General features: G+C 67.6%; 74 protein-coding genes, 4 tRNA genes and 1 pseudogene. 41 read left to right on the forward strand and 38 right to left on the reverse strand.

Features of this window, described 5'->3' with window-relative positions; translation table 11 throughout:
* The 4 genes and pseudogenes from IEW24_RS27360 to lpdA all read left to right on the forward strand — a co-directional run.
* A pseudogene (locus IEW24_RS27360) lies at positions 1–405 on the forward strand (succinate--CoA ligase subunit alpha); the annotation flags it as partial.
* Positions 406–749: 344 nt separating this feature from the next.
* Complete coding sequence (locus IEW24_RS27365) at positions 750–3,704, forward strand: 2-oxoglutarate dehydrogenase E1 component (protein ID WP_188584101.1); 2,955 nt, start codon at positions 750–752, stop codon at positions 3,702–3,704.
* A 285-nt stretch (positions 3,705–3,989) separates the two neighbouring features.
* Complete coding sequence (odhB, locus tag IEW24_RS27370) at positions 3,990–5,228, forward strand: 2-oxoglutarate dehydrogenase complex dihydrolipoyllysine-residue succinyltransferase (RefSeq protein ID WP_188584102.1); 1,239 nt, start codon at positions 3,990–3,992, stop codon at positions 5,226–5,228.
* A 200-nt stretch (positions 5,229–5,428) separates the two neighbouring features.
* The gene (gene lpdA / locus IEW24_RS27375; RefSeq protein ID WP_188584103.1) at positions 5,429–6,835 is read left to right on the forward strand and encodes a dihydrolipoyl dehydrogenase; all 1,407 of its coding nucleotides are present in this window, start codon (positions 5,429–5,431) and stop codon (positions 6,833–6,835) included.
* Positions 6,836–6,921: 86 nt separating this feature from the next.
* On the opposite strand, the gene IEW24_RS29045 is transcribed toward lpdA, so the two are convergent.
* Positions 6,922–7,050 carry a hypothetical protein gene (locus tag IEW24_RS29045; RefSeq protein WP_280515000.1) on the reverse strand — a complete coding sequence of 43 codons (129 nt, stop codon included), beginning with the start codon at positions 7,048–7,050 and terminating at the stop codon, positions 6,922–6,924.
* A 212-nt stretch (positions 7,051–7,262) separates the two neighbouring features.
* Between IEW24_RS29045 and IEW24_RS27380 the strand changes: the two genes are divergently transcribed.
* Positions 7,263–7,844 carry a hypothetical protein gene (locus IEW24_RS27380; RefSeq protein ID WP_188584104.1) on the forward strand — a complete coding sequence of 194 codons (582 nt, stop codon included), beginning with the start codon at positions 7,263–7,265 and terminating at the stop codon, positions 7,842–7,844.
* 6 nt (positions 7,845–7,850) lie between these two features.
* Here IEW24_RS27380 and IEW24_RS27385 read toward each other — a convergent pair whose 3' ends face one another.
* Positions 7,851–8,834 (reverse strand): tyrosine recombinase XerC, encoded by a 984-nt coding sequence (locus IEW24_RS27385; RefSeq protein WP_188584105.1) that lies wholly within the window; start codon positions 8,832–8,834, stop codon positions 7,851–7,853.
* Positions 8,835–8,960: 126 nt separating this feature from the next.
* Between IEW24_RS27385 and IEW24_RS27390 the strand changes: the two genes are divergently transcribed.
* Both IEW24_RS27390 and IEW24_RS27395 read left to right on the forward strand, forming a co-directional pair.
* Positions 8,961–9,626 carry a PadR family transcriptional regulator gene (locus IEW24_RS27390; RefSeq protein ID WP_373870155.1) on the forward strand — a complete coding sequence of 222 codons (666 nt, stop codon included), beginning with the start codon at positions 8,961–8,963 and terminating at the stop codon, positions 9,624–9,626.
* A gap of 81 nt (positions 9,627–9,707) precedes the next feature.
* Entirely contained in the window at positions 9,708–10,148 is a 441-nt protein-coding gene (locus IEW24_RS27395; protein ID WP_188584106.1) for a DUF4279 domain-containing protein, read from the forward strand.
* Between the two features lie 12 nt (positions 10,149–10,160).
* On the opposite strand, the gene IEW24_RS27400 is transcribed toward IEW24_RS27395, so the two are convergent.
* Positions 10,161–10,556 (reverse strand): MAPEG family protein, encoded by a 396-nt coding sequence (locus tag IEW24_RS27400; protein ID WP_188584107.1) that lies wholly within the window; start codon positions 10,554–10,556, stop codon positions 10,161–10,163.
* Entirely contained in the window at positions 10,553–11,071 is a 519-nt protein-coding gene (locus tag IEW24_RS27405; RefSeq protein ID WP_188584108.1) for a YaiI/YqxD family protein, read from the reverse strand. The genes IEW24_RS27400 and IEW24_RS27405 overlap by 4 nt, the downstream gene beginning before the upstream one ends.
* Positions 11,072–11,236: 165 nt before the next feature.
* Here IEW24_RS27405 and IEW24_RS27410 point away from each other — a divergent pair, with 165 nt between their 5' ends.
* Positions 11,237–12,025, forward strand: coding sequence for a phosphatase PAP2 family protein (locus tag IEW24_RS27410; RefSeq protein ID WP_188584109.1), 789 nt, complete (start codon positions 11,237–11,239; stop codon positions 12,023–12,025).
* 62 nt (positions 12,026–12,087) lie between these two features.
* Here IEW24_RS27410 and IEW24_RS27415 read toward each other — a convergent pair whose 3' ends face one another.
* The 5 genes from IEW24_RS27415 to lgt form a co-directional block, all read right to left on the reverse strand.
* Positions 12,088–13,020 (reverse strand): ribose-phosphate pyrophosphokinase, encoded by a 933-nt coding sequence (locus IEW24_RS27415; RefSeq protein ID WP_188584110.1) that lies wholly within the window; start codon positions 13,018–13,020, stop codon positions 12,088–12,090.
* A gap of 107 nt (positions 13,021–13,127) precedes the next feature.
* Positions 13,128–13,823, reverse strand: coding sequence for a hypothetical protein (locus IEW24_RS27420; protein WP_188584111.1), 696 nt, complete (start codon positions 13,821–13,823; stop codon positions 13,128–13,130).
* A 114-nt stretch (positions 13,824–13,937) separates the two neighbouring features.
* Positions 13,938–14,705: a peptidoglycan editing factor PgeF gene (gene pgeF / locus IEW24_RS27425; RefSeq protein ID WP_188584112.1), complete on the reverse strand. Its 768-nt coding sequence runs from the start codon at positions 14,703–14,705 to the stop codon at positions 13,938–13,940.
* Entirely contained in the window at positions 14,702–15,805 is a 1,104-nt protein-coding gene (locus IEW24_RS27430; RefSeq protein ID WP_244644709.1) for a class I SAM-dependent methyltransferase, read from the reverse strand. Before IEW24_RS27430 ends, pgeF begins: the two co-directional genes overlap by 4 nt.
* Positions 15,802–16,617, reverse strand: a complete 816-nt coding sequence (lgt, locus tag IEW24_RS27435) for a prolipoprotein diacylglyceryl transferase (protein ID WP_188584113.1) — start codon at positions 16,615–16,617, stop codon at positions 15,802–15,804. Before lgt ends, IEW24_RS27430 begins: the two co-directional genes overlap by 4 nt.
* A 367-nt stretch (positions 16,618–16,984) precedes the next feature.
* Between lgt and IEW24_RS27440 the strand changes: the two genes are divergently transcribed.
* The 5 genes from IEW24_RS27440 to IEW24_RS27460 all read left to right on the forward strand — a co-directional run bounded on the left by IEW24_RS27440 (position 16,985) and on the right by IEW24_RS27460 (position 20,096).
* Positions 16,985–17,263 carry an accessory factor UbiK family protein gene (locus IEW24_RS27440; protein ID WP_188584114.1) on the forward strand — a complete coding sequence of 93 codons (279 nt, stop codon included), beginning with the start codon at positions 16,985–16,987 and terminating at the stop codon, positions 17,261–17,263.
* 273 nt (positions 17,264–17,536) lie between these two features.
* The gene (locus IEW24_RS27445; protein ID WP_188584115.1) at positions 17,537–18,037 is read left to right on the forward strand and encodes a type III secretion system chaperone family protein; all 501 of its coding nucleotides are present in this window, start codon (positions 17,537–17,539) and stop codon (positions 18,035–18,037) included.
* A gap of 69 nt (positions 18,038–18,106) precedes the next feature.
* On the forward strand, positions 18,107–18,943 hold the full coding sequence (gene proC / locus IEW24_RS27450) for a pyrroline-5-carboxylate reductase (RefSeq protein WP_188584116.1): 837 nt from the start codon (positions 18,107–18,109) through the stop codon (positions 18,941–18,943).
* Between the two features lie 81 nt (positions 18,944–19,024).
* A complete protein-coding gene (locus IEW24_RS27455; RefSeq protein WP_188584117.1) occupies positions 19,025–19,687 on the forward strand; it encodes a TetR/AcrR family transcriptional regulator in 663 nt (220 codons plus the stop codon).
* Positions 19,688–19,739: 52 nt separating this feature from the next.
* Positions 19,740–20,096 (forward strand): tRNA-binding protein, encoded by a 357-nt coding sequence (locus tag IEW24_RS27460; protein ID WP_188584118.1) that lies wholly within the window; start codon positions 19,740–19,742, stop codon positions 20,094–20,096.
* A 12-nt stretch (positions 20,097–20,108) separates the two neighbouring features.
* On the opposite strand, the gene IEW24_RS27465 is transcribed toward IEW24_RS27460, so the two are convergent.
* Genes IEW24_RS27465 through IEW24_RS27480 form a run of 4 tightly spaced genes read right to left on the reverse strand, consistent with a single transcriptional unit; the run spans position 20,109 to position 23,223 of the window.
* Positions 20,109–20,564 (reverse strand): GNAT family N-acetyltransferase, encoded by a 456-nt coding sequence (locus IEW24_RS27465; RefSeq protein ID WP_188584119.1) that lies wholly within the window; start codon positions 20,562–20,564, stop codon positions 20,109–20,111.
* Entirely contained in the window at positions 20,561–21,940 is a 1,380-nt protein-coding gene (locus tag IEW24_RS27470; protein ID WP_188584169.1) for an ATP-binding protein, read from the reverse strand. Before IEW24_RS27470 ends, IEW24_RS27465 begins: the two co-directional genes overlap by 4 nt.
* A gap of 5 nt (positions 21,941–21,945) precedes the next feature.
* A complete protein-coding gene (locus IEW24_RS27475; RefSeq protein WP_188584120.1) occupies positions 21,946–22,665 on the reverse strand; it encodes a response regulator in 720 nt (239 codons plus the stop codon).
* A 9-nt stretch (positions 22,666–22,674) separates the two neighbouring features.
* Entirely contained in the window at positions 22,675–23,223 is a 549-nt protein-coding gene (locus IEW24_RS27480; protein ID WP_188584121.1) for a MarR family winged helix-turn-helix transcriptional regulator, read from the reverse strand.
* A gap of 214 nt (positions 23,224–23,437) precedes the next feature.
* On the opposite strand from IEW24_RS27480, the gene IEW24_RS27485 reads away from it, so the two are divergent.
* Positions 23,438–24,331: a branched-chain amino acid aminotransferase gene (locus IEW24_RS27485; protein ID WP_188584122.1), complete on the forward strand. Its 894-nt coding sequence runs from the start codon at positions 23,438–23,440 to the stop codon at positions 24,329–24,331.
* 88 nt (positions 24,332–24,419) lie between these two features.
* On the opposite strand, the gene IEW24_RS27490 is transcribed toward IEW24_RS27485, so the two are convergent.
* The 4 genes from IEW24_RS27490 to uvrC all read right to left on the reverse strand — a co-directional run bounded on the left by IEW24_RS27490 (position 24,420) and on the right by uvrC (position 28,087).
* The gene (locus tag IEW24_RS27490) at positions 24,420–24,923 is read right to left on the reverse strand and encodes a molybdenum cofactor biosynthesis protein MoaE (RefSeq protein ID WP_188584123.1); all 504 of its coding nucleotides are present in this window, start codon (positions 24,921–24,923) and stop codon (positions 24,420–24,422) included.
* A gap of 3 nt (positions 24,924–24,926) precedes the next feature.
* Positions 24,927–25,178, reverse strand: a complete 252-nt coding sequence (moaD, locus tag IEW24_RS27495) for a molybdopterin converting factor subunit 1 (protein ID WP_188584124.1) — start codon at positions 25,176–25,178, stop codon at positions 24,927–24,929.
* Positions 25,175–25,807: a CDP-diacylglycerol--glycerol-3-phosphate 3-phosphatidyltransferase gene (gene pgsA, locus IEW24_RS27500; protein WP_188584125.1), complete on the reverse strand. Its 633-nt coding sequence runs from the start codon at positions 25,805–25,807 to the stop codon at positions 25,175–25,177. The genes moaD and pgsA overlap by 4 nt, the downstream gene beginning before the upstream one ends.
* Before the next feature lie 93 nt (positions 25,808–25,900).
* A complete protein-coding gene (gene uvrC, locus IEW24_RS27505) occupies positions 25,901–28,087 on the reverse strand; it encodes an excinuclease ABC subunit UvrC (RefSeq protein WP_188584126.1) in 2,187 nt (728 codons plus the stop codon).
* 151 nt (positions 28,088–28,238) lie between these two features.
* On the opposite strand from uvrC, the gene IEW24_RS27510 reads away from it, so the two are divergent.
* From IEW24_RS27510 to cobT, 11 genes are all read left to right on the forward strand, one after another.
* Positions 28,239–30,377 (forward strand): adenylate/guanylate cyclase domain-containing protein, encoded by a 2,139-nt coding sequence (locus IEW24_RS27510; protein ID WP_188584127.1) that lies wholly within the window; start codon positions 28,239–28,241, stop codon positions 30,375–30,377.
* Between the two features lie 7 nt (positions 30,378–30,384).
* Positions 30,385–31,815: a cyclic nucleotide-binding domain-containing protein gene (locus IEW24_RS27515; protein ID WP_188584128.1), complete on the forward strand. Its 1,431-nt coding sequence runs from the start codon at positions 30,385–30,387 to the stop codon at positions 31,813–31,815.
* Positions 31,816–31,952: 137 nt separating this feature from the next.
* The gene (locus tag IEW24_RS27520; RefSeq protein ID WP_188584129.1) at positions 31,953–32,582 is read left to right on the forward strand and encodes an outer membrane protein; all 630 of its coding nucleotides are present in this window, start codon (positions 31,953–31,955) and stop codon (positions 32,580–32,582) included.
* A gap of 208 nt (positions 32,583–32,790) precedes the next feature.
* Positions 32,791–33,498 carry an outer membrane protein gene (locus tag IEW24_RS27525; RefSeq protein ID WP_188584130.1) on the forward strand — a complete coding sequence of 236 codons (708 nt, stop codon included), beginning with the start codon at positions 32,791–32,793 and terminating at the stop codon, positions 33,496–33,498.
* Between the two features lie 309 nt (positions 33,499–33,807).
* On the forward strand, positions 33,808–34,446 hold the full coding sequence (locus IEW24_RS27530) for an outer membrane protein (RefSeq protein WP_188584131.1): 639 nt from the start codon (positions 33,808–33,810) through the stop codon (positions 34,444–34,446).
* A 315-nt stretch (positions 34,447–34,761) separates the two neighbouring features.
* The gene (locus IEW24_RS27535; protein ID WP_188584132.1) at positions 34,762–35,751 is read left to right on the forward strand and encodes a Gfo/Idh/MocA family protein; all 990 of its coding nucleotides are present in this window, start codon (positions 34,762–34,764) and stop codon (positions 35,749–35,751) included.
* Between the two features lie 105 nt (positions 35,752–35,856).
* Positions 35,857–37,011 carry a DegT/DnrJ/EryC1/StrS family aminotransferase gene (locus tag IEW24_RS27540; RefSeq protein ID WP_188584133.1) on the forward strand — a complete coding sequence of 385 codons (1,155 nt, stop codon included), beginning with the start codon at positions 35,857–35,859 and terminating at the stop codon, positions 37,009–37,011.
* Between the two features lie 108 nt (positions 37,012–37,119).
* A complete protein-coding gene (murJ, locus tag IEW24_RS27545) occupies positions 37,120–38,670 on the forward strand; it encodes a murein biosynthesis integral membrane protein MurJ (RefSeq protein ID WP_188584134.1) in 1,551 nt (516 codons plus the stop codon).
* A 149-nt stretch (positions 38,671–38,819) separates the two neighbouring features.
* Positions 38,820–39,998, forward strand: a complete 1,179-nt coding sequence (locus IEW24_RS27550) for an efflux RND transporter periplasmic adaptor subunit (RefSeq protein ID WP_188584135.1) — start codon at positions 38,820–38,822, stop codon at positions 39,996–39,998.
* A 12-nt stretch (positions 39,999–40,010) separates the two neighbouring features.
* Positions 40,011–43,187 carry an efflux RND transporter permease subunit gene (locus tag IEW24_RS27555; protein ID WP_188584136.1) on the forward strand — a complete coding sequence of 1,059 codons (3,177 nt, stop codon included), beginning with the start codon at positions 40,011–40,013 and terminating at the stop codon, positions 43,185–43,187.
* 131 nt (positions 43,188–43,318) lie between these two features.
* Complete coding sequence (gene cobT / locus IEW24_RS27560; RefSeq protein WP_188584137.1) at positions 43,319–44,347, forward strand: nicotinate-nucleotide--dimethylbenzimidazole phosphoribosyltransferase; 1,029 nt, start codon at positions 43,319–43,321, stop codon at positions 44,345–44,347.
* A gap of 67 nt (positions 44,348–44,414) precedes the next feature.
* Here cobT and IEW24_RS27565 read toward each other — a convergent pair whose 3' ends face one another.
* Positions 44,415–45,524 (reverse strand): sensor histidine kinase, encoded by a 1,110-nt coding sequence (locus IEW24_RS27565; RefSeq protein WP_188584138.1) that lies wholly within the window; start codon positions 45,522–45,524, stop codon positions 44,415–44,417.
* Positions 45,525–45,649: 125 nt separating this feature from the next.
* Here IEW24_RS27565 and IEW24_RS27570 point away from each other — a divergent pair, with 125 nt between their 5' ends.
* The 4 genes from IEW24_RS27570 (at position 45,650) to IEW24_RS27585 (ending at position 51,857) form a co-directional block, all read left to right on the forward strand.
* On the forward strand, positions 45,650–46,156 hold the full coding sequence (locus tag IEW24_RS27570; protein ID WP_188584139.1) for a thermonuclease family protein: 507 nt from the start codon (positions 45,650–45,652) through the stop codon (positions 46,154–46,156).
* A gap of 79 nt (positions 46,157–46,235) precedes the next feature.
* Positions 46,236–46,994, forward strand: a complete 759-nt coding sequence (locus tag IEW24_RS27575; protein ID WP_188584140.1) for an ImuA family protein — start codon at positions 46,236–46,238, stop codon at positions 46,992–46,994.
* A complete protein-coding gene (locus IEW24_RS27580; RefSeq protein WP_308469045.1) occupies positions 46,912–48,456 on the forward strand; it encodes a DUF6504 family protein in 1,545 nt (514 codons plus the stop codon). The genes IEW24_RS27575 and IEW24_RS27580 overlap by 83 nt, the downstream gene beginning before the upstream one ends.
* Positions 48,453–51,857 (forward strand): error-prone DNA polymerase, encoded by a 3,405-nt coding sequence (locus tag IEW24_RS27585; protein WP_188584141.1) that lies wholly within the window; start codon positions 48,453–48,455, stop codon positions 51,855–51,857. The genes IEW24_RS27580 and IEW24_RS27585 overlap by 4 nt, the downstream gene beginning before the upstream one ends.
* A 131-nt stretch (positions 51,858–51,988) precedes the next feature.
* On the opposite strand, the gene IEW24_RS27590 is transcribed toward IEW24_RS27585, so the two are convergent.
* The 3 genes from IEW24_RS27590 to ettA form a co-directional block, all read right to left on the reverse strand.
* Complete coding sequence (locus tag IEW24_RS27590; protein ID WP_188584142.1) at positions 51,989–53,689, reverse strand: methyl-accepting chemotaxis protein; 1,701 nt, start codon at positions 53,687–53,689, stop codon at positions 51,989–51,991.
* A 247-nt stretch (positions 53,690–53,936) separates the two neighbouring features.
* The gene (gene tam / locus IEW24_RS27595; RefSeq protein WP_188584171.1) at positions 53,937–54,707 is read right to left on the reverse strand and encodes a trans-aconitate 2-methyltransferase; all 771 of its coding nucleotides are present in this window, start codon (positions 54,705–54,707) and stop codon (positions 53,937–53,939) included.
* Positions 54,708–54,770: 63 nt separating this feature from the next.
* Positions 54,771–56,426 (reverse strand): energy-dependent translational throttle protein EttA, encoded by a 1,656-nt coding sequence (gene ettA / locus IEW24_RS27600; RefSeq protein ID WP_188584143.1) that lies wholly within the window; start codon positions 56,424–56,426, stop codon positions 54,771–54,773.
* Between the two features lie 106 nt (positions 56,427–56,532).
* Between ettA and IEW24_RS27605 the strand changes: the two genes are divergently transcribed.
* Positions 56,533–57,039 (forward strand): cupin domain-containing protein, encoded by a 507-nt coding sequence (locus IEW24_RS27605; RefSeq protein ID WP_188584144.1) that lies wholly within the window; start codon positions 56,533–56,535, stop codon positions 57,037–57,039.
* A gap of 166 nt (positions 57,040–57,205) precedes the next feature.
* A tRNA-Gly gene (locus IEW24_RS27610) sits at positions 57,206–57,280 on the forward strand.
* A 169-nt stretch (positions 57,281–57,449) separates the two neighbouring features.
* On the opposite strand, the gene IEW24_RS27615 is transcribed toward IEW24_RS27610, so the two are convergent.
* From IEW24_RS27615 to IEW24_RS27640, 6 genes are all read right to left on the reverse strand, one after another.
* Positions 57,450–58,541: an SMP-30/gluconolactonase/LRE family protein gene (locus tag IEW24_RS27615; RefSeq protein WP_188584145.1), complete on the reverse strand. Its 1,092-nt coding sequence runs from the start codon at positions 58,539–58,541 to the stop codon at positions 57,450–57,452.
* A gap of 463 nt (positions 58,542–59,004) precedes the next feature.
* Complete coding sequence (locus IEW24_RS27620; protein ID WP_188584146.1) at positions 59,005–59,811, reverse strand: ABC transporter ATP-binding protein; 807 nt, start codon at positions 59,809–59,811, stop codon at positions 59,005–59,007.
* A complete protein-coding gene (locus tag IEW24_RS27625) occupies positions 59,811–60,596 on the reverse strand; it encodes an ABC transporter permease (protein ID WP_188584147.1) in 786 nt (261 codons plus the stop codon). The genes IEW24_RS27620 and IEW24_RS27625 overlap by 1 nt, the downstream gene beginning before the upstream one ends.
* Before the next feature lie 4 nt (positions 60,597–60,600).
* A complete protein-coding gene (locus IEW24_RS27630; protein WP_188584148.1) occupies positions 60,601–62,013 on the reverse strand; it encodes a dihydroorotase in 1,413 nt (470 codons plus the stop codon).
* Between the two features lie 30 nt (positions 62,014–62,043).
* A complete protein-coding gene (locus IEW24_RS27635) occupies positions 62,044–63,147 on the reverse strand; it encodes a CobW family GTP-binding protein (RefSeq protein ID WP_188584149.1) in 1,104 nt (367 codons plus the stop codon).
* Positions 63,148–63,276: 129 nt separating this feature from the next.
* Positions 63,277–64,248, reverse strand: a complete 972-nt coding sequence (locus IEW24_RS27640; protein WP_188584150.1) for an ABC transporter substrate-binding protein — start codon at positions 64,246–64,248, stop codon at positions 63,277–63,279.
* Positions 64,249–64,404: 156 nt separating this feature from the next.
* Here IEW24_RS27640 and IEW24_RS27645 point away from each other — a divergent pair, with 156 nt between their 5' ends.
* Positions 64,405–65,166: an IclR family transcriptional regulator gene (locus IEW24_RS27645; protein ID WP_188584151.1), complete on the forward strand. Its 762-nt coding sequence runs from the start codon at positions 64,405–64,407 to the stop codon at positions 65,164–65,166.
* Positions 65,167–65,172: 6 nt separating this feature from the next.
* Here the strand turns inward: IEW24_RS27645 and IEW24_RS27650 are convergent, their stop codons facing one another.
* The 5 genes from IEW24_RS27650 to IEW24_RS27670 all read right to left on the reverse strand — a co-directional run bounded on the left by IEW24_RS27650 (position 65,173) and on the right by IEW24_RS27670 (position 69,862).
* On the reverse strand, positions 65,173–66,444 hold the full coding sequence (locus tag IEW24_RS27650) for an ABC transporter permease (RefSeq protein ID WP_188584152.1): 1,272 nt from the start codon (positions 66,442–66,444) through the stop codon (positions 65,173–65,175).
* An 8-nt stretch (positions 66,445–66,452) separates the two neighbouring features.
* Complete coding sequence (locus IEW24_RS27655) at positions 66,453–67,115, reverse strand: ABC transporter ATP-binding protein (RefSeq protein WP_188584153.1); 663 nt, start codon at positions 67,113–67,115, stop codon at positions 66,453–66,455.
* 3 nt (positions 67,116–67,118) lie between these two features.
* Positions 67,119–67,571 carry a hypothetical protein gene (locus tag IEW24_RS27660; protein WP_188584154.1) on the reverse strand — a complete coding sequence of 151 codons (453 nt, stop codon included), beginning with the start codon at positions 67,569–67,571 and terminating at the stop codon, positions 67,119–67,121.
* Between the two features lie 135 nt (positions 67,572–67,706).
* Positions 67,707–69,449, reverse strand: coding sequence for an alkaline phosphatase (locus IEW24_RS27665; protein WP_188584155.1), 1,743 nt, complete (start codon positions 69,447–69,449; stop codon positions 67,707–67,709).
* 194 nt (positions 69,450–69,643) lie between these two features.
* Complete coding sequence (locus tag IEW24_RS27670; protein WP_188584156.1) at positions 69,644–69,862, reverse strand: hypothetical protein; 219 nt, start codon at positions 69,860–69,862, stop codon at positions 69,644–69,646.
* Positions 69,863–70,090: 228 nt separating this feature from the next.
* Here IEW24_RS27670 and IEW24_RS27675 point away from each other — a divergent pair, with 228 nt between their 5' ends.
* On the forward strand, positions 70,091–70,900 hold the full coding sequence (locus IEW24_RS27675; RefSeq protein WP_188584157.1) for a 4'-phosphopantetheinyl transferase family protein: 810 nt from the start codon (positions 70,091–70,093) through the stop codon (positions 70,898–70,900).
* 155 nt (positions 70,901–71,055) lie between these two features.
* Here the strand turns inward: IEW24_RS27675 and IEW24_RS27680 are convergent, their stop codons facing one another.
* Positions 71,056–71,334, reverse strand: coding sequence for a hypothetical protein (locus IEW24_RS27680; protein ID WP_244644710.1), 279 nt, complete (start codon positions 71,332–71,334; stop codon positions 71,056–71,058).
* Positions 71,335–72,162: 828 nt separating this feature from the next.
* On the opposite strand from IEW24_RS27680, the gene IEW24_RS27685 reads away from it, so the two are divergent.
* The 5 genes from IEW24_RS27685 (at position 72,163) to IEW24_RS27705 (ending at position 96,793) form a co-directional block, all read left to right on the forward strand.
* The gene (locus IEW24_RS27685) at positions 72,163–76,386 is read left to right on the forward strand and encodes a beta strand repeat-containing protein (RefSeq protein ID WP_188584158.1); all 4,224 of its coding nucleotides are present in this window, start codon (positions 72,163–72,165) and stop codon (positions 76,384–76,386) included.
* A gap of 98 nt (positions 76,387–76,484) precedes the next feature.
* Positions 76,485–92,708, forward strand: coding sequence for an autotransporter-associated beta strand repeat-containing protein (locus IEW24_RS27690; RefSeq protein WP_188584159.1), 16,224 nt, complete (start codon positions 76,485–76,487; stop codon positions 92,706–92,708).
* A 667-nt stretch (positions 92,709–93,375) separates the two neighbouring features.
* The gene (locus IEW24_RS27695; RefSeq protein WP_210324299.1) at positions 93,376–94,860 is read left to right on the forward strand and encodes a DASS family sodium-coupled anion symporter; all 1,485 of its coding nucleotides are present in this window, start codon (positions 93,376–93,378) and stop codon (positions 94,858–94,860) included.
* A gap of 275 nt (positions 94,861–95,135) precedes the next feature.
* Entirely contained in the window at positions 95,136–95,948 is an 813-nt protein-coding gene (locus IEW24_RS27700; RefSeq protein WP_188584161.1) for an amino acid kinase family protein, read from the forward strand.
* 11 nt (positions 95,949–95,959) lie between these two features.
* On the forward strand, positions 95,960–96,793 hold the full coding sequence (locus IEW24_RS27705) for an amino acid kinase family protein (protein ID WP_188584162.1): 834 nt from the start codon (positions 95,960–95,962) through the stop codon (positions 96,791–96,793).
* Between the two features lie 160 nt (positions 96,794–96,953).
* Here the strand turns inward: IEW24_RS27705 and IEW24_RS27710 are convergent.
* The 5 genes from IEW24_RS27710 to IEW24_RS27730 all read right to left on the reverse strand — a co-directional run bounded on the left by IEW24_RS27710 (position 96,954) and on the right by IEW24_RS27730 (position 101,652).
* A tRNA-Thr gene (locus IEW24_RS27710) sits at positions 96,954–97,028 on the reverse strand.
* A gap of 153 nt (positions 97,029–97,181) precedes the next feature.
* The gene (locus IEW24_RS27715) at positions 97,182–97,424 is read right to left on the reverse strand and encodes a hypothetical protein (protein ID WP_188584163.1); all 243 of its coding nucleotides are present in this window, start codon (positions 97,422–97,424) and stop codon (positions 97,182–97,184) included.
* Between the two features lie 219 nt (positions 97,425–97,643).
* On the reverse strand, positions 97,644–99,317 hold the full coding sequence (locus IEW24_RS27720) for an MFS transporter (RefSeq protein WP_188584164.1): 1,674 nt from the start codon (positions 99,315–99,317) through the stop codon (positions 97,644–97,646).
* Positions 99,318–99,921: 604 nt separating this feature from the next.
* Positions 99,922–100,767: a 23S rRNA (guanosine(2251)-2'-O)-methyltransferase RlmB gene (rlmB, locus tag IEW24_RS27725; protein ID WP_188584165.1), complete on the reverse strand. Its 846-nt coding sequence runs from the start codon at positions 100,765–100,767 to the stop codon at positions 99,922–99,924.
* Positions 100,768–100,839: 72 nt separating this feature from the next.
* Positions 100,840–101,652, reverse strand: a complete 813-nt coding sequence (locus tag IEW24_RS27730; protein ID WP_188584166.1) for a substrate-binding domain-containing protein — start codon at positions 101,650–101,652, stop codon at positions 100,840–100,842.
* A 291-nt stretch (positions 101,653–101,943) separates the two neighbouring features.
* Here IEW24_RS27730 and IEW24_RS27735 point away from each other — a divergent pair.
* The 3 genes from IEW24_RS27735 to IEW24_RS27745 form a co-directional block, all read left to right on the forward strand.
* Positions 101,944–102,028, forward strand: a tRNA-Tyr gene (locus tag IEW24_RS27735).
* Positions 102,029–102,067: 39 nt separating this feature from the next.
* Positions 102,068–102,141: transfer RNA gene (locus IEW24_RS27740), tRNA-Gly, on the forward strand.
* Positions 102,142–102,318: 177 nt separating this feature from the next.
* Positions 102,319–102,614: GTP-binding protein (locus IEW24_RS27745; protein ID WP_244644220.1), on the forward strand; the 296-nt coding region annotated here is incomplete at its 3' end.

The raw sequence follows: 102,614 nt of genomic DNA on the forward strand, positions 1-102,614 counted from the left end.
GCGGTGTTCCAGACCTCGCAGGAGGGCCTTGGCCAGACGTCGGCTGTGGGCATCGGCGGCGACCCGGTGAAGGGCACGGAGTTCATCGACGTGCTTGAGATGTTCCTCGCGGACGAGAAGACGCAGTCGATCGTGATGATCGGCGAGATCGGCGGCTCGGCCGAGGAAGATGCGGCTCAGTTCCTGAAGGACGAGGCGAAGCGTGGCCGGAAGAAGCCGATGGTTGGCTTCATCGCGGGCCGCACGGCGCCTCCCGGTCGCCGCATGGGTCATGCGGGCGCGATCATCTCCGGCGGCAAGGGCGGCGCGGAAGACAAGATCGCCGCCATGGAAGAGGCCGGCATCCGCGTCTCGCCCTCCCCGGCACGACTCGGAAAGACCCTGGTCGAAGTGCTGAAGGGCTGACGAGACAAGAGACGGCAATCCGGCGAAGACTACTGGATTGCCGTCTTTTCATTGAACAAGTCCGTGTGTCACGCTCAGGTAAGTTCTGAGGATTACGCATGGTGCAGGTCGGCCCTGCGCAGAATGCCGGGGGGAGAGGGCGGAAGGTTCTTTCGCCGCACCCTCGGGAGGCTTATGTAGCGGCCGGATTTATCCGCTCCGGGAGGAGCAGCTCAGACGGAATTGCGGTCGATCATCGCCGCCGTTCCAGAATGATGGCAGACAAACGGCCAGGAGCCGGTTTCCAGTAACGCTCCCCGCGTTCTGGAGAGACAGCTCCAGGTTGTCATCCGGGATTTAAGCCCATGTCACGCGCGGACCAGAACGACCAATTCCTCGCCACCTCGTTCCTGTACGGTGGCAATGCTCAGTGGATCGAAGATCTCTATGCGCAGTACGAGGCCGATCCGGCCTCCGTTGACGCGCAGTGGCAGAGCTTCTTCGCGGCCCTCAAGGACGATCCGCAGCAGGTCAAGAAGAACGCCGAAGGCGCTTCCTGGAAGAAGCCCAACTGGCCGGTTCACGCCAATGGCGAACTCGTTTCCGCCCTCGACGGCAACTGGATCGAGGTGGAGAAGAAAGTCACCGACAAGGTGAAGGCGAAGGCCGAGAAGGCCGGCGTCGAATTCTCCGCCACCGAGGTGCAGCAGGCGACCCGCGACAGCGTGAAGGCGCTGATGATGATCCGCGCCTATCGCATGCGCGGCCATCTGCAGGCCGACCTCGACCCGCTCAAGCTGACCCCGCCGCGCGAGGCGCCCGAGCTGGATCCGGCCTCCTACGGCTTCTATGAGTCGGACCTCGACCGTAAGATCTTCATCGACAACGTGCTCGGCCTCGAGTTCGCGACCGTGCGCGAGATGGTCAACATCCTGCGCCGCACGTACTGCCAGACCATCGGCGTCGAGTTCATGCACATCTCCTCCCCCGAGGAGAAGGCGTGGATCCAGGAGCGCATCGAGGGCGTGGACAAGGAAGTGTCCTTCACCCGCGAGGGCAAGCGCGCCATCCTGAACAAGCTGGTGGAAGCCGAGGGCTTCGAGAAGTTCCTCGACGTGAAGTACACCGGCACCAAGCGCTTCGGCCTTGACGGCGGCGAGGCGCTGATCCCGGCCCTTGAGCAGATCATCAAGCGCGGCGGCAATCTGGGCGTGCGCGACATCGTGGTCGGCATGGCCCATCGCGGCCGCCTGAACGTGCTCACCCAGGTGATGGGCAAGCCGCACCGCGCGCTGTTCCACGAGTTCAAGGGCGGCTCCTGGGCCCCCGACGACGTGGAAGGCTCGGGCGACGTGAAGTACCACCTTGGCGCCTCGTCGGACCGCGAGTTCGACGGCAACAAGGTGCATGTGGCGCTCACCGCCAACCCGTCGCATCTGGAAATCGTGGACCCGGTGGTGCTGGGCAAGGCCCGCGCCAAGCAGGACCAGCTCGGCGACACCGAGCGCACCGCCGTGCTGCCGCTGCTGCTGCATGGCGACGCGGCCTTCGCCGGTCAGGGCGTGGTGGCCGAGTGCCTCGGCCTCTCCGGCCTGAAGGGCCACCGCACCGGTGGTTCGATCCACGTCATCATCAACAACCAGATCGGCTTCACCACCAATCCGCGCTACTCGCGCTCCTCGCCCTATCCCTCGGATGTGGCGAAGATGATCGAGGCGCCGATCTTCCACGTGAACGGCGACGATCCGGAAGCGGTGACGTTCTGCGCCAAGGTGGCGATCGAGTTCCGCCAGCGCTTCCACAAGCCGGTGGTGCTCGACATCTTCTGCTATCGCCGCTTCGGCCATAACGAAGGTGACGAGCCGTCCTTCACCCAGCCGCACATGTACAAGGTGATCCGCGCGCATCCCTCGACGCTGGAGCTTTACGGCAAGAAGCTCGAAGCCGAAGGCGTGATCGCCGCCGGCGAGCTGGACCAGATCCGGGCCGAGTGGCGCAACAAGCTGGAAGGCGAGTATGAGGCCGGCCAGCACTACAAGCCCAACAAGGCCGACTGGCTGGACGGCCGCTGGTCGGGCCTGAAGGCGAGCCATGAGGAAGACGATCCGCGCCGTGGCGACACCGGCGTCGATCTGGACGTCCTCAAGGACATCACCAAGAAGATCACCACCGTGCCGGAGGGCTTCACCCCCCACCGCACCATCCAGCGCTTCCTCGACAACCGCCGCAAGGCGGTGCTGGAGGACGGCGCGGGCATCGACTGGGCGACCGGCGAGGCGCTGGCCTTCTGCTCGCTGCTGGAAGAGCGTCATCCGGTCCGCCTGTCGGGCCAGGACGTGGAACGCGGTACCTTCTCGCAGCGTCATTCGGTGCTGACCGACCAGGACACCGAGGCCCGCTGGAAGCCGTTCAACCACCTCACCGACAACCAGGCCAAGTACGAGGTCATCAACTCGATGCTCTCGGAAGAGGCGGTGCTCGGCTTCGAGTATGGCTATTCGCTGTCCGAGCCCAACACGCTGGTGATGTGGGAAGCCCAGTTCGGCGACTTCGCCAACGGCGCGCAGGTGGTGTTCGACCAGTTCATCTCCTCCGGCGAGCGCAAGTGGCTGCGCATGTCCGGCCTCGTGTGCCTGCTGCCGCACGGCTATGAAGGCCAGGGTCCCGAGCATTCCTCGGCCCGTCTCGAGCGCTATCTGCAGATGTGCGCGGAAGACAACATGCAGGTCGCCAACTGCACCACGCCGGCGAACTACTTCCACATCCTGCGCCGTCAGCTGAAGCGCGACATCCGCAAGCCGCTGATCCTGATGACGCCGAAGTCGCTGCTGCGCCACAAGCGGGCGGTGTCCTCGCTGTCCGAGTTCGGTCCCGGCACCGCCTTCCACCGCGTGCTGTGGGACGACGCCCAGTCGCACCCGACCGATGCCCTCCAACTGGTGGCGGACGACAAGATCCGTCGCGTCGTGCTCTGCACCGGCAAGGTCTATTATGACCTGCTGGAGGAGCGCGAGAAGCGCGGCACCAACGACGTGTATCTGATGCGCGTCGAGCAGTTGTTCCCGTTCCCGCTGAAGACGATGGTGCAGGAGCTGTCGCGCTTCAAGAACGCCGAAGTGGTGTGGTGCCAGGAAGAGCCGAAGAACCAGGGCGCCTGGGCTTTCGTGCAGCCTTACCTGGAGTGGGTGCTGGAGAATGCCGGCGGCGTGTCCAAGCGTCCGACCTATGCCGGCCGTCCGGCGTCCGCCGCCACCGCCACCGGCCTGATGTCGAAGCATCTGGCCCAGCTGAAGGTCTTCCTCGAGGAAGCGCTGGGCTGAGGGCTGCCGGTTTTCCGCACCGCTCAGCGGCGCGGAAAACCGCAAGGGATTGGCCGGCTTCCTTGAGCCGGTCAGGCTGTTTGATCCGGTGCCGTGTCGCCCTTTTGGCGCGCGCCGGATCGTGGTGGGACCGGAGCCGGCCATGGCCGGGGATGGGTTCCGCCGATGTCCAATCGTGGGGAGGGAGGCTGGAGCGCCATGAGGCGACAGGCTCTCTTCCTTGTCTTGCGCCGGGTCTGACCCGGCCTCCGAGCGTTTGAGGGAGGCCCCCCGCGGGCGAATGTGATGGCGACCGAAATCCGCGTGCCCACCCTGGGCGAGTCCGTTACCGAAGCGACCATCGGCAAGTGGTTCAAGAAGCCCGGCGATGCGGTGAAGGCCGACGAGCCTCTGGTTGAGCTTGAGACCGACAAGGTCACCGTGGAAGTCCCCGCTCCGGCGGCCGGCGTTCTCTCAGAGATCGTCGCCAAGGACGGTGACACCGTCGGTGTCGGCGCCCTGCTGGGCAACATCACCGCGGGTGGCGCCGGCGCTGCCGCGGCGCCCGCAGCCAAGGCTGAAGCCCCCAAGGCCGCTGCGCCTGCCCCGGCTCCGGCCGCCGCGCCCGCCGCTGCTCCGAAGGCTGCCGCCTCCAGCGCCAACGGCCCGGCCGTCGACCGCCTCGCCGCCGAGAGCGGCGTTGCCGCCGGCAATGTCGCCGGTTCCGGCAAGGATGGCCGCGTGACCAAGGGCGACATGCTCGCCGCCATCGCCACCGGCGGTTCCGCCCCGGCTCCGGCCGCCGCGGTGTCCGTGCCGCGCGTCGCCTCTTCGGCCGATGATGCCGCGCGCGAAGAGCGCGTGAAGATGACCAAGCTGCGCCAGACCATCGCGCGCCGCCTGAAGGACGCCCAGAACACCGCCGCCATGCTCACCACGTTCAATGACGTGGACATGAGTGCGGTGATGGCCCTGCGCGCCCAGTTCAAGGACTCCTTCGAGAAGAAGCACGGCACCAAGCTGGGCTTCATGGGCTTCTTCACCAAGGCCGTGATCGCGGCCCTGAAGGACCTGCCGGCGGTGAACGCCGAGATCGACGGTCAGGACCTGATCTACAAGAACTACTACAACATCGGCATCGCGGTCGGCACCGAGAAGGGCCTCGTGGTTCCCGTGGTGCGTGACGCCGACGAGCTGTCGGTGGCCGGCATCGAGAAGGCCATCGCCGGCTACGGCCGCAAGGCCCGTGACGGCAAGCTCGGCATCGAGGACATGCAGGGCGGCACCTTCACCATCACCAACGGCGGCATCTACGGCTCGCTGATGTCCACCCCGATCCTGAATGCGCCGCAGTCGGGCATCCTCGGCATGCACCGCATCGAGGAGCGTCCGGTGGTGGTCAAGGGGCAGGTGGTGATCCGCCCGATGATGTACCTCGCGCTCTCCTACGACCACCGCATCGTCGACGGCCGCGAGGCCGTGACCTTCCTGGTGCGCGTGAAGGAGACGCTGGAAGATCCCGCGCGTCTCGTGCTGGACCTCTGATCCGCGCGTTTGTCTCGACCCGTGCGGCCGGCCTCGGCCGCACGGGTTTTTCAGAGCGCGATCCGGGCCGTTTCCAACGGGCCGGTCAATCGCCCTCTCAGGCTCAAAGTGAGCGGCCTTGCTGGCTCGGGTTGATGTGAGCCACGCGGGCGCATCCGGCGCCGCCGGCCGCTCCCCTCCTCCTTCAAGGACCGAAATTCATGGCCAACTACGACCTGATCGTCATCGGCACCGGCCCCGGCGGCTATGTGGCTGCCATCCGCGCCGCCCAGCTCGGCCTCAAGACCGCCGTGGTCGAGAAGCGCGCCACCCATGGCGGCACCTGCCTGAACGTCGGCTGCATTCCCTCGAAGGCCCTGCTCTTCGCCTCGGAGAAGTTCGAGGAAGCCGGCCATTCCTTCGCCGGCATGGGCATCAATGTCTCCGCCCCCAAGCTTGATCTGGCCGCCATGCAGGCGTTCAAGGACAAGGGCGTCGATGGCAATGTGAAGGGCGTCGAGTTCCTGCTCAAGAAGAACAAGATCGACGTCCATTTCGGCACCGCCAAGATCCTCGGCACCGGCAAGGTGGAAGTCACCGCCAATGCGGACGGCGCCAAGCAGGTGCTGGAGACCAAGAACATCCTGATCGCCACCGGCTCGGATGTGGCCCAGCTGCCCGGCGTCACCATCGATGAAGAGAAGGTGGTGTCCTCCACCGGCGCGCTGGCCCTGAAGAAGGTGCCGGGCAAGCTGGTGGTGGTCGGCGCCGGCGTCATCGGCCTTGAGCTCGGCAGCGTGTGGCGCCGCCTCGGCGCCGAGGTGACGGTGGTCGAATATCTCGACCGCATCCTGCCCGGCATGGACGGCGAAGTCGCCAAGTCCTTCCAGCGCATCCTCGCCAAGCAGGGCTTCGGTTTCAAGCTGGGCACCAAGGTCACGGGCGTCGAGACCAAGGGCAAGGGCCTGAAGGTCTCGGTGGAGCCGGCCGCCGGCGGTGAGGCCGAGGTGCTGGATGCCGACGTGGTGCTGGTGGCCATCGGCCGCGTCGCCTACACGCAGGGTCTGGGCCTGGCGGAAGCCGGCGTCGAGACCGACAAGCGCGGCCGCGTGGTGGTGGACAAGCACTACAAGACCAACGTCGACGGCATCTACGCCATCGGCGACGTGATCGCCGGCCCGATGCTGGCCCACAAGGCCGAGGACGAGGGCATGGCGCTGGCCGAGACCCTCGCCGGCAAGGCGGGTCATGTGAATTACGATGTCATCCCCGGCGTCGTGTACACCTTCCCGGAGGTGGCTTCCGTCGGCAAGACCGAGGAAGAGCTGAAGGAAGCGGGCATCGCCTACAACGTCGGCAAGTTCCCCTTCACGGCCAATGGCCGCGCCAAGGTGAACAACACCACCGACGGCTTCGTGAAGTTCCTGGCGGATGCGGCCACCGACAAGGTGCTGGGCTGCCACATCATCGGCCCCGAGGCCGGCGAGATGATCCACGAGGTCTGCGTGCTCATGGAGTTCGGCGGCTCGTCGGAAGATCTGGCCCGCACCTGCCACGCCCATCCGACCCGCTCGGAAGCGGTGAAGGAAGCGGCGCTGGCGGTCGAGAAGCGCGCCATCCACTTCTGATCGCGCGTAACGTCTGAAAGAAAGACGGCCGGTCCGCAGTGCGGGCCGGCCGTTTTCTTTTGTCCGCCAGATGGAGCAGGGGGCGATCAGCCGCCCTTGCTGGTGCTGGTCGTCGTGGTCTGGTTGGAGGCGTGGCCGGCGCTGCAGTCGGCGAAGGCTGGCGCGGCAGCGGCCACGAAGGAGAGGGTGCAGAGGGCGAGGGCAATGCGCTTCATTGGTCTCATCTCCTGAAGTGTGCTTTGGCACACCATGAGGCTAACCCCGCCGGGCGCTTCGCCAATGCCCGAAAAAGCGCCGCGCCTGCCGTTGCGGCAGCGGGGTGCCGCTTTTCACGGGGAGTTGTAGAGTAAGGGCCGTGCCGGAGTGCCGTGCCGCCCAGCAAGCACGCCCTTCAAACGCCGCAAGCCCTCCCCATCTTCAGGCCACCATGTCCGAACAGCATTCCCCTGATCCGTCCCGGCCTCCCCATGCCCGACCGCGCACGCGCTCGGCGTGGCGGCCGCTGTTCATGGTGATCGCGCTGCTGTTCCTCATCGAGGCGTGGCTGTGGGCGAAGACCGCGCCCATGGTGCGCTGGGTGATCCAGCACATTCCGTTCGAGCGCGCCAAGCAGGCGCTGGCCGAGTGGGCGCGACGCCTGCCGCCCTATGGCGCGCTGGTGCTGTTCATCGTGCCGCTGATCCTGATCGAGCCCATCAATATCCTCGCCCTCTGGTTCTATGCCCATAAGCAGTTCGTGCTGGGCAGCCTGTGTTTCCTCGTGGCGAAGCTGGTGGGCGTGGGCCTCATGGCTTTCCTGTTCGAAGCCTGCCGGGAGCAGTTGCGCTCTATTCGATGGTTCTCGCGGCTGATCGACTGGGTGATCGCGGCCAACCACTGGGCGCATTCGCTGGTGGAGCCCTACAAGCAGGAGCTGAAGGCCGCCTTCGCCGCGTGGACGAAGGGCAAGGGCAACGGCTTCTGGCGCCGGGTGATGGACATCCGCCGCCGTGCCTTCAGGGGCGGCTGATCTTTCTCACGCCCGCGGATGCGCCGCCCGATAGGCTTCCATGAGCCGTGCCGCATCCACCGCCGTATAGACCTGCGTGGTGGAAAGCGAGGCGTGGCCCAGCAGTTCCTGAATGGCCCTGATCTCGCCGCCCGCCGCCAGCAGGTGGGTGGCGAAGGAATGGCGCAGGGCGTGCGGCGTTGCCGTATCCGGCAGGCCGAGCGCGCCGCGCATGCTGGCGACCGCCGCCTGCACGATGCGCGGTGAGAGCGGCCCGCCGCGTGCGCCCCGGAACAGCGGCTTTTCCGCTTCAAGCTGATAGGGGCAGAGCGCGGCATAGTCCGCCACCGCGCGCGCCACCTGCGGCAGCAGGGGCACCATGCGGGTCTTGTTGCCCTTGCCGGTCACGGTGATCTGGTCGCCCTTGCCCGGTTCGGGCATGGCGGCGCGGGTGAGGCCGAGGGCCTCGGAGACGCGCAGGCCGCAGCCATAGAGCAGGGCCAGCACCGCCGCATCGCGGGCCAATACCCACGGCGCGCGATCCTCGCCCACGCGGGTTTCGGGATCGGCCAGCGCCTTTGCGTCGGAGACCGAGACCGGCTTGGGCAGGCTGCGCTTCAGCTTGGGCGTGCGCACGGCGGCAAGCGCCCCCACCTTGCCGAGCCCCTCCCGCTCCAGATGCCGCCCGAAGGAGCGGGCCGCCGCCATCAGCCGCACCAGCGTGCGCGGCGAGACGCCATCCGCCCGGCGGGAGGCGAGGAGCGCGCGCACGTCGGCGGGGGCGAGGGCGCCCATCTGCGCCAGCGTCGGCCGCTCGCCCAGATGCAGGGCCAGCCGGTTGATCACCAGCGTGAGGTCGCGGGCATAGGCGTCGAGCGTCTTGGGGGAGAGCCGCCGCTCATGGGCGAGGCGGTTGAGCCAGCCTTCCACGGCAGGCGCGAGGTCGGCGCTCTGCCCCGCCAGCAGCGCCGCGCGCGACCGGGCGGCCTTCGCTTCGTCCGTCATGGCCATGGGCTGGTCTCCTTCGGCCCCAAGCCTAACCCGGCCGGGCTTAATGGATCCCCTCTTGCATTTCGATATATCGAAAGATATATGTGCTGACGTTGTATCGTAAGATACATCTAAAGGAGTAATATCATGTTTGGATGCAGACCCCACAGGGGGCGCGAGCGCTTCGGCGCGGAGATGGACCACGAGCAGTTTAATGCCGGCGGTCGGGGTGAGTTCGGTGGCTTCGGCGGTGGCTGGGGCCGGGGCGGTGGACGTCGCGGCGGCGGCGGCGGTGGCGGCGGGGATTTCTTCCGCATCGGTCGCATGCTGGCGCAGGGCGATCTCAAGCTGCTGGCCCTCGCGCTCATCGCCGAGCAGCCGCGCCACGGCTACGAACTCATCAAGCTGATCGAGGAGAAGACCGGCGGCTGGTATTCGCCGAGCCCGGGCGTGGTCTATCCCACCCTGACCTTCCTCGAAGAGGCGGGCTATGTGGTGGCCGAGCCGGATGGCGCGAAGAAGCGCTTCACCATCACCGAGGAAGGCCGGACCTATCTGGACCAGAACCGGGATTTCGCGGACGCGCTTCTGGGCCGCCTGTCGGAGATCGGCCTGAAGGTGGGCAAGATGCGCCGCTGGATGGGCAAGGACGGTGAACCCGCGCACGAACCCTCGGGCCTGCCGCGTCTGGTGGATGCCGCGCTGGAAAACCTGAAGGACGTGGCGAAGGCGAAGCTCGCCGAGAACCCGCGTGCGGAAACCCGCATCGTGGAAATCCTGGCCGGCGTCGCCAACGACCTGCGCGAGATCTGAACGCAGGTCTCACCCATGCGACGCCTGACGGGCCGGACGCGGCCCGCCCGGCGCCTTTTTGGCTTTACAGGACCGCTGACCATGGCTTCTGCCTCGCCGCCGAACGATCGCGCCTATGCCTATTTCCGGGTGGTGGGAGATTTCGATCCGGGTGCCATCACCTCAGCCATCGGCCTCGCGCCGAGCGAGGCATGGGCCAGGGGCGAGACGTTCCAGCGCAGCGGCCGCAGCCTTATCCGGCGCGCGGACTGCTGGAGGCTGGACAGCGGCCTCGCCGAGACCGCGCCCATGGACGATCATGTGGCGGCGCTGCTGCGGGTTCTGGCCCCGCGCCGCGATGGCCTGCTGGCCCTGCCGGCCGATCTCAGGCGGCAGATCGTCTGCATCGGCCATTTCCGGCAGAGCTTCAGCTGGGAGCTGGACTTCAGCCACCAGAAGCTGGCGACGGACCTTGGCATCTGCTTCTGGATCGAGGCCTATGCCTTGAGCGAGACGGCCGAGGCCGCCCCGCGCGTCCATTGACGGACCGGCTGTTCAGCCCAGAACCACCGCGCCAAGGATAATGAGGATGCCGCAGGTGGACAGCGCCCACACGGCCGAGCGCACGTAAGGCAGGCCGCTGGCATAGAGCGGCACATAGAGCACCCGGCCCCAGAAATAGAGATGCGCGCCGCCGATGGTGAAGGCGTTGTGCACGCCGCTCACTTGCGCGATCAGCACCGCCGCCGCGAACAGCGGAAACGTCTCCATCAGATTTTTGAACGCCCGGTCCATGCGCCCTGCCATGGGGCCGAGCGGCGGCATCTGGGCATCGCGCGCGCCGGTGTTCCAGGCGAGGCCGCGCTCGCGGGTGGCGAGGCGCGCGGCCAGCATGAGCTGGAACAGATAGAGGACGATGGTGGCAGCGAGCAGTGCGAGTTCGTGGGTCACATCGGGCTCCGGTCGGAGGAGGGCACGGCGAATCCCGCCCGCTTGAGGCGCACGATGGCAAGATCGAGCGCGGAGAGGAAGGCGGATTTGTCGCGCTGCGAGAAGGGGCGTGGACCCGATGTGATCTGGCCGGCCGAGCGCAGCTCGTCCATGAGGTTTCGCGTCGCCAGCGTGGCGCCGATGGTGGCCTCGGTGTGGGCCTTGCCATTGGGCGCGATCACGTCCGCGCCCGCCTTCACACAGCGGGCGGCGAGCGGAATGTCAGCGGTGATCACCACGTCGCCGCGCGACACCCGCTCGGCGATCCAGTCGTCCGCCACGTCCGGTCCCGCCGCCACCACCACCCGGTGGATGCTGGGATCGCGCGGGATGTTGATGGGCTGGTTGGAGACCACATGCACGTCCAGCCCGTGGCGGGCGGCCACCTTGTAGATCTCGTCCTTCACCGGGCAGGCATCGGCATCGACATAGAGGGTAATGGGCTCGGTGCGGGGCGGCGTGGCTGTTGGCTGCATGCTGCTGCAATGGCAGGGGCGGACGGCGACCGCAAGTCATGGCCACATGAATCCGATTTCAGGACGTGGCGAGGCTTGGGATCGGATCCCGATGCCAAAGCTGTGCGTTGATCGCCACCCGGCCCCGCTTGACGGGCTGCCCCTGCCCATGCGGACCTTTTGTCCATGAATTCCCTGCTGCGCCGTTCCCACCGCCTGCTGTCCGGCATCCCCGGCGTGCCCTTCCTGCTCCGCCACGTGAGCCGCATGGAGCGGGACACGCTGGTCATCCTCGCTTTGACCGCGGGGGGCTTCTACCTGTTCCTGAAGATCGCCGACGAGGTGATCGAGGGCGAGACCCGCACGCTCGACGAACGCATCCTGCTGGCGCTGCGCGTGCCCGGCGATCTGGCCACGCCCATCGGCCCGCGCTGGCTGGTCGAGAGCATGCGCGACCTCACCGCGCTGGGCGGCACCACCGTCCTCACGCTGATGACGCTGGCCGTGATCTGCTTCCTGCTGATGGTGCGCAAGCATCACACCGCCATTCTCGTCACCGTGTCCGTTGCGGGCGGGGCGCTGATCTCCTCGCTGCTGAAATGGGGCATCTCCCGGCCCCGGCCCGATCTCGTGCCGCACGGCATGGAGGTCTATTCCCAGAGCTTTCCCAGCGGCCATTCCATGATGTCGGCGGTGGTATATCTCACGCTCGGTGCCGTCCTGGCGCGCACGCAGGCCAGCCTGCGGGTAAAGACCTTCCTGTTCGGCATCGCCATCGCGCTCACCGTGGTGGTGGGCATCAGCCGGCTCTATCTCGGCGTCCACTGGCCCACCGACGTGCTGGGCGGCTGGACGCTGGGGGCGGCCTGGGCGGCGCTGTGCTGGCTGGTGATGCTCTATCTGCAGTCCAAGGGCGAGGTGGAGCCGGAAGAGCCTGCGCCGGCGGAGGAGACATCCGCCGGATCGCGCGGCTGAGCCCAAACGCAAACGGCCGCCCCGAGGGGCGGCCGCTGCTTGTCTGGTCTGAAAGCCGTCGATCAGTCGAACAGGCTGGATACCGATTCTTCGTGCGCGGTGCGGGCGATGGCCTCGCCGATCAGGGTGGCGATGGGCAGCACGCGGATGTTGCGCGCCACACGCACGGCCTCGGTCGGCTGGATGGAATCGGTGATCACCAGTTCCTTCAGCTTGGAGGCGGTGATGCGGGCCACGGCACCACCCGACAGCACGCCGTGGGTGATGTAGGCGGTGACTTCCTTGGCGCCGCGCGCCAGCAGGGCGTCGGCGGCGTTCACCAGCGTGCCGCCGGAATCGACTATGTCGTCCACCAGAATGCAGGAGCGGCCGGACACGTCACCGATGACGTTCATGACTTCGCTCTCGCCGGGACGCTCGCGGCGCTTGTCCACGATGGCGAGCTGGGCGTCGATGCGCTTGGCGAGGGCCCGGGCGCGCACCACGCCGCCCACGTCGGGGGAGACGACCATGGTGTTGCCGAGCTCGAACCGCTCCTTGATGTCGCGCACCATCACCGGGGCCGAGTAGAGATTGTCGGTCGGGATGTCGAAGAAGCCCTGGATCTGGCCGGCGTGGAGGTCCAGCGTCATCACGCGGTCGGCGCCGGCATGGGTGATGAGGTTGGCCACCAGCTTGGCGGAGATGGGCGTGCGCGGACCGGGCTTGCGGTCCTGACGGGCGTAGCCGAAGTAGGGCACCACAGCGGTGATGCGCTTGGCCGAGGCGCGGCGCAGCGCATCGGTGATGATCAGCAGTTCCATCAGGTGGTCGTTGGTGGGGAACGAAGTGGACTGGAGGATGAACACATCCTCGCCGCGCACGTTCTCCTGGATCTCGACGAAGATCTCCATGTCGGCGAAGCGCCGGACGACCGCCTTGGTCAGCGGCGTTTCCAGATAAGCGGCGATCGTCTCCGCGAGCGCGCGATTGGAGTTACCCGCGACCAGTTTCATGGATCCGTTCTCTTAAAAGCTGTCCGGTGCTCGGCGACAGGTGAGCCCGATAAATCTCGCAAGCCGTCCTGATAGGCGGGCGGGCAAGGATTTGTAAAGGCGCAGATTCAGCGGGACGCGTATGCGAGCGCAGCGGGCTCGCTCGCGAGGCTGTCGCCGGGCGTGAGGCTGGCCACCGGAACGCCGCCATTCTCGGGCGGCGCGACAGGCACGGCGGGAGCTTCCGGCTGGGCCGGCTCGGCGGCGGGGGCAGCTGCCGCAGGCGTGGCACCGGGGCCGGAGGCCGGCGCGGCGACGGCGTTCGGATTGCCCACGGAGAGGGTCTGCGACAGGCTGGCGATGGTGTCGCCGGCGATGCGCTGGAGCATGGCCTCGTCGCAGACGTTCCACGCATTGCCCTTCACCGACTTGGCGGTTTCCTCGCCGGTGATGCGGGCCACGCGCTGCTTGTCGGCGTCGAACACTTCCCAGGCATAGGCGACCTGCGTCTTGCCCTTCTCGGTATGGACCGACATGTAGCCACGGATGCGGTAGCTGGCGGGCTGGGTGCGGGAGACGAGCGCGACCTGCTTGGCCTCGGCCTCGGTGGCGAGGCTCGAAACGAGGCTGTCGAACTTCTCCTTCGGCGGGCCGTCGATGGACTCGAAGGCAAGGGCGCGGTTGGCTGCGGAGCCGTTGGAGGCAACGCCGGAGCCGTCGGTCTGGCAGGCGGCCAGCGCCAGCGCGCTGCCGAGCACTGCGAGCCGCGCGACAAACGTCACCGCCCGCGTGCCAAACCCGATACGGCTCGCAAGTCCGCGCATCCGCCGCCCCCTCTTCACATTTCGTTAAGAGAAAGGGGTAGCCTCCTTCGGGCGCGAGGTCCAGAACGTCCGTTAATCTATCGTTAATTGTGATCGGGCGGGGCCTGAAAACCCTTATTCTAGCGTGATCGCCGCCACCAGCCGGCCGTAGTCCGGCTCGCTCTTATGGGTGGATCGGCGGTAGCTGAAGAAACGGGCCGGATCGGCATAGGTGTCGAGGCCCAGATCCTCCACATGGTCGATGCGCGCCTGCCGCAGGCGCAGGGCGATGAAGCCGGGCAGATCGAACAGCGCATGATGCGGCCGGTCGGCGGGAGCGAAGAAGCGGGTGAAGGTGCGGTCTTCCTCGATGAAGCGGGAGATGAAGTCCTCGCCGACCTCGTAGCTGGGCTGGCGGATCAGCGGGCCGATCACCGCGCGGATGTCGGCGCGGCGGGCGCCGAGGTTCTCCATCTGCGCAACCGTCGCCTCGATGACGCCGCCGAATGCGCCCTTCCAGCCGGAATGGGCCGCGCCCACCACGCGCGCCACGGGATCCGCGAACAGCACCGGTCCGCAATCGGCGATGGTGACGGTGGCGGCAAGGCCGGGCACGCGGGTGGCGATGGCATCCGCGCTGGGGGCATTGGCGCGGGTCCACGGGGCTTCCATGGGCACGCAGATGGCCGAATGCACCTGCGAGCACATGACGAGGTTCTCGGGGGTGACGCCGATGGCCCGCGCCATGCGGGCGCGGTTCTCCATCACATTCTCCACCGCGTCCTTCGAGCCGAGGCCGCCATTGAGGCTGTCATAGATGCCGGACGAGACGCCGCCCTGCCGGGTGAAGAAGGCATGCCGGATGCCCGGCAGCGCCGCGAGCGAGGACGCTTCAACCTTCATGCCGCAAATTCCTCTTGCCGATCGAAGCCGGGCAGCGGGCCGAGGGTCGCGTTGCCGAGCGCCAGAACCTTGAACAATGAGCCCATTTCGCCCTGGCCGGAACCCGCAAGCCGGGCCTGCGCCGACGTGATGTCCGCGCGCTGCCGCTCCGTTGCGTTCTGTGCCAGCTGGGCGGCGCGGGCGGCGAGGCCGAGACGGTTCAGGAATTCGCCCTGCGTGAGGGGGCCAAAGGCGCGCGCCCCGTCGCCGCGCGCGATCTCGGCCAGCGCGGCGAAATCCACATGGGCGGTGAGGTCCGCCGTGCCGGGGGCGGTGAGGGGATCGACGAAGCGATGATCCTTCATGGCCTGCAGCGTATCCCCATAGCCGTGCGCGCTGTGCCCGTAATCGATCACCAGCGCCGCGCCCCCTTGCGTGGCGAGGCGGCCGGCAAGGGCATGAACGGCTCCGCTCTCCAGACGTTCCAGCACCGCGCCCTCATGGGGCGCCGGGAAGCGGGTAGCCAGCGCCGACAGCGCGGGGAAGGGGCGCGGGTCGATGCCGAAGACGAAGTTGTCGTCCCCATCGAGGCCCACCCGCCGCTCGTGCCAGCCTTGCGGACCACGCACGAACTGGTCGATGGGCAAAGCGTCGAAGAATTCGTTGGCGATGACGATGGCCGGTCCCTCCGGCATGTCCTCCAGCCGGTCGTGCCATGTGGGGGCGTAGGCGGAAAGGTTGTCCGCCTGCTTCGCCCGCAGCACGGGGCTCATCTCGACCATGTGGAGGCTCATGGCGGCGCCGAAGGCGGGCAGGAGCTTTGCCGCGCGCAAGGCATCGGCCATCAGCGTGCCGCGTCCGGGACCGAGTTCCACCAGCCGGAACGCTTCGGGCGCGCCCATCTGCTGCCATGTAGCCACCGCCCACAGGCCGATCAGCTCGCCGAACATCTGGCTGATCTCGGGCGCGGTGGTGAAGTCGCCCTTGGCGCCGAGGGGATCGCGGGTGACGTAATAGCCGTGCTTGGGATGGCCTAGGGCAAGCGCCATGTAGCGCCCGACGCTGATCGGGCCTTCGGCGGCGATGAGCGCCTTCAGTTCGGCTTCCAGCGGGGCGGTCACGGCGTCGGCTGCCGCCGGGCGTGGACGACGAGCGCGATGCCGGCCAGCACCAGCGGCACCGAGAGCAGCATGCCCATGGTGGAGCCGAACATCAGGAAGCCCAGCTGCGGGTCCGGCTCGCGGAAGAACTCGCCGACGATGCGGCCGAGGCCGTAGCCGATGCCGAAGATGCCCGCCGCCAGCCCCGGCTTCTTCAGCGCGCCGCAGCGCACGGCGATCAGCATGACGATGAACAGCAGCACGCCTTCCAGCGCCGCCTCATAGAGCTGGCTGGGATGGCGGGGCACGTCGCCGCCGGTGGGGAAGACGATGGCCCAGGGCACATCGGCCGGACGGCCCCACAATTCGCCATTGATGAAATTGGCGAGGCGGCCGAACAGCAGGCCGAGGGGCGCGACCACGCCGGCCACGTCCAGCAGCGAGAAGATGGGGATCTTCCGCGAGCGGGCGAACAGGACGAGGGCGACGATCGTGCCGGCCAATCCCCCGTGGAACGACATGCCGCCGTGCCAGACCTGCACGATCTCCAGTGGGTTCGCGATGAAGAAGGGCAGATTGTAGAACAGCACATAGCCGGCCCGGCCGCCGAGGATGACGCCGAAGGTGGCCCAGAATAGCGCGTCGTCCATGTCCACCGGCTGGATCGGCGAGGTGCCGCCCCAGAGCGATCCGCGGGCGACGATGAAGCGCGAGAGCTGCCAGCCCAGCAGCAGGCCGGCGATATAGGCCAGCGCATACCAGCGGATGGCGAACGGCCCCACCGCGAACAGCACCGGATCGATGGCCGGGAAGGGCAGGGCGAGCTGGATCATTGTTACTCCGGGCGGGCTGAGCGGGCGCCTTGGCCGTGCGGCCTTTGCTAACGCAGAGCTGTGAACTTGGCTTTAAAGGCACGGGCATGGCCGCATCTGCGAGGGGGTGTGCGATGGGCTCCGCGCGGCGTCAAGCCGCAGAAGGGCCTCCGGGAACGGCCTGCCGCAGCGGCGGCAAGCGGCCTCCCCAGCATTTGTTCACGCGCGCCGCGCCTTGAGCTGTGCGGGGATAAGTGGCGGTACGGCTTGGCGCATGGCTGCCTGCGGCCGGGCGGGCCTTGCGGGCGCCACACAAGATGCCCATTGTCACCCCGAGTAACGCCGCAGGGCGCTGAAGTTCAAGACCGATACGGCGCGGAGGCCGACCATGACCCAGACCACGGGCCGTCTGTTCGACGAAATGTCCCGCTTCATGAACGACGCCGCCGGCATGGCGCAGGGTGTCCGCCGCGAGGCCGAGACCGTCATGAAGGCGCAGATGGAGCGCTTCCTGCGGGACATGGATCTCGTGAAGCGCGAGGAATTCGAGGTGGTCAAGGACATGGTGGCCGCCGCCCGCCTTGAGAACGAGCGCCTCGCCGCCCGCCTCGCGGAGCTTGAGGCCAAACTCGCCGGTACCCCCGGCGCCGGTCCCGGCCCCGTCTGAGCTGCAATCCTCGCACCTGCGAGGACCTACAATCTGTCGTAGCGGCGCGATGCCGCGCCGCGATATAGTGGGTCTTGTGGCGATTCGAGGCCGGTTCGTCGCGTCAGGCACGCGACGGGGCGCAGCTTCGCCATGGCACGCCATTCCGATGGCTCCGGCCTGAGGACTGGCGCAGCCGCCGGTACGCTGCGTCGCGCAAATCCTGGCTGGCTTTGAGTGCCGTTCGTGCCGTGTTCGACCGTCTCCGCGCCCCTCACACCGCGAGGTCGAGGCATGTCTCTGATCGAAATCGAAACCGAATCGTCGGCCAACCCCGTCGATCTGGTCGAGCAGCTCGCCGCTCTGCGCGACTGGTCCTTCGAGCGCTCCGCCGAGGACGAGATCACGCTCTCCCTCAACAATCGCTGGACCGACTGCCACGTCTCCTTCCAGTGGATGGACGAGATCGAGGCCCTACACCTCGCCTGCGCTTTCGACTTCAAGGTGCCCGACAACCGCCGCAACGAGGTGCTGAAGCTCCTCGCGCTCATCAATGAGCAGATGTGGCTCGGCCATTTCGACATCTGGCCGCAGGAAGGCGTGGTGATGTTCCGCCATGCCCTCGTGCTTGCCGGCGGCGCCGCCGCCAGCGACCGCCAGTGCGAGGCCATCCTGGATGCCGCCATGGATGCGGTGGACCGCTACTATCCCGCCTTCCAGTTCGTGGTGTGGGCGGGCAAGTCGGCACGGGAAGCGATGGATTCCGCGCTTTTCGAGACCGCCGGAGAAGCTTAAGACACAGCTGAACCCTTCGGGAGGAGCCCGCTCATGTGGCGGGCTCGCCCCTTGCGTGCAGGTGTGCCGATGTCCCTCGATGTGCTGAAGAAGTTGGAAGGCCCCGTCGTCCTGGTGGGCGCCGGCAAGATGGGCGGCGCCATGCTCGAAGGCTGGCTGGCCCTTGGCCTCGAACCCTCCCGCGTGGTGGTGCTCGATCCCAACCTGCCGGCCGAGGCCGCTGCCGCCTTCACCGCCAAGGGCGTGCAGGCCAATCCCGCCTATGACGCCATCCCGCCCGCAGCCGTCCTGATCCTCGCGGTCAAGCCGCAGGTGGCACCCGCCGTGCTGTCCAGCGTGCGCGGCATCGCCGGCCCGAACACCGTGGTGGTGTCGGTCATGGCCGGGCGCACCATCGGCTTCATTCAGGAATCGTTCCCGCGCGGCATCGCCATCGTCCGCACCATTCCCAACACCCCGGCCGCCATCGGCCAGGGCGTCACCGTGGCGGTGGCGAACGAAGCGGTTTCCGCCGACGCCAGGGCGGCCGCCTCCGGCCTGCTCGGTGCGGTGGGCATCGTGGAGTGGGTGGATGACGAGGCGCTGATCGACGCCGCCACCGCCGTCTCCGGCTCCGGTCCGGCCTATGTGTTCCTGCTGGCCGAGGCGCTGGCCAAGGCGGGCGCGGCCGCCGGCCTGCCGGCGGATCTTGCGGACCGCATCGCGCGCGGCACGGTCTCGGGCGCCGGCGCGCTGCTGGCCCAGTCGGGCATCGCCCCCGCTACCCTGCGCCAGAACGTCACCTCTCCCGGTGGAACCACCGCCGCCGCGCTGGCCGTGCTCATGGATGAGGATGAAGGCTTCGGGCCGCTGCTCGTCGAGGCGGTGGATGCTGCGACGAAGCGCTCGCGGGAACTTGCCGGCTGACGTTTCGTTGCCAAGCTTGGGCACTTGTGAGGGCGCTGCGGCGCCCTTACTTTTTGAAGATACGAACGGGCCGGAGGACGCATGACCTCGGAGACCAGCCGCGACGCCGCGTTGCGCGCCTTCCTCCAGTTGCTGGAGGAAAAGCCTTTCGAGCGCATTGCCCTTGCCGATGTGGCCGAGCATTCGTCCGTGCCGCTCTCGGAACTGCGGGCCGATTTTGGCTCCACCCGTGACCTTCTGGCCGCCTTCTTCCGCGCCACCGACCGCCACGTGCTGGCCGCCGGCCCCTCGGCGGATGAACTTTCCGACGAGCCGCCCAAGGAGCGCCTGTTCGAGGTGCTGATGCGCCGGCTCGATGCGCTGGAGCCCTATCGCGGTGCCGTAGGTTCGCTGACCCGTTCGGCCCGGCGCAATCCGCCGCTTGCCCTGCTGCTGCTGCACCTCGGCGCGCGCTCGCAGATGTGGATGCTGGCCGCCGCCGGCGTCACCTCCACGGGCCTCGCCGGTGCGGCGCGGGCGCGCGGGCTGGCGCTGCTGTTCGCCCGCATCGTCGGCATCTGGCTGGACGATGACGAGGACCCCGGCCTTGCCCGCACCATGGCGGCGCTGGACCGGGAGCTGACCAGTGGCGCCAAGCTGCTGGGCATGCTGGACGACATGGCCTTCCTCGCCATCCCGTGGCGCAAGCGCCGCTCGGATGCGCCGCCCACAACCCGCGAGGCCCGCGCCGCGGCGGAGGCTTGACCCTCGCCCTCGCCGCCGTTTCATTGCTGCCGTTGCAAAACGGGAGACAGAGATGGCTGAGGCGGCACAGGCGGGCGTGATCGGGATCGAGGATTTTCTGAAGGTCGATGTGCGCGTGGGCACCATTGTTGAGGCCCATCCCTTCCCCGAGGCCCGCAAGCCCGCCTACAAGCTGACCATCGACTTCGGCTCGCAGATCGGGGTGAAACGCTCTTCGGCGCAGATCACCGAGCATTACAAGCTTGAGGAACTGGTGGGCCGTCAGGTGGCGGGCGTGGTGAACCTGCCGCCGCGCCGCATCGGCCCCTTCATGTCCGAAGTGCTGACGCTCGGCTTTCCCGACGCGCAGGGCGCGGTGGTTCTGGTGACGCCCGGCACGGCGGTGCCGAACGGGGCGCGGTTGTTCTGAGAGGGCCTGCGTTCAGAGCTGCTTGGTCATATAGACCTGATGGAAGCCCTCCCGCGCCACGCGGTGGGTTTCCACATAGCCGGCCCGGTCGTAGAGGGCGATGTTCTCGGTGAGAACCTCATTGGTGTAGAGGCGGATGGCCTCATAGCCCGCCGCGCGGGCGGTCGCTTCCGCAAAGGCCAGCAGGCGGTGGCCGAAACCCCGCCGCTGGGCGGTGGGCGCAACCGCGATATTGTCGAGGAACATGAAGTCCGGCTCGCGCACCAGCACCACGAGGCCGGCCACCGCGCCGTCCGCTTCCAGCACATGCACCGTCCCCTGCGCGACGAGGTCCGCATAATCGTCCTGCATGGGGAAGGGCAGGCGCCCCATGCGCGGGATGTGGATGCCATAGGCCGCGTCCACGATGGCGGTGATGGCGGGTACGTCGTCGGCGTGGGCGGGGCGGATGATGGGAGCGGGGCTCATACGGGAAGCCGGATGGTGGCGCGCAGGCCCCCGAGGGGGCTGTCGGCGAGGATGACGTCGCCGCCATGGGCGCGGGCGATGTCGCGGGCGATGGAGAGGCCGAGGCCGGAGCCGCCCGCATCCTGATTGCGGGCATCGTCCAGCCGCAGGAAGGGACGGAACACGTCCTCGCGCTTGTCCTCGGGAATGCCGGGGCCGTTGTCGTCCACGGTGACGATCAGCCAGCGGGCATCGCGGGTGCCGGTGATCTCCAGCTTCTTCGCATAGCGCGTGGCGTTGCCCACGAGATTGCCGATGCAGCGGCGCAGCGCATCCGCCTTCACCTGCACCAGCGGCGGCCCCATGAAGCTGCAACTGGCCTCGGCGCCGGAGCGCTGGGCGTTGGCGCAGAGTTCCTCGATGAGCTGGGACATGTCGGTGAGTGCCGCCTGCTCGCCGCCGTCGCCGCGCGCGAAGGCGAGATAGGCTTCCAGCATGCCCTGCAGCTCGTCCACGTCCTTCTTCAGCGCGTCCACCTCCGGCCCCTCGGGGAGGAAGGCCAGTTCCAGCTTGAAGCGGGTGAGGATGGTGCGCATGTCATGCGACACGCCGGCCAGCATGGTGGTGCGCTGCTCGATCTGGCGCTCGATGCGGCGCTTCATCTCCAGGAAGGCGACGGACGCCCTTCGGACTTCACGGGCACCACGCGGGCGAAAATTCTCCACGTCGCGGCCCTTGCCGAAGGCTTCCGCCGCATCGGCCAGATTCTCGATGGGGCGGATCTGGTTGCGCAGGAACAGGATGGCCACCGCCAGCAGCACCAGCGACGTGCCCACCATCCAGAGCAGGAAGATGTGGGAGTTGGAGGCGTAGGCGGCATTGCGGGGCGCGAAGATGCGCAGCACCACATTGTCCATCTTTACCCGCACCTCGATGAGGTTCGAGCGCCCCACCGTGTCTACCCAGTAGGGCTGCTTCACCCGGCGGCCGATCTCGCGCGACAGCGCGCCGTCGAGAATGGAGAAGAAGGGACGTGGACCGGGGGCGGGCAGCGGGTCCGGCGGCATCAGGTCCACGGACAGTTCCAGACTCTGCCAGGCGATGCGGCGCAGCGTCTGGAAATCCTTCTCGGACGGATAGGCGGCATAAAGGTCCACCACCGCTGCGATGTCCTGTCCCACCGAGGCGGACAGGCGGCGGGTGACGCTGTTGTAGTGGCGCTCCATGAACACGAAAGCCACCACCGATTGCAGGATCACCATGGGCACCACGATGATCAGCAGCGAGCGGGGGAACAGGCCCTTGGGCGTGACGCGGTTGAACCACGCGCCCATGCGGGCGTTGGCTTCGGCGAGGAAGTCGCCGAGGTTGCGCAGGCCCGCCTTGCTCGCCCCCATGAAGGTCACGGCGTCACCACCAGCCGGTAGCCGATCCCGCGCACGGTCTGCACGAAGGAGGGATTGGCGGGATCGCGCTCCACCTTGCGGCGCAGGCGGTTCACCTGCACGTCCACCGCCCGTTCGCTGGCGGCGCCGCCGCCGGCCAGCGCGAGGCGCGGCACGGTTTCGCCCGGCGCCTCGGCCAGCGCGCGCAGCATGTCGCGCTCGCGCTCGGTGATGCGCACCGGCTCGCCGAGGCGGCTCAGTTCGCCCCGGCCGAGGTGGAAGGTGAAATCGCCGAAGCGCACGCTCTCGATGGCCTTCTGCGGCGGCGGCGTGGTGCGCTTCAGGATGGAGCCGATGCGCAGCAGCAGTTCGCGCGGCTCGAAGGGTTTTGCGACGTAATCATCCACCCCGGCTTCGAGGCCGGTGATGCGGTCGGTGGTCTCCGAGCGCGCGGTGAGCATGAGGATGGGCACGGCGGACGAGGTGCGCAGCGAGCGGGCGAATTCGATGCCGGTCTCGCCGGGCATCATCACGTCCAGCACCAGCAGGTCGAATTCCAGGCCGACCATGCGCCCGCGCGCCTCCTGCGCCGAGGCGGCGGTGGTCACGCGGTAGCCGTGCTCGCTGAGGAAGCGGGACAGCAGGGTGCGGATGCGGTTGTCGTCATCCACCACCAGCAGATGGGGGGCATCGTCGGGCAAGGGCGGAGGGGCGGCGCGCTGGGCAGTCTCGGTCATGGCCTTCCTTCAGGCGGACGGGGGACGGGCCGCCTGCGCCCGATGTACCAGCCGTTCCACCTCGGCGCGATCCTCCCGGTCGATCATGGCGACAAGAAAGCGGCGGGCCGCGTCTTCCGCGTCCGGCCCGCATTCGCCGAGCGCGCTGGCAATGCGGCGGCTCTGGATGGCCACGAAATCCCGCGCGAGCGCTTCACCCTTGGTGGTGGGATAGAGCAGGCGCTGGCGGCGATCGGCGGCGCCGGCCCGGCTCTCCACGAAGCCCTCGTCCACCAGCTCGCGCAGCACGCGGCCGAGGCTCTGCTTGGTGATGCGCAGGATGTCGAGCAGCTCCGTCACGCGCATGCCTGGATTGCGATTGACGAAATGCAGGACACGATGGTGTGCGCGGCCAAAGCCGAAGGGGGCGAGAATCTCGTCGGGATCGCCCACGAAGTCTCTGTAGGCAAAGAAGAAAAGCTCGATAAGCTCGACAAAGCTGCGCTCCGGCGCAGTCTCGGCCTTGGACGCCGGGGCGCGGGGAGGGGCCGGCTCGGCCAGCTGATTTATGTCAGTCATGTTGACTTTTTTCAGTCCGATCGTTACTCACGGGGCGTCGGCGACGAAATGATCGTTCTCGAACGTGCTTCCGAATGTTCGATCATTGCGCTGCCCGTGAAAAGGCCCATATCCTTGGGCATTGAAAATATCGACAACCTTCCGTCCCTGCAAAGCATTGACGCAAGGCAAGCAAGGGCCGCCAGAAAGACGTGCCCGACCAGGAGTGAAGATCATGAGTGGAGAGCCTTTCGACAAACGTGACGGCTGGATCTGGATGGACGGCGCTCTGGTGCCGTGGCAGGACGCCAAGCTGCACGTACTCTCCCATGGTCTGCACTATGCTTCGTGCGTGTTCGAGGGCGAGCGCGCCTATGGCGGCACGATCTTCAAGTCCACGCAGCATTCCGAGCGCCTCAAGCTCTCGGCCGAGATGCTGGACTTCACCATTCCCTACTCGATCGAAGAGATCGATGCGGCGAAGAAGCTGACGCTGGAGAAGAACAATCTCGTGGACGCCTATGTCCGCCCGGTGGCGTGGCGTGGCAGCGAGATGATGGGCGTCTCCGCCCAGCACAACAAGATCCACCTCGCCATCGGCGTGTGGGAGTGGCCGAGCTATTTCGACCCCGAGCAGCGCACCAAGGGCCTGCGCCTCGACCTCGCGGAGTTCCGCCGCCCCGATCCGGCGACGATCCCGTGCAAGGCCAAGGCCGCCGGCCTCTACATGATCTGCACCATCTCCAAGCATAAGGCGGAGCGTCGCGGCTTCGCCGATGCGATGATGCTGGATTATCGCGGCTACGTGGCCGAGTGCACCGGCGCCAACATCTTCTTCGTGAAGGACGGCGTGATCCATACCCCGAAGCCCGATTGCTTCCTGGACGGCATCACCCGCCGCACGGTGATCGAGCTGGCGCAACGCCACGGCATCGAAGTGGTCGAGCGCCACATCCTGCCGGAGGAGCTTGCCGGCTTCACCGAGTGCTTCGTCACCGGCACCGCCGCCGAAGTGACCCCGGTGGGCGAGATCGCCGACTGGAAGTTCACGCCGTCGGGCATCACCCATCAGCTGATGGACGCCTATACGGCCGAGACGCACCCGAAGTCGGCGGCTGCCGCCGCCTGAGGCCGCATCGCGCTGAAATGAGAAAGGCCGCCCCGGAGATATCCGGGGCGGCCTTTCTGCTTTTCGGGATGTGAAATCGGGAGGCCTCTCAGCCCAGCGCCTTGCCCCAGCGTTCCGCAGCCGTGTCGTCGGCGTCCTTGGCTTCCACCCAGGCGCCGTCGTCGGTGCGGCCGGGACGCTCCTCCTTCTTCCAGAAGGGAGCGTTGGTCTTCAGCCAGTCCATCAGGAATTCCGCCGCCGAAAACGCCGCGCCGCGATGGGGCGAGGCGGTGACGACGAGCACGATCACCTCACCCGGCACGATGCGGCCGAAGCGGTGGACCACGCGGGCACCCTGAAGCGGCCAGCGGGCGCGGGCCTCGTCCAGGATGCGGCGCATCTCCTCCTCGGCCATGCCGGGATAATGCTCAAGGTGCAGGGCCGCGAGCGGCACGCCATCCTTCACGTCCGCCCGGCACAGGCCGGTGAAGGTGACGATGGCGCCGATGTCGGTGCGCCCTTCCGTCAGCGCGGCGGCCTCGGCAGCGGCGTCGAAGGGCTCGGCCTGCACGCGGACCGAGAAGGTTTCACTGGCGGGCAGGCCGTCGCTCATGGCTCAGCCCCCGGTCATGGGCGGGAAGAAGGCGATCTCGCGCGCATCCCCCAGCGGGGCGTCGGGCTTCACATGGCGGCGGTCGAGGGCCGCGCGCACCACGGCGGGGTTCTCGAAGGCATAGGCGTGGCCGCCGCCCTTGGCCTTCAGCCATCCGGCGAGGTCAGCCACGGTGGTGATGCCGGCCGGCACCTCGATTTCTTCCTCGGCGCGCCCGACGCGTTCCCGCAGCCAGGCGAAATAGAGCACCTTCACCGATTGTCTCCTGCCACCAGATGGCGTCCCCCGGCGCGGAAATAATCATAGCCCGTATAGAGGGTGAGGACCGCTGAGACCCAAAGCAGCACCAGCCCGGCGAGCGTCACGCCCGGCACCAGCCTGTCACCCGCAGGACCTGCCAGCAGGAAGCCTACGGACACCAGCTGGAGCGTGGTCTTCCACTTGGCGAGGCGGGAGACGGGCACACTCACACGCAGCTCGGCCAGGAACTCGCGCAGGCCGGAGACAAGGATCTCGCGGCACAGGATCACCACCGCCGCCCACATGGACCAGCCCCGGATGGTGCCGTCGAAGGCCAGCATCAGGAGGCAGGTGGAGACCAGCAGCTTGTCGGCGATGGGATCCAGCATGCGGCCGATGGCCGATTGCTGCGACCAGGCGCGGGCCAGATAGCCGTCGAAGAAATCGGTGACGGCGGCGGCCACGAACAGGCCCAGCGCCACCCAGCGCAGCACGAAGCCGCCCTGCAGGAAGTCGGCCCAGAACAGGCAGGCCGCCACCAGCGGCACCGCCGCGCAGCGGGAATAGGTGAGAATGTTCGGCAGCGAGAAGGCGAGGTTCCGCGCCGGTGCGGGAGAGGATGGTCGGGTCACTGCTTCGGCCATGCCTTGGGGCTCGTCATTGCGCGGCGGGGCGCCGGTTTCGGAGAGCGTGTGCGGGACACTGTGCGCGGCAAAGCCGGCGAGGTCGAGGCCGCCTCACGCGCCGATGCGATCATGGAAATACTCGTAGATGGCCCGTGCCGTCGAGGCATTTACGCCCTGAACCTGCTCAAGATCCGCAAGCGATGCCCGCTCGATGGCCTTAAGGGTACCGAAGTGCCGCAGAAGCGCCCTTTTGCGGGTGGGGCCGACACCGGGGATGGCTTGCAGGCCGGCGTCCGAAATGTCCTTTTTGCGCCGGGCGCGGTGCGAGCCGATGGCGAAGCGGTGGGCCTCGTCGCGCAGGCGCTGGATGAAATAAAGCACCGGATCGCGCGGTTCCATGCGGAACGGCTGTTGTCCGGGAATGAAGAACTGCTCCCGCCCCGCTTCGCGGTCGAGGCCCTTGGCGATGCCCACCAGCGGCACGTCGGTGATGCCCAGTTCATCCATCACCACCCGCGCGGCATTGAGCTGGCCGAGGCCGCCGTCGATCAGCACGAGGTCAGGCCAGGGGGACGCCTCGTCGGCGGCCTCCTGCACTTCGGCGGGGGTGGGGGCAAGGGGCGTGGGGGGCATGGTGGCATCCACGGGAATCTCGCCCGGCTCGCCGCGCGTGCGCCAGTTCTCCTTGTCCTCGATGGCCTTGCCGGGGGGAGCCGGGGCGGGCTGGGGGGGAGCCGGGGTATCCGCTGCCGCGATGGCGGTCTCGCCCTCGGCCGCCGGCGCGCCTGCACGGGGCGCTTCCTTCAGCAGGCGGGAGAAGCGGCGGCGCAGAACCTCCCGCATCATGCCGTAATCGTCGCCGGGCACGAGGTCGGCGGACTTGATGTTGAACTTGCGATACTGGCTCTTCCGGAAGCCTTCCGGACCGGCCACGATCATGCCGCCCACCGCATTGGTGCCCATGATGTGGGAGTTGTCATAGACCTCGATGCGCTGCGGCGTCTTCGGCAGCTTGAGGGCGGCGGCGAGGCCGTCCAGCAACTTACCCTGCGTGGCCGTCTCGGCGAGCTTGCGGCCCAGCGCCTCGCGGGCGTTCTGCAGGGCGTGGTCCACCAGATCGCGCTTCTCGCCGCGCTTGGGGGCGGCGATCTCCACCTTGTATTCGCTCTTTTGCGACAGGGCCTCTGCGATGAGGTCCTGCTCCTCCACATCGTGGCTCAGGAGGATGAGGCGCGGGACGGGCTTGTCCTCATAGAACTGGGACAGGAAGGGGCCGAGCACGTCCTTCTCGTCCAGCGAGCGGTCGGCGCGGGGATAATAGGCGCGGTTGCCCCAGTTCTGGCCGGTGCGGAAGAAGAACACCTCGATGCAGGTAGCCCCGCCCTGCTGGGTGCAGGCGAACACGTCCGCCTCCTCCACCGAGCGCGGATTGATGCCCTGCGTGCCCTGCACGGCGGAGAGTGCGGCGAGGCGGTCGCGCAGGCGGGCCGCGCGCTCGAACTCCAGTTCCTCGGCGGCGGCCTCCATTTCCCTGGCCAGTTCCTCCTTGATGGCGCGGGAGCGCCCGGCGAGGAAGAAACGGGCCTCGCGCACCAGCTCGGCATAGTCGGCGGGGGCGATCTCGTCGGTGCAGGGGCCGGAGCAGCGCTTGATCTGGTAGAGCAGGCAGGGACGCGAGCGGTTCTCGTAATAGCTGTCCGAGCAGGAGCGCAGCAGGAAGGCGCGCTGGAGTGCGTTGATGGTGCGGTCCACCGCCCACACGCTGGCAAACGGCCCGTAATAGTCGCCGGGCTTGGTCCGCGCGCCGCGATGCTTGAGGATCTGCGGTGCCGGATGGTCGGCGGTGATGAGGATGTAGGGGAAGGACTTGTCGTCCCGCAGCAGCACGTTGAAGCGCGGCTTCAGCTGCTTGATGAGGTTGGCTTCCAGCAGCAGCGCCTCCGGCTCGGTGCCGGTGGTGACGAACTCCATGCTGGCGGTGGCCGAGATCATCCGCGCGATGCGGTTGGTGTGGCCGATGAGGCGCGTGTAGCTGAGAATGCGCTTCTTGATGCTCTTGGCCTTGCCCACATAGAGCACCGTGCCGTCCGCCCCCAGCATGCGGTAGACGCCCGGCCCCATGGGCGCGTGCTTGGCGGCGCGCGCGATCACCGCGCGCCCGGTGGCGAGCGGGCCTTCGGCGACTTCGGCCTCGTCCGCTTCGTCCTCGGCCAGGAGCAGTACGGCGTCGTCTTCGGTATCTTGGGCGTCCAGACCTTCCGTAACGTCGGGCTGGTCGAGCGGGGGGCGTGACATCATGGGCGGAAGGTAGGCACTCCTGCGGGCAAGGGCCAGTGGGGCTTTGAGGCTGTCCCGAACCTAGCTGCGGATGAGCCTTCCGGCGTTGAAACGCATGGACTTTGCGGCAGAACCGGGTACCAATCGGCCCCGCGCATCCGCCGGAATACCCATGTTCAGCTTCCTCTCCATCCGCTCCAAGATTCTCGCCATGCTGCTGTTCTGCGGCCTCGGCTGTCTGGTGGTGGCGAGCTATGTGTCCCTGCGCAGCGGCATCAATACGCTGAAGGCGACCATCTTCGAGCAGCTCACCACCCTGCGCACCGCCAAGACCCAGCAGGTGACGGCGTGGTTCAAGGACGTGTCCGAGGACTTCAGCGACATTTCGCAGGACACGCCGAGCATGGCCGGCGTGCAGGCCTTCACCGCCGCCTTCGCGCAGCTGGGGCAGGGGGCTCCGGCCACCGCCAGCCCCGCGCTGGACGCCTATTACCGCGACAAATTCCTGCCCACCTTCGCCAGCCTCGTGGATGCGCCGCTGGTGCCGCGCGGCTTCCTGCCCGCGAGCCCGGCGGGCCTCGCCCTCCAGGACGCCTATGTGCGGCGCAATCCCGATCCGGTCGGCACCGGCGGCGTGAAGGAAACGGGCGTGACCTCGGGGCCGGGGGGCACGGCGTCCGCCTATGACGCAGCGGTGGCCCAGTTCCAGCCCTTCTTCCGCCGGGCGGTGGAGACCCACGCGCTGGAGGACATGCTGCTGGTCGATGTCGCCACCGGCAACGTCGTTTATACGGTGGCCAAGCGCACGGATCTCGGCGCGAACCTGCTCACCGGCCACCTCTCAAGTTCTGGCGCGGCCCGTGCCTTCCGCCGGGTGCTGGAGGGCGGCGGCGTGCCCGGCCATACGGTGCTGGAGGACTATTCCTCTTATGTGCCCGCCGGGCTGCGGCCAACCGCCTTCGTCGCCGCGCCGGTGTTCGCCGACGGCACGCTCGTGGGCGTGCTGATCGGGGTACTGTCGAGCGCGCAGGTCAACAGTCTCATGACCAATGACCGCCACTGGGTGGAGGCGGGCCTCGGCCGCACCGGCGAGGTCTATCTGGTGGGCGCGGGCGATCTGCTGATGCGCTCGCCCTCCCGCTTCCAGATCGAGGATCCGGAGGCCTATTACAAGGCGCTGACGAATACTGGCGTCAGCGCGGAGACCATCGCCCGCATCAAGCATTTCAATTCCGCCGTGCTGTTCCAGAGGATCAGCACCACGGGCGCCCGCGATGGCCAGCACGGGCAGGCCAACACCATGATCGTCACCGACTACCGGGGCGTTCAGACCCTCGCGTCCTGGGCGCCGGTGGCGGTGCACGGGTTGCACTGGGTCGTCGTCGCCCAGCAGGACGAAGCCGAGGCCATGGTGCCGGTGAGCGATCTGCAGGGCTCCATCCGCCTCGTGGCGGCGCTGGCGGCGGTGCTGCTGACCGGCGTGTCGGTGGTGCTCGCCAGCGTGTTCACGCGGCCGATCCGTGCCGTGCTGCGCGGGGTCAACGAGTTGGCGGCGGGCGACGAGAGCGTGCGCATCCCGGTGAAGGGGCGGGACGAATTCTCCGATCTTGCCCGCGCCTTCAACGCCATGGCGGGGGAGATCGCGGAGCGCTCGGCCCGCATCGAGCAGAAGACCGCCGCCTACGAGCAATTGCTGCGCAATTTCTATCCGGACCTCATCGCCGACCGCATCCGCATGGGCGAGGAGAGCTTTTCGGAGCGCGTGCGCAATGTCTGCATGGTTGTTCTGGTCATCGACGGCTTCGAGAGCCTCGTGGGCGGAGCCTCCGGCGACACGCTGACCCGCATCGACGCGGTGGTGAGCGAGATCGACGAGGCCTGCACCAGTGCGGGCCTCGAGAAGATCCGCACCATCGGCGAGACCTATATCGCCGCCTGCGGCCTCTCAACGCCGCGCCTCGACGCCGCCCAGCGCAGCCTCGCCTTCGTGCAGCAGGTGAGCGCCACGCTGGACCGGCTGTCGCGTCTCTATGATCTGCCGCTGGATGTGCGCGCCGGGCTGGCGCTGGGGGATGCGGAAATCGGCATCGTGGGTCGCCACCGCATGCTCTACGACGTGTGGGGCCTCACCATGCTGGAAGCCCGGCGCATCGTCTTCGAGGCCGAGCCGGGCTCGATGCGCGTGACCGCCGCCGTGCGCCAGCAGCTTGGCGATCCGGAGGGCTTTGCCCGCATGCCGGACATCCAGCTGTTCGACGAAACCCACGTGGAGACGTGGCAGGCGCCGGTCGGCGCCCAGCCGGCGGCGTGAGGCGCCCATGTTCGAAGGCGTCGAGCACCATGTCACCGAGTTTCGCTGGACGCTGCTGATCGTCTTCGGCTTCCCGCTGCTGACGGTGGTGCTGATCGAGCTGTCGCGGCGTTTCGCGCTGCCCGGCTCGCCTCTGCGCCGGCCCATGCGGCTGTTGCAGGCCATCGTGCTGCCGGCGGGCGTGCTGTGGATCATCGTCCACCAGTTGCTGCACCTGCCACCGGACGGCCTCATGGTGAAGGTGGTGGACACGGCGGTGGGCATCCTGCTGCTGCACGCGGTGTTCACCAGTCTGCAAAGCCTCATCGTCGCCTTCAGCGAGCAGGTGAACCGGCTGCCGGCACCGCGCCTGTTCTATGAGCTGGCGTCCTCCGCCATCGTGGCAGTGGGGGCGGCGATCATCGTCTCCACCATCTGGGATGTGGACCTCGGCAGCCTGCTTGGCGCGCTGGGCATCGGCTCGGTGGTGCTGGGCCTCGCCCTGCAGAATGTCATCGGCGGGCTGGTGGCGGGCGTCATCGTCTTCTCCGGCCGCCATTTCGGGCTCGGCGACTGGCTGACCATCGACGATGCGCCGGCGAAAGTGGTGCAGATCGACTGGCGGGCGATCACGGTGGAGACGCTCAGCGGCCAGCGGGTGGTCATCCCCAGCGCCAACATGTCCGGCCAGTCCATGCGCATCATCCGCGCCCGCCAGCCGGTGGGGGTGCAGGCCAAGGTGCTGCTGCCGCTCACCGCTGCTCCGGATGCCGCCAAGCAGGCCCTGCGCCAAGCGGCTCTCGACGTGCCGCAACTGGTGGATCCCGCCAGGCTCTCCTGCCGCATCAGCGAGGCGGGCGCGGACGGCATGCTCTATAATGTGAGCTTCCTGGTGGCCGACGCCACGCAGGTCTCCGCCGCGCGGGACGTCTTCTTCCATCGCCTCTGGTACGTGGGGCAGCGCCACGGCCTCGCCATCGGCGGCGGCGACCACGACCATGAGCAGCTTTACGGTGCGGACACGCCGCAGCTGCGGGCAGAGGCGCTGGCCGCCAGCGGGGCGTTCGGACCCGCCTCCGAGGGGCTTCTGGAACTGGCCTCTGCCGCCCGGCTGCAAGTCTATGCGGCTGGCGAGAGCATCCTGCGGGCCGGGGCGGTGGCACCGGGCTTCCTGATGTTCCTGTCGGGCGAGGCGCGGGTGGTGCTGCCCGCCGGCGGCAGTGCGCTGGTGGAGCACCTCTCGGCCGGCGACCTCTATGCCACGCGCGACATGTTCCGCGGTGCGGCCGCGCAGGCGCGGGTGGTGGCGGAAAGCGACGTGCGCCTGCTGCTGATGCCGGTGGCGGCCATGGAGCGCCTGCTGGAAGGTGCGCCGGCGCTGGCGCGGGCGGTGGATCTGGTGGTGGAGGCGCACAGCGCGGCCCTGTCCGAATCGCTGGCGGCCGGGCGCGGCGCCTGAGTCCCGGCCGGTCGATTCACTCCCGATTCACCACGCCCGCGCATGGCGGGCGGCTGGCGATGTTTCCTTTGCCATTGAGGCTCTAAGTCGTCTCCATCGGGCGAAGTGTTGGTCTCGCCCTTGATGAGGAGATGCGTATGAACACCCGCTTCCTTGCCGGGCTGGCTGGCCTTGCCCTGGCGGCGACCCCGATGGTTGCGACACCTTCGGCCGCGGCCGATCTCTCGGGCCGCTATGGCTACGGCTATGCGCCCGCGCAGGCGGCGCCGCTGCCGTCCTGGACCGGCTTCTATGTGGGCGCCAATGCCGGCTACGGCTGGGGTTCTGCGGCGGGAATGGAGCCCAGCGGCTTCGTGGGCGGCATCCAGGGCGGCTACAACCTGCAGTTCGCGGGCTCGCCCTTCATGGTTGGCGTGGAAACCGACTTCAACTGGTCCGGCCAGAGCGACGGGCCCTTCAAGCTGAATAATCTCGGCACCATCCGCGCCCGCGCCGGCATCACGTCCGATCGTATCCTCGTGTACGGCACCCTCGGTGCCGCCTATGGCCAGGGCGAATATCAGGTGGCGGGTCTGAGCAACAGCCAGACATCCTGGGGTTGGGCCTTGGGTGCCGGTGCGGAATACGCATTGGATCGTAATTGGAGCGCCCGTGCCGAGTATATGTATGTCGATCTCGGCGATTCTACTTATGGATCATGGTTCGGCCCCACGTCAGCTGGCTATGACGGCAGCGTACTTCGGGCTGGCGTGAACTATCGTTTCTGATCCGTTAACTGGCGGCGGGCTGTTCAGAATGCTGAAAAAGAGGCATCCCGCCGCCGATGGGGCCACAAATTGTGTCCCGATATGGACTGTATGCCGCAATTTTGCCCCCCTTTCCGGAGGTTGTGTTGCCCAAGGGTCACAGACGGAGGTGGGTCAACCGATGTATGGTCCGTGTCATTCTGGTTCTTCGTCGAAAAAAGGTGTTCTCATGTTGAAGCGCGCTCTCGCCGGGGTCTCCGCCCTGGCAATCCTCGGCTGCGGCGCCGCCTCCGCGGCTGACCTCGCCACCCGTTACCCCGTGAAGGCCGTTGTTCCGGTCGTTCCCGTGTTCTCCTGGACCGGCTTCTACATCGGCGGCAACGTCGGTTACGCCTGGGCCAACAACAGCTACGACTACACCTCGCCGCTCGGCTTCACCACGTCCTACGACGTGGGCGGCGGTGACGGCTGGGTTGCCGGTCTGCAGGCTGGCTACAACTACCAGTTCGCCAACAACGTCGTGCTCGGCATCGAGGCCGACATCGACTGGACCGGCGTCGGCGGCAGCAACGGCATCTTCACCGGCCCGCTCGTCGGCACCAACTCCGTGGCCGGCGGCGAGCTGGACTACTTCGGCACCATCCGCGCTCGCGTGGGTTATGCCTTCGACCGTTGGCTGCCGTACGTCACCGGCGGCGCCGCGTGGGGCAAGATCGACAACGGCACGTTCTACGGCTTCGACAACAGCTCCACCAACTGGGGCTGGACGATCGGCGCTGGCGTCGAATACGCCATCACCAACAACCTGACCGCCAAGCTCGAGTACCTGTACGTCGATCTGGACGGCAACACCCTGACCAACCCGTTCAACCTGTCCACCGTCAGCACCTCGTTCGACATGAGCGTGGTGAAGGCCGGCGTGAACTGGAAGTTCTGATCTTAAGCCTCACGGCTTGAGAGAGGGCCTCGGACGAAAGTCCGGGGCCCTTTTTGTTTGCGCGCCCGGTGGGCGGGTGCCATGCTGCCTGGCATGGGCACCGGTTTGCCGGCTTCGCGTTCAGGTTGCAGGTGTCGGGGACTGCCGTGTTGCGATGCGGCAACGGCTGTTGCGCGGGTGCCTCTTCCGTGCCGGGCCTGTCACCGAGAGATCAAGGCCGTGCCACGGCTTTGCCTTGGGTCAGCCATCGCCTTGCCGGCCTCCTGGGTGATCCTCTGCCGGAATGAAACACGGCAAAGGGGTGCAGTCATGAAGCCGTTCCTTGTCTCGGGTGTCCTTGCGAGCGCCCTGTTCGCGGCGCCTGCGATGGCGGCCGACATGGCTCGCGCGCCCGTGGTCGCGGCGCCGATCGTCAGCGCCGCGCCCCCGGTGTTTTCCTGGACGGGCTTCTATATCGGCGCGAACGCCGGCTATGCCTGGGGCTCCGGCACCGGCGTCGCCGACAGCTTCGCCAGCAGTCCGGACGGTTGGCTGGCAGGCGGTCAGGTCGGCTACAACTACCAGTTCCAGAACAACATGCTGATCGGCCTTGAAGCCGATGTGCAGGCGGCCGACATCGGCGGCGGCAATGCCTTCGCCTCGTCCAAGATGGACAGCTTCGGCACCGTGCGCGCCCGCCTCGGCTATGCCTTCGACCGCGTGCTGCCCTACGTGACCGGCGGTTTCGCCTGGGGTAACAACAAGATCACCGCGCCGGGTTATAGCCAGTCGGACACGCTGACCGGCTGGACCGCCGGTGCGGGTGTGGAATATGCGCTGACCAACAATTGGACCGCCCGCGCCGAGTATCTCTACACCGACTTCGGCAAGAGCAATTACGACGGTCTGCTGGGCGAGGCGGGGCTGAACAGCTCCACGGCACGCCTTGGCGTGAACTACAAGTTCTGAGCAAGCGGGTGGCCCTTGGCCGCCGGTTGCAAGTCTTTCCCGAAGGGGACGCGGTGCAGGCCGCGTCCCCTTTTCGTTGCGGGCGCGGTAACACGCGGATGCAATTGTTGAACGGCTGGAACGGCCTGAAACGGCGGCTGCGCCTCGCTTTGGCCCCGAGGCCCATGATAGGAGCCGAACCGGACTTAGGGCACGTGCTGCTTTGATTGTGCGCATTCAAAGCAGAAAGACGTTCTCTATCAATGTGTAAAAGGCGAAAGCGCAGGGCGGTCGATTCGACTGCCGGCTTCGTCGGTCTGGAAGAAGAGGGCTGAAATGGCTCGTGATTTGGCTGCCTCCGAAGTGTCCCCCCTGCGTGTCGGCGTGACCGGCATCGGCATCATGGGGTCCAACCATGCGCGCGTGCTGGCGGAACTGCCCGGCGCGGAACTGGTGGCGGTGGCCGATCCCGACCAGGCCCAGGCCAAGCGCGTGGCTGATGTTCTCGGCTGCCAGGCGGTGGCCGATCATCACCAGTTGCTGGCCCTCGGCCTCGACGCGGTGATCGTGGCCGCCCCGACCCATCTGCATCACTCCGTGGCGCTGGACGTCATCAACGCCGGCTGCTCGGTGCTGGTGGAGAAGCCCGTCGCCTCCACCGTGGAGCAGGGCAAGGAGATCGTCGCCGCCGCCAAGGCCAAGGGCGTGACCCTCATGGTCGGCCATGTGGAGCGCTTCAATCCGGCGGTGCAGGCGGTCAAGAAGGCCATCGAGGGCGAGGACCTGCTCTCCGTCGCCATCACCCGCGTCGGCCCCTTCCCGCCGCGCATGTCCAACGTGGGCGTGGTGATCGACCTTGCCGTGCACGACATCGACCTGATCCGCTGGTTCACCGGCTCGGACATCGTGGAAGTGCAGCCGCAGACCTCCAGCGCGCTGGCGGAGCGCGAGGACATCGCGCTGCTCCAGTTCCGCACCGCCTCGGGCGTGCTGGCCCACATCAACACCAACTGGCTGACGCCCTTCAAGGCGCGCACGGTGCATGTGGCGACCCGCAAGAAATACGTGATCGGCGACCTGCTGACCCGTCAGGTCACGGAGTGCTTCGACTATCGCCCGGACGGCTCCTACTCCATGCGCCACCTGCCCGTGGCCTATGCGGAGCCGCTGCGCACCGAGCTGTCGCGCTTCCTTGAGGCCGTGCGCACCAAGAGCGAGGCGCCGGTGAGCGGCGACGAGGGCGTCGCCAGCCTCGAGATCGCCATCGCCTGCCTGACCGAGCGGGTGGAAGCGGCCGAGCGCGCCAAGGTGCGCCGCGCCGGCTGATCTCCTTCAGGGATCTGAAAAGGCGGGCCTGAGGCCCGCCGCTTTGACCGATATTCCGCTCCGCGCCTTTCCGCGCGCGTGGGCTCCATCAAGGACATCCGAGCCATGACTTCGCCTGCCCCGGCGTTCGCCTCGCCCATCCCCTTCATCGACCTTGCCGCCCAGAAGGCCCGTCTCGGCGCCGGCGTGGACAAGGCCGTGCAGGCGGTGCTGGACAGCTGCCGCTTCGTGAACGGCCCGGAAGTGACCAAGTTCGAGGCCGATCTGGCCGCCTTCGCCGGTGCCAAGTATGCGGTCTCCTGCTCCAGCGGCACGGATGCGCTGGCCATGCTGCTGATGGCCTGGGGCGTCGGCCCCGGCGATGCGGTGTTCTGCCCGGCCTTCACCTTCTGCGCCACGGCGGAAGTGGTGCCGTGGGTGGGCGCGACCCCGGTGTTCGTGGATGTGAAGGCGGACACCTTCAACATGGATCCGGCCAGCTTCGAGCAGGCCGTTGCGGTGGCCAAGGAGAAGGGCCTGACCCCCAAGGTGGTCATCCCCGTCGATCTGTTCGGCCAGCCGGCGGACTATGACGCGCTGCTGCCGATTGCCGAGAAGCACGGCCTCAAGGTGCTCTGCGACACCGCGCAGGGCTTTGGCGGCACCTGGAACAACAAGCGCACCGGCTCCATCGGCGATGCCACCGCCACCTCCTTCTTCCCCGCCAAGCCGCTCGGCTGCTATGGCGACGGCGGCGCCATCCTCACCGATGACGCCGACCTCGTGGCGGTGCTGAAGAGCGTGCGCGAGCACGGGCAGGGCGTGGACAAGTATGAGAACGTGCGCATCGGCATGACCGCGCGTCTCGACACCATCCAGGCGGCGGTGCTGCTGGAGAAGCTGGCCATCTTCGAGGAGGAGATCGCCGCCCGCGAGGCTGTCGCCCGCCGCTATAACGAGGCGCTGGCCGATGTGGCCATCGTGCCCTTCGTGGACAAGCGCGCCACCTCGGTGTGGGCGCAGTACACCATCCGCCTCGCCCCCGGCCTGCGCGATGCGCTCGCCAAGGCGCTGCAGGCGGAGGGCATTCCCACCGCCGTCTATTACCGCATCGCCATGCACCGCCAGCCGGCCTATGCGCAGTATCCGGCGGCGGCCGAGAGCCTGCCGGTGGCCGAGGGCCTGTGCGCCGAAGTGATCAGCCTGCCCATGCACGCCTATCTGGCTGCCGAGACGCAGGACAAGATCATCGCCGCCGTGCGTCGCGCGCTCGGCAAGTGACGCCGAGCCCCCCTTGATGTGAGACCGATCCGCCGCCTCCGGGCGGCGGTTTCGTTTTTAACGGTCGTGTTTTAGGGTCGCGGCCATCGCGCCCGAGGCCCCGCATCCATGTTTCGCAAGATCCTTTCCGTCGGCGGCTTCACCCTTCTGTCGCGGCTCACCGGCTTCATCCGCGACATCATCATGGCGGCGGTTCTCGGCGCCGGTCCGGTGGCGGACGCCTTCCTCATCGCCTTCCGCCTGCCGAACCATTTCCGCGCGATCTTCGCGGAAGGGGCGTTCAATGCCGCCTTCGTGCCCACCTACGCCCGGCTGAAGGAGCAGGGCGGCGTCGGTGCCGCGCGCAGCTTCGCCGACGAGGTGCTCACCGCCATGGCCATGGTGCATGCGGTGCTCCTCGTGCTGGCGCTCGGCTTCACGCCGGCCTTCGTCGGGCTGCTGGCACCGGGCCTCGCCGATGATCCGCAGCGCTTCGACCTTGCGGTGACGCTGACCCGCATCACCTTCCCCTATCTGGCGCTGATCTCGGTGGCGACCTTGATCTCCGGCGCGCTGAATTCCTCCGACCGGTTCGCCGTGGCGGCGGCCGCGCCCATCCTGCTGAACGTGTGCATGGTGGGCACGCTGCTCTCCGCCGCGCTGTTTCCCACCGTCGGCCACGCGGCGGCATGGGGCGTGCTGATCTCCGGCGTGTTGCAGGTTCTGCTGGTGGGATGGGACGCGGAGCGCAGCGGCATCGGCCTGCGCTTCGGCAAGCCGCGCCTCGATCCCGGTACCCGACAGTTCCTGAAGGCGCTCGGCCCCGGCATCATCGCCTCCGGCGGCGGGCAGATCGCCCTGTTCATGGATACGATCATCGCCACCTTCCTGCCGGCCGGCGCGCTGGCGGCGCTCTATTATGCCGACCGGATCTATCAGTTGCCGCTCGGCGTGGTGGCCATCGCCATCGGCACCGTGCTGCTGCCGGAAATGGCGCGGCGGCTGGCCTCTGGCGACGAGACGGGCGCCGCGCAGGCGCAGGCGCGCTGCATCGAGCTGGGCATCCTGCTGGGCCTGCCCTTCGTGGTGGCCTCCCTTCTCATTCCGGACCTGACCATGCGGGCGCTTTTCGCGCGGGGCGCCTTCACGCAGGCCGATGCGGCGGCGGCCGGCGCCACCTTGCAGGCCTATGCGGTGGGCCTGCTGGCCATGATGGTGGTGCGGGCCTTCGTCTCCCCCTTCACCGCGCGCGGCGATACCGCGACACCCATGAAGGCGTCGCTGACCGCCATCGCCCTCAACGTGGCGCTCAAGTTCGCGCTGATGGGCGCGCTGGCGCAGGTGGGGCTCGCGCTCGCCACCGCTGTCGGCGCCTGGATCAACGTGGGTCTGCTGGTGTGGTTCGCGCACCGGCGCGGCTATCCGGTGGGCGATGCGCGCCTGTCCGGCCATCTGGTGCGGCTCGCGCTGTGCGGGCTGGTGCTGGCGGCCGTGTTGTTCGGGGCGAATCGCCTGCTGGTGTCGGTCACGGCGGGCACGAACTGGGCGCGCGACGAGGTGATTTTCGTCGCTGTGGTACTGGCGGGGGGGCTTGCGTATTTGCTTGCCGTAGGGACACTGCTCGGGCGTCCGTTCCTGTCGGGCCTACTGGGAAGACCCACAAAGCGTGGTCGTGCCTAGTGCACACGTGAGGGGTGAAGCGCCGCGCGACCATTTTGCATTGCGGCAAGCTGTGCTATCGACCCATTCAAGAAGAAAGGCGCGTCAGTTGCGGGAGGCGCCGTTCCCCTGACAATCCGCCTCAGCGGCATCCTTTCGGAGCCCACTTCATGTCATTGCTGGTTCGCCTTCCGGTCAAGGCCCTCGGCGTCGTCTCGCTTCTGGCACTCGCCGCCTGCGGGCAGCCGCAGCAGCAGGGCGGTGCCCCGCCAGCGCCCACCGTGACCGTCGCCAAGCCGCAGCCGCAGAACATCACCGATTATGACGAATACGTCGGCCGCTTCGTGGCGGTGGACGAGGTGAATGTGAATGCGCGCGTCTCCGGTTATCTGTCGGAGATCCACTTCACCGACGGCCAGCTGGTGAAGAAGGGCGATCCGCTCTTCACCCTCGATCAGCGCCCCTTCAAGATCGCGGTGGAGCAGGCCGAGGCCAATGTGGCGCAGGCCCAGGCCAATCTCGACTTCGCGCAGACCGATCTCGAGCGCGCTCGCACCCTGCTGCAGGATCGCAACTCGACCGCGATCTCCAAGCAGACCTTCGACCAGCGCACCCAGACCGAGCGCACCGCGGCGGCGACCCTGCAGGCGCAGCAGGCTGCGCTCGCCTCGGCCAAGCTCGACCTCGAATTCTCGCAGCTCACCGCGCCGGTGGCCGGCCGCATCGGCGATCGCCGCGTGTCGGTGGGCAACTATGTGATCGGCGCCAGCGGCGGCACGCCGACCCTGCTCGCGGTCATCGTCTCGCAGGATCCGATCCGCTTCGAATTCACCTTCGATGAAGGCTCGCTGCTGCGCTACAAGACCTCCGGCAGCGCCGACGCCGGCCAGCCCGTGGACCTGAAGCTGCTCGACGAGAAGACCTTCGATCACAAGGGGAAGATGGACTTCCTGAACAATGTGATCGACCGTGACACCGGCACCATCCGTGGCCGCGCGGAGTTCAGCAATCCGGGCAACATCTTCCGTCCTGGCATGTTCGCCCGCATTCGACTTGCGGCCTCCAAGCCCTATGAGGCCCTGACCGTTCCGGACAGCGCCATCGGCTCCGAGCAGGTGCGCAAGTTCGTCTATGTGGTCGGTCCCGACAACACCATCGGCATGAAGTTCGTGGAACTCGGCCCGGTGGTGAACGGCCGCCGCGCCATCAAGTCCGGCCTCACCGCCGACGACGTGGTGGTGGTCAACGGCCTGATGCGCGTGCGTCCGGGCGTGAAGGTGACTCCGCAGGAAGAGAAGCCGGCGCAGGCCGGCGGCAATACGGGCACCCCCGCCGCCCCGGCGAAGTGAGGAGGCACACGCATGCGCTTCTCCCACTTCTTCATCGATCGCCCGATCTTCGCCTTCGTGGTGTCGATCGTGGTGATGATCCTCGGCGCGGTGACGTACACCCGCCTGCCCGTGGCCCAGTATCCGGACATCGCCCCTCCGGTGATCACCGTGACCGGCCAGTATCCCGGCGCCAGCGCCGAGACGGTCGCGGACACCGTCGTCGCGCCCATCGAACAGCAGATCAACGGCGTGGAGGGGATGCTCTATCTCTCCTCCAACTCGTCGGCTGACGGCCGCTTCACCATCTCGGTGACGTTCGACCTCGGCACCAATCTCGACATCGCGCAGGTGCAGGTGCAGAACCGCGTGGCCATCGCCTCGCCGCGCCTGCCCTCCGAGGTGCAGCAGATCGGTGTGATCACGGCGAAGAGCTCGCCGGACATCCTGATGGTGGTGAGCCTCTATTCGCCGGACGGTTCGCGCGATCCGCTGTTCATCTCCAATTATGCCAACGTGCAGATCAAGGACGTGCTGTCCCGCGTGGACGGCGTGGGCTCGATCACCGTGTTCGGCAGCCGCGACTACGCCATGCAGGTGTGGATGGATCCCCAGCGGCTCCAGACCCTCGACCTGACGGCGGCGGAAGTGGTGAGCGCCCTGCAGGCGCAGAACGTGCAGGTGGCGTCCGGCGTGCTGAACCAGCCGCCCATCGCCAATCCCGGCGCGTTCCAGATCGCCGTGCGCACGCTCGGCCGTCTCTCGACGCCGGAAGAGTTCGGCAACGTCGTCATCAAGCAGACGGCCACCGCTCTGGTGCGCCTGAAGGACGTGGCGAAGATCGAGATCGGGGCGCAGGATTATTCCTCCACCTCCTATCTCGACAAGGACACCTCCATCGCGCTTGGCGTGTTCCAGCGTCCCGGCTCCAACGCGCTCGCCACCGGCCAGACGGTGCAGGCGAAGATGGAGGAACTGGGCAAGTCGTTCCCGCAGGGCCTGAAGTACGCCATCTACTACAATCCGACCGAGTTCATCTCGCAGTCGGTGGATGCGGTGATCCACACCATCTTCGAGGCCATCATCCTCGTGGTCGTGGTGGTGGTTCTCTTCCTGCAGACCTGGCGCGCGGCGATCATCCCGATCCTCGCCATCCCGATCTCGCTGGTGGGCACCTTCTTCATCATGGGCCTGTTCGGCTTCTCGCTGAACAACCTGTCGCTGTTCGGCCTCGTGCTGGCCATCGGCATCGTGGTGGACGACGCCATCGTCGTGGTGGAGAACGTGGAGCGCAACATCGCGGCCGGCCTGTCGCCGCGCGATGCCGCCTACAAGACCATGGACGAGGTGGGCGGCGCGCTGGTGGCCATCTCGCTGGTGCTGTCGTCGGTGTTCATCCCCACCGCCTTCATCACCGGCATCTCGGGCGCCTTCTACCAGCAGTTCGCGCTCACCATCGCGGGTTCGACCCTGATCTCGCTGCTGGTGTCGCTGACCCTGTCCCCGGCCATGTGCGCGCTGCTGCTGAAGCCGCATGCCACCGGCCATCATCACACGGCCTGGTACGCCAAGCCGGTGGTGGGTTTCTTCAACCTGTTCAACCGGGGCTTCGAGGCGCTGGGCAACGGCTATGCGTCCATCGTCTCCCGCCTCGTGCGTGTCGTGGCGCTGGTGCTGATCGTCTATGGCGGCATCGTCGCCTTCGGCGGCTACCTGTTCGTGACGACGCCGCAGGGCTTCATCCCGGATCAGGATCGCGGCTACCTCATCGTGGCAGCCCAGCTTCCGCCGGGCTCCTCCATGGCCCGCACCGACGAGGTGATGAAGCGGGCGGCGGATCTGGTGCTCGGTACGCCGGGCGTCGGCCACATCGTGAACATCGTCGGCTTCTCGGGCGCCACCTTCACCAACGCCCCCAACGCCGGCGCCATGTTCGTGATCCTGGAGCCGTTCTCGCAGCGCGCCGGTGATCCGACCCGGACCGCCAGCGCCGTGCAGAAGCAGTTGTTCGGCAAGCTGGCCGCGATCCAGGACTCGCTGCTGATCGTGGTGCAGCCGCCGCCGGTCAACGGCATCGGCAATGCGGGTGGTTTCCGCATGATGATCGAGGATCGCGAAGGCCAGGGCCCGCAGGCGCTGCGCAACGCGGTCTATGCGATGATGGGTGCGGCGGCGCAGACGCCGGGCCTCCAGCAGGTGTATTCGCTGTTCGAGACCTCGACCCCGCAGGTCTATCTCGACATCGACCGCGCCAAGGCCCAGCTGCTGCGGGTGAACGTCTCCGACGTGTTCAGCGCCCTGCAGAGCTATATCGGCTCCACCTATGTGAACGACTTCAACCTGTTCAACCGCACCTTCCGTGTGCAGGTGCAGGCGGAAGGTCCGTATCGCAGGGAGGTGAAGGACATCCTCTCCATCCGGGTGAAGAATTCGGAAGGCGAGACGGTGCCCCTTGGCTCGTTCACTACGGTGCAGGACATCTCCGGTCCCTACCGCGTGCCGCGCTACAACCTCTATACGGCGGCCGAACTCGACGGCAGCCCGGCCCCCGGCTACTCGCAGGGGCAGGGCATCCAGATCATGCAGCAGCTCGCCCAAAAGGTGCTGCCGCAGGGCTTCGCCTATGAGTGGACGACGCTGGCCTTCCAGCAGGAGCGGGCCGGCAACACCGCCATCTTCGCCTTCGGGCTGGGCGTGGTGTTCGTCTTCCTGGTGCTGGCGGCGCAGTATGAAAGCCTGACGCTGCCACTCTCCGTGGTGCTCATCGTGCCCATGTGTCTGGTGGCGGGCCTTGGTGGCGTCATCCTGCGCGGGATGGACAACAACATCCTGACGCAGGTGGGCTTCATCGTGCTCATAGGTCTGGCGGCCAAGAACGCCATCCTCATCGTCGAGTTCGCCAAGCAATTGGAGGACCAGGGGATGGGGCGGCGCGAGGCCGCGGTGGAAGCAGCCCGGCTGCGTCTGCGCCCGATCATCATGACGTCGCTCGCCTTCATCCTCGGCGTGGTGCCGCTGGTGTGGGCCACGGGTGCCGGCGCGGAACTGCGTCAGGCGCTGGGCACGGCGGTGTTCTCCGGCATGATCGGCGTGACCTTCTTCGGCCTCATCTTCACGCCGGTCTTCTATGTGCTGGCGCGCTGGATGGCCTCCTTCGCGGAGCGCAAGAAGGGGCACGGGGCATCGGATCATCCCGCCCCGGCGGAGTGATCGGTCTATCAATAATCCCAGCGGCGCCGGTCTCCGGCGCCGCTTTCGTTTCAACGACAGGAGCCGGGTCGGACCGGATGGAAACATCTGGTCCGTGAATCCGCCTCCTCACTCAAGTCACCCGAGTTCCCATGCCTGCTCAGAACCCAACCGGCCTGCCGTTCGATGACATCCGTCATCTCGTTGCCACCATGCCCGCCGCCGATCAGGCCGCCGGCGACATGGCGCGTGCCCGTCAGGGCGATCTGCTGAAGCCGCCGGGCGCGCTCGGCCGGCTGGAGGAGATCGCCATCCATCTGGCGACCTGGCAGGGCAAGGGCATGCCTTCCGCCGACCGGCCCATGGTGGCGGTGTTCGCGGCCACCCACGGCATCGCCGATCGGGGCGTCTCGCCCTATCCGGGCGCCGTGACCAAGCAGATGGTCGGCGCCTTCACCGACGGCAAAGCGGCGGTGAACCAGATCTGCTCGGCTTTCGATGCCGGCCTGCGCGTGTTCGATCTCGCGCTCGACCTGCCGACTCCGGACATCACGCAGGATGCGGCGCTGGACGAGCGCGCCTGCGCCGCCACCATCGCCTTCGGCATGCAGGCCATTGCCGGCGGCGCCGACGTGCTGGCGCTGGGCGAGATGGGCATCGGCAACACCACCATCGCCGCCGCCCTCTGCCACGCGCTCTATGGCGGCGAGGCCGAGGACTGGGTGGGCGCCGGCACCGGCTCCACTGGTGAGGTGCTGGACCGCAAGATCGCCGCCGTGAAGGAGGCCATCGCCTTCCATGGCGCGGCCCTGTCCGATCCGCTGGAGGCGCTGCGCCGGGTGGGCGGGCGCGAGGTGGCGGCCATTGCCGGCGCCATCCTCGCCGCGCGCCACGAGCGCGTGCCGGTGATCCTCGACGGCTATGTGGTGACGGCGGCCGCCGCGGTGCTGCACGCTATGGACGCCTCGGCGCTGGACCATTGCCTTGCGGGCCATGTCTCGGCCGAGAAGGCCCATGGGCGCCTGCTGGAGAAGCTGAAGCTGAAGCCGGTGCTGGATCTGGGCATGCGGCTGGGCGAGGGCTCGGGCGCGGCGGTGGCGCTGGGCGTGGTCAAGGCGGCGGTGGCCTGCCATCGCGGCATGGGCACCTTCTCGGAAGCGGGCGTTTCCGACAAGGCCTGAGAGCAATTCCCGCAGACGTGTGAGCGGTTCTGCGAAAGGAATGGCGACAAGCGAATAAGTGAAAAGCCTATTCGGCTGCGAGCAGCGGAGCCGGGCGGAGCACTGTGTGCCCCTCGGCCCCGGACTCAGGGACTTCTTCCGGCCGGTTCTTCAGGCAGCGGCTGGCGGGAAAGGCCAGCATCGCCCGCGTGCCGCCTTCCTGTCGATCGGAAAACGTCAGGCTGGCGCCGTGCAGGGTCGCGAGGCCGCGCACGATGGCAAGGCCGAGGCCCGCGCCACGTCCGCTCACCGGATCGAGCCGGCTTTCCCGATGATGGGGCGAGGGGGAAAGCGGCAGCTCCGCTTCCGCCATGCCGGGCCCGGTGTCCTCCACCATGAGGATGGGCATGCCCTCCGCAGCCCGATCCACGGCGAGGCGCACAGCCCCGCCCTCGGGGGTGAACTTCACAGCGTTGGACAACAGGTTCAGCACCATCTGCCGCAGCGCCCGCTCGTCGGCCCACAGGCGGGCGGGGCGCAGTTCCTCCACCGCCAGCGTGATGGTCCGGTTGGTGGCGCCAAGGCGCATCATGTGCGCGCAGTCGCGCGCCAGCGCGCCGAGGCAGACCGGCGTCTCCAGCAATTGCCGGTGCCCGCTTTCGATGCGGGCGAGATCGAGAATGTCGTCCGCCAGCGCCAGCAGATGGCGGCCGGAGGCGTGGATGTCCTGCGCATAGTCGCGATAGGCCGGCGTGCCGTGCGGGCCGAGCACCTCCTGCGCCATCACCTCCGAGAAGCCGAGGACGGCGTTCAGCGGCGTACGCAGTTCATGGCTCATCTCGGCGAGGAAACGCGACTTGGCGGCGCTCTCCGCCAGCGCGGCGGCGAGCTGCGCGGCCTCTGCCGCCGCCTCGGTGCGTCGGGCCTCCGACAGGCGCGCCAGTGTGCGGCGCAGGGTGAAGAGTTCGATGGCGCAGAACAGGAGCGGCGCTGCGGCGAGCCACAGCAGGGGAAAGTGAAGGCGGGCCAGCAGCAGGCAGGTGACGAAGGCGAGGACGGCGCCGCCCAGCCAGCGCACCGAGCGGCGGGCGTCCGCCAGCAAAGGCTCGAATCCGGTCCCGTCCGCCGCGGCCGGAGTTGCGGGCGCACGGTCGCCGGATGCGCCATTGGTGATGTGATCCGTTGCGGATCTCGTCATGCGCCCGAACCTTCCCGGCCCCACACCGGAGCCGCCCCCGACTCCTGCGCCCGCACGGTTTATGAAAGGTTAACGGCGGCCTCTGGCATTGACGGGACGCACTGGAATCGGGTTCTGCGGTGGGGATGCGCCTGCGCCCCCAGTCTCCCACCGATCTCCTCATTGCCTTCATGCTTCTGGCTGGCCTGTTCCTGCTGGCGCAGCATCTGGGCGGGCGGTGGCTCGACGGCGACACTGTGGACGGCCCGGCCTTCGCTGTGGATGGCGATACGCTGGAGGTGCGCGGCACCCGCGTGCGCCTCTCCGGCATCGATGCGCCGGAGCTGCGCCAGACCTGTGGTGCGGCCGAGAGCCTCTGGCCCTGCGGGGAGGTGGCCCACAAGGCGCTGCAGAAGGCGCTGGCCGGTGGGACGGTCCAGTGCGCCGGGCAGGGGCACGACCAGTACCGGCGGCTGGTGGCCATCTGCACGGTGGGCGAGGACGATGTCGCCGAGGATCTGGTGCGGGAGGGATTGGCGCTTTCCGCCGGCCGCTATGGCGCCTCCGAGCTGGAGGCGCGGGTGACACGGCGCGGGCTGTGGGCCGGCCCCTTCGAACGCCCCGCCGAGTGGCGTGCCGCTCATCCTCGCTGAGGGTGTTTCCGATCGGAATCGGGGCGCTTGACTCTTTCCGGGGGAGTCGACACGCTAGAACAAAATAGGAACATTTATCATGCGCGCTACGGCGGAACAGCTCCGGGCGCTCCGACAGGAGGTGGCTGGTCTCGAACGATGGCAGGCGGAAACCACGCCCCGGCGGATGCCGCTTGGTCATGCGGAGGCGGATGCCGCGCTCGGCGGCGGGCTGGAGGTGGGGCGCCTGCACGAGGTGTTCGCAGGCCATGGAGCGGATGCCGCCAGCGCCACCGGCTTTGCCGCCATGCTGGCGGCCAGGCTTGGCGGGAGCCTTGTCTGGTTGCGGCAGGAGCAGGTGGGGCGGGAAGGGGGCGCCCTGCATGCCCCCGGTCTCAGCGAGATCGGTTTTGACCCCGCCCGGCTGGTGCTGGGCCTTCTGCCCGATCCGCTGACGGTGCTGGCCGCCGCCGGGGAGGCTGCGCGCTGCCCCGGCGTGGGCGTGGTGCTGGTGGAGCTGTGGCGTATGCCGCGCCCGCTGGATCTGACCGCCACCCGGCGTCTCGCGCTGGCGGCGGAAACCTCGGGCGTGAGCGTCCTCCTGTTGCGGGTGGAGGCGCAGGCGCAGGCCTCCGCCGCCCAGACCCGCTGGCAGGTCCATTCCCTCGCCTCCGTGCCGCTGGAGGCGAACGCGCCCGGCCATCCGGCCCTGAGCGTGGAACTGACGCGGCAAAGGAGCGGCCCGCCCGGCGGGCCATGGCAGATGGAGTGGGATCGTGATCGAGGCATCTTCCGGGCGTGGGATGGGGGAGGGGCGGCGCTATCTGGCCCTCAGCTTCCCCTTGCTGCCCACGGATAGGCTGCGCCGCCACGGCTTCGCGCTCGATGCGCCTCTGGTGCTGGTGGAGAAGGCGCGCGGTGCCATGCGCCTTGTGGCGGCCGACCTCATGGCCCGCCGGCTCGGCCTCCTGCCCGGCCTCGCGCTGGCGGATGCCCGCGCCCGCGTGCCGGAGCTGGTGGCGGAAGAGATCGACCGCCATGGCGACGGCCGCTTTCTCGCCCGGCTGGCGGATGCGTGCGACCGCTATTCGCCCATGGTGGCGGTCGAGGGGGATGACGCTTTGGTGCTGGATATCACCGGCTGCATCCATCTGTTCGGCGGCGAGGCGGAACTGGCCGCCGATGCTGTGCAGCGACTCACCGGGCTCGGTCTTCATGTGCGCAAGGCCGGCGCCGGCACGCCGGAAGCGGCACTGGCGCTGGCGCGCTTCCATCGCGGCCCGGTGACGGACGAGCGGGCCGCCGTGCTTGGCTTGCCGGTCGCCGCCCTCGGCGTGCCGGAGGAGACCCTGCGCGCGCTGCGGCGGGCCGGGCTGAAGACCATCGGTGATCTGGCGGTGCGGCCCACGGCCCCCTTGAGCGCACGCTTCGGTGCCGGCATGGCCTGGGCGCTGGCCCGCCTGCTGGGGCGGGCCGACAGCCGCATCACGCCCCGCCGCGCGCCGCCCGCCCTCGTCTTCTCCCGCGCCTTCGCCGAGCCGATCGGCCACATGGCGCATGTGATGCACGCGTTGGGCGAACTGGCGGGGCAGGCGGCCCACGAACTGGAGGCGCGCGGCAAGGGTGGGCGCCGGTTCGCGGCCACGCTGTTCCGCAGCGATGGCGACGTGCGCACGCTGGAGGTGGAGACCGGCGCGCCCATGCGCGACCCGGCCGTGCTCATGCGCCTGTTGGAGGCGCGCATCGAGGCGCTCTCCGATCCCATCGACCCCGGCTTCGGTTTTGATCTGGTGCGCCTTGCCGTCCCCGCGCTGGAGGCGCTGGACGATGCGCAACTGCGGCTCGGCGAGGCGCAGGCGCTGGAGGGCAGCCTCTCCGCTCTGGTGGACCGGCTGAGCACGCGCTTCGGCCGCGGCCGCATCCGCCGCTTCCTGCCGCGCGACACCCATGTGCCCGAGCAGGCTGCGCAGGCGGTGCCGGCGGTGGCCGCCGCGCCCGCGCGCTGGGCGCCGCCGGAGGCGGGAGAGCCGCCGCTGCGCCCGCTGCATCTGTTCTCCCCGCCGCAGCCCATCGACGTGCTGGCCGAAGTGCCGGACGGGCCGCCCATGCGCTTCCGCTGGCGCGGCGGCACCCATGACGTGCTGCGGCAGGAGGGGCCGGAGCGTATCGCTTCCGAATGGTGGCACGATGTGCGCCGCATCGCCCCGCCGCGTGACTATTACCGGGTGGAGGACAAGAGCGGCCACCGCTTCTGGATCTTCCGCGACGGCGCGGAGATGCCGCCCGCGCCGCGCTGGTATCTGCACGGCCTGTTCCCATGAACGGTTTCGTGGAACTGGTGGCGGCCAGCAATTTCTCCTTTCTGCACGGCGCTTCCCATCCCGCCGAGATGGTGGGCGAAGCCATCGCGCTGGGCCTGAAGGGGCTCGGCATCGCCGATCGCAACACGGTGGCCGGCGTGGTGCGGGCCTGGGTGACGATCCGCGATATCCCGGCACGCGCCAAAGCGGCGTTCATGGATGAGAAGGAGAAGCGCGGCGAACCGCTGGTGCTGAGCCCGGCGGAGGAGCAGGCCTGCAAGGTGGATCTGCGGGTGGTCTCCGGCGCGCGCCTCGTATTCGCGGACGGCACGCCGGACATCGTCGTCTATCCTGCCACGCGTCATGGCTGGGGGCGGCTCACCCGCCTGCTCACGGTGGGCAATCTCCGGGCGGTGAAGGGCGATTGCATCCTGCATTTCGAGGACCTGCTGGCGTATCTGGATGATCTCCTGCTCATTGTGATGACGGAGAGCACTGCGCGCACGCAGGAGAGCCATCGCGCGCCGGTGGATTATGCGCTGCAGGATGAGGGCCAGGCTGCATCCCAGGACGCGCCGCCCCGTCTCAGCCTCGTGCCGCCGCCGACGCCGCGTGGGCTCGAGGCGGTGCTTGCCCGCCTCGCGAGCGTGGCACCGGGGCGGGTATGGCTCGGCGCGGCCCTGCACCGGCGCGGCAGCGATGGCCGACGCCTCGCCCGGCTGCGCCGCCTCGCCGCCGGGGCCGGCGTCCCGCTCCTCGCCACCAACGATGCCCTCTATGCGGAGGCGGAGCGCCGCCCGCTGCATGACGTGCTCACCTGCATCCGCGAGGGCACCACCATCGCGGACGCGGGCCGGCGGCTGGAGGCCAATGGCGAACGCCATCTGAAGAACGGGGACGCGATGGCGCGCCTGTTCCGCACCTGCCCGGAAGCGGTGCGCGAGACCACGCGCTTCCTCGCCCGCATCGACTTCGATCTCAAGGATCTCGAATATGAATATCCGCACGAGCCGGTGCCGGAGGGCTGGGAGCCGCAGGACTGGCTTGAGCATCTGGTCATCATGGCCGCGCGCGAGCGCTATGGCGATCAACTCCCGGAGAAGGTGGAGGCGCTGCTTGCGGACGAGTTCGCTGTCATCCGCAAGCAGGAATATGCTTATTACTTCCTCACGGTCCACGATCTTGTGCGCTTCGCCCGCGCCCAGCAGCCGCCCATCCTGTGTCAGGGGCGGGGCTCGGCGGCGAACTCCATCGTCTGCTTCCTGCTGGGCGTCACCTCGGTGGATCCGGAGGAGCACGATCTCCTGTTCTCACGCTTCGTCTCGGCGGATCGCGACGAGCCGCCGGACATTGACGTCGATTTCGAGCATGAGCGGCGCGAGGAGATCATCCAGTACATCTATCGCCGCTACGGCCGCCACCGGGCGGGCATAGCGGCGACCGTGATCCATTATCGCGCCCGCAGCGCCGTGCGCGAGGTGGCGAAAGTGCTGGGTCTCACCGAGGATATTTCCACCCGGCTCGCTGGCCTCGTCTGGGGCAGCCATGCGGATGCCATGGATGCGCACCGCATGGCCGAAGCCGGCTTCGACCCCGCCAATCCGGAGATGGAGCGGCTGCGCTTCATTCTGCGGCCGCTGCTCACCGCGCAGTTTCCGCGCCATCTCTCCCAGCATGTGGGCGGCTTCGTGCTGACCCAGAACCGGCTGGACGAGACCGTGCCCATCCACCACGCCGGTATGGAGGGGCGCAGCTTCATCGAGTGGGACAAGGACGATATCGACGCTCTCAACCTGATGAAGGTGGATGTGCTGGCGCTCGGCATGCTCACCTGCATTCGCAAGGCCTTCGAGCTCATGCGGACCCACGGGCTGGGCGACCAGACGCTGGAGGTGGACATTCGTTCCGATGATCCGGCGGTCTATGACATGCTGGGCCGGGGCGACAGCATCGGCGTGTTCCAGGTGGAGAGCCGCGCGCAGATCAACATGCTGCCGCGCCTGAAGCCACGCGATCTCTATGACCTGACGATTCAGGTCGCGATCGTGCGGCCCGGCCCCATCGAGGGCGACATGGTGCATCCCTATCTGCGCCGGCGCTGTGATGCCGAGCCGTGGGGTTTCCCTGAACCGGCACCGCCGCATGATCCAAAGGAACTGCACAAGCTGCTCGGCAAGACCTTCGGCGTGCCGCTGTTTCAGGAACAGGCCATGAAGCTCGCCATCGTCGCGGCGGGCTTCACCCCGAACCAGGCCAATCAATTGCGCAAGGCCATGGCCACCTTCCGCAATGCGGGCACCATCCATAACTTCGAAAAGCTGATGGTGGATGGCATGGTGGCGCGTGGCTATGAGCCGGATTTCGCCCGCCGCTGCTTCAAGCAGATCGAGGGGTTCGGCAGCTACGGCTTTCCGGAAAGCCATGCCCTCTCCTTCGCCCGGCTGGTCTATGTGTCGGCCTGGATCAAGTGCCATCACCCGGCGGTGTTCGCCTGCGCGCTGCTGAACGCGCAGCCCATGGGCTTCTATGCCCCGGCGCAGATCGTGCGGGATGCCAGCCAGCATCAGGTGGAGGTGTGCCCGGTGGATGTGCACGCCAGCCTCTGGGACAATACGCTGGAGCGGGGGCGGAACGATCGCCTCGCGCTGCGCCTCGGCCTGAGGCAGGTGGAGGGGTTCCGGGAAGGCTGGGCGGATGGGATCGCACAGGCCCGCCGCGCCGGGAGGTTCCCGGACATGGAGGCGCTCGCGCGGCGCGCGCACCTGCCCTCCGCCGCCTTGCGCCTGCTGGCGGATGCGGATGCGCTGAAATCGCTGGGGCTGGAGCGTCGCAACGCCTTGTGGGAGGTGCGGCGCATGCCGGAGGCGGAGCTGCCGCTGTTCGCCTCCGCCAAGGCTCGCGAGCTGGGCATGGAGGACGACATGGCACTGCCGGACATGTCGGACGACGAGCATGTGGCGCTGGATTACCAGACCACGCGCCTGTCCCTGAAGGGGCATCCCATGGCCTTCCTGCGGCCTGCGTTCCGAAGTGATGGCGTGCTCAGTTGCGAGCAGACATCCGAGGCGCGTGATGGCGCGCAGGTGCGCACGGCGGGCCTCGTATTGGTGCGCCAGCGACCGGGCAAGGGCAATGCCATCTTCGTCACGCTGGAGGATGAGACGGGCATCACCAATGTGCTGATCTGGGCACGCCTGTTCGAGACGCTGCGCCGCGCGGTGATGTCCGCCCGCCTCATGCAGGTATCGGGCAAGGTGCAGCGCAGCCGCGAGGGCGTGGTGCACCTGATGGCCGAGCATGTGGAGGATCGCACGGCTCTTCTCGACAGCCATTTTTCGGATGGTGGCGATGCGGGTGCCGTGCAGCGCCCGACCCATCCGCGCGACGTGCGCATTCTGCCGAAGTCGCGAGACTTTCATTAGGATTGCGGCAAATGCGATCCATCGATCGCTGCGTGACGACCGGCGAAGCTCCCGACGCGCCATCCGCGACGACAAAAAAGAAGGGCATGCTCCCTCTCGGGAGCATGCCCTCGCGCGACAGGCGGAGAGCGTTAGCCCGCGCGCAGGTTGTTGATCACACGATCCACTTCCACCTGGAGCTGGCTGGCCTGCCCGGCGAGCGCGGAGGACAGGGTCATCAGCTGGGTGGAGGCGGCACCCGTCATCTCGGCGGCGCGCCCGACGCCGCTGATATTGTCGTTCACGGTGCCCGTGCCGCGTGCCGCATTCTGGGTGTTGCTGGCGATTTCCTGCGTCGCCGCGCCCTGCTCCTCGATGGCCGCTGCGATGGCGGAGGACGAGGTGCGGATCTCGGTGATGGTGGAGACGATGCGGTCGATGGATTCCACCGAACGGTTGGTGGCCTTCTGGATCTCGCCCACCTTGCCGGCGATCTCTTCGGTGGCCCTGGCGGTCTGGGCCGCCAACGCTTTGACCTCCTGCGCCACCACGGCGAAGCCCTTGCCCATCTCGCCGGCCCGTGCCGCCTCGATGGTGGCGTTGAGCGCCAGCAGATTGGTCTGGCCGGCGATGTTGGTGATGAGGTCCACCACCTCGCCGATCTTGGCCGCGCTGTCGGACAGTTCGATGATCTCCGACTGGGTGCGCGCGCTCTCCTCCGCCGCGGCAGAGGCGATACGGGCGGCGTTGGCGACCTGCGAGCCGATCTCGCGGATGGAAGCGCTCATTTCCTCCGTGGCGGCGGCTACCGTTTCCACATTGGTGGTGGCCTCCTCGGCGGCATGGCCCACGGCCTGCGCCTGGCGCGAGGTCTCCTCGGCGGTGGAGGACAGGTTGCGGGCCGCTTCCGACACCTCGCCGGACGACTGGGTGAAGGCGGCGGTGAGCGCGCCCATGGAGGCCTCGAACGTATCGGCGATGGCGAGACGTTCCTGTTTCAGGCGCTGGGCGGCGCGCTGCTCGTCCAGGGCGGCCTGTTCGCGCAGGCGTTCGGTTTCCACGAGGCCGAGGCGGAACACTTCCAGCCCCTGGGCGAGGCGGCCCACCTCGTCGCGCCGGTCGGTGCCGGGCACGTCGGTATGGAGATTGCCTTTCTCCAGTTCCTCCATGACGCCGACCACCCGGCCGAGCGGCCGCGTGATGCCGTAGCGCGAGATCAGGAAAGCCAGCGCCAGAGCGATGACGATGGCGGCGGCCATGGCCTCCACGAGACCCCACGCGGTGCGCTCGCTGGCAGCCTTCAGGTCGCTGATCTTCTGATCAACCGTGGTGGTGGTCTCGTCGATGATCCGGGTCACGTCACTCGCGAGCTTCTCGGCGGCGGGCGTGCAGGTCTCGTTCATGATCTCGTTGGCCATCTCCACATTGGTGGCGACGGTGTCTTCCAGCGCCAGTTGCAGGGCGCGGAAGCACTGGCCGGCGAACACTTCGCGGGCGCGCGCCTGCAGGCTGTCGAATTCGGCGGCACGGGCCGGCACCGCCGCCTTGGCCATGTCGAAGCGCCGGCCGAGGATGTCGAGATTCTGCTGGTAATTGGCCTGGGCGGCGCGGTTCCCCGCGTCGGAGCGGGCGGTGATGGCCTGGAAGATGGAGCGTTCCACCGCGACGATCTGCCGGCCGACGCGGGCAAGCGCGAGGTTCACCCGGGTTTCACCCGTCAGCAGGCCCTCATAACTGGCCGCCTGCTCGCGCAGCTTGATGCCGGCGATCACCGTGCCGAAGCCGGCGCAGGCACCAAGGAGAACGATGATCAACGCGATCTTGCCGATGATCGGCCAATTGCCGAAAGACATATGCACCCCCACAAAATCAGCGACCGTCCGTCGGATCCAATGAAAGCAATGTATATGTCTGCTTTATTGGGACGGTATGTTTGTCACGGTGACTATGTGGATCGGGGCTTGCGTGAAGGCTGCACACCTTCCCTAAGGTTGTGTCGAGACCTTTCCCAGCAATATTGCTAGATATATTCTAATAAGTGTTGGATGTATTATGAAACCTCCGCCGAGGGCGGGGAGGGTGAAGGTCGTCTGTCTGTCGTCAGCGCCCGGCGATGATGAACAGGCGCGGGAAGGCCAGCAGCACCTTGCCATCCGTCCGGGGCGGATAATCCTGCGCGATCTGCGCCTCATAGGCAGCGAGGAAGGCGGCCTGCTCGTCCTTGTCCAGCGGATCGAGGAAGGGCCGCAGGCCCGTGCCCTTCATCCACTCCACGACGGCGGTGGGGCTTTCCAGCGGGTGGTGATAGGTCGTGCGCCAGATATCCACCCGCGTGGCGAGGGGCGCCAGCAGATCGTAATACTGGCTGGCGGGGGGCAGCACGGTGCGGGCGGTCGTGGCCTCGGCAAGCTTGGCTGCCCACGGGCCTTCGGAGGCCACCTTGCGCATGCCCGCATGGGTGGGCTCGTTGAGATTGTCCGGCATCTGCACCGCCAGCACGCCGCCCTCGGAGAGCTGGCCGAGCAGGCGGGGGAACAGCGCCTGATGATCCGGCACCCATTGCAGCACGGCATTGGCGAGAATGATGTCCGCCGGCTGGGGCAGGCTGTACGTCGCCACGTCCGCCTCGATGAAGGTGGTGTGCGGCAGGCGGCGCCGCGCGGTGGCGAGCATGTCGGGGGAGGTGTCGATGCCGATCACCTCGGCCTCGGGATAGCGGGCGGCGAGAAGCTCGGTGGAATTGCCCGGCCCGCATCCCAGATCGACCACCCTGCGGGCCGCATCCAGCGGAATCTGGGCCACAAGATCCCGCGCCGGGCGGGTCCGTTGATCTTCGAAGCTGAGGTAAAGCCGCGCGTTCCAGTCCGCAATCATGCCGATGTCACCTCCTGAAAACGATTTCGCCCGCCGGAGGGTATCCGGCGGGCGATAAGATCAGCGGGAGAACTTCTTGTACTGGATCCGCTTGGGGATCGTTGAGTCGATGCCGAGGCGACGCTTCTTGTCTTCCTCGTAATCCTGGAAGTTGCCCTCGAACCACTCCACATGGCTGTCGCCCTCGAAGGCCAGCATGTGGGTGGCGATGCGGTCGAGGAAGAAGCGATCATGCGAGATGATGACGGCGCAGCCGGCATAATCTTCCAGCGCCTCTTCCAGTGCGCGCAGGGTGTCCACGTCGAGATCGTTGGTCGGCTCGTCGAGGAGGAGAACGTTGCCGCCCTCCTGCAGCACCTTGGCCAGATGCACGCGGTTGCGCTCACCGCCCGAGAGCATGCCGACCTTCTTCTGCTGGTCGCCGCCCTTGAAGTTGAAGGCCGCGCAATAGGCGCGGGACGGGATTTCCTTCTTGCCGACGTAGATCACGTCGTTGCCGCCGGAAACCTCTTCCCAGATGGTCTTCTTGTCGTCCAGCGCGTCGCGGCTCTGGTCGACGTAGCCGAGCTTCACCGAGTCGCCGATGGAGATGGAGCCGGCATCGGGCTTCTCCAGCCCGGCGATCATCTTGAACAGCGTGGTCTTGCCCGCGCCGTTCGGCCCGATGACGCCGACGATGCCGCCCGGCGGCAGCTTGAACGACAGATCGTCGATCAGCAGGCGGTCGCCGAACGACTTGCTGAGGCCGTCGAAGGCGATGACGTTCTGGCCGAGGCGCTCGGCCACGGGGATGACGATCTGCGTGGCGCTGGGCTGGCGCTGGGAGGCGCGCTCCAGCAGGTCCTCATAGCGGCTGATACGTGCCTTGTTCTTGGCCTGACGGGCCTTGGGCGAGGCGCCGATCCATTCCTGCTCGCGGGCCAGTGCACGCTCGCGTGCCTCGTCCTCGCGGCCTTCCTGATGCAGGCGCTTCTGCTTCTGCACCAGCCACTTGGAATAGTTGCCCTCGTAGGGAATGCCGCGGCCGCGATCCAGCTCCAGAATCCAGCCGGTGACATTGTCGAGGAAGTAGCGGTCATGGGTCACGATCAGGATCGCGCCCGGATAGGTCCGCAGATGGCCTTCCAGCCACGCCGTGGTCTCGGCGTCCAGATGGTTGGTGGGCTCGTCGAGCAGCAGCAGTTCGGGCTGCTCCAGCAGCAGGCGGCACAGCGCCACGCGGCGGCGCTCACCACCCGAGAGCTTGGAGACGTCGGCATCATCAGGCGGGCAACGCAGGGCGTCCATCGCCTGGTCCACCTTGCTGTCGAGATCCCACAGGCCCTGCGCCTCGATCTCGTCCTGCAGGCGGGTCATCTCGTCCGCCGTCTCCTCGGAATAGTTCATCGCGAGGTCGTTGTAGCGGGCGAGGATCTCCACCTGCTTGGCCACGCCGTCCATCACGTTCTCGCGGATGGACTTGCTGGTGTCGAGCTGGGGCTCCTGCGGCAGGTAGCCGACGCGGATGCCTTCCGCCGGACGGGCCTCGCCGGAGAATTCCTTGTCCATCCCGGCCATGATCTTCAGCAGGGTGGACTTACCGGAGCCGTTGTTGCCCAGCACGCCGATCTTGGCGTCGGGGAAGAACGACAGGTGCACATTCTCGAGCACCTTCTTGCCGCCGGGATAGGCCTTGGTCAGGCCATGCATGTGGTAAGCGTATTGATAGGAGGCCATGCGCCACCGGCTCCGGGAGGGCTGAGGTGAGTTTGGCGTCGTTCTAGCGGCACTGGCCGCAAGCGGCAAGGCGAGTACGGCCCGCTCCGCGTCATGGGAGGTAAATATGAGCGATCATTCTCACGATCATCCCCACAGCCATCCGCATCCGGATGCCGGCCCCGTGGACTGGCGCGAGAATGGCGTGAAGGTGGTTCCGGGCGATCAGCTCGACCCCAATACGGCGCAGACGCCCGGCATGAACCGCGCCACCGCCATCAATCGCGCCCGCGCTGGTGCTGAAAAGCTCTGGGCCGGCACGGTGCATATCCATCCCGACGCCAAGACCGGCGCGCACCATCATGGCGATCTGGAAAGCGTGATCTTCGTGGTGAAGGGCCGCGCCCGCATGCGCTGGGGCGACCATCTGGAGTTCACCGCCGAGGCCGGGCCGGGCGATTTCATCTATGTGCCGCCTTATGTGCCGCATCAGGAGATCAACACCTCGCCGGATGAGGTGCTGGAATGCGTGCTGGTGCGCTCCGGGCAGGATCCGGTGGTGGTGAATCTCGATATCGAGCCCGTGGAGGCCCCGACCACGGTGAAATGGATCGACTCGATCCATAAGGAATGAGGGGGCGCAGGTGGCTGTCCACCTCTGTCCACAGGCAGATCCTTTTGCGGCAAAGGGTTTTTCCCCTCTCTGGGGATGTTGTCGGAAAGTCCTGTTGCAATCCCGAACGGCTTTTGGCATAGAGACGCCACCGCCGCAGGGGCTCAGGCCTCTCCGGAACATGGATGCGGGCGTAGCTCAGGGGTAGAGCACAACCTTGCCAAGGTTGGGGTCGTGGGTTCGAATCCCATCGCCCGCTCCAGTTTCTCTTCAAAAATTGAATGCAGCGGTGAAAAAGACGGACGTAGCGCCGTCGTCTTTCCGTGCCGGCGAGCCATCCGACGCTCCCGTGCTCTTTTTCGAAAAACAGTGATCAGGCAGCGTCCACGCGACGGCGCTCGGGCCGCCGCGTGTTTCGTTTGCCGTGGCCCTCACACCGCCCCGTGGGCTTCCACGTAGAGCGCGTAGATGGAGTGCGAGGCCGTCATGTAGAGGCGGTTGTTCTTCGGCCCGCCAAACGCGAGGTTGGCGCAGCGCTCCGGCAGGCGGATGAAGGCCAGCGGCTTGCCGTCCTTGTTGAACACCATCACCCCGTCGAGGTCGGCGGGCTTGGCCTTCAGCTCATAGACCTTGCGGCCGTTGACGTCGGTGGGCTCGCTCTGGAGCGCGCCGTTGCTGCCCCAGCCGCACCACAGATTGCCGTCGCGATCCACCCGGAAGCCGTCCAGTGCGCCCTGATCGGCGGCGTCGATGAGCTTGGTCTTGTTGGAGACGGCGCCATCCGTGCCCACGTCATAGCTCCAGAGGCTGCGGTTGGGCGTGCCCTTCCATTCCACCACATAGAGCTTCTTCTCGTCCGGCGAGAAGGCGAGGCCGTTCGGGTTGACCAGATCGGTGATGACGGCGGTGAGCTTGCCGTCAGTGCCGATGCGATAGACGTTGGTGGTCTCCTGCTCGGGCTTGGCCCGGAAGCCTTCCCATTCGCCATTGATGCCGAAGATCGGATCGGTGAACCAGACGGTGTTGTCGGACTTCACCACGATGTCGTTGGGCGCGTTGAGGCGCTTGCCGTTGTAGCTGTCGGCCAGAACGGTGATCTTGCCGTCGGTCTCGGTGCGGGTGACGCGGCGGGTGACGGAATGTTCGCAGGTGACGAGCCGCCCCTGCCGGTCGCGGGCATTGCCATTGGCGTAATTGGCGTCGGCGCGGAATACGCTGAGCTGGCCGGTCTTGTCGTCCAGCTTCATGATGCGGTTGTTGGGAATATCGCTGAACAGCAGATAGCCGCCTTCGGGGAAATAGGCCGGCCCTTCCGCCCAGCGGAAGCCCGAGGCCATCTGCTCGATGGTGCTGGAATAGATGCGATACTTCGTAAAACTCGGATCTAGGATCTGCACCGCCGGATCGGGATAGCGCTGGGCGGGCTGGAAGGCGAAGGACTGCGCCCCGGCCACCCGCGACAAGGCGGTGGCTGCGAGGGTGGTGCTGGCGGCGGTGAGCAGTGCGCGGCGTGTGACGGACATGCGGATCGCTCCTGAGATCGCGGCCGCATTCCGGAGGAGCGGCCGGAAGGGATGCGCCGTCGCCCGGCGCACGACATGTGCGGAGCGGCGGCCTGCAGCAATGGACCGGAGGGCATGCCACCCGCGACGCATCGGGTGATGCGCGTTCTGCCGGGGATCACAGGCGCGCGGTGAGGCGGGCGCATGGACCGGATTGCGGATGTGAGCGGATGCTCCCGGCGTTTCCTCAAAATGTGTGCCGTTAGTTACGGCGCTTCTTGAATGGACCCAACGTCAGCTGAGCCGAACGTTTTATAGAGCGCAGCGTTGCGCATGGTCAATACACTAATGCATTAGCGGTGCGGAGGCACCTGCCCTCAATCTCGCTGCGGAAGAGAGGCGACGTGGTGCAAAAAGAAAAAGCCCGCCGCGCAAGGGGGGAGGGGGAGCGCGGCGGGCTTCGGAGCGAGGCGGGGCTGCCGGGTCAGGCCCGGTTGTCGGCCACCGCGCTGCGCACCTCGTGTTCGATCAGGTGCCAGATCTTGTCCACCAGCGCCCCGAAGGCCTCATGGCGCTTGACCTCCAGATCGCGGGGACGGGGCAGGGGGATCGGGATTTCCTCCCGCACCTGCCCCGGTCGCGCCGAGAACACCACCACGCGATCGGACAGATAGACCGCCTCGTCGATCTGGTGGGTGATGAGCAGGACCGTGGTCTTGCTCTTCTGCCAGATGTTCAGCAGCTCACTCTGCATGATCTCGCGCGTCTGGGCGTCGAGCGCCGCGAACGGCTCGTCCAGCAGCAGGATGCGCGGGTTCACCGCCAGCGCACGGGCGACGTTCACGCGCTGGCGCATGCCGCCCGAGAGCTGGTGCGGATAATGGTGCTCGAAGCCTTTCAGCCCCGCCATCTCGATGAAGCGCATGGCGGTGGCATGGGCGTCCCGCTTCGGCGTGCCGCCGATGACGAGGCCGTAGGCCACGTTGTCGCGCACGCTCTTCCAGGGCAGCAGGGCATCCTGCTGGAACACCATGGCCCGGTCGGAACCGGGCTTGGTGACGGGCGCGCCGCTCACCTTCACCACGCCGGAGGTGGCGGGCAGGAGGCCGTCGATGATGCGCAGCAGCGTGGACTTGCCCGAGCCGCTGGCACCGACGATGGAGACGAACTCGCCTTCCTTGATGGTGAGGTCGATGTTCCGCAGGGCCTCGACCGTGGGCTTGCCCGGGCGGCCGAAGACCTTGTTGATGCCTTCGATGGACAAGGCGTTCGTGGACTTGGCGTTGGCCATCACTCGTGCCTCCAGGGTGCCAGCCGGCGCTCCAGCCATTCGAAGAAGATGCTGCCCACGAGGCCGAGCACGCCGAGCACGATGACGTAGGCGAGCAGGGTCGCCGTATCGAAGCTCTGGCCGGCCGCCAGGATGGCGAAGCCGAAGCCCGCGAAGGAGCCGAAGAATTCCGCCACGATGATCGCCACCAGCGCTCGCGCCCAGGCGACACGGATGCCGCTGATCACGAACGGCAACGCGAAGGGCAGCGTCACCGTGGTGAAGATCTGCCAGCGCGAGGCGTTGAAGGAGCGGGACGCCTCCACGAGGATCTTGTCCGTGGCCTTCAGGCCCACCTCGGTGGTGACGAGAATGGGGAAGATGGAGAAGATCGTCACGATGACGAACTTGGAGGCGAAGCCGAGGCCGAGCCAGGCGATGAACAGCGGAGCCAGCGCCACCACCGGCACCGAGTTCAACGCGGTGAGCATCGGACCAACGGTGAGGGCGAGGAAGCGGCTGGAGGCGAGCGCAAGACCGATGCCCACGCCCAGCACCACGGCGATGGGGAAGGCCGCCGCAACCGCGCTCACGGTCGCGAGCGCGTTGGTCCACAGCGCGCCGCTCACCCCTTCGGTCCTGAGTGCCCGGGCCACGTCCATGGGCGGGACCAGCAGCAGGCGGTTAGTGACCACGTAGGTCGCCAGCACCTGCCACAGGCCAAGCACGCAGATCGCGCAGAGCATGAAGCGTGCGAGAGAGGCCGTGCGCGTCGGCCCCTCGATGAAGTCCATGAAGGAGCGCATCAGCTCATTCCGCCGCGGCTGCGGTCTTGTTGGCGTGGCGCGCGGTGGAGACGGCCTGCTTGCCGTAGCCCTTCTCGCCGACCACCTTGCCGTCCACATAGATGGTCTTGCCGCGCAGGATGGTGCGCACCGGCTTGGCCTTGAAGGTGCGGCCCGCATAGGGGCTCCAGCCGATCATGGACAGCACGTCTTCGTCGCGGATCTCGTATTCCTTCTCCAGATCCACCAGCACCAGATCGGCGTCGAAACCGGGCCGGATCTCGCCCTTCCGGTCAAGGCGGAACAGGCGGGCCGGGCCGGTGGACGTGGCTTCCACCACGCGCTCCAGCGGGATCTTGCCGTCCTGCGCGGCGGTCAGGAACATGGAGAGATAGAACTGGGTGGACGGGGTGCCGGTGTGGGCCTTCCAGCCGTCGGTCCAGCCGATTTCCTTCTCTTCCTTCAGATGCGGCGCATGGTCGGTGGCGATGATGTCGATGGTGCCGTCGTTCAGGCCCTGCCACAGGCCGGGCACGTTCTTCTCCGGCACCCAGTAGGAGAGGGCGTAGGAGCCGAGGCGCTGGATGGCGGACCATTCGCAGCCGAGGAACAGCGCCCACGGATTGATCTCGCAGGTGATCTTCTGGCCGGCGGCCTTGGCCTCGCGGATGAGCTGCACCGAGCCGGCGGTCTGGGTGTGCAGGATGTGCAGGTGGCAGCCGGCCGCGCGCTGCAGGCGCAGCAGGGTGGCGATGGCGGTTTCCCAGATCACGCCGTCATGGGCGGCATAGGCCTTGGCGTAAGCGAGGGCGTCGCGCTCGCCGCGATCCCAGTATTCCTTCTCGATCACGTCCATGAGCGCCTGATCATGCGGATGCACCATCAGGGGCACGTCCTGCGCGGCGCAGGCCTTCATGATCTCGAGGATGCGGCCGTGATCGTGCACGCCGATGCCGGGCATGTGCGGATAGGAGCGGCCGGTGTCCACCACCATGAAGAACTTGTACGCGGCGATGCCCGTCTCGGACATGGCCGGCACTTCCTCGATGATGGTCGGGGCCGGGTTGAAGTTCCAGTCCACCACCGCGTCGGTCTCGTAGATGGCGAACTGCTTCTCCAGCAGCTCCATGGTGTTCGGCGGCGGGGTCACGTTGGGCATGGCGACCGAGGTGGTGACGCCGCCGGCGGCGCACTGCTGGGTCGAGGTGTAGATGGTGTCCTTGTATTCGAAGCCCGGCAGCGAGCCCTCGCGGTGATGCGAGTGCATGTCGATGACGCCAGGCAGGATGGCGAGGCCCTTGGCATCGATCACCTCGGCCGCGGACGGCTCGGCGCCGGGCTCGAAGAGGGCGGCGATGGCGCCGTCCTTGATGCCGATGGAGCCTTCGAAGCGTCCGTCGGCGGTGATGATGAGGCCGTTCTTGATAATGGTATCCATGACACTCTCCTGAGCGAAAGGTGGGCGGCGTCAGGCCGCGGCGTTGGGAATGGGGCGGGTGCGGATCACGTCGAGCACCTCGGTGACGAAGGCGCGGGACAGGCCCTTGGTGATGAAGACGATGCGCGAGCGGGCCTCGCCCTCGGGCCAGGCACTCAGCTCTGCGGGCGGCGAGAACAGATGCTGCACCGCCTGCACGACGATGGGCTTCTCGCGGCCGACGATGTGAAGGATGCCCTTCACCCGCAGCAGGTCGGTGCCATGGGCCACCACCAGCGCATCGAGCCAGTTGGCGACATGTTCCCAATGCAGGGGCTCGTCGAACTGGAGCGAGAAGGAGCCGATGTCCGCCGAATGGCGGTTCACGTCGTGATGGTGGCCGTGGGCGTGGTCGTCATGGTGGTGGCCATGGTGGTGCCCATGGTCGTGATCGTGGCCCTTGCCCTCCTCCGCCTCGGCATTCAGCCAGTCGAGGACGTCGGCGGGCTTGGTAGCGGGGTCGTAGGGATCGACGCTGTCGAGCAAAGTGGCGGCAGGCGCCGCGCCGAGCTTCGCCTTGTGCTGGCGGGCGCCGGGGGCATCGGCCCGCAGCCGGGCTTCCAGCGCCGGCAGGTCGCGGGGGCGCAGATCGGTTTTGGTGATGACGATGACGTCGGCCACCGCCGCCTGCCGGCGCGCCTCGGGATGGCGCTCCAGCGTGTCGAGGCCCTGCACGCCGTCCACCACCGTCACCACGCGGCCAAGCCGGTAGGCGCGGGCCACGGGGAAGGTGATGAGCGCCTGGATGACGGGCGCGGGATCGGCAAGGCCGGTGGTCTCGATGATGACGCGCGAGAAGCGCGTGACGGCACCGCGCGCCCGTTTGTCGGCGAGGTCGCGCAGCGTCTCCACGAGATCGCCGCGCACGGTGCAGCAGAGGCAGCCGGTGGACAGCTCGATGGTGTTGTCGGAGCTTTCCGCGATCAGCGCATGGTCGATGCCCACATCGCCGAACTCGTTCACGATCACCGCCGCGTCGGCCAGCGCCGGATCCTTCAGCCAGCCGTTGAGCAGCGTGGTCTTGCCGCTGCCGAGAAAGCCGGTGAGCAGCGTGACCGGCGTGCGGTCGTCATTGGGGTGTGCGCTGTCGGACATGGCGTCAACCTTCAGGCAAGCCGCTCCCGGCGCCCGGCCTTGCGGCCGGGCGGGAAGACGGGGTCTTCAAATCGGGCCGTGCGGGCGGCCGATGGGGCGGTTCGGTTCTGAGCTTGTGCTCAGCGCGACTTACTTGCCGGCGATGAAGCTCGGGTCGTAATAGCGGCTCAGCTCGAAGGCGGGGGCGGGCGGGGCCTCGCCGCCGCTCACGGCCGCGTCGATCTTGTAGAGGTTCTCAAGGCCGGCGGCCGGCACGGACAGATCGGCGGGGATCGCCTTCTGCTCCTTCACGATGAAGTTGTAGCTGTCCTCGCACACGTCGCGGTCGGTCTTGGTGTAGCGCGCCAGCACGGAGATGGCGGCTTCCTTGTTGGCCGGGTTGTTGATGAAGGCGGCGGCCTCCTTCAGCGCCTGCGTCAGCGCGATGGCGGTCTCGCGGTTGGCCTTGGCCCAGTCCTTGTTGAGCACCAGCGGCGTCTGCACATAGGGCTCGCGATAGACGTCCAGCAGGTTGGCGCCCTCGCGACCGGCGAGCGTGTCGAACGGAGCGATCAGCAGTGCGCCGGCCACCTGGCCGTTGCCCATGGCGATGATGCGGTCGCGGGAATTGGCGATGGAGACCATCTGCACGCCCTTGGGGTCCACGCCGGCCGCCTGGAGCTGATACTTCAGCAGATTGGCGGTGCCGCCGCGCACCGCGCCGGCGGTCAGCGGCTTGCCGGCCAGATCCTTGATGGAGGTGGCGGACTTGGCGCCGTAGAGCCGCAGGATGGTCTTGTCGAGTACTGCACCGGCGATCACCAGCGAGGCACCCTTGTCGATGGCGCGCACGGCAAGGTCGCCCAGACCGATGCCGGCATCCGCGCTGCCCGAGGCCACGGCCTGCATGAGGGCCGGGCTGTCGGAGGCGCGCAGTTCACGGATGGTCAGGTTATGCTTGGCATAGAAGCCTTCCTGATCGGCGATGGCGTGCAGCCACAGGAGGGCGCTGGGCGCCAGCATGGCGACCTTCACTTCGGTCTTGGTGGATTGGGCGTGGGCCGCGGCAATGGGGGCGAACGCAAACGTAGCGGAGAGCAAGGCGGCAAACAGGCGTTGCATGAGGTACTCCAAACGGAAGGGAGGGTGCTGCGTCTCAATGCGCGACTTGCCGTCAGCTAAACGCTGTTCAAGATCAAATTCAAGCGATATTCTCAGTATGTGAGATTTTTGCTAATTCTCATCTAGTGAGACAATGTATCATTTGGTGGAGGGGGCGTGGCCAGTCGTATTCTTCAGGTTCTGAGCTTGTTCCGGCGGGATTCCGGGCCGTGGACCGTGGAAGGGATCGCGCGTGAGATGGGCGTTTCCCAAAGCTCGGCCTATCGCGACGTGCAGGATCTCAGCCGGGCGGGCTTCCTCGATCCGGTGACGGGGGCCGGCTATGTGCTGGGTCCGGCCTTCATCGAGTATGATCGGCTGCTGCGGCAGAGCGATCCGCTGATCCCCATCGCCTCCCAGACCATGCATCGCCTGCTGGAGGACACCACGCAGAGCGCCACCGCGATTCTGTGCCGGCGCTATCGGGACACGGTGATGTGCGTGCATCAGGAGCATGGCGCGGCACCGCATCCCTCCACCACCTATGAGCGCGGCGTTGCCATGCCGCTGTTCGTGGGCGCCTCGTCCAAGGTGGTTCTGGCGCATCTGGATGATCGGGCGCTCAAGCGCATCTATCTCGACAATGAGACCACCATCCGCGCCCGCCTGAAGCTGCCGGACTGGAAGGCGTTCAAGGCCGAGGTGCGGGAAATCCGCAAGGCCGGCTTCGTCGCCACCGTGTCGGAAGTGGCGGAGGGGCGCTGCGGCATCGCCGCTCCGGTGCTGGTGAACAAGCAGGTGATCGCGGGGATCAGTCTCGTGTTCGACAGCGCCGAGCTGAAGGACGGAGCCCCGGAACAGTTCCGCGATGCCATCGTCGCCGCCGCGCAGCACATCTCCGAGGCGGTGGCGGAAGGCGGAACCTTCGTGGCGCGCTGACGTCGCCTATCCGCGCAAAGCGGCGGCGGGTGACTGGCGATAGGCGAGCAGGGCCGGAATGATGGCCACCAGCGCGCCGACCGCGAACAGGCCGATCAGCGCGCCCGCGTCAGTGGGCGTGGCGATCACGGGCAACGCGATGCCGCTGGCCGTCTCAACAACGCGCGACACCAGCCGGGCGGCGGCATAGCCGAGGGCGAAGCCGGCGAGCATGCCGGTGCCGAGCAGGGTCAGCACTTCCAGCCAGACGATGGCGAAGACCGCCGCGCGCGGTGCCCCGAAGGCGCGCAGCGCGCCGATCTGCCGGCGGCGCTGGAGCACATGGATGACCACCACCAGCAGGATGGCGGCGCCCACCAGAGCCTGCGCGCCATAGGCCACCAGCGCGATCACCTGCCGGGCATCGCCCAGCGTGCCATAGAGGCGGGTCAGCACCTCGGCGGGGAAGACCGCCACCGTATGGGCGGAGCGGTAGTCGCGGCGCAGCTTGTAGGCATCCGCAATGGTCTTCGGCTTCACCACGATGGCGGGCAGGCCGGGCGCATGCGCTTCCGACAGAGCCGCGGGATTAATGGGGGCATCGAGATCGGGCGCGAAGTCACGGTGCTGCTGGCGGGCCTCGGCCATGCCGCGCGGCTTGGGGGCGGCGTCGTGATCATGGTCGTGGCCGGCGTCCGCGCCGTGCCCGTGCACCCGCCACACCGCCTCGATGGGCACCAGCACCGCGCGGTCCCACGGCGTTCCGGTCGCGGCCATCCGCCCCACCACGCGATAGCTGATGCCGCCATGCACTTCCGCCGGCCCCTGCGGCTGGCCGTGCATGGGATGGAAGCGCGCGTCCATCTCCTTGGGCACGGCGGCGCCGATAATGGCCTCGTCGAGCTTGGCGAAGGTGCGGCCCTCCACCAGCCGCCCGAGGCCGCCGACCAGCTGTTGCGTGGTGCCGACGATGGGATGGTCGTCCACAAAATCGCCGAAGCCCACCGGGGCTGCCCATGCGACGCGGGGATCGGCGATCAGTCCGGCCAGCACGTCGCCCTCCATGAGCGGCAGGGGCGCCGCCTGCAGGAAGACGGCGGAGAGCACGAGCTGGGTCTCGCTGCCCGGTGCGCCCACCACCAGATCGAACGCCTGTGCCGCCCGCGCGCTGCCGAGGCGCAGCGCCCGCTCCTGCAACGTGACCACCACGCCCAGCGCCACGGCGAGCGCGATGATGAGCGTGACGGCCAGTACGCCGATCCAGTGCCGCCGGAGATCTGCCGCGATGAAGCCGAGCATGCCGTGCCTCAGATCAGCCGACCGGCATCGAGCCGGAGCGTGCGGGTGAGGCGGCCGGCGAGGCGCGGATCATGGGTGGCGACGATGAGGGTGGCGCCGGTCTCGTCTGCGAGCGCGAGCAGCAGGTCCGCCACCGCCGCGCCGGCCTCCGCATCGAGGCTGGCCGTGGGCTCGTCGGCAACCAGGATGTCGGGGCGGGCGAGGAGGGCGCGGGCCACCGCGACACGCTGCATCTGCCCGCGCGAGAGCGTTTCGGCCTTCTGGCGCGGATCAGGCAGGCCGACCCGGTCGAGCAGCCGCCGCGCCTCGTCAGCGAGGCCGGCGGGCAGGCGCCAGCGCGAGAGCCGCTGCGGCAGCAGCACATTGTCCAGCGCCGAGAGGCCGGGGAACAGGTGAAAATCCTGCATCACCAATCCCACATGCGCCGCCCGCCAGCGGTCGCGCGGGCCTTCGCCGAGCGATGCGAGGTCGGTGCCTGCCCAGGCGACGTGGCCGTGACGCACGCACTCAAGGCCGGTGAGCATGTTGAGGAGCGTGGTCTTGCCGCAGCCGGAGGGGCCGGTGACGGCGACCCGCGCGCCGGCTTCCAGTTCAAGTTCGGGAATGGCGAGCGCGGGCTGGCCGAGGCCGGCAAAGCGCACCTCCAGATCGCGCACCTCCAGAGCGGCCATGCCTCACGCCTTGCGGAAGCTGGCGCCGGTGAGGCGCAACAGGCTGACGAAGCCGGTCTCCGGATCGGTCCACGAGCCCACCTCCAGCTTGCCCGTCACGGTGATGAGGGCATTGGCCTGTTCAAAGGTCTGGGCGCGGTCGAGATAGACCACCACGATATTGTCCGGCCAGTCCGCATCCGAGGAGCAGAAGGGGCAGAGCGACATGGGGATTTCGGTCAGCACGAAGAAATTGGCCTCCGCCTTCAGGGGCGGGGCCATGAAGCCGCGCATGGCGACGGCCTTTTCCTTCAGTGCCTTCACCTTGTCCGAGAAGGTGAGGCCGAGCACGCTCACCTTGCCGTAAAGCTCCGAGAAATCGAGCGCGGTTGCCGCCGCTGCCGGGCGCGCGAGCGCGGGCAGGAGGAGGGATGCGGCAGCGGAGGCCAGCATCCTGCGGCGGGAGATCAGCTCCATATCCTCGGGTTCCGATGAGCGGTCTTCGAACGGTGGCGGCCCCGGCAGTGAGCCGGAGCCGCATGATGATGGCAGAAGATGAGCGGCAGGTCAGTCCTCGCCCAGTCCTCGCCCAGTCCTCGCCCAGTGCTCGCCTCAGTCCTTGGCGGGAGCGAGCGCCATGGCATCCACCAGCACGCGATAGACGTCGCTCTCTTCCATATAGCCCTTGAAGCCCTCGGCGCCGGCACCGGTGGCCTGCAGCACCACGTCGTCCACCGCATGCACGGCGGTGTCGGCGGAGCGGGGCAGATTGCCCTCGCGCAGCACGGCGCCGGGCACGTCCTTGTACTGCTCGTTGGCCTTGTACTGCTTCTTCTCGTTCTGCACCGCCGGCTCGAACGGGCCGTCCATCTTCGGGCGCCAGGTCTCGTAATAGTCGGGATAGTTGGACGAGAAGACCGCGAGGCGGCGGGTCACATCCACCTTGTCGGGGAAGCCGTCGCCATTCTTGTCCTCATAGTTCGGGAAGCCGGCGTCGGCATAGACGCCCACCTTCTCGCGCATGTCCGTGCCCGGCTTGTTGTCGTCGATGGTGCCGATGATGGAGACGCCATGGGCGTGATCGCCGGTCACGACGATCAGCGTGTCGGGATGGGTCTTCAGGAACTCGATGCCGACCCCCACGGCCTGATCGAACTCGATGGTCTCGAACAGCGCCCGCTCCCAGTCCATGGGATGGGACATCTTGTCGATGGAAGCGCCTTCCACCATCAGGAAGAAGCCGTCCGGATTCTTGGCCAGCTGGTTCAGCGCCGCCTTGGTCATCTCCACGAGGCCGGGCTGGTTCGGGAACTTCGCGACCGTGCCCTTCTTCAGGAACTCGCGGTCGAGGATGGTGTCCATGTTGGCCGGATGGAAGAGGCCGAGAATCTTGCCGGTGTTGGTGCCGGCGGCAGCGGCCAGCTCCGCCTTGTCGGTGGCCAGCGTATAGCCCGCATCCTTGAAGAGCTGGATATAGTCCTTGTCGTCCTTGCGCTTGGAGCCGGGCGTGGTCTTCGGCAGGAAGTAGGCGGAGCCGCCGCCCAGCATCACGTCGGGCTTCACGTCGTAGAACATGCCGACGATCTCGGCCTTGTCGGCGCGGGCGCGGGTATGGGCGACCACGGCGGCCGGGGTCGCGTCCTCCAGCTCGGCGGTGGAGACGACGCCCACCGACTTCTTCGAGAGCCGGCGCACGGCCTCGGCGATGGTCTCGACCTTGGGGTCGTCCAGCGTGTCCTTGGTGCGGTCCACATAGACGCCGAGCGCGTTCACCGCCGTCTTGTGGCCGGTCATATAGGCCGACATGGTGTTGGCGCTGTCGGTGGCGATGGCGTTGGTGGACGAGGTGCCGATGAAGGCCATGCGCTCGAAATCGTCGATATTGAGCCGGCCGTTCGCCTTGCCCTCGGTCATGCCCTTGGACATGAGGCGCGCGCCGGTGCGGTGCGCCACCGAGAAGCCGTCGGCGAGGAAGAAGATGACATTCTTCGCCTTGGCGGTGGAGGGCGTCGCATAGACGTCCCAGGTGACGGTCTTGGTCTCGGCGCCGGCCTTGGCTTCCACCTTGTAGGAGCCGGGTTTGGCGATGGCGGCGGCACGCAGCAGCACGGCGGAGGCGGTGGTGCCCGCTTCCGTCTCGATGAAGTCCGGCTTCTTGCCCAGCACCGCTTCGGCCGGCTGGCCGTTGATGGTGACGGAGACGTCGCCGGCCTTCACCTGGCCGTCGAACTCCACCTTCAGGTCGAAGGGCGAGCCGGCGAGGATGGTGGCGCGATCCAGCGGGTAAATGGTGGTGGCGTCGGCCACGGAAACAAAAGCGGTGGTAAGGGCCAGAGCCGCAATGAGGCTGCGCATCGCACGTCTCCCAGGGAAATGCGTTCCTCCCCTAGGCCAAGTCGATGTCAGTGCCGTGACTGTTTTGCAGAACAGTCACGCTGCGGGGCGCGTTCTCGCGCAAGGGTTTGGATGGGATATATTATATCTTTATGACGGTCAGCAGGGAGTGCCATAGCCCTGCCCGCCATATGGTGGGCAGGGCGCGGAAGACGTCATTCCTCCGGCAGACGGTTGGTGTCGTGCTCGTGCCACTGCTCGGTCTGCACCGTCTTGCTGTCGAGGGTCCGCGTACGCGAATGCAATTGCTTGTCCCGGTTGGACAGGACCATGTTCGGCGGGATCTGGTCTTCGAACACATCGGCCAGTGCTCCGGCTCCTGTGCCCTTGCCTTGCGTGCCCGTTCCCATGTGCTTCTTGTTCGCATGCGCCATCGCCGGCTCCTTGCGCCTGTGGAAGGGAAAGGGGCAGGCCATGCATGTGCCGCGAGAACCGGCCCCCTCAGGTCAACGGCCGCCTGTCCGAGGGGTTCCCGTCAAGCCGGGCGGAGGAGAGGCCGGGCTTGGTAGGGCTACGCTTCCCATGGCAGGGTGAGGCACCGCCGATGAGCGGCGGAACGGCGAGGTGGCTGGTGCGAGGGCGGATGTTTCGGCGCAGGTCACATGGCTGACACCGGATCGGATCGGATCGCACCCGATGGGTGGCCGCTGCCGCCGGGCGCAGTGCATCTTTATGTGGTGGACGAGACGGAGGTGGCGGCAACGCCCGAACTGGCGTCTGCGGCCGTCTGGCTGTCGCCTTCGGAGCAGGCGAGGGGCAGCCGTTTCGTCCACGCGCGGCGACGCCATCAGTTCCTGGTGGCCCGGCTGCTCGTGCGCACCATCCTGTCGCGCTATGCGCCGCAGATCGGGCCGGGCGACTGGCAGTTCGAGACAATGGCGAATGGGCGGCCGGTGATCAGCGGCCTGTTCGGGGATGTGCTGCATTTCAACCTGTCCCACACGGACGGGCGTGTGGTGATGGCAGTGGCGCGCGCGCGCTGGCTGGGCGTTGATGTGGAGCGGCGCAATGGCGATACGCCCGCGCAGGATCTGGCGGATCGCTTCTTTGCGCCGGCAGAGGCCGGCTGGCTGCGGGCGATGACCCCGCAGGCGCGTCAGCAATCCTTCTTCAATCTCTGGACCTTGAAGGAATCCTACGTGAAGGCCCGAGGGCTGGGCCTTGCGCTGCCCTTGACCGAATTCGTCATCGGCTTCTCTGGTTCGGCGGGGCTCTCCCTCCAGCAGACGGGGGAGGCCGGGCCGGGGGCAGACAACTGGAGCCTATGGATGATCGAGACGGGCGGCGAACATGCCCTGGCGCTTGCGCTGGCGGCAGAGGGTGTCTGGCAGCCGCATCTGTTTCGCGGCACGCCGTTGTCCGGCTTCGAGGAGGCACCTTGCCGGATCCTGCGCAGTACGGCGCTGCGATGAGCCGGGACGATCCCGATGTGCGACGATCGGTGATCGGTGATCGCGGGGCATCATACAAGTGAGTACGAGAAGATGAGACGGCACCATGGCGGGTGTCGGAAAGCCGCCACGGTGCCGCCTCAGGATCGGGAGGCGTGGCCTGTGTGGCGGGCTGCCTAGCGACCCTTCCAGCCAGCCTCCTGGCTGCAGGCTTCCATGGTGCGGGGATTGGCCTTTTCCCACTGCGTGATGGAGCGCGTCTCGTTCGACGACATCTTGTTGTTCATGCAGGTGCAATAGGTGAGGACGACCGGCGCGGTCTGGCCCTCGTCCTTATTGTCGCTCACGCATTGCGTGATCCATTTCACGTCATCGGACGTCTGCTGCGCATGGACGGACGTGACCGTAACCGGAATGAGAGTGGCGAGAGCAGCCACCAGTGCCAGAGATTTCATGAAGTCCCCCTATTGAGCGGGCGCGCCCGCATTCCTCGCCGTACAGCCGGGCCCCCGCACGGCTGATGCACACTGGAAGCAAGCGCGCGTGGTGTCCTCCTCCTGCGCGCACGCGCAACCGTATCCCGGCGGCCACACTCGCGGGAATTTGAGCGGGCGCATGGTGGAGGCTTGGCTGCCCCGGCAGGAGGCAGGGAAGGGAATGTTCCGCTTGCTCCCGTACCAGAACAGCGGAGCACACCGCCGCAGCTGATCAGAATGTCGCGGCAGCGCAAGGCGGACCAGTCCGTTTTCCTTCAACGCTTTTCTGGGACGACGAAGCAGTTGTCCATGCTTCGTCCACGGCACGTGTCGCGATGCACATAATATAGTGAGCTATATAAATGGGGTATATAACCCCATACATTTGGACCACAAACATTTCTTGAAATGTAGTCGGTTGCATTTCTGGCGATAGCCAAAATACAGTTGCGGCATCCGTTCGGATATACAAAACTCCCTGTGTTCGATTCCGGAGAGGCTTCACTTCGGGGTCGTGGGCGGTGGGGGCCGACACGATGTGTCGGTAGGGATAATCTATTGCCCTCCATATAAAGTCCTGAGTTTCCGGCATCTCGCTTGGCGAGGCATTGGATCTTGGGAAGATGTCTTGCCTTCAGTTTCCGAAGACTGACTTCGGAAGCAACGCACTTGCTTGCCTTGTTATTGGCTCGGGCGAATGGGTTTCATCGGCCATCAGCAGGGGCGAGATCGGCGTTTAGCGGAAGAGCGAGACGAGCTGCCCAGCCCGGGCAGAAGAAAAATGAAGTCTAGGCTGGGGATCGCTGGATGTCGTTGTATTCCGTTTCAGCGTTTGGATTGCAGGCTTCTGCATCTTCTTCCGCGTCCCAGTCCGTTTCGTCGGGTGCTTCCCGCCGTCGCAATCGCGCTTTTGCCTCCCTGACTGCGGCCCTTCTGGCCGGAACCGCCCTCACCACCTGTGCCGTCATCGTCTGGCCTGCGCCGGCTCTGGCGGTCTGTCCCGATGGCAACAATGCCTCGGGCCAGACCGCGGGCACCGGCTGCGGCGTCACCGGGGCGGGCGGCGCAGCCGGCGTGGGGCTGGGGATCGGCGGCGGCGGCGGCGGTGTCACGGCCTCCGGCGCCGGCAGTGGCGGCGGCGGTGGTGGCGGATCGAGTTCCAATGGTAGCGCCGGTGCCATGAATGGTGGCGCCGGCGGTGCCGGTACGCTGGGCACCTTCGGCGGTGGCGGTGGCGGTGGCGGCAACTTCCTGCTGTCAGTCACCACCTCCCAGGCCATCACGACCACCACCGTAGGTGGCCTCGGCGGCAATGGCGGCGCCGCGGGCACTGCCACGCTGGCCACGGCCGGCGGTGGTGGCGGCGGTGGCGGTGGCGGCGCGGGCGCCGTGCTCGGCGGTAGCAGTCAGGTCTATTCCGTCTCAGCCGGAGTGACGGGCGGTGCCGGCGGTGCCGGCGGTCTCGGCGGTGCGTCCGCCGTCGGTGTCGGCGGCACGGGCGGCGGCGGTGGCGCGGGCGCCTTTGGCGTGGGCGTGTCCAACGGCACATTGACCATTCTCAGCACCGGCACCGTAACCGGCGGCGCCGGTGGCCTCGGCGGCGGCGGTGGCACGTCGGTCACGGCCGGCGCGGGCGGCGCGGGGGCGACGGGCGGAATCGGTGGCGTCGGTCTGGTGTCCAGCAGCAGCACGCTGACGGTGCAGGGCAATGTGACCGGCGGTGCCGGCGGTGGCGGCGGCACGGGCGGTACGGCACAAGCGGTGGGCCTCGCCGGCGGCATCGGCGGCAGTGGCGGCGCGGGCGCGGCCGGCCTCACGCTCACCGGTGGCAGTCTCTCCTTGCAGAGCGCCGGTATTGTTCGTGGTGGCGCGGGTGGCGCGGGCGGGACCGGCGGCGGCGCGCTCACCGTAGGCGGCGCGGGCGGGACCGGTGGCGCGGGCGGCACCGGTGTCAATCTCGGCAGCGGCACCAGCCTGACCATCGCCACCGGCACGTCGGTGCTCGGCGGTGCGGGCGGCGCGGGCGGCAGCGGCGGTGCCGCCATCGCCAGCGGCCTTGCCGGCAGTGCGGGTGCCGGGGGCGCGGGCATCCTCGCCAACAGCGCCACCATCACGCTGGCGGGCACGGTCACGGGCGGCCTGTCCGGCGCGGGGACGCGTGCGGATGCCATCACCTTCTCCGGCACGGGCAACCGGCTGGAACTGCAGTCGGGCTATGCCATCACCGGCAACGTGGTTGGTGCGGGCGTCACCACACTGGCGCTCGGCGGCTCTGCCAACGGCAGCTTCGACGTCTCGACGGTCAATGCGGTCGGCGGGCAGTTCTCCGGCGTCACCGCCTTCACCAAGGAAGGCACCAGCACCTGGACCCTGACCGGCTCCTCGCTGCTGACGCCAGCCTGGACAGTCAGCGGCGGCACGCTCTCTGTGGCCTCCGACGCCAGCCTCGGTGCGCTCGGCCTGGCGCTGACGCTGAACGGCGGCACGCTGCGCACCACCTCGAGCATCACCACCACCCGCGTCATCACGCTGGGTGCCAGCGGCGGCACCATCCAGGCCGATGCCAGTCTCACGCTCAGCGGCGTGGCGGGCTCCGGCAGCTTCGCCAAGACCGGCACCGGGACGCTGTCCCTGCTCGGCGGCATTTCCGCCAGCTCCACTACCATCAGCGGCGGCAGCGTCACCACGCTGGTGGACAGCCTGCTGGGATCGGCCGGCGCGCTCACCGTGGCGGCGGGTGGCACGCTCAATCTCGGCGGCTTCTCCCAGTCCGTGGGCACGCTTGCCCTCAGTGGCGGCACGCTCACCAACGGCACACTCACCGGCACCGTCAATGCGGCGGGTGGTGCCATCTCCAATATCGCCGGCACGGCGGTGCTGAACGTCAATTCCGGCAGCGTCTCGATCAGCGGCACCAACAGCTATACGGGCGCCACCAGCATCGCCGGCGGCACGCTGACGGCGGGGTCGGCCAATGCCCTGAGTGCCGGCAGCGCCACCACGGTCGCCACCGGCGCTGTGCTCAATCTGGGCGGCTTCACGCAGGCGGTGAACAGCCTGACGCTGAACGGCGGCACGCTGCAGAACGGCTCCCTCACCACCGCGCTCACCTCCAACGGCGGCACCATCTCCAGCCTCGGCGGTTCGGGCAGCGTGTCGGTGGCGGGCGGTCTCACCACCACGCTGAGCGGCACCAATTCCTATAGCGGCGCCACCATCCTCTCGGCGGCCAGCACCCTTCTGGCCTCGGCCGACAATGTGCTGAGCACGGCCAGCGCCATCAGCGTCGGTGCCGGCTCCACGGTCAATCTCGGTGGCCATTCGCAGAATGCGGCGGCGGGCATCACCGTGGCCGGCGGCACGGTGCGCAACGGCACGCTGGCGGGCAGTATCCTCGCCAATGCCAGCTCGGCTTCCATCATCGACATCGCCGGCACCGCCAGCCTGACGGCCACCGCCGGCACCACCACCCTCGGCGGCGCCAACAGCTACAGCGGTGCCACCCTCGTCTCGGGCGCGGGCGTGGTGCTCACCGCCAGCGGCAACAGCGCCTTCAGCGCGGCCAGCGCGCTGACCGCACAGGCCGGTGCCACGGTCAATCTCGGCGGCTTCTCGCAGACGGTCAATGCGCTGACGCTCAACGGCACGTCCAGCGGCGTCACGCTCACCAACGGCACGCTCGCCGGCGCGGTGACGGCGCAAGGCACCGTCGGGGTCAGCAATATCGCCGGCACCGCCAGCCTCGCCACCAGCGGCACCACGGCGCTGACCCTGAGCGGCACCAACAGCTATACCGGTGGCACCACCCTGAATTCCGGTGCCAGCGCCGTGCTGGCGAACGCCGCGGCGGCGAGCGCCAACAGCCTGTTCACCATCAATACGGGCGGGCAGCTCAACCTCAACGCCCTGTCCACCACCATCAACGCGGTCAGTCTTGCCGGCGGCACGCTCACCAACGGCACGCTGACCGGGGCTGTGACCGCCACCGGCGGTGCGCTGACGAACGTGGGCGGCACGATGACGCTGGGCGTGTCGTCCGGCACCACGGTTCTGACGGATGCGGTCTATACGGGCGCCACCACCATCAGCGGCGGCACGCTGACGGCTGCGGGCGTGGACGATCTCAGCGCCACCAGCGCCACCACCATCAATGCGGGCGGCACGCTCAATCTGGGTGGCTTCGCGCAGACGGTGAACACCGTCGCGCTGAACGGCGGCACGCTCACCAACGGCACGCTGACGGGTGCCGTCACCACCGCCGGCGGCGCCATCTCCAATCTGTCGGGCACGGCCTCGCTGGCAGTGAACGCGGGCACCACCGTGCTCACCGGCACCAATCTCTATAGCGGCGCCACCAGCATCGTCGGCGGCACCTTGCAGGGTGGTGCGGCCAATGCGTTGAGTGCCACCAGCGCCACCACCATCAGCGCGGGCGGCACGCTCAATCTGGGTGGCTTCGCCCAGACCGTGAATGCGGTGACACTGACCGGCGGCACGCTGACCAACGGCGTGCTCACCGGCGCTGTCAGCTCCACCGGCGGCGCCATCTCCAATCTGTCGGGCACCGCCTCGCTCTCCGCGAGCGCCGGTACGACGACGCTCACCGGCACCAACGCCTATACGGGCGCCACCAGCATCGTCGGCGGCACCGTTCTGGCGGGCGCGGCGAATGCGCTGAGCGCATCGAGCGCCACCAGCATCGGCGCCGGGGCGACGCTCAATCTGGGCGGCTTCGCACAGACGGTGAATGCGGTGGCGCTGAACGGCGGCACGCTGACCAACGGCGCGCTCACCGGCGCCATCGCCTCCACCGGCGGCACCATCTCCGGCCTGTCGGGCACGGCCTCGCTCAATGCGAGCGCCGGCACCACGACGCTCACCGGTACCAATGCCTATACGGGCGCGACCACGATCATCGGTGCAGTCCTGACGGCCAGCACGGCCAACGCGCTGAGCGCCTCCAGTGCCACCACCATGGGGCCGGGGCCACGCTGGACCTCAACGGCCTGGCACAGACCGTCAATGCGCTGACGATCAATGGCGGCACACTCCAGAATGGCTCGCTCGCCGGTGCCATCTCCGCCAGCGGAGCCGCCATCGCCAACCTCTCCGGCTCGGCCTCGCTTTCGGTGGGGGCCGGCACCACGACTCTCACCGGCACCAATGCCTATACGGGGGCCACCAGCATCGTCGGTGGCACGCTGCTGGCTGGGGCGGGGAGCACGCTCAGTGCCGCCAGCGCCACCAGCATCGGCGTCGGCGGTACGCTCAATCTCGGCGCGACGGCGCAGGCAGTGAACGCCCTGACGCTGGCCGGCGGCACGCTCACCAACGGCACGCTGACGGGGGCTGTGACCGCCACCGGCGGTGCGCTGACGAACGTGGGCGGCACGATGACACTGGGCGTGTCGTCCGGCATCACGGTGCTGACCGACGCGGTCTATACGGGCGCCACCACCATCAGCGGCGGCACGCTGACGGCTGCGGGCGTGGACGATCTCAGCGCCGCCAGCGCCACCACCATCAATGCGGGCGGCACGCTCAATCTGGGTGGCTTCGCGCAGACGGTGAACGCCATTGCGCTGAACGGCGGCACGCTCACCAACGGTGTGCTGACGGGTGCGATCTCGTCCACCGGCGGCGCCATCTCGGGCCTGTCGGGAACCGCCACGCTGACGGCGACGGCGGGCACGACCACGCTCACCGGCACCAATGCCTATACGGGTGCGACGACCCTCAGCGGCGGCACGCTGACGGCTGGTGCGGCCAATGCACTGAGCGCGACCAGCGCCACCACGATCAATGCGGGCGGCACGCTCAATCTGGGCGGTTTCGCGCAGAGCGTGAATGCCATTGCGCTGAGCGGTGGTACGCTCACCAACGGTGTGCTGACGGGTGCCGTCTCGTCCACCGGCGGCGCCATCTCGGGCCTGTCGGGAACCGCGACGCTGACGGCGACGGCGGGAACGACCACGCTCTCGGGCACGAATGCCTATACGGGCGCGACCTCCGTGACCGGCGCGATCCTGACGGCGAGCACCGCCAATGCACTGAGTGCCGGCAGCGCCACCACCATCAACGCGGGCGGCACGCTCAATCTGGGTGGCTTCGCGCAGAGCGTGAACACCATTGCGCTGAGCGGCGGCACGCTCACCAATGGCGCGCTGACGGGTGCCATTACGTCCACCGGCGGTGCCATCTCCGGTTTGTCGGGCTCCGCCACGCTGACGGCGACGGCGGGCACGACCACGCTCTCGGGCACCAATGCCTATACGGGCGCGACCTCCGTGACCGGCGCGATCCTGACGGCGAGCGCCGCCAATGCGCTGAGCGCGGGCAGTGCCACCACGATCAATGCGGGCGGTACGCTCAATCTGGGCGGTTTCGCCCAGACCGTGAACGCCCTTGCGCTGAGCGGCGGCACGCTCACCAACGGTGCGCTCGCCGGCGCCATCTCGTCCACCGGCGGTACCGTTTCCGGCCTGTCCGGGACCGCCACGCTGACGGCCTCGGCGGGCACGACCACGCTGATCGGCACCAATGCCTATACGGGCACGACCACTCTCAGTGGCGGAACGCTGGTGGCTGGTGCGGCCAATGCGCTGAGTGCATCGAGTGCCACCAGCATCGCGGCCGGGGGCACGCTGGATCTGGGCGGTTTTGCGCAGGTGGTAAATGCCGTGGCGCTCAACGGCGGCACACTGCAGAATGGCATACTCACCGGTGCCATCACCTCCGCCGGCGGTGCAGTCGTCGGCCTGTCCGGCACGGCCTCGCTCACCACCACTGCCGGCACGACGGTGCTGAGCGGCACCAACGCCTATACCGGCCTCACGCAAGTGAGCGGCGGCACGCTGACGGCAGCGGTCGCCAATGCGCTCAGCGCGGGCAGCGCCACCACCATCAATGCCGGCGGTACGCTCGATCTGGCCGGGCTGGCGCAGACGGTGAATGCCGTCACGCTGAATGGCGGCACGCTCACCAACGGCGCGCTGACCGGGGCTGTCACCACACTGGGCGGTGCCGTTTCCAATCTGTCCGGCTCGGCTTCGCTGGCGGTGAATGCGGGCACCACGGTGCTGACCGGCACCAATCTCTATACCGGCGTCACCAGCATCGCCGGGGGGACGCTCTCGGCCGGCGCCGCGAATGTCCTGAGCGCGGCATCCTCCACGAGCATCGGTGCTGGCGGCACGCTGGATCTCGGCGGCTTCGCGCAGTCCGTGGCGAACGTGGCGCTCAATGGCGGCACATTGAGCAACGGCTCGCTGACCGGGGCGATCGCCTCGACCGGTGGCGTTATTGCCAACCTGTCCGGTTCCGCCTCGCTGTCGGTGACGGCGGGGACCACCCTGCTCTCGGGCACCAACACCTATGCCGGGCTGACCGACATCGCGGGCGGCACAGTTCTGGCCGGCGCGGCCAATGCCTTGAGCGCATCCAGCGCGACCACGGTCGGTGTCGGCGGCACGCTCAATCTCGGCGGCCTGGCGCAGACGGTGAATGCCCTGACGCTGGCGGGCGGCACGCTCTCCAACGGTTCGCTCACCGGCGCCATCACCTCGACGGGCGGCGCCATCGCCGGCCTGTCCGGAACGGCTTCGCTCTCGGCCTCCGCCGGCACCACGACACTCTCCGGCGTGAATTCCTACACCGGTCTCACCAGCATCGCTGGCGGCACGGTTCTGGCGGGCGCGGCCAACAGCCTCAGCGCGGGCAGCGCGACGTCGATCGGCATCGGCGGCACGCTCAATCTCGGCGGTTTCGCGCAGACGGTGAATGCCCTGACGCTGGCGGGCGGCACGCTCACCAACGGCTCGCTCGCCGGCGCCATCACCTCGACGGGCGGCGCCATCGCCGGCCTGTCCGGCACGGCCGGGCTGTCCGTGACCGCAGGCACGACCCTGATCTCGGGTGTGAACGGCTATACGGGCGCCACCGGCATCACCGGCGGCACGCTGGCCGCGACCGCCGCCAACGCCCTGAGCGCCGCGAGCACCACCACCCTCAATGTGGGCGGCACGCTCGATCTCGGTGGCTTTGCCCAGACCGTGAACAGCGTGGTGCTTAACGGTGGCACGCTGACCAATGGCGCGCTGACCGGCGCCATCACCTCGACCGGCGGCACCATTTCCAACCTGACCGGCTCGGCGACCCTCGGGGTCAGCGCGGGCACCACCGTGATGGCGGGCGTGAACGATCTGCTGGGCGCGACCACGCTGACCGGCGGCACGCTGCAGGTTAGCGGCTCGCTCCAGCACAGCAACATCACCGTTGGCTCCGGCGCAACGCTGGACGTGACCGGGGCGGTGGCGAACAACCTCGTCACGGTCAATGCGGGCGGCACGCTCTCCGGCGGCGGCACTCTGGCCGCCGTGCAGGTGGTGGGTGGCGTGCTGAGCGGCGTCTCCGGCACCACGCTGACCCTCGGCTCGCTGGCGCTGGACGCCGCCTCCTCCATCAATGTGGACGTGGGCACGACGCCGGCGAGCGGCGCGTTGTTCAATGTCACCGGCAACCTCACCCTCGACGGCACCCTGAACATCGTGAACGCCGCGCCGTTCGGTGGCGGCGTCTATCGCCTGTTCGACTATGGCGGCGTGCTGGTGAACGCAGGGCTGGACATCGGCCTCATCCCGGCAGGGATGAACCTCGCCGACCTCAGCCTGCAGACGGCGGTCTCCGGACAGATCAATCTCGTCAACACCGACGGCCTGCTGCTGACGTTCTGGAACGGCAGTGCCACGGCCGGTCCCGGCACGGGCACGGTCAACGGTGGCAACGGCACCTGGAGTGTGGCGGGCGGCAACTGGACCGACGCCAACGGCACGCTGAACGCGCCCGCCTCCTATCCGGTGTTCGCGGTGTTCACGGGCACGCCCGGCGTGGTGACGGTGGACGACGGCACCGGCGTTATCACCACCTCCGGCATGCAGTTCGCCGTCAGCGGCTATCAGGTGGTGGGGGATTCCATCACGCTGGCCGCGCCGCAGACCACCATTCGCGTGGGCGACGGCACGCTGGCGGGCGCGGGCTACAGCGCCACGATCGCCTCCGCGCTGGTGGGAACCGGCGGTCTGCACAAGACCGATCTCGGCACCCTCATCCTGTCCGGCACCAACACCTATCTGGGCGCCACGGTGGTGGATGCCGGCGTGCTGCGGGCCGGCCTCGCCAACACCTTCAGCCAGACCAGCCTCACCACCGTGAACACGGGCGGCACGCTGGATCTCGGCGGCACCGCGCAGGCGATCAACAGCGTCACGCTCAATGGCGGCACGCTCACCAATGGCTCGCTTGCCGGCGCAGTCTCCTCCACGGGCGGTTTCATCTCGGGTCTGTCCGGCACGGCGAGCCTGTCGGTCGCGGCGGGCACCACCACGCTGACGGGCACCAATGCCTATACCGGCGCCACCAGCGTGCTCGGCGGCACGCTGGCCGCGGGCGCGGCCAACGCCCTGAGCGCGTCCAGCGCCACCACCGTTTCGGCCGGCGCGACCCTCGATCTCGGCGGCTTCACGCAGGCGGTGAACAGCCTGACGCTGAACGGCGGCACGCTGACCAACGGCGCGCTCAGCACCGCCGTGACCTCGAACGGCGGCTTTATCTCCAATCTCGGCGGCACGGGATCCGTGTCGGTGGCGGGGGCCCTCACCACCACCCTGACCGGCACCAACAGCTACAGCGGCGCCACCTCCATCGGCACCGGCAGCACCCTGCTGGCCGGGGCGGCCAATGCGCTCAGCGCCGCCAGCACCATCAGCGTCGGCACCGGCGCCATTCTCAATCTCGGTGGCGCGTCCCAGACGGTGGGCGGGGTGACACTGTCGGGCGGCCTCGTGACCAATGGCACGCTGGCGGGCACGGTGACGTCCACGGGCGGCGCGCTTGCCGGTGTGGCCGGCACCATGGGGCTGACCAACACCTCGGGCATCACGACGCTCACCGACGCGACCTACACGGGCGCGACAACCATCAACGGCGGCAAGGTGATCGCCGCCGGTGCCAACGACTTCAGCGCGGCCAGCGCTGTGACCGTCAATACGGGCGGCCAGCTCGATCTCGCAGGCCTGTCGCAGACGGTGAACAGCGTTACGCTGAATGGTGGCGCGCTCACCAATGGCGCGCTCACCGGGGCGGTGACATCGCTCGGCGGCGCCGTCGCCCTGATCACCGGTAGCGCCTCGCTGACCGTGAACTCCGGCACCACCACGCTGGCCGTCTCCAATGCCTATACGGGGGCGACCACCATCAATGGCGGGACGCTCATTGCCAGCGCCGCGAACGCGCTGAGCGCGGCGAGCGCCACCACCATCAATGGCGGCACCCTCGATCTCGGTGGCCTGTCGCAGACGGTGAACAGCGTCACCCTGGCGGGCGGCACGCTCGCCAACGGCTCCCTGACCGGCGCCATCACCTCCACCGGCGGCGCCATCGCGACCGTGGGCGGGACCGCCGGCCTTACCGTTACTTCGGGCACGACGCTGGTGACGGGGGCGACCTATACGGGCGCGACCACCATCAATGGCGGCACGCTCACCGGCGCTGCCACCAACGGCCTCTCCGCCGCCAGCGCCACCACCATCAACACGGGCGGCACGCTGGATCTGGGCGGGCTGACGCAGACGGTGAATGCGCTGACGCTCAATGGCGGCACGCTCACCAACGGCGCGCTGGCGGGTGCCATCAGCTCGTTGGGCGGCACCATTTCGGGCGTGTCGGGCACGACCACGCTGGGCGTGAACGCGGGCACCACCGTGCTGGCCGGCACCAATGCCTTCAGCGGCGCGACGACGCTCACCGGCGGCACGCTGCAGGTGTCGGGGACCTTGCAGAACAGCAACGTCACCATCGGCAGCGGCGCGGCCCTTCAGGTGTCGGGCACGCTCTCCGGCAACCTCGTGACGGTGAATGCGGGCGGCAGCCTTTCGGGCTCCGGCACGCTGGCGCAGGTGGCGAGCGTCGGCGGTACGCTCGCCGGCACCAGTGGCACGACCCTGACCATGGGATCGCTGACGCTGGATGCGGCGTCCAGCGTCAATGTGGACGTGGGCACCACGCCTTCCACGGGCGCGCTTTTCAATGTCACCGGCAATATGACGCTGGACGGCACCCTGAACATCGTGAATGCCGCGCCGTTCGGTGGCGGCGTCTATCGCCTGTTCGATTACGGTGGCGTGCTGACCAATGCCGGGCTCGACATCGGCATTATCCCCTCGGGCATGAACCTCGCCGACCTCAGCGTGCAGACCGGCATTGCCGGGCAGATCAACCTCGTGAACACCGAGGGTCTGCTGCTGACTTTCTGGAACGGCAGTGCCGTGGCCGGCCCCGGCACGGGCACGATCAACGGCGGCAACGGCACATGGAGCCTTGCCGGCGGCAACTGGACTGACGCCAACGGCACCCTCAATGCGGTGCCCACCTATCCGCTGTTCGCGGTGTTCCAGGGCACGGCTGGTACGGTGACGGTGGATGACAGCGGCGGCCCTGTCACCACCACGGGCATGCAGTTCGCGGTGGACGGCTATCAGGTGGTGGGCGACGCCATCACGCTGGTGGCGCCGCAGACCACGGTGCGGGTCGGCGACGGCACGCTGGCGGGCGCGGGCTACACCACCACCATCGCCTCGGCGCTGGTGGGCAGCGGCGGCCTGCACAAGACCGATCTCGGCACGCTCGTCCTGTCCGGCGCCAACAGCTATCTGGGCGATACGGTGATCGACCAGGGCACGGTCACGGCGGGCGCGTCCAACACCTTCAGCCAGACGAGCGCCACCACGGTGAATGTGGGCGCGACCCTCAATCTCGGCGGCTTCGCGCAGGCCATCGACAGCGTGACCGTCAATGGCGGCACGCTCACCAACGGCGCGCTGGCCGGTGCCGTCACGTCCACGGGCGGCGCCATCTCCGACCTGTCGGGGACGGCTTCCGTGACGGTCGGCACGGGCACCACGACGCTGAGCGGCAGCAATGCCTATACGGGCGCGACCACGGTCAACGGCCGGCTGACGGCGAGCGCGGCCAATGCGCTGAGCGCCGCGAGCGCCACCACCATCAATACGGGCGGTACGCTGGATCTGGGCGGGCTGGCCCAGACGGTGAACGCGCTGGCGCTGGCCGGCGGCACGCTTACCAACGGCGTGCTGACGGGGGCGATCACCTCCACCGGCGGCATCATTTCCAATCTGTCGGGTACGGCCACGCTGGCAGCGAATGCCGGCACGACGACGCTCTCCGGCACCAATGCCTATACGGGCGCCACCACCATCAATACGGGTGCGACCGTCACCGCGAGCACGGCCAATGGCCTCTCCGCCGGCAGCGCCACCACCATCAATACGGGCGGCACGCTGAACCTCGGCGGGCTGGCGCAGACGGTGAACGCCGTGTCGCTCGCGGGCGGCACGCTCACCAACGGCGTGCTGACGGGCGCCATCACCTCCACGGGCGGCGCCATTTCCGACCTGTCGGGCACGGCGACTCTGGTGGCGAATACTGGCACCACCACGCTCTCCGGCACCAATGCCTATAGCGGTTCGACCACCATCAATACGGGCGCCACGATCACGGCCAGCACGGCCAACGGTCTGAGCGCGGGCAGCGCCACCACCATCAATGCCGGCGGCACGCTGAACCTCGGCGGGCTGGCGCAGGAGGTGAACGCCGTGTCGCTCGCGGGCGGCACGCTGACCAATGGCGTGCTGACGGGCGCCATCACGTCCACCGGCGGCGCCATTTCCGACCTGTCGGGCACGGCGACTCTGGTGGCGAATGCGGGCACCACCACGCTCTCCGGCACCAATGCCTATACGGGCGCGACCACCATCAATGGTGGCTTGCTGACGGCCGGCACGGCCAACGCGCTGAGCGCGGGCAGCGCCACCACCATCAATGCCGGCGGCACGCTCGATCTTGGCGGGCTGGCGCAGACGGTGAATGCCGTCACGCTGAATGGTGGCACGCTCACCAACGGCGCGCTGACGGGAGCCGTCACGTCGGCGGGCGGTGCGGTCTCCGGCCTGTCGGGCTCGGCGAGCCTGACGGCGAACGCCGGCACCACGACGCTCAGCGGCGCCAATGCCTATACGGGCGCGACCGCCATCAATGCCGGTGCCACCATCTCCGCCAGCACGGCCAACGGCCTGAGCGCGGGCAGCGCCACCACCATCAATACGGGCGGCACGCTGGATCTCGGCGGGCTGGCGCAGACGGTGAACACCGTCTCGCTCGCCGGCGGTACGTTGCAGAACGGCACGCTCACCGGCGCCATCTCGTCGGCCGGGGGCTCCCTTGCCAGCCTCGGCGGCACCGCGAGCCTGACTGTCACCGCGGGCACCACCACGGCGGTGGGGACCACTTATAGTGGTGCCACCACGATCACCGGCGGCACGCTGATCGCCGGCGCCACCAACGGTCTCTCCGCCGCCAGCGCCACCACCATCGCGGCCGGCGGCACGCTGGATCTCGGCAGCCTGTCGCAAACCGTGAACAGCATCTCCCTCGCGGGCGGCACGCTGCAGAACGGCACGCTCACCGGCGCCATCTCCTCCACCGGCGGCACCATCTTCGACATCAGAGGTCCGGCGAGCCTGCAGACGCTGGCCGGCACCACCGTGATGAACGGGGTCAACAGCTTTTCAGGTGCGACCAGCGTGTCCGGCGGCACGTTGCAGATCAACGGCACCTTCCGCTACAGCGACATTGCCGTGAATGCCGGCGGCGCCCTCGTGGTCGGTGGCACGCTGACCAACAACACCGTGACCATCAATGCCGGCGGTACCGTTTCCGGTTCCGGCGCGCTGGCCGAGGTGGTGAGCGTGGGCGGCACCCTGGCGGGCACGCAGGGTACGCCCCTCACCATGTACTCGCTGGTGCTGGACGCGGCCTCGAACGTCGATGTGGCGGTAGGCTCGACCCCCTCCAGCGGCGCGATCTTCCACGTGACCGGCAATCTGACGCTGGACGGCAGGCTGAATATCACCAATGCGACGGCGTTCGGCGGTGGTGTCTATCGCATCTTCGACTATGGCGGCGGGCTCACTGACAACGGGCTCGACATCGGCCTCATTCCCCCCGGCATGGTGGCGGCGAACCTGTCGGTACAGACCGGCATCTCTGGCCAGATCAACCTCATCAACAGTGACGGCCTCGCGCTGAGCTTCTGGAACGGTCCCGCACTGGGCGGCATCGGAGGCGGGACGGTGAACGGCGGCTCCGGCATCTGGAGCGTGACCAACGCCAACTGGACCGACGCCAACGGCACCTTCAACGCGCCCGCCACCTATCCGGTGTTCGCGGTGTTCCAGGGCACGCCGGGCACGGTGATGGTGGACGACAGCGCCGGTGCCATCACGTCCTCGGGCATGCAGTTCGCGGTCTCCGGCTATCAGGTCACGGGCGACAGCATCACGCTCACCGATGCCCAGAGCATTTTGCGCGTGGGCGACGGCTCGTCCGCCAGTTCGGGCTATACCGCCACCATCGCCTCGGCGCTGGTGGGGGCGGGCGGTCTGCACAAGACCGATCTCGGCACTCTCGTGCTGTCCGGCGCCAACAGCTATGCCGGCGCAACGGTGGTGGATCAGGGCACGCTGGCGGCGGGCGCGACCAACACCTTCAGTGCCACCAGCCTCACCACCGTGAATACGGGGGCGACGCTCAATCTCGGTGGCTTCGCGCAGGCCATCAATAGCCTGACGCTCAACGGTGGCACGCTCACCAACGGCGCGCTGGCCGGCGCCATCACCTCCACGGGTGGTGCCATATCGAGCCTGTCGGGCACGGCGAGCCTCGCGGCGACTTCGGGTTCCAGCACCACCCTTGCCGGCATCAACAGCTATACCGGCGCCACCACCATCAACGGCACCCTGATCGGCCTCAACGACAGCGCCTTCAGCTTCGCCAGCCAGACCACGGTGAATACCGGCGGCGTCATGGATCTGGGGGGCTTCGTGCAGTCCGTGGACCATGTGCTGCTGAACGGCGGCACCATCCAGAACGGCGCGCTGGCGGGGGATGTGAGTTCCACCGGCGGCACGCTGTCCAGCGTCATCGGCGTGATGTCCCTGTCCGCCACCGGCGGCACCACCACCATCGCCGGCAGCAACGGCTTCAACGGCCCCACCACCGTCACCGGCGGCACGCTGCTGGTGAACGGTACGCTGTCCAACAGCGCGGTCACGGTGAATGGCGGCGGCGTGCTCTCGGGAGCCGGCAGCATCGGTCAGCAGGTCACGGTGCAGGACGGTACGCTGGTCGGCGTCCATGGCTCGACCTTGACCGTGGGTGCGCTGGTGCTCAACGCGGCGTCGAACGTGAATGTGGATCTCGGCCCGACCTCCTCGGGTACGGCGCTCTTTCAAGTCACCAACAATCTGACCCTCGACGGCACGCTGAACATCACCAATACGGGCAGCTTCGGGGCCGGTATCTATCGTCTGTTCAATTACGGCGGTGTGCTCACCAACAACGGCCTGGAATTCGGCGTGGTGCCGGCGGGCACCGATCTTGCCGCGCTGAGCCTCCAGCTGAATTCCGGCCAGGTGAACCTCGTGAACCAGACCGGCGTGGCGCTGCAGTTCTGGAACGGGCCGGCGACGGCGGGACCGGGCACCGGCACCGTGAACGGCGGCTCCGGCGTCTGGAGCGCGGCCAACGGCAACTGGACCAACGCCTCCGGCTCCTTCAATGCCGCCATGACCATGCCGGGCTTCGCGGTGTTCTCGGCCTCGCCGGGCATCGTGACGGTGGACAACAGCGCGGGGGCGGTCAGCGTCACCGGCATGCAGTTTGCCACCGCGGGTTATCTGGTGAACGGCGGCGCGATCACGCTTGCCGATGCGCTGACGCTGGTGCGTGTGGGTGACGGAACCGCGGCGGGCGGGCTCATGAGCGCGACCATCGCGTCCGCGCTGGTCGGCTCCGGCGGTCTGGAAAAGACCGACCTCGGCCGGCTCATCCTGTCGGGTCTCAATACCTATACGGGCGTCACCAATGTGGATGCGGGTGCACTCCAGGCCGGGGCCGACAACGCCCTGAGCCGGACCAGTGCGACCACCGTCTTCGCGGGCGGCACGCTGGATCTCGGCGGCTTCACCCAGACCGTGGATTCCGTGACCCTTTCCGGCGGCACGCTGGTGAATGGCAGGCTCAACGGCGCCATCACCAGCCAGGGCGGCACTTTGAACGGCATCGGCGGCAGCACCACGCTGACGGCGCTCTCAGGCACCACCACGCTCATGGGTGCGAACATCTATACCGGCGCCACCACGATCAATGGCGGCACGGTGCTGGCCGGTGGCGCGGGCGTCTTCAGCCCGGTGAGCACGGTCACGATCAATACCGGCGGCACGCTCGATCTGGGCGGCTTTGCCGAAGCCGTCAATGTCGTGACGCTGAACGGCGGCATACTGCAGAACGGCGCGCTGAGCAGCTTCGTCACCTCCACGGGTGGCTCCGTCGCCACCATGTCCGGCGCCATGAGCCTCACGCAGTCGTCCGGCACGACCACGCTCACGGGCACCAATCAGTATACGGGGGCGACCACCGTGAACGGTGGCCTGCTGCAGATCAGCGGCGCGCTGTCCAACAGCCCCGTCACGGTGAATGCGGGCGCGGTTCGGGTGGACGGCACCATGAGCGCCAGCGCCATGACCGTGAATGCCGGCGGCACGCTGTCAGGCACCGGCACGGCCGATGTCGTGACCGTGCAGGGCGGCACGCTGGTGGGCACGGCAGGTTCGGTGCTGAGCATGAACGCGCTCACGCTCAATGCCGCCTCCAGCGTGAATGTGGATCTCGGGCCGACGGCTTCGGGCGCGGCCCTGTTCCAGGTGAACGGCGCGCTAACGCTGGATGGCACGCTGAATGTCACCAATACCGGCGCCTTCGGCGTGGGCGTCTACCGCCTGTTCAACTATGGCGGCACGCTCACCGACAACGGGCTTGCCATCGGCACCGTGCCCGGCGGCACCAATCCGCTGTCGCTCACCGTGCAGGCTGCACTCGGCCAGGTGAACCTGATCAACGACACCGGCGTGGTGATGCAGTTCTGGAACGGCTCGGCCATTGCCGGGCCGTCGCCCGGCCCCGTCACCGGCGGCGCCGGCACGTGGAATACGGTGAACGGCAACTGGAGCAATGCGGCCGGCACCGTCAACGATTCCATGTCGCCCAATCCGGGCTTCGTGGTCTTCTCCGCCACGCCCGGCCCGGTGACTGTGGACACAAGCACCGGCGCGATCGGCGTCACCGGCATGCAGTTCACAACCTCCGGCTATCTGCTGATCGGTGATGCCATCGTGCTCGCGGATGCGCAGACCCAGGTCCGGGTGGGTGACGGCACCGCCGCCGGCGCCACCATGATCGCCACGATCCAGTCCGCCCTCGTGGGCAGCGGCGGGCTCGACAAGTCGGACCTCGGCACCCTCTATCTCGCCGGTCCCGCCAGCTACACCGGGGCGACACAGGTGGATGCCGGCGTGCTGCAGGCGGGCGTGGCGAATGCCTTCTCGGCGGCCAGCGCCACGACCATCAATGCCAGCGGCACGCTGGATCTGGGCGGCTTCGCGCAGACCATCAACACCGTGACGCTGAATGGCGGCATCCTGCGGAACGGCGCCCTGACCGGCGCGGTGACAACGGTGGGCGGCACTATCGCCAACCTCTCCGGCACGGCCAGCGTGACGGCCTCGGCGGGCACCTCGACCCTCAGCGGCTCCAACAGCTATAGCGGGGCCACCACGATCAATGGTGGCACGCTGGTGGGCGGTAATGTGAATGCCTTCAGCCAGGCCAGCCTCACCACCGTCAACAGCGGCGGGGTGCTGGATCTCGGCGCCACCAGCCAGGCCATCGATCAGGTGGTGCTGCGGGCGGGCACGGTGCAGAACGGCAATCTGTCCGGCGCCGTCAGTTCGTTCGGCGGCACGGTGTCGGGCATGGGCGGCAACGCCTCCCTGACGGTGGGCTCGGACCCGGCCTTCGGCCTCATCACCACCACGCTGTCGGGCGCCAACGCCTATACCGGCGCGACCACGGTGAATGGCGGCACGCTGCAAGTGTCGGGAACGCTCACCAACAGCACGGTAACGGTCAATTCCGGTGGCTCGTTGCAGGGCACGGGTTCCATCACCCAGAGCGTCGCGGTGGCGAGCCGCGGCCATCTCGTGGGCACTGCCGGCAGTGTGCTGACCATGGGCGCACTGACACTGGATGCCGGTTCCAGCGTGGATGTGGACCTCGGCACCGGGCCTTCCGGCAGCGGCCTGTTCAACGTGACGGGCAACCTGACGCTCGATGGCACGCTGAACCTCACCAATGCAGGCGCGTTCGGAGCCGGTATCTATCAGCTGTTCAATTACGGAACGCTGGTCAATAACGGCCTGACCTTCGGCACCCTGCCGGCCGGTACGGACACCGCCGCCATCGCGTTGCAGATCACCAGCAGCCAGGTCAATTTCGTGAACGCCACGGGCGTGGAGCTCCAGTTCTGGAACGGCCCGGCCACCACCGGCGCGGGCAGCGGCACCGTGAACGGCGGCTCCGGCACCTGGAACCTCACCAACGGCAACTGGACCGATGCCAATGGCATCTACAACGCGCCCATGTCGCCGCAGCCGGGCTTCGCGGTGTTCCAGGGCACGGCCGGCATCGTGACGGTGGATGGCAGCGGGGGCCAGGTGGGCGTGACGGGCATGCAGTTCGTCACCACCGGCTACGAGGTCACGGGCGATCCGCTGGAATTGACGCTCCCGTCCACGCCGATCCGCGTGGGTGACGGGACGGCGTCGGGAGCCTCCACGGTCGCCACCATCTCCGCCCCGCTCATCGGCGCGGGCGGCCTGCAGAAGCTGGATTACGGCACGCTGATCCTCTCGGCCCCGGCCAGCTACACGGGCGCCACGGTGGTGGATGCCGGCGTGCTCGAGGCCGGTGCGGCCGGCGTGTTCAGCGCTACCAGTCTCACCTCCGTCCAGACCGGCGGCACGCTGGATCTGGGTGGCTTCGGCCAGACCATCGCCAACGTGACACTGAACGGCGGCACGCTGCGCAACGGCCAGCTGGCGGGCTTCGTCACCTCCACGGGTGGCGCCATCGCCAATCTCGGTGGCACCGCAAGTCTGGACGTGACCTCCGGCGTCACGACACTGGCGGGCACCAACAGCTATACGGGTGCGACGGTGGTCACGAACGGTACGCTGGCGGCGCTGAATGCCAATGCCTTCAGTGCCTCCAGCCCGACCACGGTCAACAGCGGCGGCATCCTCGACTTCGCCAATCTGGATCAGGCCATCGCCAATCTCTCGCTCGATGGCGGCACGATACAGAACGGCGCCGTCAGCGGCACGACCACCTCGACGGGTGGTGGCGTCCTCAACATCCGGGGCGTGATGCGTCTGGCCGTGAATAGCGGCACCACCGCCTTGTCCGGCACCAACACCTATAGCGGCCCCACGGATGTGAACGGCGGCATGGTGTGGGCAGCCAATTCCGGCGCGCTCAGCCCGACCAGCGTGACGACCCTGAATGCGGGCGGCACGCTTGACCTCGGCGGGGGCGTGCAGGTGGTCGACACCATCAACCTTGTCGGCGGTTCGCTTCAGAACGGCGCGCTCGATGGCGACGTGACGTCCTGGGGCGGCACCATTTCAAACGTCACCGGCCCCGCCAGCCTCACCCTGATCTCCGGGCTGACCACGCTCAACGGCAGCACCTCCTTCGGGGGCGGCACGACGATCTTCGGCGGCACGCTGGCGGGTTCCGGCAGCACCGGCTGGCTGACGGTGGGGGCGGGCGGCACCATTGCGCCCGGCCTGTCCACCATGTCCATCGGCAGCAGTCTCACCTTCCAGCCGGGATCGACCTATGCGGTTACGCTTGCCCCCGGCGGGCAGTCGAGCCTGATCTCGGCGGGCGGGGTTGCCTCGTTGAACGGCGCCAACCTCACGGTCTCCGAGATGCCGGGCACCTATCTCCCGGGCACGCGCTTCACCATCCTGACTGCGGCGGGCGGCGTCACCGGCACCTTCGCCCCGACCATGCTGGACCTGCTGTTCGTGGATCTGGAACTGGGCTATGGCGCCACGGACGTGCATCTGGACGTGGTGCGCAACAACGTGGCTTTCGCCAGCGTGGCGGTGACGCCGAACCAGCGGGCGACGGCAGCTGCCATCGACACGCTGGGAACTGGCAATGCGCTCTTCCAGGCTGTGGCCGCGCAGACCACCGTGGCCGGGGCGCAGCAGGCGTTCGAGCAGACCTCCGGTGCGTCCTATGCCAGCCAGACGGCGGTGCAGCAGGCACAGGCCGGCTTGCTGCGCGGCGCCATCCTGGATCGCTCCCGCCTCCCGGCGGGTGGCTGCTCCAGCAATCGCGGCTCGGGCGGCACGCAGCAGGAATGCCGCTACACGCAGGAAGGCGCGGGCCAGATCGGCCTGCCCTATGCGGACGTGCAGCCGCTCGCCTACGGGCCGTTCAGCGCCAACAGCGGCGAAGTGGTTGCCGTGCCGGGCACCAACAACGCCTTCTGGGCTCAGGGCTTTGGCGCCTGGGGCGAGGTGAATGGCGGTGCCAACACCAGCTCCATTTCCAGCGACACCGCTGGCCTGTTCGTGGGCTATGACCGCTCCTTCGCCGCGCAGACCGGTGACTGGCGGCTTGGTTTCGCGGCGGGCTATACCTCCTCCACCTCGCGGGTGAGCGGGCTATCGTCCTCCATGTCCTCGGACGACTATCACGTGGCGCTTTATGGTGGTGGCCGGATCGGTGCCTGGGGGCTGCGCTTCGGCGGGGCCTACAGCTGGAGCGACATCGATGCGCATCGCAGCGTCTCCTTCCCCGGCTTCTACAACAACCTGTCGAGCGATTACTCGGCCCGCACCGCGCAGGTGTTCGGTGAGCTGGGCTATGCCTTCAACTGGAACGGCATCGGCCTCGAGCCCTTCGCCGGCCTGTCCTATGTGAATGTGAACACTGGCGCCTTCCAGGAACTGGGCGGGGCGGCGGCGTTGAGCAGCAACGGCGGCAACGAGGGCATCACCTACACCACGCTGGGCGCGCGGGTGGCGATCCCGATGCAACTCGGCACGTGGGATGCGACCTTCCGGGGCACGCTGGCCTGGCAGCATGCCTTCGGCGACACTTCGCCTCAGGCCACTATGGCCTTCCTCGGCTCCACGACGCCATTCACCGTTGCTGGTACGCCCATCGCCGTGGATGCGGCGCTGGTGGAGGCGGGTCTCGACATGACGCTGGCGCCCAACACCACGCTGGGTCTGTTCTATTCCGGCCAGTTGTCGGAGGACGCGTACCAGAACATGCTGAAGGCGAACTTCACGGTTCGCTTCTGAGCGTAGACGGCGGCATGGGCGGCGCGCGACTGGCGCGTCGGCCCTGCCGCCGCTGGCGTTTCCTTTCCCCCCGATGCCGTTTTCCTCCCCCGCTCGATTGTCCTGCCCTCTCTGCCAAGCCGGGGCTCAGGGCAGTCGGGGCAGGATTGCGCGTTCCCTATCGCGCGCGTGCCCTTGCATACCCGTTCGAGAAGACGCTGGAGGCCGAGCGCCCATCTGCTCCGGTGCAGATCCGCAGCGGATAGGGTATTGCGGCGCAACACGTTGAGAGTCGATCCGATCTTCCGACGATCCCGTCGGGCCCATCCGTGCAGAATGATGGCACGCATCCGGCCAATACCGGTTCGAATTTCTCAAGGGCCATGGCTGGAGCGCCAAAGAGAATTTAGAATTCGATAAAACGGTTTGCCTTTTTCTTGCGTCCCGAGGTGCGGATGCGTGCTTTGACACTGGCTACATCTCGATGTTGCAGGGGTGGGATGGGCCTTCCCTGCGTTGAAGATGGACAGTGGACGCCGCCACCATTGCGTTGGTGTGCTCCGGAAATTGATTTATGCCTTGGCATACACTCTTTCGCATGTGCGAAGGTCGCGCCACAGGCCAGCCGAAGCCTCAGGTCTGGCTGCCATACGCCGGGGTTGTCGTGATGATCGAACGCATCCGAAGAATGTTTGAGTATTTCGGGCAGGTGGTGCCATTCCGGATCAAGCCGGCGATCATCACCACAGTGGTGCTTTTCACGCTGTTGATGCTGCCGGTTCCGGACGGGCTCACGCCGAAGGCCTGGGCGCTCGTGGCCATCTTCATGACCACCATCGTCGCCATCATTCTGAAGGTGATGCCCATCGGCGTGATGGCCATGATGGCCATGACCATCGTCTCCCTGTCGCAGGTCACATCCACATCGTCCAAGGGTGCCATCGCCGACGCATTGGCGAGCTTGTCCAATCCGCTCATCTGGTTGATCGTGGTTGCGATCCTGATCTCCCGTGGGCTCAAGAAGACGGGGCTCGGCAGCCGCATCGGCCTCATCTTCATCTCGCTGCTCGGACGCAAGACGGTCGGCATCGGTTACGGACTGGCGGTGTGCGAACTGGTGCTGGCACCGTTCACGCCGTCCAACACGGCCCGTGGCGGCGGTATCGTGCATCCGATCATGAAGTCGATCGCCACCGCCTTCGGCTCGGACCCCGCCAAGGGCACCGAGCGCAAGATGGGCACCTATCTGTCGCTGGTGAACATGCATGCCAACCCGATCACCTCGGGCATGTTCATCACCGCCACCGCTCCCAATCCGCTGGTGGTGGATTATGTGGCGCGCGTGACCAACCAGAACTTCCACCTCACCTGGACCGGCTGGGCGCTCTACATGCTGCTGCCGGGCCTCGTCTGCCTGCTGCTGATGCCGCTGGTCATCGCCCTGCTGTCCCCGCCGGAGGTGAAGTCCACGCCGGATGCGGTCCAGTATGCCCGCACCGAGCTTCAACGCATGGGCAGGCTGTCGGGCGGCGAGAAGGTGATGATCGGCACCTTCCTGCTGCTGCTGCTGCTGTGGGCCAACGTGCCGGCCATGATCTTCGGTGCCGCCTTCACGCTCGATCCCACGGCGGTGGCCTTCCTCGGCCTGTTTGCCCTCATCATCACGGGCACCATCGACTGGGATGACGTGCTCTCGGAGAAGAGCGCCTGGGACACGCTGATCTGGTTCGGCGCCCTGGTGATGATGGCGGAGCAGTTGAACAAGACCGGCGTCATCGCCTGGTTCTCCAACCTGCTGAAGAACGGCATCCTGGCCTCCGGCATGGGCTGGGAGCTTGCGGCCGCGCTGCTGGTGCTGTGTTTCGTCTTCTCGCACTATTTCTTCGCGAGCACGACCGCGCATGTGAGCGCCATGATGCTGGCCTTCCTCACCGTGGGCCTCCAGCTCGTGCCGCCGGATTATGCGGTGCCCTTCCTGCTGATGATGACGGCGGGCTCGACCATCATGATGACCCTGACGCACTACGCCACGGGCACCTCGCCCATCATTTTCGGCAGCGGCTACGTGACGCTCGGAGAATGGTGGAAGGTGGGCTTCGTCATGTGCGTGGTCGAGCTGCTGATCTACGCGGTGGTTGGCCTGCTGTGGTGGAAGCTGCTCGGGCTGTGGTGAGCCGCTTCTGTTGAACAAACGCGCGTGTGGAAACCGCAGGCCGGAAGCGGCCTGCGGTTTCTGTTTAGGGCCGACGAAGTATGCCGCCGCCATCGAAGCGACGGCAGGGGTCATCTCAGCAAGGGCGATCCGAGGGGAGGGGGCGGGGAGCACTGTTCTCGCCGTGTGGCGGTCGCATCCCCTTTCGACGCCGTCGCTGCTGGACGATCGGAACCGCAGGCAATAAACCCGGAAGGCCCGCCCCGTCGGGCGATGCGAAGGATGAAGGGCATCCCATGGCGACAACGATTTCGGAGCTCGATGCGCTCCTGATGCAGCGGTCCCTGACCGATCCGGAACTGCTGGCAGCAACGGAACAGGCCGACAACGTTCGCATCCTGCCCGATGCCACGGTCATCAAGGTCGGTGGTCAGAGCATGATCGATCGGGGCCGCTCGGCAGTCTATCCGCTGGTGGATGAGATCGTCTCCGTCCGCAAGGCACACAAGCTGCTGATCGGCACCGGCGCCGGTACCCGCGCCCGCCATCTCTATTCCATCGCGGCGGGCCTCAATCTGCCGGCGGGCGTGTTGTCGCAGCTGGGCGCTTCGGTGGCCGACCAGAACGCCGCCATGCTGGGCCAGTTGCTGGCCAAGCATGGCATCTCGTCGGTGGATAGCGCCGGACTCTCGGCGGTGCCCTTGTATCTGGAAGAGGTCAATGCCGTGGTGTTCAGCGGCATGCCGCCCTACGGCCTGTGGGTGCGGCCTGCGGCGCAGGGTGTCATCCCGCCGTATCGCACCGACGCAGGCTGCTTCCTCGTCGCCGAGCAGTTCGGCTGCAAGGCCATGATCTATGTGAAGGACGAGAACGGCCTCTACACCGCCAATCCCAAGACGGCGAAGGACGCGACCTTCATCCCGCGCATTTCCGTGGACGAGATGAAGGCCCGTGGCCTGCAGGATTCGATCCTCGAATTCCCGGTTCTCGATCTGCTCAAGGCGGCGCGCCACATAAGGGAAGTGCAGGTGGTGAACGGCCTGGTTCCGGGCAACCTGACACGGGCTCTCGCCGGCGAGCACGTCGGCACCATCATCACCGCGAGCTAGGAGCGAGGGCCATGTCCGAAACCACCAGCGCCATCAAGCATGTGGCCTCGCCACTCGCCCGCCAGACCCTGCTCGACGGCGACCTCACCACGCCGGTCGCCGGCAAGAAGCCGATCCGGGTTCTGCCATGGCTGCAGGTCGTGAAGATCGGCGGCCGTTCCATCATGGATCGCGGCTCCGATGCGATCCTGCCCATCGTCGCCGAATTGCGCGCCCTGCTGCCCGAGCATCGCATGCTCATCCTCACGGGTGCCGGCGTCCGTGCGCGGCATCTCTACAGCGTCGGCCTTGATCTCGGCTTGCCGGTGGGTTCGCTGCAGCCTCTCGCTGCCAGCGAGGCGGGTCAGAACGGACATATTCTCGCTCTGCTGCTTGCGCCCGATGGCGTCTCCTATGTGGAGCACTCCACCATCGCGAGCCAGCTCGCCATCCATCTTTCCGCGGCTCGCGCGGTGGTCGGCAGCGCATTCCCGCCCTATCACCACCACGAATTCCCCACCGCTCGCATTCCGCCCCACCGGGCGGATGCCGGCGCCTTCCTGGTGGCGGACGCGCTCGGCGCGGCCGGGCTGACCATCGTGGAAGACGTGGACGGGGTCTACAGTGCCGATCCCAATGGGCCAACGGGCACCGAGGCGACTTTCCTGCCGGAGATCAGCTCGGCGGATCTGGGCCGGCAGGAGGGGACGCTTCCGTTCGACCGCGCATTGCTGGAGATCATGGATAACGCGCGCCACATCGAGCGGGTGCAGGTGGTCAACGGCCGCGTGCCGGGGCGGCTCACGGCGGCCCTGCGGGGCGAGCATGTGGGAACCATCGTCCACACCGGCGCTCGGCAGGCCTAAAGGATTTCTGGAGCGTTTGCGTGAGACGCGGAAGCGCTCCAGATGGCCGTAAGTCGGATCGGAAGCAGATAAGCCTACGACGGATGGCGCAGTGCGATGCCCAAGTTTGCATCCCTGTTTCGTATCGAAACAGGGAAAATGTCGTGAAATCATAAGGCGCTGGTGCCGGATGAGGGGATCGAACCCCCGACCTTCGGTTTACAAAACCGCTGCACTACCGCTGTGCTAATCCGGCCCAAGATCTGCCACGGCAGATCATGCGGCGGCCTTCATCCCTCATGCGCTGGCGCGCGTCAAGGCCGGGGAAACGTGACGTCTCGCCGGCTGGGGGTGGTTCGTGTCCCGGATCGGACGCTTGGCACGCGATGCGCTGCCAGGGACGTCCCGCTCAGGGATCGATGATCCCCACATCGCCTTCCACCCGCAGCCTGCCCACGCAAGCCATGTGGTACTTCCGGCCCACCACCGGCATGTCGTCCTGGCGGCTGAATGAGGGCACGTTCACCTGAAGCTCCTTCACCAGAACTTCCTCGAAGCCATCGTCACGCTCCAGGATCACCCGCCAGTACCAGTCCCTGCCGGGGCTGTCCGCACACATGGTGTTGAACCTGTAGCGTATGAGCGTGCTCATGGTGGGGGCCTTGTGCGCGTGGCGGGACGGGAAAGCGGAGCCGATGGCAGCCTGCATGAGCCTTGGAACATGACGCCCGATCCTGCGCAACTCATCCCAACGCCGCGGGTGAAGCCGCAGGTTGGTCCGCCGGGGCCATAAACGCGAACGGCCCCGCCTGAGCGGGGCCGTTGCTGTCTTGCTGGTGCGGTCCGGGCGCGGCCCGGACCGACGGGCCGACTAGTGCGAGTGCCAGTCGTCGATGTTGCGGTCCTTGGTCTCCGGCACGAACAGCAGGCCGATGACGAAGGTCGCCAGTGCAATGACGATCGGGTACCAGAGGCCGTAATAGATGTCGCCGGTGGCCGCCACCATGGCGAAGGCGGTGGCCGGCAGCAGGCCGCCGAACCAGCCGTTGCCGATGTGATAGGGCAGCGACATGGAGGTGTAGCGGATACGGGTGGGGAACAGTTCCACCAGCGCCGCCGCGATCGGCCCGTAGACCATGGTCACGAACAGCACCAGCACGAACAGAAGTCCGATCACCGCCGCCGTGCGTGGTTTGAAGATGTCGAACGGGTGCGACATCTTCACGATGTCGGTGTTGGTGGCAGCGTTGGGATAGCCCGCCGCCTGCAATGCGGCGGTGGTGGTTTTGGCGAAGTCGGGGCCGTAGGGAACGACCACGTCGTTGATCTTCACCTGCGTGGGCGACCCGGCCGGTCCCGGCTCCGTCGCATACTTCACCGAAGACTTCGCGAGGAAGTCGCGGGCAAGATCGCAGGGCGCGGTGTAGATGCGGGTGCCCACCGGGTTGAACAGGCTGCCGCATTCGCCCGGAGAGGCCACCACCGTGACGCGCACGTTCTTGATGGCGTTCTCCAGCGCCGGGTTGGCGTAGGTGGTGATGGCGTTAAACAGCGGGAAGTAGCTGGCCGCCGCGATCAGGCAGCCGGCGAGGATGATCGGCTTGCGGCCGATCTTGTCCGACAGCCAGCCGAAGAACACGAAGAAGCCCGTGCCCAGCAGCAGTGACCACGCGATCAGCAGGTTGGCGGTGTAGCCGTCCACCTTCACGATCGATTGCAGGAAGAACAGGGCATAGAACTGGCCCGTGTACCAGACCACGCCCTGACCGGCGACGAGGCCGAACAGTGCGAGCAGCACGATCTTCAGGTTCTTCCACTGGCCGAAGGCTTCCGAGAGCGGCGCCTTCGAGGTCGAGCCTTCTTCCTTCATCTTCTTGAAGGCGGGCGATTCATTCAGCTGCATGCGGATCCACACCGAGATGCCGAGCAGCGCGATGGAAACCAGGAACGGGATGCGCCAGCCCCAGGCCGCAAAGGCGGGCTCGCCGACGATGGTGCGCGTGAACAGGATCACGATCAGCGAGAGGAACAGGCCCAGCGTCGCCGTGGTCTGAATCCAGGAGGTGTAGAAGCCGCGGCGGCCGTGGGGCGCATGCTCGGCCACATAGGTGGCGGCACCACCGTATTCGCCGCCGAGCGCGAGGCCCTGGGCAAGGCGCAGCACGATCAGGATGATCGGGGCGGCGATGCCGATGGTGGCGGCATTGGGCAGGATGCCGACGATGAAGGTCGACAGGCCCATGATGAGGATGGTGACGAGGAAGGTGTATTTGCGGCCGACAAGATCACCCACCCGGCCGAACACGATGGCGCCGAAGGGGCGGACCAGGAAGCCGGCGGCGAAGGCCAGCAGTGCGAAGATATCGCGGGTGGCCGGCGGATAGGCGCTGAAGAATTGTGCGCCGATGATCGCGGCCAGCGAGCCGTAGAGATAGAAATCGTACCACTCGAACACCGTGCCGAGGGATGAGGCGAAGATGACCTTCTTCTCTTCCCGCGTCATCGGGGCGTGGGCCGCCACCGGACTTGCAGTCGTAACCGACATTGTTGCTCCTCCCTCCAGGGCGTTCCGTCGGGCTGACTTGAGCCGGGTGGAACGTGCCCCCACAAAGCCCTAGAGCACGTATTGATCTGAATGCATCGCAATCAAATCAATACGGTCTCCACCGAAGTATTGGAGGCTGATGGTCGATGAGGTTGTTTCAACCTGATCGGATCAGACTCCAGGGACGGCAGCGCCGGTCAGGCCTTGCTTTCCTGACCGGCCCCGGCCCTGACCGGATGCCGCCTCGCCGCGCGGCGAGGCGTGTGGCCGTTTGCTCCGGGGCTGGGCGCGGTGTCGCGGGATAAGCAAACCCGTTCCCGCGCAAGGATATCGCGCAGGGGGATGGGCCTTTCCTCCGACGGCAGCGCCTGTTCCGCATCTGATGCGCGGATGAGCCGAACCGGGCGCGCAACGCGCCATGAAGGCCAGAATGACGCAGGACTGTGCAGGTTGCGATTGGTCAATGGTCTTAGGTGCAGCCGCGAAGTCGCGAGTTGCACTGCGCCATTCTTATGGCTCACCATTGATATGGCGGTGAAGGGTCTGCGAATACTTTGCGTGAGGCAGAGGTCAGGCCTGACGCGCCACGATCGCCAAACCGGGGTCAGCCGGCGCGCTTGATCGCGCGCCGGGCCATGCCGAGCGACAGCGCGGCGGCATTGGAGACGTTGAGGCTCTTGATGACGCCCGGCAGGTCGATGCGGGCCAGCACGTCGCAGGTCTCGCGAGTCAGCTGGCGCAGACCCTTGCCCTCGGCGCCGAGCACGAGCGCCATGGGCGCGCGCAACTGGGTGTCCTCGAAATCGGCCGGGCCCTCGCTGTCGAGGCCCACCACCAGCATGCCGGAGTCCTTCAGCTCCTCCAGTGCGCGGGCGAGGTTGGTCACGAGGCAGAAGGGCACGTGCTCCAGGCCGCCTGAGGCGCTCTTGGCCAGCACGCCGGTGGCCACCGGGCTGTGGCGGGCTGTGGTGACGATAGCGCCCACCGCGAAGGCCGCCGCCGAGCGCACGATGGCGCCCACATTGTGCGGATCGGTGATCTGGTCGAGCACCAGCACGAGGTCGTGCTTGGCCACCTTCTTCAGGGGCGGGGAGGGCAGATGGTCGGCTTCCGCCAGCAGGCCCTGATGCACCGCGTCGGCGCCCAGCAGCTTGTCGATCTCCGAGGGGCGGACGATCTCCGGTGCGATCGGCAGCGGGAAGCCTTCCTCCTGCAGCCGGTTGGCGGCGTTCTCGGTGGCCAGGATCTTGCGGAATTTCCGCTTGGGATTGGCCAGCGCCTCACTGACCGTGTGCCAGCCATAGAGCAGGGCGACATCATTCTCGCCCTCCCATGCGGGCGGGCGTCCGCCGCCGGTCTTCCGCTTGGGCGGGAAGGGGCGTCCGCCGCCCTTGCCGCCGAAGGGGCGGTTGGCGGCGCGGAAGGGCGGGCGATCGGGACGGTCAGACATGCAGAGGCTTTGTCAGACCCGTGCACGCCGCGCAAGAGGCGTGGATGTCCGCGGCCCGCCCGTCGACGCGCATCAGGGCGTCGCCGGCTGCATGCCCTTGGTGGCGAGGATGGGCGTGGTGTCCGGCCCCGACAGGCGGGCGAGGAAGGCGGCGGCCGCCTGCGGGTCGGCGGGAGCGGGCGCCAACGCTCCAGCATAGACGGTGAAATTCTGGATGTCGGCGGGCAACGGCCCCACAAGGTCTGCGCCTGGAACGGCCAGAATTTCGCTGATCTGGTGGATGGCGATGTCCGCCTCGCCGGACACCAGCCGGGTGGCGACGAGGCCGCCCGGCACGAGCACCGCCTTGGCCCTGATGGCGTCGGCGATGCCCCAGCGCTCGAACAGGCGGGTCAGATAGATGCCGCTGGAGCCGCCTGCCGCCGGATCGATCATGGCCACGCGCTGGGCGGCGAGCAGGGTCTGCTTGAAAGCGTCCGAGGTGGAAATGTCGGGTCTGGGGGCGCCGGCTTTCACCGCAACGCCGATGCCGACCTTGGCGAGGGGCGCGATGGCGCCAGCGCCGACCTTGCCGGCCTTCTGAAGGTCGGCGAGCGCACCGGGGGTGAGGATCAGCACGTCGAAGGTCTCGCCGCCGTTCACCCGTCGCACGAGGGCGCCCGCGGTGTCGTTGTCGAGTTTCACCTGCGTCCCCGTGTCCGCGGCGAATCGCGCGGCGACCTCGGCCACCACCGGCTTGAACGCACCGGAGGTCAGCACCCTGATTTCGGCGGCTTGCGCCATCGGTGCGGCGAGAAGGCCGAGAGCGACGAGAAGCAGCAGCACCGCGCGGCGTCCTTGCACATGCAGGCACGACGGGCGGCGGGTGGACGGAGAGTCGAGCATCGGCAAATCCCCACGAGGTGTGGAGTCAGCATAGCGTGGACGCAGTGTCGCGGCAGCGTTGATTGCGATGCGGACCGGCAGCTTCCGTGGACCTCCGAAGGGGGCGTCATCCACAGGCTGGGCGGCCGAACTGAATTGCGGGTTGACTTGTGGGAGGGCGCCGAACATAAAGCCGGGCCTTGAGGGAACTGAGCGCGCTCTTTCCCCTCGGCCGGCTTGGCTGGCGCAAGGCAATGCTTGTTATTTCGCCTCGGCTTCGGCTTGGCGAAATGCGATGACGGGCCCGGATGTGGAGGGGTGCCCGAGTGGTTAAAGGGGACGGACTGTAAATCCGTTGGCTCTGCCTACGTTGGTTCGAATCCAACCCCCTCCACCACCCGTCATCGGATGAAGAAGCGCTGAGATCGTGCGTCGCGCGGGTGTAGCTCAATGGTAGAGCAACAGCCTTCCAAGCTGATGACGAGGGTTCGATTCCCTTCACCCGCTCCATTCCTTATCGCAGGTTGAAGGTCGCTGCATGCGCCCTTAAATACGGCCCGACGCACAGGCTGAGCGTATGGCCTGTGACGCGTCGCGCGCGGGCACTTGCGATCTTGCCAGAAACCCCCTATCCCACGGCGGCTTTTTTCGCGGCCCGCCGGGCGCCCGAAGGACTGAGAGAGAACGATGGCCAAAGCTAAATTTGAACGTAACAAGCCGCACTGCAACATTGGCACGATCGGCCACGTTGACCACGGCAAGACCTCTCTGACGGCCGCGATCACGAAGGTGCTCGCCGAGACGTCCGGTGGCGCCACCTTCACCGCCTACGACCAGATCGACAAGGCGCCGGAAGAGAAGGCCCGCGGCATCACCATCTCGACGGCGCACGTCGAGTACGAGACCGCCAACCGCCACTATGCGCACGTGGACTGCCCCGGCCACGCCGATTATGTGAAGAACATGATCACCGGCGCGGCGCA

Origin of the sequence: Azorhizobium oxalatiphilum, assembly GCF_014635325.1 — a bacterium.
Classification (GTDB): Bacteria; Pseudomonadota; Alphaproteobacteria; order Rhizobiales; family Xanthobacteraceae; genus Azorhizobium; species Azorhizobium oxalatiphilum.

Bases quoted from the DNA above. Each gene is read 5' to 3' on its own strand.
- IEW24_RS27385 (WP_188584105.1), bottom strand. From the start codon at position 8,834: ATGGCCATGACGGACGAAGCGAAGGCCGCCCGGTCGCGCGCGGCGCTG.
- cobT (WP_188584137.1), top strand. From the start codon at position 43,319: ATGCCTGCTCAGAACCCAACCGGCCTGCCGTTCGATGACATCCGTCAT.
- pgsA (WP_188584125.1), bottom strand. From the start codon at position 25,807: ATGGCCGAAGCAGTGACCCGACCATCCTCTCCCGCACCGGCGCGGAAC.
- IEW24_RS27460 (WP_188584118.1), top strand. From the start codon at position 19,740: ATGGCTGAGGCGGCACAGGCGGGCGTGATCGGGATCGAGGATTTTCTG.
- IEW24_RS27615 (WP_188584145.1), bottom strand. From the start codon at position 58,541: ATGTCCGTCACACGCCGCGCACTGCTCACCGCCGCCAGCACCACCCTC.
- IEW24_RS27445 (WP_188584115.1), top strand. From the start codon at position 17,537: ATGTCTCTGATCGAAATCGAAACCGAATCGTCGGCCAACCCCGTCGAT.
- ettA (WP_188584143.1), bottom strand. From the start codon at position 56,426: ATGGCCTCCTATCAATACGCTTACCACATGCATGGCCTGACCAAGGCC.
- rlmB (WP_188584165.1), bottom strand. From the start codon at position 100,767: ATGTCTGACCGTCCCGATCGCCCGCCCTTCCGCGCCGCCAACCGCCCC.
- IEW24_RS27700 (WP_188584161.1), top strand. From the start codon at position 95,136: ATGGCGACAACGATTTCGGAGCTCGATGCGCTCCTGATGCAGCGGTCC.
- IEW24_RS27705 (WP_188584162.1), top strand. From the start codon at position 95,960: ATGTCCGAAACCACCAGCGCCATCAAGCATGTGGCCTCGCCACTCGCC.
- IEW24_RS27660 (WP_188584154.1), bottom strand. From the start codon at position 67,571: ATGGAGCTGATCTCCCGCCGCAGGATGCTGGCCTCCGCTGCCGCATCC.
- IEW24_RS27410 (WP_188584109.1), top strand. From the start codon at position 11,237: ATGAATTCCCTGCTGCGCCGTTCCCACCGCCTGCTGTCCGGCATCCCC.
- IEW24_RS27475 (WP_188584120.1), bottom strand. From the start codon at position 22,665: ATGACCGAGACTGCCCAGCGCGCCGCCCCTCCGCCCTTGCCCGACGAT.
- IEW24_RS27510 (WP_188584127.1), top strand. From the start codon at position 28,239: ATGTTCAGCTTCCTCTCCATCCGCTCCAAGATTCTCGCCATGCTGCTG.
- IEW24_RS27420 (WP_188584111.1), bottom strand. From the start codon at position 13,823: ATGCGCGGACTTGCGAGCCGTATCGGGTTTGGCACGCGGGCGGTGACG.
- IEW24_RS27630 (WP_188584148.1), bottom strand. From the start codon at position 62,013: ATGGATACCATTATCAAGAACGGCCTCATCATCACCGCCGACGGACGC.
- IEW24_RS27465 (WP_188584119.1), bottom strand. From the start codon at position 20,564: ATGAGCCCCGCTCCCATCATCCGCCCCGCCCACGCCGACGACGTACCC.
- IEW24_RS27570 (WP_188584139.1), top strand. From the start codon at position 45,650: ATGCGCCTGCGCCCCCAGTCTCCCACCGATCTCCTCATTGCCTTCATG.
- IEW24_RS27525 (WP_188584130.1), top strand. From the start codon at position 32,791: ATGTTGAAGCGCGCTCTCGCCGGGGTCTCCGCCCTGGCAATCCTCGGC.
- IEW24_RS27685 (WP_188584158.1), top strand. From the start codon at position 72,163: ATGTCGTTGTATTCCGTTTCAGCGTTTGGATTGCAGGCTTCTGCATCT.
- IEW24_RS27490 (WP_188584123.1), bottom strand. From the start codon at position 24,923: ATGAGCGACGGCCTGCCCGCCAGTGAAACCTTCTCGGTCCGCGTGCAG.
- IEW24_RS27695 (WP_210324299.1), top strand. From the start codon at position 93,376: ATGTTTGAGTATTTCGGGCAGGTGGTGCCATTCCGGATCAAGCCGGCG.
- odhB (WP_188584102.1), top strand. From the start codon at position 3,990: ATGGCGACCGAAATCCGCGTGCCCACCCTGGGCGAGTCCGTTACCGAA.
- proC (WP_188584116.1), top strand. From the start codon at position 18,107: ATGTCCCTCGATGTGCTGAAGAAGTTGGAAGGCCCCGTCGTCCTGGTG.
- uvrC (WP_188584126.1), bottom strand. From the start codon at position 28,087: ATGATGTCACGCCCCCCGCTCGACCAGCCCGACGTTACGGAAGGTCTG.
- IEW24_RS27540 (WP_188584133.1), top strand. From the start codon at position 35,857: ATGACTTCGCCTGCCCCGGCGTTCGCCTCGCCCATCCCCTTCATCGAC.
- IEW24_RS27485 (WP_188584122.1), top strand. From the start codon at position 23,438: ATGAGTGGAGAGCCTTTCGACAAACGTGACGGCTGGATCTGGATGGAC.
- IEW24_RS27635 (WP_188584149.1), bottom strand. From the start codon at position 63,147: ATGTCCGACAGCGCACACCCCAATGACGACCGCACGCCGGTCACGCTG.
- IEW24_RS27675 (WP_188584157.1), top strand. From the start codon at position 70,091: ATGGCTGACACCGGATCGGATCGGATCGCACCCGATGGGTGGCCGCTG.
- IEW24_RS27620 (WP_188584146.1), bottom strand. From the start codon at position 59,811: ATGGCCAACGCCAAGTCCACGAACGCCTTGTCCATCGAAGGCATCAAC.
- IEW24_RS27680 (WP_244644710.1), bottom strand. From the start codon at position 71,334: ATGAAATCTCTGGCACTGGTGGCTGCTCTCGCCACTCTCATTCCGGTT.
- IEW24_RS27415 (WP_188584110.1), bottom strand. From the start codon at position 13,020: ATGAAACTGGTCGCGGGTAACTCCAATCGCGCGCTCGCGGAGACGATC.
- IEW24_RS27515 (WP_188584128.1), top strand. From the start codon at position 30,385: ATGTTCGAAGGCGTCGAGCACCATGTCACCGAGTTTCGCTGGACGCTG.
- IEW24_RS27670 (WP_188584156.1), bottom strand. From the start codon at position 69,862: ATGGCGCATGCGAACAAGAAGCACATGGGAACGGGCACGCAAGGCAAG.
- lpdA (WP_188584103.1), top strand. From the start codon at position 5,429: ATGGCCAACTACGACCTGATCGTCATCGGCACCGGCCCCGGCGGCTAT.
- pgeF (WP_188584112.1), bottom strand. From the start codon at position 14,705: ATGAAGGTTGAAGCGTCCTCGCTCGCGGCGCTGCCGGGCATCCGGCAT.
- IEW24_RS27720 (WP_188584164.1), bottom strand. From the start codon at position 99,317: ATGTCGGTTACGACTGCAAGTCCGGTGGCGGCCCACGCCCCGATGACG.
- IEW24_RS27730 (WP_188584166.1), bottom strand. From the start codon at position 101,652: ATGCTCGACTCTCCGTCCACCCGCCGCCCGTCGTGCCTGCATGTGCAA.
- IEW24_RS27715 (WP_188584163.1), bottom strand. From the start codon at position 97,424: ATGAGCACGCTCATACGCTACAGGTTCAACACCATGTGTGCGGACAGC.
- IEW24_RS27390 (WP_373870155.1), top strand. From the start codon at position 8,961: ATGTTTGGATGCAGACCCCACAGGGGGCGCGAGCGCTTCGGCGCGGAG.
- IEW24_RS27555 (WP_188584136.1), top strand. From the start codon at position 40,011: ATGCGCTTCTCCCACTTCTTCATCGATCGCCCGATCTTCGCCTTCGTG.
- IEW24_RS27650 (WP_188584152.1), bottom strand. From the start codon at position 66,444: ATGCTCGGCTTCATCGCGGCAGATCTCCGGCGGCACTGGATCGGCGTA.
- IEW24_RS27565 (WP_188584138.1), bottom strand. From the start codon at position 45,524: ATGACGAGATCCGCAACGGATCACATCACCAATGGCGCATCCGGCGAC.
- IEW24_RS27590 (WP_188584142.1), bottom strand. From the start codon at position 53,689: ATGTCTTTCGGCAATTGGCCGATCATCGGCAAGATCGCGTTGATCATC.
- IEW24_RS27665 (WP_188584155.1), bottom strand. From the start codon at position 69,449: ATGCGCAGCCTCATTGCGGCTCTGGCCCTTACCACCGCTTTTGTTTCC.
- IEW24_RS27655 (WP_188584153.1), bottom strand. From the start codon at position 67,115: ATGGCCGCTCTGGAGGTGCGCGATCTGGAGGTGCGCTTTGCCGGCCTC.
- IEW24_RS27365 (WP_188584101.1), top strand. From the start codon at position 750: ATGTCACGCGCGGACCAGAACGACCAATTCCTCGCCACCTCGTTCCTG.
- IEW24_RS27395 (WP_188584106.1), top strand. From the start codon at position 9,708: ATGGCTTCTGCCTCGCCGCCGAACGATCGCGCCTATGCCTATTTCCGG.
- IEW24_RS27380 (WP_188584104.1), top strand. From the start codon at position 7,263: ATGTCCGAACAGCATTCCCCTGATCCGTCCCGGCCTCCCCATGCCCGA.
- IEW24_RS27480 (WP_188584121.1), bottom strand. From the start codon at position 23,223: ATGACTGACATAAATCAGCTGGCCGAGCCGGCCCCTCCCCGCGCCCCG.
- IEW24_RS27640 (WP_188584150.1), bottom strand. From the start codon at position 64,248: ATGCAACGCCTGTTTGCCGCCTTGCTCTCCGCTACGTTTGCGTTCGCC.
- IEW24_RS27625 (WP_188584147.1), bottom strand. From the start codon at position 60,596: ATGCGCTCCTTCATGGACTTCATCGAGGGGCCGACGCGCACGGCCTCT.
- IEW24_RS27585 (WP_188584141.1), top strand. From the start codon at position 48,453: ATGAACGGTTTCGTGGAACTGGTGGCGGCCAGCAATTTCTCCTTTCTG.
- IEW24_RS27520 (WP_188584129.1), top strand. From the start codon at position 31,953: ATGAACACCCGCTTCCTTGCCGGGCTGGCTGGCCTTGCCCTGGCGGCG.
- IEW24_RS27470 (WP_188584169.1), bottom strand. From the start codon at position 21,940: ATGGGGGCGAGCAAGGCGGGCCTGCGCAACCTCGGCGACTTCCTCGCC.
- IEW24_RS27575 (WP_188584140.1), top strand. From the start codon at position 46,236: ATGCGCGCTACGGCGGAACAGCTCCGGGCGCTCCGACAGGAGGTGGCT.
- IEW24_RS27535 (WP_188584132.1), top strand. From the start codon at position 34,762: ATGGCTCGTGATTTGGCTGCCTCCGAAGTGTCCCCCCTGCGTGTCGGC.
- murJ (WP_188584134.1), top strand. From the start codon at position 37,120: ATGTTTCGCAAGATCCTTTCCGTCGGCGGCTTCACCCTTCTGTCGCGG.
- IEW24_RS27605 (WP_188584144.1), top strand. From the start codon at position 56,533: ATGAGCGATCATTCTCACGATCATCCCCACAGCCATCCGCATCCGGAT.
- IEW24_RS29045 (WP_280515000.1), bottom strand. From the start codon at position 7,050: ATGAAGCGCATTGCCCTCGCCCTCTGCACCCTCTCCTTCGTGGCCGCT.
- IEW24_RS27455 (WP_188584117.1), top strand. From the start codon at position 19,025: ATGACCTCGGAGACCAGCCGCGACGCCGCGTTGCGCGCCTTCCTCCAG.
- lgt (WP_188584113.1), bottom strand. From the start codon at position 16,617: ATGATCCAGCTCGCCCTGCCCTTCCCGGCCATCGATCCGGTGCTGTTC.
- IEW24_RS27530 (WP_188584131.1), top strand. From the start codon at position 33,808: ATGAAGCCGTTCCTTGTCTCGGGTGTCCTTGCGAGCGCCCTGTTCGCG.
- IEW24_RS27550 (WP_188584135.1), top strand. From the start codon at position 38,820: ATGTCATTGCTGGTTCGCCTTCCGGTCAAGGCCCTCGGCGTCGTCTCG.
- IEW24_RS27405 (WP_188584108.1), bottom strand. From the start codon at position 11,071: ATGCAGCCAACAGCCACGCCGCCCCGCACCGAGCCCATTACCCTCTAT.
- IEW24_RS27440 (WP_188584114.1), top strand. From the start codon at position 16,985: ATGACCCAGACCACGGGCCGTCTGTTCGACGAAATGTCCCGCTTCATG.